Source organism: Pseudoalteromonas shioyasakiensis, assembly GCF_024518675.1.
GTDB lineage: Bacteria > Pseudomonadota > Gammaproteobacteria > Enterobacterales > Alteromonadaceae > Pseudoalteromonas > Pseudoalteromonas shioyasakiensis_B.
In genome coordinates this window covers 1-115,343 of record NZ_JANIGL010000005.1, presented here as the reverse complement: position 1 = coordinate 115,343, position 115,343 = coordinate 1, and the positions used below count along the sequence as shown (strand labels likewise).

Sequence of the window (115,343 nt, the reverse complement as noted above, 5' to 3'; positions counted from 1 at the left end):
AGCCAGAGTTAACACCGCCATTTTCCACTAGAAAAGGTGGAAGCTTCGACAGGTTCGAGTCAATTAGTAAGGCGATACGTCGCTCAGCCAGTGCGCCAATTTCGGCAATCGCTAAGGCTAGGTTATCTGCGGCCATAGCTACGGGCTCAGCATGAAAATTACCGCCAGAAATAATATCGCCCATATCAGCAAATACTAACGGGTTATCAGTCACACCGTTTGATTCACACAATAACACGTCAGCAGCCTGACGAATTTGTGTTAAGCACGCCCCCAATACTTGTGGTTGGCAGCGCAGGCAATACGGGTCTTGAACTTTTTCACAATCGACATGGGCTTCACTGATTTGTGAACTCTGGGCCAACATGTCGCGAAATACAGCGGCTGAGTCTATTTGCCCACGCTGGCCACGCACTTCATGAATACGTGCATCAAACGGTGATCGACTGCCCATTGCAGCTTCAATACTCATTGAGCCAATCGCGCAGCTTTGTGCATATAGGTTCTCACTGCGGAACAAGCCTTGTAAGGCAAATGCGGTTGATGCTTGAGTACCATTTAAAAGTGCAAGTCCTTCTTTTGCCGCTAAAGTGAGTGGCTCAAGCCCAGCAATTTTTAGCCCTTCACTGGCTTTAATTACTTGTCCTTGATGGCGCATTTCACCCTCACCTAAAAGTGGTAAACACATATGCGAAAGCGGGGCTAAATCACCGGATGCGCCAACAGAGCCTTTTTTTGGCACGCAAGGGTACACTTGCGCTGCTAGCAGCTGGATGAAAAATTCAATCACTTGTAAGCGAATACCGGAAAATCCTCGTGACAGTGAATTTATTTTTAACACCATCATCAAACGGACTGTGCTGTCATCCATATACTCACCTATGCCAGCAGCATGGGAGAGTACAATTGACCGTTGTAATAGTTCAAGTTCGTGCTCGGCAATTTTAGTATTAGCTAATAAACCAAAACCGGTATTGATGCCATAGACTGTACGTTGCTGGTCAATCACATCTTGCACTGTTTGCGCACTGGCAGCAATTTTGATGTCGCTGTCTTTGGCAAGGGTCAATTTTACTGGTGAAAGGTTAATTTTACGCAGTGTTGCCAAGTCGAGCTGGCCGGGTGTGAGAGTATATTCAAACATGATTAATCCTTATTTAGCATTGGTAGGTCTAGGCCTTGTTCATTGGCGCATTTAATAGCAATGTCATAGCCTGCATCAGCATGACGCATTACCCCTGTTGCGGGATCATTCCACAGTACTCGATCTACCCGAGCGGCGGCCTCATCAGTACCATCAGCCACAATAACCACCCCTGAATGTTGGCTAAAGCCCATGCCGACACCTCCACCGTGATGTAACGACACCCAAGTAGCACCGCCTGCGGTATTTAATAATGCGTTAAGTAATGGCCAATCAGATACCGCATCAGAGCCATCTTTCATAGCTTCAGTTTCACGGTTAGGGCTGGCAACAGAGCCTGAGTCTAAATGATCTCGACCAATTACAATCGGTGCTTTTAATTCGCCGTTTTTAACCATTTCATTAAAAGCTAATGCTAGACGCGCGCGGTCTTTTAAGCCAACCCAACAAATACGCGCAGGTAGTCCTTGAAACTGAATTCGCTCTCGGGCCATATCCAGCCAATTATGCAAGTGCTTGTCATCAGGAATAAGCTCTTTGACTTTAGCATCGGTTTTATAAATATCCTCAGGATCCCCTGAGAGCGCTACCCAGCGGAATGGACCAATGCCCTCACAAAATAGTGGGCGGATATAAGCAGGCACAAATCCTGGGAAATCAAAGGCATTCTCTACGCCTTCTTCAAACGCCATTTGACGAATGTTATTACCATAGTCGGTGGTTGCTGCGCCGGCATGCTGTAATGCAAGCATGGCTTTAACTTGCACAGCCATAGACTGCTTAGCAGCCTTCACGACAGCAGCTGCGTCTTGTTCACGCATTTTAGCAGCATGTTCCATAGTCCAGCCTTGTGGTAAATAACCATTTAGCGGATCATGAGCAGAGGTTTGGTCTGTTACCACATCTGGGGTGATATTACGTTTAACTAACTCAGTGAATACATCAGCCGCATTTCCTAATAAACCCACTGAGAGTGCTTCGCCTTTGGTACAGGCCTCGTTTATAAGGGTTAATGCATGATCTAAATCGGTTGCTTTAACATCAACATAGCGAGTCTTAATACGAAAATCGATGCGGCTTTCATCGCATTCAACAACCAGTGCACTAAAGCCTGCCATTGTTGCAGCTAGCGGTTGTGCGCCGCCCATGCCCCCTAAGCCACCGGTTAATACCCATTTGCCTTTTGCATCGCCAGCAAAGTGCTGTTTAGCCATAGCGACAAAGGTTTCGTAAGTACCTTGTACTATGCCTTGTGAGCCAATGTAAATCCATGAACCGGCAGTCATTTGGCCATACATCATTAAGCCGAGTTTATCGAGTTCATTGAAGTGTTCCCAGTTTGCCCAGTGCGGCACTAAGTTAGAATTCGCAATTAACACCCGTGGTGCATTACTATGAGTTTTAAACACACCAACAGGCTTACCTGACTGTACCAACAAAGTCTCATCATCTTCGAGTCGGTCTAAGGTTGCGATAATTTTGTCAAAACAAGGCCAGTCGCGGGCTGCTCGACCAATGCCGCCATAAACCACGAGGGCATGAGGATGCTCGGCAACCTCGGGATCTAGGTTGTTCATTAACATGCGTTTAGCGGCTTCAGTTAACCAGCTTTTTGCGCTAATTTTATCGCCGTGAGGTGCGCGGATCACACGCGTTTCATCGAGTCTATTATTCATTATGTGCTCCTGTTGTATATACAACTGATTTTGCTGTAAAAAAATACGCAAACAAGCGCATCTTTTTGATTTTTATATATTACTTCTTAAATGTTAAGTGGCCGCCTAGGCGATATTTACTACCCGGAGAGACTAAACGGGCAAAGCTTACTATCCCTTGTGATGACCATGTCCTGCGTATAACCTGCAAGCAAGGCTCTTCATGGTATAAGTTTAACCATTGACACATTTCGCTATTTGGCATGATTGCTTCAACGGTGTGGCGTGCTTCTGTTAGGGGGGCAACACTTGATAAATATTCGTGCGGAGTCGAAGCAGTAAAGTCTTGTTGTAAATAATTACTCGCCAGCGCCGGATTAACGAAACGCTCTTCAACTTGCAGAGGGTGTTCGTTTTCGTTGTGAACCAACACACTGCGATAAACCACGCTATCAATTTCAACACCTAATGCAATGGCTATGGGTGCTAAGGCGTTTATTGACTCAAGAACTAAAACCGTACAGCTATAATTACCGTTACGGGCTTTAACTTCATCGGCAATATTTTTGATTTCTAATAGTGAAGATTGTGATTTAAAACTGGCGACGAAAGTCCCTAACCCTTGGCTGCGAGTTAATATGCCAGCTTCAGTTAATTCACTTAAAGCACGGCGAGCGGTCATACGGCTAACACTAAATTGCTCAGCGAGTTCATTTTCTGATGGTACTCGTTGGTTTTCAAGCCAGGCGGATGAGCGAATGTTATCAACAATATATTGCTTAATTTGCGCGAACTTAGGTGTCGTCATAAGATTTAATTACATAACATTTTAGATTGATACTGACTATAAGATGGCACAATTACCTTGTATATACAAGATGGCTTGTTAAACTATAAAAAACATTTTAGGGAGCCACTATGACACAGAGCAAGGTTAGTCATTCGCAAAATGAATGGGATCTACTTATTACCGATGCCAATATTGCCACTATGGATAACAGTATTGATCAAGCATATGGCACGATCGAAAATGCGGCCTTAGCAATAAAAGACGGATACATCGCTTGGCTAGGTAAGCAAACTGATTTACCCGCATTTGATGTATTTGCCACCCCTACTATCTCGGCGAAAGGCCAGTGGCTAACACCGGGTCTAATTGATTGCCATACTCATTTAGTTTTTGCAGGCTCCCGCGCTGAAGAATTCGAACAACGCCTACAAGGCGTTAGCTATGAGCAAATTGCTGCACAAGGTGGCGGTATTGCCAGTACCGTACGAGCCACTCGGGAGGCGGATCACGAAACATTATTTGTATTAGCGAAAGATCGCTTAAACGCTCTGTATAGTGAAGGGGTTAGCACAGTCGAAATTAAATCAGGCTATGGGCTCGATTGTGAAAATGAAATTAAAATACTCGAAGTTGCCCGACTGCTTGGTGAAAACCACCCAGTTGATGTTAAGACCACATTTTTAGGTGCGCACGCTTTACCGCTGGAATATCAAGGACGAAGTGATGAATATATTGAGTTGGTCTGTACTGATATGTTGGAACAAGTGGTATCTGCTGACTTGGCTGATGCAGTTGATGCATTTTGTGAAAATGTGGGTTTTAGTAATGAGCAAACGCGTCGAGTATTTAATGCCGCGAAAAAACATAACCTACCCGTAAAGTGTCATGCCGAGCAATTATCGAACCAGCAGGGTGCGCAGCTGGTGGCAGAGTTTAAAGGGCTTTCAGCGGATCATATTGAATACCTAGACGAAGCAGGTGTAAAAGCGATGGCTGATGCAGGTACGGTGGCTGTGCTATTACCTGGCGCATTTTACTTTTTACGCGAAACTAAACAGCCGCCAATTAGCTTGCTTAAACAATATAATGTTCCTATCGCTATTTCGACTGACTTTAACCCAGGTACATCACCGCTGTGTTCACTACAACTTATGATGAATATGGGGTGCACCTTATTTCGCTTAACGCCAGCAGAAACATTAGCAGCAGTGACGCGACATGCCGCTATGGCATTGGGTTTAGCGGATCGCGGGATGCTTAAAGTTGGTATGAGAGCGGATATTGCTCATTGGCAAATATCCCACCCAGCGCAATTAAGTTACCAATTAGGTGTGAATAAACTGTTAAATCTGTGGATTTTAGGTAGACTTAATTAGTCGATAATTATGCTGTAGCTATTTAATGTCTTTAATTGCGCTATTAACAAGCACTGGATTGCCGCAAGTAGCAGGAAGCTCTTTTTTAACTAATACTCAGATCCCCATTTTTCTTAGTGGGGCAATTCTGATGTCGATGATCTGTGCGTTATGTGTTGTTAAGCAGCCATGGCTACGATTAAGTTATATTGCAAATGCATTTGTGGCGTTAGCATTATTAAGTTTTCATTTTTCCTACCTTGAATTACTACTCGCGGTGATGATAGCACTGCATTTATGGCAAACGTTTAAACAAAACAATTGGACTATGCTGGGTATTAGCTTTTGCGCAGCGCTTATTTTTACTATATGTTTTGCTGCTCACTTGTTATTGGCTATTCCTAGTCACTGGGTGGTATTAGCTACCTTGGTATTAGCAAGCTCCGGTTATTTTGTTGAAGACGAACCGGTTGTAAGCAATCACTTAGACGAAGCCAGCCGAGAAGAGCCCATCGCCTTATCCCCCTTATCTGACTTACCTGATCGCAGCAAGCTGAAGCAGGCTTACTATGGCTGGCGGCAAGCGAGTGAGCACAATGGGGCATTAGTGATTATTCGTTTAGATGGATTTGCTACGGTAAATCAGCATATAGGTAGGGACTTTGGGGATTTATTATTAGCGCAATCGGCCGCCAGAACAAAGCAACTATTAGCCATTGAAGAAGTGATAAGTCTAGGTGAACAGCAAAAGTTAGCCCATCTAGGAGGCTTAAACTTTGCTTTTATTTGCAGCTTAGATACACAAAAACATCTTCACGAACAGCTTATTAGCCAAATACTAGGAGCAACACTGAAGCCTTTTAATGTTGCTAACTGCACCATTGAAGTCACTGCGCGGGCAAGTTATGTCAATTGTGATGAACAAGAAAGTAGTTTTGATAATTTGATTTCCTATGCTTATTTAGCGCTTGATAGCCAGCCTGAAAAACAAGTTGTGGCTTTTCACCAGCAAATGATGATTGAGCAGTTAGAGCAACAAGCACGGCTAAGTGAATTAGCTAATATCGACTTTTCAAGTGAACTTGAGCTGTATTTCCAACCGATTATTCGCAATCATGATGAAGATATAGAATTTTTGGAGTTACTACTTCGTTGGCAACACCCAAAGCAAGGAATTTTATCTGCTAACCGTTTTATCAACGATATTCGTATCGCAGGTTTAGCATACCCGTTAGCTGAATTTGTAGTTGAACGAGCAGCTGAGTTGGTGATGGCATTGCGTATGGAAGGAATCAAAATGCCACTCAGTATTAATGTATTTGGCCCTGAAATGCTTAATGAAGAGTTTATTGCATTTATTGATCAGGTCTTTTTAGAGCATCAATTATTACCGGGAGATTTAATTATAGAGTGCCCGTTAGAGGTCTTTATGAACTTAGATGATCAAGGTAAAGCGATGGTCGCAAGACTCAATAGTAAAGGGGTAAAAATGTGTGTTGATGGGCTAGGAGATAGCCCTATATGGTTAGCTAAACTGCCTAACCTAGCTGTTGAATACGTAAAGGTAGCGCCATCACTAACTGCAGACTTTAGCCAACGCAGTTTAATCGCTGGTATGGTTGATATGCATAATCAGCAAAATAGTAAGGTGATTTGCGAAGGGGTCGAAACACAAGAGCAATTAAAGTTTGTCAAAAACTTAAATGCGTTTGCAGCCCAAGGCTATTATTTTAGTCACCCGCTAAGTAGTGTGGGTATGATCTCTTGGCTGAAACAATGGCAAATAGAGCACGGATAAATTGCGCGCCTGTTTAGCTTTCTTTCGCTTGTAGATAAGCGTTCACTAAAGCTGTAATGACTTGTCCGGCATCGTTTAACCCTGCATTTAACCCACTAGGATGCTGACACGGCGCAGCTTCACAAAGGTGCAAATATTGGCTATTAGTTCGTTTGCCTGCTAAATAGACAAAGTGTTCAGCATCGCTGACGCTAAAGCCGCAATTAGTGTAAGCACTCACGGGCATCAGTGAAATACTGTCTAAATCAACCTCTACGGCCAAAGGCGCATGACTTAATTTATCAAGCGCTTGCTGGCATGCTTCGGTAAGAGATTTTTCACGTCTGACTTGCAGTGCTTGGTAGCTATCATAACCAAACTTCGCCTCTGCTAAGGCGTCAATAATCGCTTGATTATTCTTTAGTTCGTGTAAACCAATAATATGATAATGGTTAAGGTGTTGCTCGTTGTAGGCATAGCGAAAGCCATTTCCAGAATGGCGCCCTTCACAGTCACGAAAATCCGCGTGAGGATCAAAGTTTATTGCATTGATAGGCTGTTTTTTATATTTGCTTAGAGCGCGAATAATACCTAAACAATTATTATGGCCGCCACCAATTATGATAGGTTCAAGGCCCGCACTAAAAATTAAACTTAATACTTGCTCAACCCGCTCATCTATTTGTGCACAGTAATCGCGCAGCTGGCCTAGATGTTGTGGGTTTTGGTTATCTACAGAAGTTGCAGCTGTAGTTAAATCGAGCACATCAATCTCGCCAAGTAATAATACTTTTTCGTTGGCTAAAAATTGATTGCTAGATTGGTTTAAAAAGCGCTTAATAAATGCATGCCAGCCATCACTGGCACCACCATTACCTAAGTTTGCTCTAGGCCCAATATCTTCACAAATGCCCAGTAAAACATATTTAATACCAAACTGTGCAGCATCTTGCATGGCCTGTAGCGGGTCAACTTGGGTGTCGAGCAGAGCGATAGATTGCCATGCTTTTTTTTCATTTAAACGACTGCTACACCAAGGTCTAACAGTCGCTTCATCATAAATATGCAGGTATTCGGACATTTACTCTTCAACGATTTCCAATTCTAGCTCTTCTGCTGATAGCACAATACCGGTACTGTCTGCATAGATGTAGTCATCATCAAAAAATGAAACACCCGCAAAATTAACCCCGATGCCATCTTCGCCAGCACCTTGGCTATCAGCCGCAACTGGGATTGAAGCGATGGCCTGAATGCCTAAATCGAGCTCTTCAAGTTCGTCTACGTGGCGAACAGCACCATAAACAACAATACCTTGCCAATTATTCTCTAAGGCTAATTCAGCCAGCTCAATATCAATTAGTGCGCGGCGGGTTGAGCCACCACCGTCAATGAGTAATACACAATCATCACCATCTTCGCTAAGGATCTCTCTGATCAGTTCATTATTTTCAAAACATTTAACGGTTTTGATTCGGCCACCGAAACTATGACGACCACCAAAGTTAATAAACATAGGTTCGAGCACATCGACCACGTCGGCAAAGTGATCGCATAAATCTGAGGTGCTGTAATCCATTTTTCTATCCTTCTAAAAGATATAAGAGCTAGTCTTCAGTATACCCCTCTTAAACGCAATAACAACGACTTAATGATAGTTAATTGTGTTCTTTTTAAGCAAAAACAGAGCTAAATAGGTAAAAGCAACATTACTGTCTTAAAACCGTCACCCAATTGTTATTTAGAGCGCCTATGCTGAAATTGTGTACATAGTTTGCGTGAAAAAGGACCCAACCCATGAGTCAGAACAATATACTAAAAAAGGTTGCACAGTTAGATGAAGATTTGTTCCTTAAGTTATTTAACGGAAACTCACCTGTTTGGATAAAAAATTCAGCATTAGGGTTTTCTAAAAGTGGTAACGGCGGCTTATACGTCATGTTGGCTTTGGGGTTTGGCTGGTTAGGTAGCGAGCAGGAATTACAGTTATTGTCGATTACCTTATTGCTTGGTTTTTTAATAGAGCGGCCAATTTATTATTTCGCGAAAAAAACCTTCGCTCGGGTTCGGCCTTGTGATTGTTTAGTCAAAGGGGCGTACATAGTTCCCAGCGACAAGTTTAGTTTGCCATCTGGACATAGCGCAGGTGCTTTTTTAGTCGCCATTATATTGGCGCAATATTTTCCAGAACTATTCTGGTTGTGGTTTGCATGGGCCAGTGGTGTGGCTGCTTCTCGTGTGGTGCTAGGGGTTCATTTCCCGGCTGATGTAGTGCTTGGTGCCTTAATGGGGTCAAGTTGTGGTGTAATGGCTATTTTGTTGGTGGGTTATCTATGAGAATACTGTACGGTATTCAAGGCACAGGAAACGGGCATATAACCCGTGCGCGGGTGATGGCAAATGCGTTTAGCCGCATGGGCGTTGACGTAGATTATGTTTTTTCAGGGCGTGCGCAACAAGACTACTTTGATATGAGCGAATTTGCCAATTATCGTAGTTTCCGCGGATTATCATTTTCGACGCAAAATGGTCAAGTGAGTAGTTTACGTACGGCAAAAAATGCTCGAGTGTGTAAATTGATGCGAGATATTAAACAGCTCGATGTCTCTGGTTATGATTTCGTTTTTAATGATTTTGAACCTATTACCGCATGGGCGGCAAGGCGTCAAGGTATCCCTGTTATAGGTATGAGTCACCAGGCCGCCTTCTTATCTCCTAAAGTACCTATGTTTGGTCACGGTTTATTTCGCCGTTCGTTAATTCGTTATTATGCTCCGGCTGATGTCTACTTAGGTGTTCATTGGCAGCCGTTTGCAGATAATATTATTCCACCGTTTATTGCTAATCACCATCATGATAATCCAGTGAGTGTTGATAATAAGGTATTGGTTTATTTACCATTTGAAGAACTAGCAAGTGTGGTTGATTATTTAAAGGACTTTCCGGCTAAAGAGTTTTACTGTTATCACCCAGATGCGGAAAATAGCTCATATGGCCATATTCATCTAAGAGCCCCATCGCGCAGTGGTTTTTTAAATGATCTGGCAAATGCCAGTGGTGTGATAGCCAACGCAGGGTTTGAACTGTCAAGTGAGGCATTAAAGCTTGGTAAAAAACTGCTGCTTAAGCCTTTGTCTGGCCAATTTGAGCAAGATGCAAACGCACAAACCTTATTAGCGATGAAAGCCGCCCACGTTATGAGTTATTTAAACCCCTGTGCACTTGATGAGTGGATAACCAGTAAAGCGAACATGCAGATTAACTTTCCCAGCGATCCACAACCATTAGTTAACTGGTTGGCTGATAAGCAATGGGGGAATACGCAAAAGCTACATGATTCATTGTGGCATTCAGTTGCTTGATTTTTGTTTTGAAAGTAATTTCAATATTTAATGTCATAAACTAGGATAATCTACACATTAAAATTAATATTTTACTATAATCGTATTGATTCGATTAGAAAGGTAGTGGTAGATGACTTTACTTCAAAACTTGACGATTAAGCGTCGGTTGCAAATTAATGCGTTAGTTGTTGGCTTAGCAATGATTGTTATGTTGTGTATTATCATTTATGAAGCACGGACGATGCTAAAACTAAATGAAACCATTCAATATGCAGAAGAGCTAGATATACATGAGCTTTCAATGCGTAAACATGAAAAAGACTTTCTATTTTATAAGGATGAGTCGAAGTTAGAGTCATTTGATCAAGAGTATAAACAATTGCAGTTTAAACTCGACAAACTGACAGTGCTGTCTAACGAATTAAATATTGCAACTGATCAAGTTAATAAGTTTGCAGTGCTAGCTGAGAAGTATTATAACGACTTTCAACAGGTTGTTAAGTTGCAACGTGTAATAGGTTTGCATCCAAAAGATGCCCTATATGGCGAATTACGTGGCGCTGTACATGCAATGGAAGTGCTGCTTGATGAACAAAATAGCTACCAACTTTTAACTTTAATGCTGCAGTTACGCCGTGCAGAAAAAGACTTTATGCTGCGCTTAGATCTAAAATATTTAACCCGCTTCAAAGAGTTAACAGGGCAGTTGGCTCAGCAAATTAACGCTTCGGATATCAATACGAATACCCGCCAACAGTTAATATCACTGTTAAATAGTTATGAAGATAAATTTATAGCATTAGTTGATGCACAAGTTGCACTAGGGTTAGATTTAGACTCTGGGGCAGTAGGTAAAATGCGCGTTAGTGTCAAACAAAGTGATGATGTGGTTTCGCGCATTACCAGCGAAACCAAACAACAAGTAAGTAATACGGCCAAGCAAGCAGAAATGCTGGCAATTGTTATTTTTGTCATTGCTAGTTTAATTGTTATGGCACTGGTTTATTTTACCAGTCGCTCAATTATTTTACCTATCGAGCGGGTGTATCACACCATCAATGATATTAGACGCAACAACGATTTAAGCTTATTCATTGAAGAAACCGGTAAAGATGAAATCACCACCATGACAGTCGATTTTAATAGCTTAATAGGTGATTTCAAAAAGCTTATTTATGAAGTAAACACCGCGCTTACTACATTAAATATTGCGACTGGGAATTTATCAGAAACAACCTCCGCGACCAGTAGTGGTATGCAAGAGCAGTTACACGAAGCTGATATGGTTGCAACTGCCGCCACTGAGATGCAGGCGACCATTCAAGACATTTCGCATAACACTGAAGCGGCGGCTAAAAAAGCCGAGTCTACCAATCTTAGTGCGCAACAAGGGCGCTCGGAAGTTGAATCAACAGTTAAGCATATTAATCAATTATCGGATTCATTAGGTAATGCCTCAACAGTGGTGTCGCAACTTGAAAAAGACGGTGAAACAATTGGCTCCGTACTTGATGTGATTCGCGCTATTGCAGAGCAAACAAATTTGCTTGCTTTGAATGCCGCGATTGAAGCCGCCCGCGCTGGGGAGCAAGGCCGAGGCTTTGCGGTTGTTGCTGATGAAGTTCGCTCGCTAGCCCAGCGTACTCAAGAGTCAACAACAGAGATTGAAAGCATCATTTCAACCTTACAAGAACGTACTCAAGAAGTGGTGAGTATTATGCAGCGCTGTCGTACACAAGGCGGAGAAAGTGCAGCGCAAGCGACTAAAGCCGGTGAATTATTAGGTGCGATTACCGAAGATGTACAAACCATCATGGACATGAGTACCCATATCGCTGCGGCCATTGATGAACAAAGCCAAGTGGCCTCTGAGGTGAATAAAAACGTAGTGCGTATTCGTGATATTGCAGAAGAAGCTTCAACACATGCAGTGACAAATGCCCAGACCAGTGAAGAAGTTTCAGAGCAAGCGAAAGTGCTGCATCAAGCGATAGATAAGTTTAAGGTTTAGCTGTCAGTTTTAAAGTTATAAGCCATAAGTTTTAAGCAGCTTGAGTTGCTTTGGGCTTATGGCTTTTTTGTTTTTATCTTTGCTTGTAATTTAGAGCCAAAGACATTGCAAAGAATATTGAATCCTACTTATTTATTAAATTAAAGTAGGAGTTTAGCTATTGGCGATCTACTAGTTAGATTTTATTGCAGTTAGCTAACATGAATAAAGAAGAGCAAAAATTTAGCGATTAAGTTGGTAATCATAATGAATAAAAAAACATTAACTAAGCTACTTAGGGTCATTACGGTTCCAATAGTAATTATTAGTCTTGTGATTTTTCCGCCTTGGCAAGGAATTAAGGCTTGGATAATGCCTTTGCCAAATAGTGTTCAAGAGCAAGTTAATGATGCTGTAGGTTATGGACTAGACGGGATAATTGTTTATGTTGATACTGCGGGTCAGGAAAGTGAGCTTTACTCTGCAGGTTGGAAAAATAGGGATAATAAAACGCCTGCTGATCCACAGGCTTTATTTAAAATTGCGAGTATTAGTAAGCTTTACCTTGCGGTTGCGACGGCAAAATTGGTGAGTAATCACGATTTATCCTTAGACGATACATTAGGGGGTTATTTCCCTGAATTACTGGGAAGAATTGAATACGCAGATGAGATTACCTTAAAACAGATGTTACAACATAGAAGCGGTTTACCTAACCTAACAGATCAGCCCAACTTTAAATGGGATAACCCGCCAGAAACAAGCCAAGAATGGTTAGATTTGATATTAGATTTATCTGCGGATTTCGAGCCCGACGAAAAATATAGTTATTCAAACACAAACTATTTTTTTATTGGAAAAATTATTGATAAAGCATTGGGTTACCCACACCAACAATACATAAAAGAGGCTATATTAATACCACTTGGTTTAAGTAATACATATAGCTCTCTTAGTGAAGTGAATATAGATGATGTGATGAGCGGATACTATGTTGGAGTAGAGGCGGATTTAAAAAGCATTGACTTCGGCATGCTCGCCTCAGCTAAAGATGTAGGACGCTTCTTAAGAGCTTTAAATGATGGCAGTGTTTTTTCAGGTAATGAACAAGAAATATACTCTGAAATTTATGTATATGGCCACAAAGGTTGGGTTCTAGGCTATCAAAGTATTGCACGTTACCATAACAATATTGATACTGTGGTAGTTCAGTTTGTGAACACCGTGAGTGATGAAACAGAATTGACTGCCTTGGTTATTTATAACCGTATTATTGATATTCTTCGCAAAGAGAAAAGTAATACACTACCAGTCCCATAACGTGAACCAATATAGTAAAAGTGAGAGGGTTATACTTTACCCTCGTTAACTAATCAAGGCACAAACTTGATCGGTACGCTGTCTTTGTTTGCTTGGTGCTCTGCTACGCGTTGTTGGTAGGTTTGCCATAATTCATCATGGTTAGCTTGCAGGTGCGAGAGATAGCTCCAGCTAAATAGCCCGCTGTTGTGGTTATCGTCGAAGCTGAGCCTAATTGCATAGTGGCCAACAGGTTCTATTTTACTGATGCCGATCTGAGATTTACCCAGCACTAACTTCATAGGCTCATTGCCATGGCCTTGTACTTCGGCAGAGGGGGAATGTACACGCAAAAACTCACTGCTAAAGGTGCAAGTTGAGTCGTCATCAAAATAAACATCAAGAGTTTTGCTAACGGTATGATGGTGTACCTTGATCACTTGTTTCATTGTTATACCTTTGTGATTAACCTAGAACCTAGAACCTAGAACCTAGGCCCTAGATCCTAGTTTTAAAATTAAAGAATAAAGCGGCTTAAGTCTTCATCTTCAACCAGTGCGCCTAAGTGTTTTTCAACATAAGCGGCGTCAATCACGAGATTTGAACCTGCTTGCTCTGAGGCATCAAATGAAATTTCTTCCATTAGCTTTTCCATCACCGTATGTAAGCGGCGAGCACCGATATTTTCGGTCTTTTCGTTTACCTGCCAAGCGGCTTTAGCGATACGCTCAATAGCATCATCGGCAAACTCTACATTCACTTGCTCAGTTTTAAGTAATTCTCGTTGCTGCTCTGTAAGTGACGCATGCGGCTCAGTTAGAATACGCTTGAAGTCATCGGCTGTGAGTGCTTCTAGTTCAACACGAATAGGTAAGCGACCTTGCAGCTCAGGGATCATGTCAGATGGTTTTGACATTTGGAATGCGCCAGAGGCAATAAATAGCATGTGGTCGGTTTTAACCATGCCGTGTTTGGTGTTGACTGTTGAGCCTTCAATAAGAGGTAGTAAGTCGCGTTGTACCCCTTCACGGCTTACGTCTGGGCCTGATGATTCACCACGCTTACAGATTTTGTCGATCTCATCGATAAACACGATACCGTTTTGCTCAACTGCAAAGATTGCTTGCTCTTTCAGTTCTTCAGGGTTTACTAATTTAGCCGCTTCTTCTTCGGCTAATAGTTTAAACGCTTCTTTAATTTTCAGCTTACGTTTGGTCTTTTTATCAGAAGACATGTTTTGGAACATGCTCTGTAACTGGTTGGTCATTTCTTCCATACCAGGTGGCGACATGATCTCAACATTCGGTTGTGCTTGAGCAACATCGATATCAATTTCTTTATCGTCTAATTGACCTTCACGGAGTTTTTTACGAAATGTTTGGCGTGTTGATGAGTTTTCATCACGCTGAGCTTCACCGTATGAATCTTTTGCTGGTGGCAGTAGTGCATCTAAAATGCGCTCTTCTGCTGCTTCTTCAGCACGGTGCTTAAACTTTTTAGTTTGCTGTTCGCGTGTCATTTTAATTGATACATCAACTAAATCACGAATGATGGTTTCAACTTCTTTACCAACATAACCCACTTCGGTGAATTTAGTGGCTTCAACTTTAATAAATGGCGCGTTGGCAAGCTTGGCTAAACGACGTGCAATTTCAGTTTTACCAACACCGGTTGGGCCAATCATTAAAATATTTTTTGGGGTAACTTCAGCGCGTAAATCGTCGCTTAATTGCATACGGCGCCAGCGGTTACGAAGCGCAATAGAGACGGCTTTTTTTGCTTTTGCTTGGCCAATGATATGTTGGTCAAGTTCATGAACGATTTCTCTTGGAGTCATAGCAGACATAGCGGTTCCTATTACAATTCTTCGATAGTTTGGAAATTATTAGTGAATACGCAAATATCACCTGCAATTGTCAGGCTTTTTTCTACGATATCACGTGCACTTAGGTCGGTGTTTTCAAGTAACGCTGTTGCCGCAGATTGTGCAAAGTTACCACCGCTACCAATTGCGATTAGATCGTTTTCTGGCTGTACCACATCGCCGTTACCAGTGATGATCAATGACGCGGTTTCATCAGCAACCGCTAGTAAGGCTTCGAGTTTTCGTAGGGCGCGGTCACTACGCCAATCTTTTGCCATTTCAACGGCTGCTTTGGTTAAGTTACCTTGGTGCATTTCTAATTTACTTTCAAAGCGTTCGAATAGGGTAAAGGCATCAGCAGTACCGCCAGCAAAACCAGCGATTACTTTGCCATTATAAAGGCGTCGAACTTTGCGGGCATTGCCCTTCATTACGGTGTTACCAAGTGATACTTGGCCATCGCCACCAATGACGACTTTGTCGTCGCGGCGTACACTTACAATAGTGGTCATGTTATTCCTCATCATCGAGTCGCAGGGGCGACTCGTAAAAAGCGATTGATGAGAAGTTAATATGGGTTAATGGAGGAAAATCAAGTCCAAAGCCAAATTCCGCAGCCCATTATTTTGCTACGTTTGAGTTTGTTTTTATCACTTTCAGCTAAACGCTTGGTTTTATAAGGGCCTAAGCGTACTTTATACCAAATACCATTGCTGCCGGTGGTTTCGCGCACCTCGGCAATAAGCCCGGCAAACGCTATTTTAGCTTTCAATGTCTCGGCTTGAGAGCGAGTTCTAAATGACCCGCATTGCATGACATAAGGGCCTTTTTGTTCAAGCTCTTTAACTTCGACTTGGACTTCGTGCTCTTTTATTTCTTTTATAAACTCTGGCGGGCGTGGTTTTGCCAGCGTTACTTTTTCTTTTACTTTACTTGGGTTGGCTTGTTGCTCAACAAGTTTTGGATCAGCGTTGGTTTTTACATACCATAAACCAAAGCAAAACCCACCGACTAACAATGTAGTTAAAATGACCAATAAAACCGGAAATGGCTTTTTAGCGGGAGGTTGTTTTTTACTGTTACGGTTGCCCGGTTTTTTATTAATAAAGTCGTGTTGTGCCATCAGTGTTTTGAGTTTTAACCTTAAATCATATCTATTGGGTCGATATCTAAGCTCCAGCGTACCTTTTGGGCGAGTTTGCTGGTACTTAAATAATCAATCATTTGCGCTAAATATTGGTGTAATAATTGGCGATCAAGCGCTTGAATATGTAATTGAAAACGATATTTTCCTGCTATTTTTTCAAGCGGAGCAGGAATTGGTCCTAACAATTGTATACCACTTACACCTTGGACTGGAACTAAATCAGTTAAAAAATCCACGACTTGCTTAACGTTATGGCCTTGGGCACGAACAATGGCCATATTGGTGATTGGTGGCAGCTCGGCATCTTCACGTTCTTGTAATGCAAAACGAGCAAAGTCTTGATAACCGTTATTCACTAAATCTTGTAATAATGGATGCTCAGGAAAGTGTGTTTGCAGTAACACGTGACCCGGCTCTCCACTACGACCAGCACGGCCAGCAACTTGGGTTACTAGTTGTGCAAGGTGCTCTGTGGCTCTAAAGTCACATGAATATAAGCCACTGTCTACATCTAAAATAAGCACTAAGCTGACATCAGGAAAATGATGTCCCTTGGCTAACATTTGCGTGCCAACTAAAATACGCGCACCGCCTTGGTTTATATCATCAAGGGCTTTTTCTAAGCTGCCTTTACGCCTAGTTGAATCACGATCAATCCGGCTGATAGGAATATCAGCAAATTCGTTTGTTAAAAACTCTTCGATTTGCTCGGTGCCTTTACCATTGGGGAATATCTGTGTGCTGCCGCAGTCGGGGCATTGGTGTGGTACCCGTTCTTGTTCACCACAGTGATGGCAAATCATCTGTCCTATGGCTTTATGAAACGTAGCGCTGGTACTACAACGAGAGCATTCACTTAGCCAGCCACATTCATGGCAAATGAGCGTAGGTGAAAAGCCACGGCGATTTAAAAATACCATGACTTGTTTGCCTCGGGCCAAGTGCTGACGCATGGTAGCAAGACTGGCATGGGCGATACCCGCTTGATCAGGTTGCCCTTTCATATCTAACAGCTGAAATTTATTAGCTGTGCTGGTTTGTGCTCGCTGGGTTAGGCTCAGTAGCTGGTATTTACCATTAATTGCTTTGTGTAGAGTCTCTAATGCGGGTGTAGCAGAGCCTAATATTAACGGTATTTTATGCTGAAAAGCACGATAAGCCGCTAAATCTCTTGCGTGGTAGCGTAAGGTATCTTGCTGTTTGAATGAGCTATCGTGCTCTTCATCGACAATGATCATACCGAGTTTTAAAAATGGTAAAAATATACTCGAACGTGTCCCTATCACAATGGCGCAACTGGCTTTTTCACAAAAACGCCATGTTTGTAGGCGTTCGTTATCAGTCAAGGCTGAATGCCAAAGCATAATAGGGGTATCTACAAAACGGCGACGAAAGCGGTTAACTGTTTGCGGTGTTAAGCCAATCTCAGGGACAAGTACTAAAGCTTGTTCGCCTCGTTTTAATACTTCTTCTAAACATTGCAGATAAACCTCAGTTTTACCGCTGCCTGTTACGCCTTCGAGCAAAAAGCTGTTAAAACCCGTGCTTTGGTTTATTGTTGTGCATGCTACGGCTTGCTCTTTATTTAATATGGGCTTAGTACCAATACGTGGTGCTTGTTGTTGCCATTGGTTATCGTGCTCTATGCTTTGATTTATAAGCTCTTTGTTGAGCAGGCTATCTATGGTTTTTTTATTAAAGCCAAGTGCTTTTAGTTCGGTAAGAGATGATTTACCAGACTCAGCCAATTGTTTTAATAAATCTAGTTGGCTTTTAGCTTTTAAAGAGGGAAGCTTGGCGCCTTTTTCAGTTAAAGCGACCATATTAATGCTGCTTTTATCAGGACATTCGCCTTGGCGTAATGCCCCCGGTAGTGCTATGTGGATTGTTTCACCTAAAGGGTAGCAGTAATAGCGGGCAGTAAAGCGTAATAAGTCGAGGTGCTGCGCGGATAAAATAGGCTCATCATCAATCACTTCTAATAGCGCTTTAATTTTATTTGCGGGTACGTCAGTATGGTTTTTTAGGGCAAGTACTACCGCCACTTTTTTTTTCGTGCCAAACGGTACAATTACTCGCGCTCCAACTTGTGGCGTTATTGATAAACCATTAAGTTGTTCCGGTAGGCTGTAATCAAAAGTGCGCTGTAGCGGAACTTTTATAGCAACTTCAACAAAACTCATAGCAACTCAACAAAAACCAACAAGACAGCTAATGTACTAAAGTTACGGTAAAAAACCTATCAGCAAATGCTGGGTTTAAAGTTTTTGCTCATTTTATTAGCAAAAAACGTATTTAAAGCTTGTAGCGGGCGGGGTTGTTGCTTAGAATACGCGTCCAATTATTTTGATTTAAACGACGTATGGTGCCAGACTTCGGGTTTGGAGAGCGATGCGGCCTTAACTAGAGGTTTCTATGAAAGAAGGTATTCACCCTAAGTACGAAGTAATTTCAGCAACTTGTTCATGCGGAAATAAATTCGAAACTAGTTCAACTTTGTGTAAAGACATCCACTTAGACGTATGTTCTGCGTGTCACCCGTTTTACACTGGTAAGCAAAAGATTCTAGACACAGGTGGCCGTGTTGATCGCTTTAACAAGCGTTTCGGTTCACTTAGCAGCAAGTAATTTCTGCTTTTGTGTTGAGAAAAGCACCTTAGGGTGCTTTTTTTGTGCCTGCAATTTAATAAAAGCGACTTTAAGCAAGTATACACACCTTGTTTGCAAAGGCTTTTAATTCAAAAATTCCCTTTCTGTATTACTTTGTTGCCAGCAACTGACTGCTTCAGTGAACTATTATACTGACTAATATTTCTGCTTTTTATACTGGTTATAGTCTGTAAAGAACAGACAAACACTATTTAATTCACTATATTCATTACTAGTGCAGAAGGTGTTACTACTGTTAGTGTTTTTAAAATGGGCAAAAATGTCGGTATTTGTTGCTATCGTCGACTATTGTTCTGTTTTTTCAATCTATAGCTGTTGTTGTACTATTTGCTGTAAATTCATGCAAACTTAGCTGGGTTTTTTGATGCTTTGTTAGTGTTTTAATTATGCGAATTTGGAATTTTTTGCTAAAAATGCTGGCAAAACGCATAAAATTAACTGATATAGCATATAACAGGATAGACCTGATATTGCTTGAATTTAATTATAATATAGGTATTGTTCGCTTAGAACTGCTCACTCTCACTTTAAACTTAACTTACTTGCAGGATAAAATCGCGTTATGTCAGACTTTCGTGAACAAGCATTACATTACCATGCTCACCCCGTTCCAGGAAAAATCAGCATTGAGCTTACTAAGCCAGCTGAAACCGTTAATGATCTCGCTCTAGCTTATAGTCCAGGTGTTGCTGAACCTGTGCGCGAAATTGCAGCTGATCCGGCTAATGCTTATAAATACACGGGCAAAGGTAATATGGTGGCTGTTATCACTAATGGTACTGCTATATTAGGCTTGGGTAATTTAGGTCCGTTGGCTTCAAAACCAGTTATGGAAGGTAAAGCTTTATTATTTAAGCGATTTGCAGGTCTTGACTCAATTGATATTGAAGTTAAGCATCGCACAACTGAAGATTTCATCAATACCGTTGCCAATATCGCAGATACATTTGGCGGTATTAACCTTGAAGACATTAAAGCACCTGAGTGTTTTGAAATTGAAAAGGCGTTAATTGAGCGCTGCAGCATTCCTGTTTTTCATGATGATCAGCATGGCACTGCAATCGTTACTGCTGCGGGTATGATCAATGCCTTAGAAGTACAAGGCAAAAATATTGAAGATGCGATTATTGTTTGCTTAGGCGCCGGCGCTGCAGCGGTTGCTTGTATGGAGCTACTTATTAAATGTGGCGCATTGCGTGAGCATATTTATATGCTTGACCGTAAAGGTGTTATCCATACTCGTCGCGACGATTTAAATGAATATAAACAGTTGTTTGCAAATAATACAGATAAGCGCACCTTGCAAGACGTTATCGCCGATGCTGATGTATTTGTTGGTGTGTCTGGGCCTAACTTACTAGCGGCAGAAGACTTAAAATTGATGGCCGATAAGCCGGTGATCTTTGCTTGCTCAAATCCAGATCCTGAGATCGCACCTGAGCTTGCTCACAGCGCTCGTAAAGATCTTATTATGGCGACGGGGCGTTCTGACTACCCTAACCAAGTAAACAATGTTTTATGTTTCCCGTTTATTTTCCGTGGTGCCCTTGATGTGCGTGCTAGCCAAATAAATGATGAAATGAAGATTGCAGCTGTAGATGCTATTCGCAGTATTGCAAAAGAGCCGGTACCTGTTGAAGTATTAAAAGCTGCAGGTGTTGATAAATTGGAGTTTGGTCCTGAGTACATCATACCTAAGCCTATGGATCCACGTTTGTTGCCACGTATAGCAAAAGCGGTAGCGCAAGCTGCTATTGATTCAGGTGTTGCGCAAATCGATATGCCTGAAAACTATATGGCTTAAACCAAACGATCACGCAATAAAAAACCTCAGTAACAAAAGTTGCTGAGGTTTTTTTGTATCTAATTCCTGAAGGCAGGAATAAATAAGTAATGATTTAATCTTCGTTAAGTACAGGTACTTCAAGTCCCATCTCAAGCATGATTTTCTTCACTTCTTCAGGTACTTTCTCAGGGTTGTCCTTACGCAAGTCTTCGTCGTTTGGCAGTGGTTGCCCAGTAAAAGCATGTAAAAATGCTTCGCAAAGTAGTTCGCTGTTAGTCGCGTGTCGTAGATTGTTAATTTGACGGCGGGTACGCTCGTCGGTTAACACTTTTAGCACGTTAAGTGGGATAGACACGGTGATCTTTTTCACTTGTTCTGATTTTTTACCGTGTTCTGCGTATGGATGAATATATTCACCGTTCCATTTAGCCATAAGAAGTATCGTTGCCTCAGGTTATTAATTGTTTGCATCGCCCCGTTGCTTTGCAAAGATGCGGGAAATTCTATCGTTTTAAAAAAGATAGTCAAACACTTGTTATTTAGCCATCTAGCGAGCTAAATATCTTTACTGCTAATAATGCTCTGGTAGCACCACAAATGTTTTGACTTATGGGGACTGATCCTCTAACCTTTTAGACGTCTAAACATCCATTTATTGTAGGTGACGTTATGAGTCAAAAGAACAAAGCAACTATCGCGGTACGAAATGGTATCGATGCTGATAAACATCATGGTGCAGTTGTACCGCCTCTTCATTTATCAACAACCTATTCATTTGCTGATTTTGATACTAAACGCCAATACGATTATGGCCGCAGTGGCAACCCAAATCGCGATATATTAGCTGAAACCTTGGCCGAGCTTGAAGGGGGCGCTAAAGGAATTATTACAGCCACGGGTATGTCGGCGGTACATTTAGCAACTCAACTACTTAATAGTGATGATACTTTAGTTATTCCTCATGACTGCTATGGCGGCAGCTACCGTTTATTTACTTCGCTTGAAAAGCGTGGGTTATTAAAGTTAGTGGTTTTAGATTTAACTAAAGCCGAAAATCATAAAAAAATTCTTGAAATCAAACCTAAGTTAATTTGGATTGAAACACCGAGTAACCCAATTTTGCGTCTTACCGATATTAAAGCGATTACCACTATTGCTAAACAGTGCGGCGCCTTAGTAGGAGCCGATAACACATTCTTATCTCCGGCTTTACAAAACCCAATCGAGTTTGGTGTAGACATTGTGGTGCACTCGACGACTAAATACATAAATGGGCACTCAGATGTTGTGGGTGGCGCCGTGATTGCTGCAAACCAAGAATTAGGTGATGAGCTTGCGTGGTGGGCGAATAATATCGGTATTACCGGCGCGCCGTTTGATAGCTATTTAACCCTACGGGGTCTACGCACGCTAAATGTACGTTTACGTCAGCATCAAGAAAATGCGTTCGTGATAGCACAATATCTTGAAAGCTCGCCTTATGTAAGCCAAGTTTATTACCCTGGTCTTGAATCACACCCGCAGCATGAACTGGCCAAAGCACAGCAACGTGGTTTTGGTGGTATGGTAAGTTTTGATATTAAGGGTGATGTGCATGATGCTGCTGCATTTTTAACAAGCCTTGAACAGTTTAGCTTAGCAGAGTCATTAGGTGGCGTTGAAAGCTTAATCTGCCATCCGGCTACCATGACTCATGCAGGCATGGACGCAACAGCCCGTCTTGAAGCTGGTGTGGGCGATACCCTAATTCGTATTTCTGTTGGTATTGAAGATGTTAAAGATTTGGTGGCTGATTTAGAACGCGTATTTAATAAAGTAAAGCCAGGTCAAGGTAATCAAGGTGAGCAAGCTATTGCGCAAAAAGCAGCTGCACAACAACAGGGTGAGCAAACAAGTTCATTTAAACTAACACCTGCACATACGGCATTGTGGTAAGAATAATGGTTAATATAGTACATAAATTTGGTGGTTCGAGTTTAAGCTCACCTGAACGTTACCAAGCGGTTGCTAATATCATCTTAGCTAATAGTGAAGCAGGTGATTGTGTTGTGGTTTCTGCCGCAGGTAAAACAACGAATACTTTGGTTAAGTTGTGGCAAAGTTACCAGCAGGGAGATCAACAAGCAGTTAGTGACATTTTATTATTATTAGATAATCACCAGCGAACCTTGATTGAGCAGCTCTTAACGGCGCAAGTAAAACAGCAGGCCCTTAGCTTATTGCAGCAAGAACTGACACAATTAGCTGAGCAAGCAAAGCAGCAAATTTTGGCGGAGTCGGCTTTACTTGCTCATGGCGAAGTATGGTCGGCGAGATTACTTGCCGGATATTTACAACAATTGGGCTTAGCGGCAAAAGATATTGATGCTCGTCAATTATTCACTTTAAATGATGGGCAATTACTGCACCAAAAAAATCAGCACGCTTGCGCCGAGTTAGTGAGCCCTGAGCATATTAATGTGGTTACCGGTTTTATTGCAAGCGACTGTCAAGGCGAAACAATTACCCTTGGGCGTAATGGCAGTGATTATAGTGCGACATTGTTGGGTAATTATTGCCATGCGCAACAAGTGTCTATTTGGACCGACACGCAAGGTGTATTTAGTACTGACCCCCGTAAGGTCAATAAAGCCTTAAAGTACTCAAAAGTGTGTCGTGGCCAAGCTAATTTATTAGCGCGATTAGGCAATCCTGTTTTACATGCGAAAACATTATCACCTTTAAAAAACACCGATATAAAACTGCTCGTGCGCAGCAGCTTTGATACCGAAGCCAGTGCCACAGAAATAGTGAAAGAAGGCTACAGTAAAGCCAAGCGTTTTATCACCACGTTAGAAAATATTGATTTATTACGAGTCGATCAACTCAATGCGGGTGAAGTGGGTGAGTTGAGTCAACTTATTCAGCATAGCTTGCATCACTTTGTAAAACAGGGTGATACCTATTTATTAGTACCGGGCCATGCTACTCATCAGGTGGTGAGTCATTTACAAGGTCGCGCTAATATTATTGAGTCAAACCTACATGGTTGCGCTATTGTCGCGCCAAGTAACGATATAGCTCATTTATCTTTACAGGCTTCCTCGTTGCTTGGTGAGCAAAGTTTAGCGCCTCGCTTTAGCCACCAAGATACTGAATATGCATTACTATTAACCGACCAAGCAATTGATAGCGATGTATTAACGCTATTACACGACAAGTTAATCAATAAAGGCCAAGAGCTTGCAGTGATCATCGCTGGTTTAGGAAATGTTGGCGAAGTGTTTATTTCCCAGCTATCACAACAGCTAAATCGTTTAGAGCAACATTACAGCGTGAAGTTGGTAGGCTTATTACGTTCTCAGCAAATGTTATTTAGCCCAAGTGGCATCAGCCTGGAGCAATGGCAAACACAATGGGATAACGAAGCCGTTGATTATCAGCAGGCTGATTTATTAACGCATATAAGTGAGCTGGATTACGAACACAAAGTGGTGATTGATATTACCGCCAGTGAGTCATTTAGCTTACTTTATCCTGATTTTGTTAATTTAGATTGTCATTTGATCAGCGCTAATAAATACGCAGGGACTGCTAATAATGATTGGTATCAAGCATTACGCCACAATTTAGCTGAGCGTAATTTATTATGGCGTTATAACACCTCTGTTGGCGCAGGCTTACCGATTAATTTTGCTTTAGCAGATTTACAAAATAGTGGCGACAAAATCACCCATATTGAAGGGGTGTTCTCTGGTACGTTATCTTGGTTGTGTAGTAGCTATGATGGCAGCGTGCCATTTTCAGATTTAGTATTGCAAGCACAACAAATGGGTTTTACAGAGCCTGATCCGCGTGAAGACTTATCTGGCCGAGATATGCAGCGTAAGTTACTTATTCTAGCGCGTGAGTTAGGTTTAACGTTAGAGCTTGACGATATTGACTTAACAGCACTGATGCCTGAGCAATTAGCGCAAGGTGATTGGCAGTCGTTTTTAGATAACAAGCAACAGCTAGATAGCTTTATTGCTGATAAAGCCGCGCAGGCGAGCGAGCGAGGGCAAGTTTTGCGCTATACTGGCGCTTTGTCACTTGTTGATAATAAAGTCACAGCGAAAGTGGGGTTAGCATTTGCCAACCAAGGTGATGCTTTAGCTAATTTAACACCAGGCGATAATATTTTCGTTATTAACAGCCAGTGGTACAGTGATAATGCGCTTGTGATACAAGGCCCTGGTGCTGGTAAAGAAGTCACCGCGGCAGGCGTGCATTCTGATTTATATTGGTTAATACAAAATTTAAAATAAAAAGCATGCAATAAAAAAGCGCCAGTCTTGGCGCTTTTTTACGTAGCAGCGATTTTATATCGCGACGATTAAAACAACTCTTCTTCTGTTTTGGTCTCTTCTTCAAACACATCTTCAACATGCTGCATTACATATTTTGTCGGGGCTGTGCCTTTTTCAAAATACTCAAAGCGACTGGTGTAATCATTTTTTTGGCTAAGTAACCCTGTTGCTAGATCTATACGAATTGACACTAGCCCTTCGGGTGGCTCTATTGGTGCTTCTGGCTGCTCTTTAAGGGCTACACGCATAAAGTCTACCCATGCAGGTTGAGCCGTTTTAGCACCAGACTCAGCGCCAGAAATTTGAGACTTATCAAGGTTACTATTATAGGTAGAGCGGCCCAGAGGATTACCTGGATTATCAAAGCCAACCCAAACAGAAGTCATCACATTACGATTAAAGCCGCTAAACCAAGTATCAACAGAGTCATTGGTTGTCCCTGTTTTACCAGATAAATCGCGGCGCTCTAATGCTTGTGCACGCCAACCAGTACCACTCCAGCCAGTTTTATGGGCCCAGCTACCGCCTCCCCAAACAGCACTGTGCATCGCGTCGGCAATGAGAAAAGCATTCTGTTTAGAAATAATGCGTGGAGCACATTCAACAGCAGGCGCATGATCAGTCGCAGACTCAGTAAAAGCATTCGTAGTAGGACTTGCTAAATTACTATCTAAAGCAAAGCTATCCTCGTGAGCAACTGCATCAGCATCGCACGCCAGTTGAGGTTGGGCTTTGAATAGAACATTACCAGCAGAGTCTTGTATTTCACTGATAAAATAGGGGGTAATTAAATGACCTCCATTAGCAAATGTGCTCATACCCCGGGCTAGTTCAAGAGGGGTAATAGATGCACTCCCTAAAGCCAGAGATTCGCTACGGTTGATATCACTATTTTGAAAGCCAAATTTAAGCAAGTGATCGGCTGTACGATTAAGGCCAACGCCGCGTAGTAAGCGCACAGAAATAACGTTTTTAGACTGTGCCAGTGCACGACGAATACGGATGGGTCCATTATAAACCGCGGGGCTGTTTTTCGGGCGCCAGGCAACACCTAAGCTTTTATCCCATTGGTTGATTGGCGCATCATTTAGAATTGAGGCTAGAGTGTAACCATTTTCTAGTGCAGCAGAATAAATAAATGGTTTAATATTCGAGCCGACTTGGCGCTTTGCTTGAACTGCACGGTTATATTGGCTTTGTTCAAAACTATAACCACCAACAATCGCCTTAATACGACCGTCATTAGGATCTAGAGATACTAAAGCACTGGCAGCTTCAGGGAGCTGACTAAGTAAGTAGCTGCCGTCGTCATTTTTACGCAGCCAAATTTGAGCGCCAGGCACTAAAATTTCGTTGGCTGTTTTTGGTGCAAAACTCTGACGATAACGAGTGATGTACTTACGTGCCCATTTTAAATTATCCCAGCTTAGTGTGGCTTGCTCGCCATTTTTTAGTAATACGTTTGCACTTTGCTCGCCAACATCTAATACAGCAGCAGCTAATAATGGGCCAATTTCTTTTACTGGCGCAAGTTTTTCTAAAATAGCCTGCTGACTCAATGCCGATTGTGTTTCATGATCCCATAGGTGGGTTTCTGCGCCGCGATAGCCATGACGCATGTCGTAAGCATGTAGGTTATCAACAAGGGCTTTTTGAGCTGCCGCTTGTACGTCTGACTCTACACTAGTGAATACTTTAAAACCGCTGTTATAGGCACGCTCATAACCATAACGCGCGACCATTTCTGCACGAACCATTTCTGATATATAAGGAGCATATAAGTCAATTTCTGCACCGTGAAAGCGTGCGGTAATTGGTTGCTGAATAGTTTCATTATACACTTGCTGAGTAATAAACCCTTCGTCAAGCATACGTCCAAGCACGACATTACGGCGAGCTTTTGCGCGCTGTGGGTTACGAATTGGGTTCAATGCTGAAGGGGCTTTTGGTAAACCGGCAATCATCGCCATTTGTGCTAAATTTAATTCACTCAGTTCTTTACCATAGTAAACTTGTGCAGCGGCACCAATACCAAAGGCACGGTTGCCTAATTCGATCTTATTTAAGTAAAGAGCAAGTATTTCATCTTTACTGAGTAAGTTTTCAATATGCAGTGCAATAAAGATTTCTTTTACTTTACGAATGTAGGCTTTTTCTCGTGTTAAGAAAAAGTTACGAGCAAGCTGCATTGTTATCGTACTTGCGCCTTGTTTTTTCTCGCCAGTCGATATTAATACTATCGCTGAACGAACAATACCTATAGGATCTATGCCAATATGTTCATAAAATCGGGTATCCTCGGTAGCTAAAATCGCATCAATGAGCGGTTGCGGGATCTCCTTAATACTCGCGGGAATACGGCGTTTTTCTCCAAATTGGTTGATTAACAAGCCATCTCGAGAGAATACTTGCATGGGAGTTTGTAGTTGCACGTCTTTTAAAACTTGCACACTGGGGATATCGGATTTAACGTAGTAATAAAGGCTTGCTAATGTTATTAAGCCCAAAAACGTACAAATGATAAAAAATTGTAAAGTTCGTTTGAATAAAATCACTTATATTTTCCCTAAATGGACTCCCAATTAGAATCGTAGACTGATAGTATATATTGATTAAAAAATGAATAGTATTTTTTCAGATAAAAATTATAACTTGTTTATTCTTAAAACAAAGGCCGAATCGCAAACATGTTAAGCCAACTAATGAATAAGTCTTCATCAATGATGATAGGGATAGATATCGGTTCGCACGCTATTAAAGCTGTGCTACTGAATGAAACGGAAACCGGCTACCGCCTCGAGGCTTTAGCAATTGAACCTATGCCAAAAGGAACTATGTCTGAGCGTAATATTCAGGACATTGAAGCAATTGGTAATATTATCACTAAACTGAAGCGAAAATTACCTAAATCGGCAAAAAATGCAGCGGTAGCTGTGTCGGGGCAGACAGTAATCACTAAAGTGATTTTTATGGATGTGATGCTAAGTGATGCTGAGCTTGAATCGCAAATTGAAATTGAAGCAGATAGCTTAATCCCATACCCTTTGGATGAAGTTAGCTTAGACTTTGAAAAGCTAGCAATTAATGAAGCTGATCCGACCAAAATGAATGTGCTACTTTCGGCTGCACGAACCGAGAGTGTTGAAGCGCGAGTGGGCGCACTCGAAACAGCAGGCTTAACAGCCAAAGTCGTTGATGTTGAAAGTTATGCCCTTAGCCGTGCTATGGATATTTATTATCAACAGTTACCCAGTGATGCATTTAATAAATGTGTAGCAATGATAGACATAGGCGCAGTGTTGACTTTAGTTAGTGTTGTGCTGGCGGGTGAAACCATTTACACCCGCGATCAAGTGTTTGGTGGCGATCAATACACTAATAGTATTGTAGCTTATTATAATAAAAGCTTTGATGAAGCCGAAATAGGCAAAACAACTGCAGATCTACCACCTAATTATACCTTCGAAGTATTAGCGCCATTTCAAACATCATTACTGCAGCAGGTTCGTCGTGCTGTACAAATGTTTTTAACAACCAGCGGTAAAGAACAAATTGATTATATAATTTTGACTGGTGGAACAGCGATGATCCAAGGTTTAGATCGTTTACTAATTGAAGAATTGGGGATTCATACAATTGTTGCTGAACCATTTGAAAATATAGAAATATCGCCTAGAGTTGATCGTAATGTAATGCAGCGTCATCGAACACAGTTTGCCATTGCTACTGGGTTGGCATTAAGGAGCTTCTCAAAATGCCACATATAAATTTGCTACCATGGCGTGAACTGCAAAGAAAACAATCACAAAATAAGTTTGTCACTATTTTATTATTAGTTGTGTTAGTAAGCTTTTTAAGTATGTATATGCTGAGTACTTATTATGGCAATCTACGTGATGGACAAAATATCAAAAATAGCTTTTTAACAACTGAAATCGGTCATTTGGATGCGCGGATCCACGAAATTCGTGAATTGGATAAAAAGAAAGAAAGTTTGCAACAACGTATGCGGCTCATTGAAGATTTACAAAGTAGCCGTAACTTAGGCACACAAATTATGGACGAAGTAGCTAAAATTGTGCCAGGGGGGGTGTATTTAACCAAGTTAGAACGTCGGGGCAGTGCCATTCATGTTATTGGACGCAGTGAATCAAATAACCGCCTATCAACTATGTTACGCCAAGTACAAAACTCTTATTTGTTAGAAAAGCCCACTATGCAAGGAATCATAGCTGGTGAAAAGTCATCTCGCTTACTTAGTGATTTTAATATGGAATTTTATGTTAAGCCCTTTGATAAAATTGGTGAGGCTAAACAATGAACCTTGATATCAAAGCGTTAACCGAGATTGATTGGAATGAAATTGAGCTCGAAAATATTGGTGATTGGCCCGTTGTTGTTAAAGTTATTTGCTGTACTTTTGTAGCTGCCTTGGTGCTATTTTTTAGTTACAGCTTGTTAGTTTCAGACGAAATCGACAGTTACCACAGTGCAGTCGCTAAAGAAGTTGAATTACGTAATACTTATCGCACAAAATATGCCGTGGCCAGTAATTTAGAGATTTACCGTCAGCAAATGGTGGATATGGAAGAAAAATTCTCACAATTATTAAAACGTCTTCCTACCTCTAATGAAACACCTGGCTTATTAGATGATTTAACCTATGTTGGTACCACAAGCGGCTTAACCTTTTTAAAGATTGGTTGGTTGCCAGAGATCGAAAAAGAATTTTACACAGAACTACCAATAAAAATTGAAGTTGTGGGGAGTTATCACGAGTTTGGCGACTTTGTTGGTAAAGTTGCGCAGCTGCCGCGTATAGTCAGTCTACATGACTTTTCTATCATCAGTGCAAATACGGGGAAACTGACATTTAGTGTGGTGGCAAAAACTTATCGTTATGAGGGTGCAGCGAAAAAAGGAGCGGCTAAGAAATGAAGAAAATAGCTGTACTACTGCTTTCGACTTTAGTTTTAACGGCATGTAATGATGATACTGCGCAACAGCAAGAGTTTATCGACCAGGTAAAAGCCAGTACCACACCGAAAGTTGAAGAAATACCTAAACTCACCAAGTTCGAACACTTTGAATACAGTGCTGGGCAGTTACGTAGCCCGTTTGTTGCACCACAACCCGAAGTGATTCAAAATAATATGGTGCAAGTAAAAAACTGTCTGCACCCTGATCCTGAACGTACAAGAGAGCCACTAGAAAAATATCCGTTAGATAATTTAGCAATGAAAGGCACATTAGGTTCTGATGGCCGAACATGGGCGTTAATTAAAGCCGCTGATGATTCTTTGCACCGAGTAACTGTGGGTGACTTTTTAGGTTTGTACCATGGTGAAGTTAAAAATGTTGAAAGTGATTTTATAGAATTACTGGAATTAATACCCGATGGGTCTGGTTGTTGGAAAGAGCGCCTGACTAAGCTTGAAATGTTAGAGGCGACTACTGATGGCGCGAGTTAAAAATAAAAAAGGTAAAATTAAAATGCATAAGGGAGTATCTTGGAGTAACCGCATTCAACATTATGTGCTTGCCGTTATTGCCCTTTTTCTTACACAAGCGGCTTTAGCTGAGCCATTACTTTATGATGTTCGTTATAATCCTTTACTTGCAGGAGAAACAGAATTACAACTGGTTTTTGATGAAGAGTTAACACAACAGCCAGAAGTACAGGTGTTTAATAACCCTGCGCGTATTGAAATGCGCTTCAGCGAAAGTAATGTAGAAGGCACAATGAGTGACGTTGCCATCAATAAAGCTGGTATTGAGAAAGTAACTAGCAAAGTGGATAACGGTGAGCTAATTGTCACTGTACATATGGATCGTTTAAAAATTTACCAAACAAAGGTTAAGAACAATTTAGTTTCATTACATGTATCAGATAACATGTTAACGAGTTCAACTGCAGAGCCAAGTGCTGGCGAAACCAGTAATTATATTAACTCAATTCAATCTATAGACTTTCGCCGTGGTGAAAAAGGTGAAGCCAGAGTTTTAGTTTTTTTACAAGATACCCAAGCTGCTATCGATGTGCATGAAAGTGGTGGTAAAATTATTGCTGAATTCCACCATACCGATATTCTAGATGATTTGTTGTATGAATTGGATGTGTTAGATTTTGGTACTGTGATTAGCTCCATAGAGACATTTAAAGAAGAAAGTAAAAGCCGTATTGTTATCGAACCAAATGCTGCATTTAAATATACTTTCCAACAAATTGAGAACGTATTTACGCTCACTGTCGAAAAAGATGCTTCACAGCGTTCATTTCTAGATGGTGGAAAAGAGTACCAAGGTCGCCCAATGACCTTAAACTTCCAAGATATTTCTGTGCGTGCAGTACTGCAAATCATTGCTGGCTACAATGACTTTAACTTAGTAACCAGTGACTCCGTGACTGGTAATATCACTTTACGTCTTGACGGTGTGCCATGGGACCAAGCGCTTGATGTAGTATTGCGTGTTAAAGGTCTAGATAAGCGTATGGATGGCTCTATTTTAATGGTTGCGCCTTCAGAAGAGCTGGCAGCCAGAGAAGCGAAAGATCTAAAAGCCAAGCAACAAGTTGAAGATTTAGAACCGCTTTATAGCGAATATATTCGCCTTAACTATGCTAAAGCAGAAGAATTTGCCGATCTATTAAAAACAGATACCAACAGTATTATTACGCCTCGTGGCAGTGTGTCTGTTGATAAACGTACCAATACTTTACTGATCAAAGATACGGTTAAAAGTATCGAAAGCGTACGCCGTATGGTTGAGACCTTAGATATTGCCGTGAAACAGGTGGTTATTGAATCACGTATGGTCACGGTACGCGATAATGTTCAAGAAGATTTAGGTGTACGATGGGGCTTTAGTGACGCCTCTGATAACGGTGGGATTTCGGGCTCTCTAGAAGGTGCTCAGGGTATGTTCGGCGCGGGGTCGTATGATGATATCCCAAGTATCAGTGATCGCTTAAATGTAAACCTACCTGTATCAAGTGCTGCGGGCAGCATAGGAATGCAAGTTGCGAAATTAGCTAACGGTACTTTACTTGATCTAGAGCTTAGTGCTTTAGAAGAGGAAAACCGTGGTGAAATTATCGCAAGCCCACGTATTACTACGGCCAACCAGAAAAAAGCGCGGATTGAGCAAGGTACTGAAATTCCTTATGTAGAATCGGCTTCTAGTGGTGCCACTACAGTAACATTTAAAAAAGCAGTATTAAGCTTGGAGGTCACACCGCATATCACGCCAGATAATAAAGTGATCTTAGATTTAATCATTACGCAAGACACTCGTGGTGATACAGTGCAAACCCCAACCGGGTCAGCTGTTTCAATTGATACGCAAAAAATTCAAACTCAAGTGCTCGTTGAGAATGGCCAAACCGTGGTACTTGGTGGTATATTCCAGCAACAAATCATAAACTCGACGAAAAAGGTTCCACTATTAGGTGACATTCCTTATCTAGGTGTGCTGTTTAGAAGTACGAGTGAGTTTAATGAGAAGAAGGAATTATTGATTTTCGTTACTCCGAAGATTCAAATAGACTAAATCTGGTCTATTTTCCTTATCGCAGCGGGCAATTATTAACTTTAATTGCCCGTTAATTGGCTTTTTGTTCTATTTGACTTGAAATACCGCATCAATTACTGAGATAATCCCCTCCTTAATTTTGGGGCCAGGTCGTTAGGCGGGGTTTTATTTCAAATTTTAGAGTTCGTTTGTACTAAAAGATATGGCTGAAAAACGTAATATATTTCTAGTTGGCCCTATGGGGGCTGGCAAAAGCACAATTGGTCGTCACATCGCTGACCAATTACATCTTGAATTTGTCGATTCTGATCAAGAAATCGAACGCCGTACAGGTGCTGATATAGCATGGGTGTTTGATCTTGAAGGTGAAGAAGGCTTTCGACTTCGTGAAGAAGGCGTCATTGGCGACCTAACTGAGATGCAAGGTATTGTACTTGCAACTGGTGGTGGTTCAGTGATGAGTAAAGAAGTCCGAAATAAGCTTTCGGCTCGTGGTATCGTTGTATACCTAGAGACACCAATCGAAAAGCAAGTTGCACGTACGCAGCGCGACAAGCGTCGCCCACTATTGCAAACAGAAGAAGCACCTCGTGATGTTTTAGAGCGTTTAGCGCAAGAGCGCGAGCCGTTATATAAAGAAGTTGCTGACTTTACTGTACGCACTGATGAGCAAAGCGCTAAAGTTGTTGCTAATCAAATCATTGAGAAATTAGATTTTTAAAACCCAATAATAAAGGATACTGGCGATGCTTGAATTAACTGTTAATTTAGACGAGCGTAGTTATCCTATATATATTGGTAAATCTGCACTTCATAACTCAGACAGGTTACGTCGACACTTAGGTGATTGTCGTCCTATCTTCATCACTAATGACACCATTGCACCTTTATACTTAAATGATGCAATGGCGTTATTAGCTGATTTAAACCCTCTGCACTTTATTATTCCTGACGGTGAACAATTTAAATCACTTGAGTGGTTTGAAAAAATTTCAGCGTTTCTATTAGAGAATAATTGTGGCCGAGATACTTGCCTGATTGCGTTAGGCGGTGGTGTTGTTGGTGATCTAACAGGCTTTGTTGCTGCATGTTATCAACGAGGCGTACCTTTTATTCAAGTACCAACCACCTTGTTATCTCAGGTAGACTCTTCTGTTGGTGGTAAAACTGCTGTAAATCACCCGCTGGGTAAAAACATGATAGGCGCATTTTATCAGCCGCAAGCCGTGTTTATTGATACTCAATCACTGCACACTTTACCAGCAAGAGAGTTTGCTGCAGGTATGGCTGAAGTGATCAAATATGGTTTGATCTACGATACTGAATTATTCACTTTCTTAGAAAATAATATAACTCAGCTACAAGCGCTTGATGAAGAAACCTTACAGCATGTTATTTTTCGTTGCTGTGAAATCAAAGCATTAATTGTTGCACAAGATGAAAAAGAAGCCGGTTTACGAGCTTTGCTGAATTTAGGTCATACCTTTGCACACGCTATTGAAGCACAAATGGGCTATGGTAAATGGTTACATGGTGAAGCGGTAGCTACAGGCATGGTGTTAGCGGCTCAATTAGCGCATACACGTGGTGATTTAACTGCAGCTGAAGTTTCAAGGATCAGCGCTTTAATTGCAGCTTATAATTTACCTTGTGTTATACCTAAGGAAATGACAAGCCAGCATTTTTTACACCATATGCGCAAAGATAAGAAAAATAAGAAAGGTACTATTCGATTTATTTTACCTACTGAGTTTGGCCAATGTGCACTCGTTGACGATGTGTCAGATCAACAGGTTCATGATCTAATAGGCCGGTAATGCAATCGCAAATTTTACCAAGCCGAGCGGCTCTGGTTGATCGCATCGCGCTGCAATTTGAATACGGACAGAATCTAATCGCTCTATTAGGGCCATCAGGCCTTGGTAAAAGCTACCTCCTCGAAACTTTCATCACAGATAAATATAGCGATTTTAACAAAGCATTTGTTCAAGTAAGCGCTCGAATGACTGATAGTCAACTGATGAGCGAGTTACTGGAGCAAAGCTTTAGTACACCATTAATTGATCAAAACTTATCTTTGTCTGAAAACTTTTTTCAGTTAGTTAAAAAGCAAAATTGTGGTCCATGCTTGTGGGTACTCGATGGGGCTCGCCATTTGTCAGACGAAATGGCTGCTGACTTAGCCGTGCTGGCTAAAAATAGCCCAGTAACCCTGTATATTTTGGTTGCTTCGCACTCTGTTGGACAGTTTAATAATGCGGTGGAGATCCACCTTGAAGCGCTTTCTTTAGCTGAAAGTAAGCAGCTTATGCGTTGGTATTTTAATAACTTACCGGTTGATGAAGACCCTGTTTTTCAAACTTTTCTAAAGGAATCGCATGGTAATCCGAGCTTACTATTAGCTTGGCAGCCAATTGAGCATAGCGCTGAAGTCAAAGTTGCAGACAAAGTTTCCTGGCGACTGCATTTAATTACGCTGATGATGATTATCATGCTATTGATTATAGGTTTCTTGTATAAATCTGATATGACTCAGTGGTGGCAAGATTTTTATCAGCAACAGCCAGAAGAGCCGGTAGCTACTGCCATTGCTGTGGAGCAATTAACGCAAGATACTAACAAGCAGATTGTGCAGCCTGAAGATGATGCAATAGCGACGGAGGCTGAATCGACACCACAACACTTGAGTGACGATAATGCAGCATCAAACAATGTTGCAGCTATCCTTGATAGCCTTGTCGAAAAACAGCAAATAAGCGACGCTAATTCACCCGTAATAGAAGATTCATCTGTTGGCAAAACTCAAGAGCAAGTGGAAGTTGAGCCCACCAAGTTACCTGTCGACAATGCTTGGTTTAATGAGCAAACGGATGAGCATGTTGTTATTCAATTATTGGCAGTAACCAAGCAAGCCATTGCAGAGCAATTTGTTGTAGAGCAGCAATTAGGCGAAGCCGCTAAAGTTTATCAAACACAACGTAATAATACGCTTTGGTGGATAGTCACTTATGGCAATTATAAAAACTTAAACGCAGCACGCAAGGTAACGCCGACTTTACCTAAAGCTGTAAGAAACAATCAGCCGTTTTATAAAAAAATCAGTAAAATTAAACAAGAAATCGCGTTACTAGATCAGTAAAACTAAGCTGATTAGTGTAGAATCGCGGCCATACCAGTTTGAAGTAAAGAGCCGATGCAAACAAAGACCAGAGCCTTCCTTAAATGGGCCGGCGGAAAATACAGCTTAGTTGAAGATATTAGTGCCCGCTTAAATGTTGCAAGCAAGCATGCAGATACCTTAGTTGAACCGTTTGTAGGCGCTGGCTCGGTATTTTTAAATACTAACTTCAAGCATTATATTTTAAACGATATTAATGCGGATCTTATTAACTTGTATAACGAGCTTAAAAGCTCGCCTGATGAATTTATAAGTGATGCGAAAAAGCTGTTCGTAGATTTAAATAATCACCCAGATGCTTATTACGATTATCGTGTGCAATTTAATCAAAGCAACGATATTTATGAGCGTGCGATTTTATTCTTATACATGAACCGTCACGGGTATAATGGCTTATGCCGCTATAATTTAAAGGGAATTTTTAATGTTCCCTTTGGTAAATATAAGCGTCCTTACTTTCCTGAAAAAGAAATGCAATTTTTTGCGCAAAAGGCTCAGCAGGCTACGTTTACCTGTTTAGGCTACGATGATGTGTTTAAGCTAGTGCCTGATAACGCGGTCATTTATTGCGATCCCCCTTATGTTCCTCTTAGCAAAACAGCCTCGTTTACCTCCTACGCAAAAGGGGGCTTTAACTTAGATGATCAGGCTAATTTAGCAAACTTAGCTGAGCAAGCAGCTTTTGAAAATAGTACACCGGTACTAATATCGAATCATGATACGGTGTGGACACGTAAAATATATAGCCAAGCGAAGCTAGATGAAATTCAAGTCAAGCGTACCATTAGCCCCAAAGGCGGCTCACGTAATAAAGTGAATGAGCTAATGGCTATGTATTTAGCACCCAAGCCACTACAGCATAAATAGCAGCTACAAATACAATAAATAACCCAATAGCGATAAGAATAATAAAAACAGGGGAATGTTGTTGAAAGTCTGATTGGCGCTTAGTTTCAGACTGCACGCCAAAAAAAGCTGCAATAACGCTTTGCAAAGCGCTGAACAGTTGTTTCACCTAATTAGAACCGAGGGGCTAAGGAACGTGCTTGTTTAGGTTCATCAGAGCTTGTTAATAACTCGAGTAAATCTAAGTAATGAAACTGTGCACTTCGGCTATCACCGGTGATCCAAGACATCCAGCTTGATTCATGTTCTGCATTCATGCATTGCACTGTGTTATTTATTAAATGCTCACCACTACATTGGCAGTTGTTAGCAGTGATAAAAGTGTCATCGCTTTTTGAAAAATAGCTTAATGTACCGATAGTTAGAGCAGTCGCAGTTAAGATCCCAATTTTAAAAGCATGCATTTTACTTAGTCCATAATGGTGTTACTAACCTAAGCATACCTAATAAATGGTCAAATAACAAACTTAATTCACCCTTAACAATTATAAAAAATCAATATTATTATGGGTTTAAAGTAAAAATAAAGTTTAAAAAAGGTTGGTCAATAAATGAGCGTTGCATTAAACCGAATAGAATAAAAGCTTTAATAGTTAAAGTCGCTCGCATTTGCTCAATATAAACGCCGTCATATTTATTTTCCCACGATGGGGTTATTTGTTACATTAAGCCAAACTTACGCGCATTTGAAATACATTAAGGATTGCCAATGTTAGAAACAATGCAAAAATATCTTATCGCTCCGTCAATTTTGTCAGCTGACTTTGCTCGTTTAGGTGAAGACGTTGACAAGGTGCTTGCGGCGGGTGCTGATGTAGTTCATTTTGATGTAATGGATAACCATTATGTACCTAACCTAACGATAGGTCCTATGGTATGTAAAGCGTTGCGCGATTATGGCGTTACAGCGCCCATTGATGTGCATTTAATGGTAAAGCCTGTAGATAGCTTAATTCCACAATTTGCTGATGCAGGAGCATCGATTATAACGTTTCACCCTGAAGCCAGTGAGCATTTAGATCGCACTTTACAGCTTATCAAAGATAGCGGTTGCCAAGCAGGACTGGTTTTTAATCCTGCAACCAGTTTAAGTTATTTAGAGCATGTGATTGATAAACTCGATGTGATTTTACTCATGTCAGTAAATCCTGGTTTTGGTGGTCAAAGTTTTATTCCTCATACCTTAGAAAAACTCCATCAAGCGCGTAAAATTATTGATAGTTCAGGGAAAAATATTCGTTTAGAAGTTGATGGTGGTATCAAGGTTGAAAATATTGCTGCTGCAGCACAAGCGGGTGCAGATATGTTTGTTGCCGGCTCTGCTATTTTTAATCAACCAGATTATAAAACCGTGATAACGCAAATGCGTGAGCAATTAAAAGGTGTTGATTAATGAAGTATGAAGCCGCTTTATTTGATTTAGACGGTACCTTAGTCGATAGTGTTTACGATTTATACATGGCGATGAATCTAACACTCACTGAGCTTGCTTTTCCGGTTGTGACTCAGCACCTTGTTGAAACATGGGTTGGTAATGGCATTGAAATGCTAGTTAAACGTGGTTTAAGTGGTGATATGCAAGTAAGTGAGCAATTAGACGAGCAACTTGCAAGTAAAGCGACCGAGATTTTTTATGGCCATTATGAGCAACTGGTAGGTGAGTACAGCGTGTTGTATCAACATGTTGAAACAGGCCTCGCTGCTTTACGTAATACCCCCAAAGCATTAATAACCAATAAAGCGCGCCGCTTTACTGTAAAGTTATTGGATAAATTGGCGCTTACCGATCATTTTGATGTGATAGTGTGTGGTGATGATATGGCTAAGAAACCTTCAGCTGAGCCTTTATTGTACGCTTGCAAACAACTGGGTGTTAAACCTAGCCAAACGATTATGATTGGTGATTCAAAAAGTGATATTTTAGCGGCGCAAGCTGCACACATTGAGGTTATTGCAATGAATTATGGTTATAACCAAGGTGAAAATCTGAGTGATTACAATCCACAGTACCTCTGTGATACATTCTTAGATATAATACCCGTACTTACCCAAAGGTAAGGCATTTTTAATTTTAGTATTTTTTATTTTAAGTAATATAAAGGAACATCATGAGTAAACCAGTAGTGTTAAGTGGCATTCAGCCAACCGGTGGTATGACAATAGGCAACTATGTTGGCGCTATCAACCAGTGGCTTAAGCTACAGGAAGATCACGAAAGTTACTTTATGTTAGTTGATTTGCATGCCATTACCATTCGCCAAGAGCCTGAAGTATTACGTTCACGCGTTTTAGATGGTATTGCCCTTTACGCTGCTTGCGGTATTGATCCTGAAAAAGCTGCATTATTTGTGCAATCACAAGTGCCTGAGCACGCACAGCTGAGTTGGGTGCTAAATTGTTACGCGCAAATGGGTGAGCTTAATCGTATGACTCAGTTTAAAGATAAGTCATCTAAGCATGCTAATAATGTTAACGTGGGGCTGTTTGCATACCCTGTGTTGCAAGCGGCTGATATTTTACTTTATCAAGCAGATCAAGTGCCTGTTGGAGAAGACCAAAAGCAACACCTAGAGCTTACACGCGATATCGCAACACGTTTTAATAACTTATATGGTGATGTTTTTAAAATACCAGAACCTTATATTCCTGAGTTTGGTGCACGTGTGATGAGCTTGCAAGATCCGCTGAAGAAAATGTCTAAGTCTGATGACAACCCGAACGGCTATATCATGTTATTAGATGAGCCAAAAAAGATTGAGAAAAAGCTGAAAAAAGCAGTGACGGACTCAGACGAACAAGCGCGTATTTACTTTGATCGTACTGAAAAACCTGGTGTATCAAATTTACTAACGCTTATGTCAGTTGCCACTAAACGCTCTATCGAAGAGCTTGTGCCAGATTATGAAGACAAAATGTATGGCCACTTGAAAAAAGATACAGCAGATGCGGTTGTAAGCATGATTGAGCCAATCCAAGCGCGCTTTAAAGAAATTCGCGAAGACCAAACTTTACTTAACAACATCATGAAAACCGGCGCCGAAAAAGCCAGTATTCGTGCTGAGAAAACGTTAAAGTCTGTTTATGACGCAGTGGGCTTTATTCCTCGCCCGTAATCGTTATTGAGACAAAAATACCGCTGGTTGAATCATTTCGTCAGCGGTATTTTTTTACCTGTGAAGTATGCTTTAGCTGCGCGCTTAAATGACTGGCGCAGCTATTTAACATTACCATTATGCTTTGTTTAGCTTTTTAGCTAAGTTTTGGTCAACCTGCTTTTGCATATCTTGCATTGATTTTTCTAAGTTTACGTTCAGTTTTTTATTTAGTCCGTTTTCAAATGTTAGCTCTTTTTGCTGAGCATGTTGGATATTCGCTTTTGAAATATGTACGCTGCCTAGTTGTTGAGCGACTAGCTCAGGGTTACCTGCGGCCATAGCAGAAGATGTACCAAAAGTTGCTGCTACTAATAATACTGGTAATGCTTTTTTGATTAATTTGTTCATGATTAAACCCTTCTTTATTTAAAATATGTATCTAACGTGTTCGTTATAAATTGTTGTAACTAGCATGTTTGCTGTTGACGGTGATAACAATAGCGTGGAATTTAATGCAAGTCGCTTATCTAGTTATGAGCAATTAATTGATAAGCTTTTTAAATTATTTTTTGTTTTAAATTAAACGGTTAAGCTAAAACCTTATTTGGCATTATAAGGTTTCACTACCTAAGTTTACGTCCCTGTGCTAGGGTTGTATTAAATAAAAAAGAATGACAGCTATGAATTATCAAATCGGACCTTGGCAATTTATTGAAAACCGTTGCGTGTTAGTGGCAGAGGGTATTGAGCGAGAGCTTGATCCTTTACTAGCTAAACTACTCATTTATTTTGCGACTAGATCACAACAAATAATCCCACGGCAAGAATTAGTCGAGCAGGTTTGGAAACAAAGCTTTGTCGATGATAACGCGATAAACCGTGCTATTTCAGAATTACGCAAACAACTTGCACATCCGGTTCATAAAGCACCGCTGATTAAAACCCACTACCGCAAAGGTTATAGCTTAACGGTTGTTGCGCAAAAAATGGTTGAGCCAGAGGCGGTCATTCCTCCATCAACACCAACCGCAAAGATTGAAGAGCAAAGTTCAGCACCAGTTGCAACCACTCAGACGCCAGTCGTTGCTGATAAAGCACGTTTAATAACAAAAAAACGAGTGTTGATTAGTATAAGTGCAATTGTTGCCACGATACTCGTTTATTGGTTAAGCACAGTCACTACGGTTGAAATTAAAAATGGCAAAAGCAAAAATGTAACGGCTACGCTTATCCCAAGTACTTGGAACGTTGGCGCAGAAGCACATCCGGAGCTTTCATCTGATCGCCAATTTTTAGCGTACAGCAATATTAATCCGGGTGATGGTTCAATCCGCGCGTTTGTAAAGCGCATAGCCGATCAGCGAGAAGTTGAGCTTACTTACCCAGGTTTTCAGGTCGCAGTTCACTCTTGGCAGCTAAATCAGCGCAAAGTGTTATTACAAGCAACAAATTTAGCAAAGCAGCAATGTAAGTTACTACTGGCAGATTTAACGAATTTCCCTGATGTTGGCCAAATCCATACACTCAAAACCTGTGATTTACGCTATACAGGCTTTGCTCAGCTTGATGAAACCGGTGAGTTTATATATTACGCTGACTCAAAAGCACAGAGCAATGGCGCGGGGTTATTTCGCTATAATGTAAAACAACAAAAAGAATCTATTTTGGTCCCTCCCTCAGACATTAAATTCGGTGTAAACATGCCGCGTTTATCGCCCTCAGGTAAGCAAATTGCGTATGTGCTTAATCAGCAAAGTCAGCCGTTTTCTATTTATGTGTATAACCTCGACAGCCGAGAAACCAAACGCGTTTTTCAAGGGAAAAATAAAACCATTAGTTTTGCATTTGATTGGCTAGCAGAAGAAAATGCTTTGCAAATTAGTGAAGAAAGTGAACTGACAACCATCTATTTATCAGGAACTGAGATTGCTAAAATAGATAGGTTTAATATTACACCCGCTATCTCGCCATTTTATTTGGCTGCGTATTCAACGAACAGTGTATTTTTTTCCCCTGGGCAAACACAGCAATTATCCTTATTAAAAGTATCAGAATTGTTTACCGATAACCCGCAGACAGAACAGTTGTTTGCTTCACAAAGTGATAATTACAATGCGGTAGAATTTACGAATGAGCAAGGCAAAGGTCAAATTTTCGTATCGAATCGCTCTGGTAGCGCGCAATTGTGGGGCTACATAAATGGCCGAGAGCAGCAGCTAAGTGAATTTGAATACACACAAAATAATAAATCACGTATCGCGTTATTGCGTTTAGCAAGTAATGGTAAATTTATCTTGCTGAAATACAATAATCAGCTGGTGTTTTTTGATATCAGTAGTCAGCGAGTACACAATCTACCTGAATTGAAAGAGTTTAATATTGCTTCATACACATGGGGAGACAACAGCGAAAGTATTTACTTTATAGAGCAACAAGCGCAAAGTCTGCATTTGTGGGAATTTAGCTTACTTACCCGAGAGCTAAAGAAATATGAAGATATTCAGCCTAATGCGTTATTAGCCGCGCCTGATGGTCAAGCGTATGCAGTCACTGAAGATGAACTCATAAGGCTAGCTGATCGTAAACATTGGCCTATCCCACAAAGTTTAACAGCCGAGCTATTCCATGCCGTTAATCAGGATTACCTGTACTTCAATGATGGTATTTCTCAGGTTTCACGAATGAACTTAGTAACTAATGAAGTTGAAAGTACCCACGTCGATTTTCACCCATTAGTTTTTTCAGTGAACGAACAAAACGAATTGTTGTTTAGCAAGCGAGAATATAAAAGCACGCAAATAATGCAGGTCACATGGGAATAGTTTAGTTAATACTAAACCTGCTTATTTAGCTGGTTTTATTCCGGGTGAATCACATGCTTTTACAATAAAGCTATAACTATATGGTTCTGTGTTATCTAGCGTTATTTCTACGAACTCATAATCATTTAATTCTACAGTTTTGCTATTTTTAGCTTTAGCACAGCGTGAGAAAGTGTCAGCTTCAAAATGATAAGCAAAGCTCGCAATAAGCCATTTACTGCGCTCAAAATACCCTTTGGTTTCTAAAAAGTGAGTCATATTTTCTGCAGTACTACCATCTCCTTCAACATCGACTGCAATATTAGAAGGTTCGTCCGAGAAGCTCTCTTGGCTATTGCTTGCCAATGGTTTTAGCCGTTTACTTAACTCTTGTATTGCTTTTTCGTTTGCCTCGCTCGACTCTACAGCGAGAGCTTGGCCAGCTTTTGAGCCATTGGCAAAGCTACTGACTATTTCGTCAAACACTTGCTCGGTTGGTTTTTCATCGATAAATGAAATGAGGTTGACAATAACGACACTTGCTAAGGAAAAGCGAAGTAGTGCGGTTAATAACGGAGAGTAACTCTGACTGATGAATTTAACGCGATCAGAGCCAAATGGTTTAATTACTAATAATGCAATAATATAAAAAGGTAATATCAGTTGTAGCAGTAGCAAAGTGCCCAGCGTAATCCCTAATGCCCAAGGTGGTAAATAGAGTAAAGTTGCAAAATTATGGCTGTAATTAAAGTGTGCTGCAGAGACTTGGGTGACTTCGTTAACGATCCCACTTGCACTGGCTAACACAAAGTTGGCAATAATAGCGTAAAAAAGCAGTATTAAGGCTTTACCGGCCAGTGAATGCCACAGTTGTATAAATTTAGGCCAAAACTCTACGACTAACGCAATAATAGTTAATAAACTTGCAAGTGCTGCAGATTGCAGTAATAACAGGCTAATAAGGGCAAGTAAGTACAGCTTTTGGGCTGTACTTAAATTAAACCAGATACTTTGTATGCGTTTTATTAGACGTGCTTTATGAGGTTTAAAGTTTGCGTTATGTTGCTTTAACTGCCTGTTTGCACGCCATTTTGCTACTTTAAAGTATCGTAACATTCCTTGTCCTTCATGGTTTAAAGTAGAGCTTTTAAATAGTGCCCGGTATGTGAACGCTCACATTCTGCCACTTCTTCAGGTGTGCCTGCGATTAAAATTTCACCGCCGCCAGCACCGCCTTCAGGGCCTAAATCGACAATCCAGTCTGCGGTTTTTATCACATCAAGATTGTGCTCAATCACCACAATGGTATTACCGTGGTCACGTAAGCGATGCAATACAACTAATAGCTGCTCGATGTCGGCAAAGTGCAAGCCTGTGGTCGGTTCATCAAGAATATACAGGGTTTTACCGGTATCACGCTTAGACAGCTCGCGAGCTAGTTTTACACGCTGTGCTTCACCCCCTGAGAGTGTCGTAGCAGCTTGGCCTAGGCGAATATAAGAGAGTCCAACATCCATTAAAGTTTTTAGCTTACGTGCAATTGCAGGTATTTTATCAAAATAGTCGTGCGCATCTTCCACCGTCATTTCAAGCACTTGGTGAATATTTTTACCTTTATACTGTACTTCTAAGGTTTCACGGTTATAACGCTGGCCTTTACATACATCACAGGGTACATAAACATCAGGTAAAAAGTGCATTTCTACTTTGATAACGCCATCACCTTGGCAGGCTTCACAGCGTCCACCTTTAACGTTAAAGCTAAAGCGGCCAACTTTATAACCCCGTGAGCGGGCTTCTTGAGTGCCGGCAAATAACTCACGAATACCGGTAAATATACCTGTATAAGTTGCAGGGTTTGAACGCGGTGTGCGGCCAATGGGGCTTTGATCAATATCGATTACTTTATCAAAGTGTTCAAGCCCTTTAATTTCTTTATAAGGAGCGGCTTCTGCGGTGGTTGCACCATTTAGCTCGGTATGAGCTAATTTGAATAAGGTGTCGTTAATAAGGGTTGATTTACCTGAGCCAGACACCCCAGTAATACAGGTCATCAAGCCAAATGGAATCTGTAAGTCGACATTTTTTAGGTTATTACCTGTAGCGCCAAATAACTCAAGCCATTTATCATTGATCAGATGGCGCTCTTTAGGTACTTCAATTTTACGCTTGCCAGATAAAAACTGCCCAGTGACAGATTTTTCACTGGCTAAAATGTCATCGCGGGTACCTTCAGCAATGACATAACCACCATGCACACCAGCACCTGGGCCAATATCAATGATATGATCGGCGGCGCGGATTGCATCTTCATCATGCTCTACCACAATCACGGTATTACCTAAATCGCGTAGATGAATCAGTGTTTGTAATAAGCGGTCGTTATCACGTTGATGCAGGCCAATAGATGGCTCATCAAGCACGTACATAACACCCACAAGGCCTGCGCCAATTTGGCTGGCTAAGCGAATACGCTGCGCTTCACCGCCTGAAAGTGTGTCGGCGCTGCGCTCTAATGATAAATAGTTCAAACCCACGTTAATCAAAAATGATAAACGATCGCGAATTTCTTTTAGTATTTTTTCTGCTATTTGGCCACGTTGCCCAGTTAAAGTAAGCTCCGCAAAAAAGTCCATCGCTTCGCCAATACTCATTGACGTAATATCTGGTAAGTTTGTTTGGCCGATAAACACACTTCGAGCTTCTTGGCGTAATCGTGAGCCTTTACAGCTTGGGCAAGCTTGGCTGGTTTGGTATTTTGCCAGTTCTTCACGCACTGAGTTAGATTCAGTTTCGCGGTAACGGCGATTCATATTATTGAGCACACCTTCAAACTCGTGGTTACGAGTAATTAAGTCACCTCGGTCATTGCGGTAATTAAAGGCAATTTTAGTACTGCCAGAGCCTTCTAAAATAACTTTTTTAGCGTCGTTACTGAGCTCTTGAAAGGGAACTTCTAAATCAAACTTGTAATGGTCAGCAACGGCTTGTAGCATTTGGAAATAGTAAAAACTGCGCTTGTCCCAGCCTTTAATAGCACCACCGGATAAACTAAGCTCTGGGTTTTGAATAACGCGGTTTGGGTCAAAATACTGCCTAACACCTAAACCATCACAGCTTTGACATGCGCCTGCTGGGTTATTGAATGAGAACAAACGAGGCTCAAGTTCGGTCATGGCATAGCCACACGTCGGGCAGGCAAAGTTTGCTGATAGCAATAACTCTTCGCTGCCGTCGTTATCCATAGAAGCAATTGTTGCAACACCTGATGACAACTCTAGGGCTGTTTCAAAAGACTCTGCAAGGCGTTGCTGTAAGCCGTCTTTGACTTTAAAACGGTCGACCACAACTTCAATGGTGTGTTTTTTATGTAACTCTAAGGTTGGTGGATCCGAAAGGTCGCACACTTCACCATCAATACGAGCACGGATATAACCTTGGCTCGCTAACTGCTCGAGTAATTTTACATGTTCGCCTTTACGTTCTTTCACTACTGGTGCAAGCATCATCAGCTTGCTGCCTTCAGGGAATGCTAAAACAGTGTCGACCATTTGGCTCACCGTTTGTGCAGCAAGAGGTAAATCGTGAGTAGGACAGCGTGGCTCACCAACGCGAGCAAATAATAAGCGCAGGTAATCGTAAATTTCGGTAATGGTTCCTACAGTAGAGCGAGGATTATGTGAGGTCGACTTTTGCTCTATGGAGATTGCAGGGGAAAGACCTTCAATGTGATCAACATCAGGCTTTTCCATGAGTGATAAAAATTGTCTTGCGTAAGCTGATAAAGATTCTACATACCGGCGTTGCCCTTCTGCATATAAGGTATCAAATGCTAAAGACGATTTACCTGAACCAGATAGACCGGTGATAACAATTAATTTATCACGGGGAATGGTTAGGCTGATGTCTTTTAAATTGTGCGTGCGGGCGCCTCGGACTTCAATGTTTTCCATGCTATCTCGTTTCATTACCAAAAGTATTTACTGAGTATCTCATAATACGCAACAAGATTAATCCTTGATCAATGAAAAAATCATCGCTTTAGGGCGATTATTTCTTATTAAGCTTGTGGTAGAATCCCTGCTCGAATTCTAATAGACAGCAAGAACACGCGAATCATGACAGCTTCTTCACTCAACTCTCGAGAAAAACGCGCCGCAGTATCACTGGCCAGCGTGTTTGCATTTCGTATGCTTGGCTTATTTATGCTGATGCCCGTATTGGCTATTTATGGCCAAGAGCTTTCAGGTTTTTCACCGCTATGGATAGGTATCGCGATTGGTGCTTATGGTTTAACGCAAGCTATATTACAAATACCTATGGGCTGGCTGTCTGATAAAATAGGCCGTAAAAAAGTGATAATTGCTGGCCTAAGTGTGTTTGCGTTAGGCTCAGTAATCGCCGCCACTGCAGACTCAATGCAAATGGTTACGTTAGGGCGGGCCTTACAAGGTATGGGGGCAATAGCAAGCTCTCTATTGGCATTTGCCTCTGATTTAAGTCGAGATGAACAAAGACCAAAAGTAATGGCTGTCATAGGTATGAGTATCGGTATGAGCTTTGCTTTTGCTATGCTACTTGGGCCAATGGTCGCTGCTTCTTGGGGGGTTGCCGGTATATTTTGGTTAACAGCTGTACTGGCTATATTAGGTATGTTTATCGTGCTATTTTTAGTACCAAAAGCAGTTAATAAGGCTCCTCGTGGTGATACGCTAGCAAGCTTTAGTGACATAAAAAAATTGGTGAAACACCCGCAATTAGCACGTTTAGATATCGGAGTTATGTTGCTGCACCTAACGCTTACAACTATTTTTGTCGCTTTACCAGGGCAGCTTATTGCTAAAGGTTTGGCTGCAGAAGCACATTGGCAAGTGTATATTCCGGTATTAATATTGGCCTTTTTACTGATGGCACCAGTGATGATCATTGCTATTCGTAAAGAAAAAGAAAAGCAGGCTTTTTTAGGCTCTGTTGCTATATTGGTACTAAGCATGGTGGCACTTGCAGCAGGTGTTAATTCGGTTGTAGGTATGGCGCTGTGTATGCTCGCTTACTTTGTTGCTTTTAACTTTTTGGAAGCCACTATGCCAGCACTGGTATCGCGTTTAGCACCGGCTAACCAAAAAGGGTCAGCAATGGGCGTATTTTCGTCAGGACAATTTTTTGGTGCATTTTTAGGTGGTATTTTAGGGGGTTACGTTGCGCAATCGACAAGCCCGCAAGCAGTGTTTGCCGCAGCTGCACTTGTTGGGGTAATATGGCTTATCCTTGCTTGGCAAATGCAAGTCCCGCCTAGAAGTAAAATGATTAGCTTAATGACAGAATTAAGTTCAGAGCAGCAAGCACAAGTGCTTGCCTCTAAATTAGTTGCTTTATCAGGTGTATTAGAAGCAACTGTAGTGTGCGAAGAGAATCGCAGCTATTTAAAGATTAACGATAAAGAATTTGACCTAGACCAAGCCCGTAAAGTGGCTGGTTTAAGCTAACGTAAATAGGAGAAAGGTCCATGGCACGCGGTGTTAATAAAGTAATCTTGGTTGGTAATTTAGGTCAAGATCCAGAAGTACGTTATATGCCTAATGGTAATGGTGTAGCAAACATTACTTTAGCTACTTCAGATAGCTACAAAGATAAAAACACCGGCCAAATGGTCGATAAAACTGAATGGCATCGCGTGGTGTTTTTTGGCAAGTTAGCTGAAATCGTGGGTGAATACTGCCGTAAAGGTTCGCAAATTTACGTTGAAGGTAAACTACAAACACGTAAATGGACTGATCAACAAGGCCAAGAAAAATACACCACAGAAATCGTTGTAGATGGCTTTACTGGTCAAATGCAAATGCTAGGTGCCCGTGGTGGCGACCAACAAGGTGGTGGTTACCAAGGCGGCCAACAACAGTCGCAAAGCCAAGGTGGTCAATCACAAGGCGGTTATAGTCAACAGCAAAGCGCACCACAACAAGGTGGCGGTTACGGTCAACAGCAAAGTGCACCGCAACAAAGTAGTGGTTACGGCCAACAGCAAAGTGCGCCACAGCAAGCTCCAGCGGCACGCCAGCAACCAGCAGCTACACCTCAGCAAAATAATCAATATCAATCAGGTGGCGGTTATAACCAGCAACAAAGCAGCAATACACCACAGCAAGGTGGGTTTGCTCCTAAACCGCAAAATGCACCACAAGGCGGCGCATCAAACCCAATGGAACCACCTATTGATTTTGATGACGACATCCCCTTTTAATTCAAGACAAAAATAAAATTTTTTAATTTTTATTGAACGAAAAAAACCTCGCTAGCGAGGTTTTTTTTGTTGCTAGGTTTATTTTAGCATTGCGAGTTTACGGGGTTACACAGGTATTCGCTATTTTGCGGTAAAGTTACTTTATAGTCAGTACCATACGGATTACCGGCTTTATAAAAGTCAGTTGAAATGATTTGTGCACCACTGCTAAAGGCTGCTTTGGCACGGCTCATATCATTAACTTTAGCTTCATAGGTTTCAATATCTGCCCGTGTCCGGACTAAATAACCTTGCTTAACATAGCGCTGAATATCCTGTTGCCGTACGTTAGCGTTATCAACTAATAAGAAAGCAGCGTGCTGTTGTCCAGGTGTCGATCGTAAAAAAGCAACTCGCTGTTCAAGGTTTGGTGTGCCGTCTAAATAATGGCTTAAATCAGATGTATCACCTGCAGCAATCATCATAAATACGAACTTTCCTTTACTGCTGGCCAGGCTTGGCCAATTATTAGCTAACACGGCTTGTTCTAAAGTGCCATAGTTTCCACGTACGTCATCAGGTGTAATTAGTTTCTCTCGACCGAATATAGCTAAAATAGTGTTATCCATTTCAGCGTAGGCAGATTGTTCAAAAGGGAGTACTTTTGCAGCTCCAGGTAATGCATCCATGGCTGCGCGGCCTTTTGCTTCCAGCATAATAAAAATTGGCGTGTGATCTGGGTTTTGCCCAGACCAGTCAGCCAGTTCTTGTAAGCAACGTTTAAATAAGTTGCAGTTCGATCTAAAATCAAGATCTGCCACATGTAGCACTTTTAAGCCTGGTTTTTCTAAATCAGTTTTGTCGTGAGCCAATAGGGTAGACTCTGGTATGCCTTTGCTTTTGAGTAACTCATAGCCGGCAGGCGTTAAAAATTTTCCACCTTCGGGATCGCGATAAATATCGATTTCTAATGATCTTACACCGTGTTGAAGCTGATCTGTCAGCGATCCAAAGCTGTAATTTAAACCTTCAGCAAAGCCAATTGGATTGGGATGTTCCTCTTTAAATTGCTGATACTGCTCCTTTGTCATGTTATCCATAAAGGTGGCTTTTTTGGCTTCGACTGCTTTATCAAAAATACCCAGTAACTTAGGCTCTACAAACTGTGAGTAACTGTTATGTGTGCCTAATACTTGAATTTGATTAATTTTTAATGCGCTGCTGGTACTGGTATTTTCATCAATAGTTGTCGCGCAGCTCACTGCCAGCATACATGCAGGCAGTGGTAAGTAATATTTTTTCATCTGAGTTTTACTCACACTTTGCGTTTACCGGGTTACATAGATAATCAACGCCTTCAGGTAGAGTCACTTTATAACTCGTTCCATAAGGGTTACCAGGCTTGTAAAAATCAGTTGAAATGACCTGGGCACCGCTTTTGAATGCGGCCTTAGCACGGCTCATGTCATTGACTTTTGCTTCGTAAGTTTCGATATCAGAGCGGGTACGTACAAGGTAACCTTGTTTTACATAGCGTTGAATTTCTTGTTGGCGTACGACGGCATTGTCCATAAGGATAAAAGCAGAGTGCTTTTGTCCTGGGCTCGAACGTAAAAATGCCATTCGACCTTCAAGGTTTGGTCGACCATCAACATAATGAGTAAGATCAGAGGTGTCACCAGCAGCAATCAGTAAAAAGGCAAATTTACCTCTACTATCAGCAAGTTTTGGCCAGTTATGTGCTTTAACTGCTTGTTCTAATGTCGGGTATTGAGCACGAATATCATCAGGTGTTATGACATTTTCACGGCCGATAATGGTTTTAATACTTTCGTCCATTTCTGCATAAGCGGATTTTTCAAAGGGGAGTACTTGTGTTGCTCCAGGAAGCATTTCCATTATAGAGCGACCTTTTGCTTCAAGCATGACAAAAATTGGCGCATGTGTTGGATTTAGCTTCGACCAATCCGCAAGCTCCTTTAAGCAGGTGGTGAATAAGTTACAGTTTGAGCGAAAATCTAAATCAGCGGCATGTAACACTTTCAGACCTGGTTTTTCTAAGTCTGTTTTATCATGTGGTAGCAGTGATGATTCAGGCAAACCTTTGCTCTTTAATAGTTCATAACCTGCGGGCTTTAAGAATCGTCCACCTTCAGGATCACGGAAAATATCAATTGCAACCGAGCGAACACCAGCTTCAAGTTGCTCAGTCAGTGAGTCGTAAGAATAATTTAATGCATCAGTAAAGCGCATTGAGTTTGGGTGTTCTTCTTCAAACTTTTTCAACTGCTCGGGAGTGAGGTTTTTCACAAACTCAGATTTTTTTTCTTCTATTACGTTATCAAATATTGCTAAAAGCTTAGGCTCTACAAATTGAGAGTAACTATTGTGAGTACCAACAACTTGAATTTGATTTATTTTTAATGTGTTTTCAACAGTATTATTTGCTATTGCCGACGAAGCTGTAAGCGCTAATGCTGCTAATGTAATTGAATTAAGTTTCATTGTTTTATCCTTAATATTAATTAAAAGTCCATACGAAAACGGACGCCGTAGAAGCGTGGGTTAGCACGAATAGCTGTAGTTGAACCAAACAACTTACCGGCGTTACCTATGTCACGGTTCCACTCTTTATCTAATGCGTTTTCTACATAGAGCTCGACTTTGTAACCAGCGCTATAGTTTTCAAACCCTAGGTTTAAATCGAGTAGGCCGAAGGCTTCTTGGCGCTCAGTTTCTAAGTTGTCATTATTAAAGAAATAATCAGAGCGATATGAATAACGAGTATTGGCAAAGACCTCCCAGTTACTACCCATATCTTGGCGAGCATCTAAGCCAATGCTGAAGGTATTTTGTGGCGCAAGGCGAAATTGATTTCCAGATAAGTCAACTTGCTCTCCATCTAAGGTATCGACAAAGTTAACGTATTCCGTGTCTATGTAAGAGTAATTAACAAAGCCTTCTAACCATTCAGTTAAGGTTGCACTTACTACGCCTTCAAAACCCCATGCTTTGGCTTTACCAGCGTTAGCTGTCCCTTCGGTAATATCTAAACTCATGGTCTGGAAGTCTTCATATTCGTATGTATAAAGTGCCATATCGAAGTAGATATTCTTCGTTTGGCCTTTAGCACCGACTTCATAAGAGATTAGAGTTTCATTACCGACAGTACTGGTTGTGTGATCGACTGTCGTAGGGGTTGGGTTGGTGATGTTTATATCAGGGTAACCAGAGCGTTTACCGATAGACATTCCACCATACACGTTCATGGTATCGTTTAAGTGGTAAGTCAGAGCAAAACGTGGGGAAAACATATCGAAGTCAGCTTCTGTAGTATAGGTTTCACCAAAAGAGTTACCGCCAAACACGCCATTAGGCATAACGAATGATGGCGTGCCATCTAAAGTATATGGATTAGCTGATTCAGATAATTTGGCAGTATCCCATGTGTAACGAATACCCGCATCTAGTACTAAGTCATGTGTAATTGAATAGTTTAAATTAGCAAATATTGAACGGCTATCACGGTCATTACCAATGATGCTACTTGAGACATTCCCAGTGTTTAATGGGACCGATACGTTGGGAGCAACTGGCAATGCCGGTAATGGAGTCGTGTTTGCCGGAAAGCCACCTAATAAGTATTGTTCGTTTACAACAAAGTCAGTACCTGAGTCTGATTTATCACTATAAAAACTGCCGCCAAATGTATAGGTTGCATTGTCAGTATTATAAGCAAAACGTATTTCTTGGCTAAAAGCTTCTTGGTTGTCAAAGGCAAGGACATGATAAGCATCGTAGGTTGTACCATCTACATCAAAGGAGTTTTGAAACCAAAGTTGGCGATAACCCGTTAGTGAAGATACCGTCCAATTTTCGTTTAAATCCCAATCAGCTAATAACGTATAGCCAGATTGTCGTCTAGCTTGCTCGCGGTCATAGGTATTTTGGCCTGCATCAGAAAACGGTGAAGTATCTCCGCCCGGTGATGCAAGTACAATCGATTTAGTCATGGCATCGCCATCACTGTCGTTTTGGTAATCAAAAATAAAGTCAATATTAACGTCGTCATGTGGTAACCAGCGTAACGACATACGCCCTGCAAACATATCATCGTCGTTAAGCTTGTTGTCTGGATCGCCAAGGTTGTACGCATAGCCATCACGTGTGCGCTTACTTGCCGCAACGCGAATGCCAAATTCATCACTAACAGCAGCATTGTACGCGCCAGTTAGGCTGGTTAAGTTGTAATTGCCTAATTTAGCTTCTAAAAAACCGCCTGATTCAACGGTATTTGCTTTTTTTGTATGAATCGCAATAGCACCCGTTGATGCACCACGACCAAATAAAGTACCTTGTGGGCCTTTCACAATTTCAATACGTTCAATGTCATACAGTTCTTTTGTTGCGCTGCGAGAACGTGAAGAATCAATACCGTTGTAAAAAATGGAAATAGTGGGTTCTGCAGCGGCGCCCGCGTTTGCAGCTTCAACACCGCGGATAATAAAGCTTGGTGAGCTATCCGTTTGTTGTTGAGCTAAAAAACCTGGTGTTAAGGAAGATACACGCTCAAGGTCAGTGATATCCATTTTATCTAGGTTTTCACCACTGAAAGCGGTAAGTGCAATCGGCACCTCTGTTATTAGTTGCTCTTGTTGTTGAGCTGTTACAACTATTTGCTCAAGTTCTTTATTATCTGCGCGAGCTACTTTATCTGTCTGAGCATAACTGGGGGATGCAAGTAATGCAGTGATTGCCAGTGCGAGTTTAGAACGTTTGGTGTGGCTAATTATGTTGATTTTGGTTTTCATTTTGTTACTCCTCAGTAATCGATGGGGGTCATACTCAGGGGTAAAGATTGCAGTTCTGTTAAATGGAGATTGATAATTTAATTATAGATATCTATAACATTTAAGTTGTTGTTTGTATTTGTTAAATTTATTTATGTGATAGTGATTTTTTGGCTGTCTATTGCTAAACGATAACTAAAACGGCTCGTTTTAAGGTCTCTTTTACTGCTAAAAAGATAGGTTTCTGCATGGGTTTCGCCAAGCAGGTTAATTAATTCGTCTTTTATTCGATTACGGTTTTGATCGAGCTTTTTCGGGGTTAAACCATTTTCTAATAAATCATTGATGGCTCGAGTACTGCCACCATACTCACTCATTAATCTAGCTAACTCTTCGCCAAGCTGGCGATCAGGCTTAGTGCTAGCAGGGTTGAGTAGCCAGCCTTGATGTTGGTTGTGAAGTCGCTTTGACGCATACCAGTAATAATAAAAAAATGGCGTAATTGGGAGCTTTATTTTCATGCCATGGACCAATATAACTTTTTCAGTAAGGTCAAAAATTAAATTAGCGTCATGCTTAGCTATGACTACAGTATCATCAAGGTTAGCGCTTTGTGAGTATGCAATATCAAGCCAAACAAGTTGCTCGCTGTCTAAGAGTCTAAAACTTTTATGTTTAATACAATTAAGCACGTCACTTATTTGCCATTGCTTTGATGTAATATGTGTCTCTAGCCATTGATATTGGGGAGCGGAGAGATAATCGATAAATTTATTAAATTCCACTTGTTGGGACCTGCTCAGTGTATTTGATGTTTGCAGCTGCCATTGTTGTTGCCTATGGCTATAGGGAGTTGGCCAAAACGAAAAAGCGAGCAAGCTTAAAGTGCTGCAAAGTATAAAATAGATAAACCAGTTTAATAAATCATAGTGGCAATCTAGTTCGAATAACAATTGGTGTTGCAGCGACCCTTCTTTCCATGTGACTTTGATAGCGCTAATTGAAGATATGGGTAATTCTTTGTTCACTTTCCAGTCAAGAATATGCATTGAACAGGATTTTATAATTGGCAATAGTGATTCAGTTTCAATGCGTTGGTATTTGGTTTCTAATTGCTCGGTTAAAAAAGGAAAAATATTTGTATCATTAAAGCCAGATTCTAAAGATTGGTTGATGATAGTACTTAAATTGTTTTTAGCGAATTGTTCAAAGCTAAGTTGTAAAGACACGCGAGGGAGTACGGTCGTTAAGGCTAAAATAAGGCTTAGTAAACTTATTATAAAAGCGGGATGTTGAGTGATTTTAACTAATTTAGCATTCATAAGTGCTTTGTAACTTAAGATTGTTTTTTGTGGCAAACAAAGGCTCATATACACTGAACATTTCTATAAACTCACAAATTAACTCTTTATTATCTAAGCTTTTTTGTGATGCGTACCAGTCCAAACCTTTTATTCTCCAAACTTTTTTGGAGTGATTAATTTTAATATCGGGTGTAGGGCTTAAATTGGTCAGTAACTGTTTATCCCACATTATTAAATCTACATCTCCATTTATAAAACCCTGCTGAAGTGAACCAGGAGTGGGAAAGTACTTTAATTGTGATGGCTGCAGCGTGATATTTGCATTTGCCAAAGACCTTAATGGTGTTAAGTAGCTAAAGTGACTATTTGTATTATTAGTAACCCCTATCGTTTTATTGGCAAAAAACTCCTGAGTCATTACCGGCTCTTTACCCTTATGCCACCAAACAATTCTAAACCCTGATACACTCAATATAGGCTGATAAAAACTATCCACTTCATCAGAAAGGCCTTTTAGGTAATGATGGCGACTAAAAACAAAGTTATATTCTTGATTTATAAGTAGCTGTGCAGTGAGCTGTTCTGATGAAGGCCAAGAAATTTCAACTTTTGCTATACCTGATTTGTGGATTTTGTCTGATTGACAAAGCTGATCAGCAAATTGAATCGAAAAGTTCGACATTACATTTCTTATTTTTAAAGTGCTCCCAGCTGCCGCATTGTGAACATTACACGTGTATGTATATAGATTTTGCGGTAAAGAAGGGGTTGTTGAATGCCATGATAAAGCACCTAGCGCCCCACTAAATATTATAATGAGTAATGTGCCTACAGCGCGGTTCCCCCAAGGAGTATAAATAAAATTCATTTTTGTCAGTTTTTTGCCTCTATAGACAACAAATTACGTCAAATATATTACAGCTGTATGACTGCTCAGGTTACCAATTGAGGATGATAAAATGTTTTTGTTCCGTAAGTTATTAATAAATATATTTTATCTTTATGTTTGAACTTCGCCTCATCGCTGTTGGAGCGATATGAGCAAGTGAATCAAATTAGTGGTTAAATCTTAGAGTGGCTCTATGGTGAAGGTATAGAGCAATATGGCCTGGTAAGTTCTGAATCATCATTTGATTTACAACTGATTAGCATTTAGTCTTATAAAACTGCATTAATTATGAATCATGAGAAACATGAAAGCGCATAGCCTATTTTTACTTTTTGTTTTTCAATTGATGAGTTTTACTTTAAATGCCCAACCTGTAGCAAAAGTTACCAATGTTTTATTTATAAATTCGACAAATCAAAATATGCCTTGGCATAAAAGCGTTGAGTCGGGGCTAAATAAAGCGTTATCAAAGCGTACCTTCGATTATGAGCTGTTTGTAGAAAATCTTGATGTTGGACGTTTTGATGAAGTAAGCCAAAAGCAGTTAATGAGCGACTATCTCAAGACAAAATATAAGAATAAACAGATAGATATTATTGTCACTCAATCACCTTCAGCTGCCGCACTGCTTGCTCAATTAAGTGATTTTTTTATCAATGTCCCTAGGATTTATGTAGAGCCCGGCGTACAGTTTACGCCTCCTGAAAATAGTCGGGATGCCGTATTACAAACTAAATTAGATTATAAACAAGCAACCGCAAGCGCTGTTAATTTAATGAAGCCAAAAAAGTTGATTGTTATTTTAGATACAAAAAGTGAAATGGGGGTGAATTTTTATCAAGGCATTTTTTCAGTTATCAATCATGATTTTCCCCATTTAGATGTGGAGCAGTGGTTTGATCTTTCTGTCGTAGAACTAATGGCTAAAGTAAAAACTGCACCGGCAGATTCTATTATATTGTTTACCCCTGTTTTTAGAGATTTTAAAAATAAATCACTGAGCCCTTACCAGTTAGTGAAGTTGTTAGTACAACAAAGTACGGCGCCTGTTTTTAGTTATTGGCAGGTTTTATTAGGTTCAGGTGTGGTAGGGGGCTATGTTTTATCAGGAGAAAAAATAGGTGAACGTGTTGCTGAATCGATAGTGTCTTATGGTAAAAACAATGCATTAAATACGATTAGTGATGAAGGTTTAAGTGTTTATGCTTATGACTGGCGACAGCTTAAAAAATATAATATTGCTAGTCAAAGTTTGCCCGCACAGTCAGTGATTGCTTATTATGAGCCGACCTATTTTGAACAGAACAAAATGCTAATTTATAGTACGGCCATTATCATCTTTGTTTTAAGTGCACTATTAGCCTTTGTATTATTGTTAAACCGTCGTCGCATTCAACTTGTACAAGCACTTGATGAGGAAAAACAGCAGTTAGAGTTTCGTGTAACACAGCGCACTCAAGAGTTGCTTCAGGCTAAAGAGCAGGCGGAACAACTGGCTAATTCTAAGTCTGAATTTTTAGCTAATATGAGCCATGAGATCAGAACACCAATGAACGGCGTGATCGGCTTAACTAATATTTTATTAGCTAAAGGTTTACCTGAAGAATATATGCATTATCTGGAAAAAATTAAGTATTCCTCAGATCAACTCCTCGTCGTGATCAATGATATTTTGGATTTTTCAAAAATTGAGTCAGGAAATATCAAACTCGAACAGCGGCCATTTTCAGTCAATAGCATTGTTAGTTATATAAATACAACCTTTGAAAATCGGGCGCATAGCAAAGGTATTACATTTAATATTGCAGTTGCAAAAGGCTTACAGCTTAATTTAGCCGGTGATGTAGTGCGTATAAATCAAGTGCTGATCAACTTGTGTTCTAATGCAATTAAATTTACCGCTCAAGGTGGCGTTCGGCTGTTAATCGAGTCAGTAGTGGATCCACTCGATAGAAAAACGATTACTTTGCATTTTACAGTTCAAGATTCAGGTATTGGCATCGATGAGCAAAACCTATCCAAGTTATTTCAATCATTTACGCAAGCAGACAGTTCCACCACCCGTAAATATGGTGGCACGGGGTTAGGTTTAGCGATCAGTAAACGGTTATGTCAATCAATGGCAGGCGATATATCTGTTTCAAGCAGCAAAGGTGTAGGCAGTGAATTTATCGCAACCATGAAGGTAAAAGTAAATGAGCAGGCATTGATTGATGACAGCCAGCAACTAGCCCTCTTGGAGCCGTTTGATATATTAATTATTGATGAAAATGAAGCTGATCTTAAATTAATAAAAACTCAGCTCAGTGCGATGGGATTACGCTGCACTCCATGCCATGTTGTTTCGGATGCGTTTGATCTTATTAAGCAAAACAAGTTTAAGGTGATAGTGGTTGAATCTGAAATGACCGCAATAAGTAGCGAAACATTCTTTTCGCGAATTTATAACATCAACCCGTTGCTTTGTAATAAGCTAATTGTACTTACCGCGAACAAACACGGGTCAATAGACGATATCGCCGAAAGAATAAATATTAAAACCGTTTTATATAAACCAGTATTGAGCAGTGTTTTATATCAAGCTATTCGTAGTCGAGTCTCATCTTTATCTGCTAGTCATTCAGTGCAGCGGGTAACAGAAAAGCCGCTCCAGGGTATAAAAATATTAGTAGTGGAAGATAATGCTATTAATAGAATTATCGTCACCGACATATTGCAAACAAGTGGGGCGCAGGTTCATTTAGTTGAAAATGGCGTTGAATGTATTGCAGCGTTAAAGTTATCGCTGTTCGACCTTATTTTGATGGATATTCATATGCCTGAAATGGATGGGGTAGAAGCGAGTAAAATTATCCGTAATGATAGTGATAAAGTGATCGCAAATATTCCAATCATCGCTTTAACAGCCAATGTTATGCAAGATGACATTGCCAATTACTTATCTATTGGGATGAACGCACATGTAGCTAAGCCCATCAAAGCACAAACACTGCGTGAAACAATATTGCATTGTTTAAACTAACTCAGCCCACATTTTATCTGGTAATAACTCCGCTAATTACCCTCAACTCGTAACAAGAATACAAATAGAATTTGACTTAAAAGCTCTTGTATGTGAAATTATGTATATTTGTTTTTTCATATGTATTTAAAGGTTAGCGCTAATGACAGCAAAAATTGCATTACCCAATCTAGAGCAAAGCCAATGCCATGTACCAACAAGTGGTGATTTTAAATTGAATTTTTCTGCACATAAGCCAAAAATTCTATTGTTATACGGCTCCTTAAGAGAGCGCTCATACAGTAAGTTGGTTATTGAAGAAAGCGCACGATTATTAACGCATTTTGGCGCTGAAGTGAAAATCTTTGACCCACAAGGTTTACCGCAAACTGACAGTGAAGATGAGTCTCATCCGAAAGTACAAGAGTTACGTGATCTAATGCTATGGTCTGAAGGGCAAGTGTGGTGCTCGCCAGAACGACATGGCGCCATGACCAGTGTATTTAAAAACCAAATTGATTGGGTGCCACTGAATTTAGGGGGCGTGAGGCCTACACAAGGTAAAACCTTGGCTGTGATGCAAGTTTGTGGTGGCTCTCAGTCTTTTAATGTCGTGAATCAATTACGGGTTCTAGGCCGTTGGATGCGTATGGTGACTATTCCTAACCAGTCATCTGTAGCAAAAGCTTACTTAGAGTTTGACGAAGATGGCCGTATGAAACCGTCCGCTTTTTATAATCGCATTGTGGATGTGATGGAAGAGCTAATTAAATTTACTTTGCTATTACGCGATCAAAAAGACTACTTTGTTGATAGGTATTCGGAACGAGTTGAATCAGCAGAGCAAGTGAGTGAACGTGTAAATCAACGTTCTATTTAATCATTTAAATTGAGCAGGAGTTGAGCATGGTAGTTATTCATCATAATCCGGACTGCGGAACTTCACGCAATGTTTTACAGTTAATAAAAGCGGCAGGGTATGACCCTGTTGTGATTGAGTATTTAAAGTCAGGTTGGACCAAACCACAACTCCTTGCCTTATTTGCTGCGGCAGGTTTAACCCCGAAAACAGCGCTTAGAGTGACTAAATCACCAGCGAAAGAGTTAGGGTTACTCAGTGAAGAGGTGACGGATGAGCAAATACTAGCGGCTATGCTTGAACATCCCATTTTGGTTAATCGGCCAATCGTTTGTACTGCTAAAGGGGTTAAGTTATCGCGCCCGAGTGAGGCCGTTTTAACACTCTTAGATAGCTGGCCAGCAGGAGAGTTTTATAAAGAAGATGGGGAAATGATTTTGGATAAAAACGGCAGGTTAGTAAAATCTTTATAGACTTTATAGTGATGAAATGAAAATTTATTACGGCTTAGGTATTTCAAAATGCAATGTTTTTGCTGACTATCGTTATCGGTAACATTTAAAGTAGGCGCTAAGCCTTGTGTTTATGGGGATCTTCGACAACACTTTGTATATATCAAATAACCTTGTGTGAGCTATGACAGCAAAAGTAAAGAATGTGCACATGCATATGCTTAGTGCTTACATTGGTGTTTGTTTGTTGGTACTTGGTGTATTTAATTTACTATTAAGTGAAGTATTGCATAAAAAAGTGCATGTGATCGGTACTGAGATTGCGCAACAGGTTTACGAGCTAAACTTAAATTTAATTGCCGATAAGGAGGTCATAGCAGCCTTAGCCAAAGCGCGTGGTTTTATGCTGGAGCCACATAGTTTACCGGCTCATTTCCCCGCTTTTACACATTTAGAAAGCGAAATATTTAACTACCAAACTGTCAGCTTACAGTTGTATCACTGGCCATCTTGGGTGGTTGAAAGTTATTTATTTATATTATTAAATTTAGTGGTTATTGGCGCAGCAGTGTGGGGCTATCGTTGGTGGGCTTTGCTCATAAAGCGCTACGAAAAAGAAGCGTTTAAAGCACCTGAGAAACTTGCAACATACCACTCTTTGCTTGCTCCGAGTCCGCAGCAAAAAGCTGACTCAAATAATAAAGCGATAACACATAAGCCCATAAAACAAGATGCGATGACAAAGTTGTATTGCCTGCATCAAAACAACCATTGCTTTTTTGCTCTGTTTTATTGGTCGTATCCATTTCCTGAGAGTATCGACTTAGAAAGTCATTTTAAACTTGTTATAACAAAGGGGTTTACTGAATTACCTGGGGTATCAATAAGGTTACTCATTTCCGGGGGCGTCGCCATTACCTTACAAGGAGTGCCTCAAACCCAGCTCGATAAATACACGCATAAGCTGCATCAAATCATTTATCAGGCTTCTTTAGTGTATCGTGGTGACTTGTCTCGTAAAGATATTAAGATAGGCATTTGTAACTATCGCACGGGCGCAGATCAAGCTATCGTTTATCAATTAACTAAATCGGCCCTAGAGCAAGCAAAGCAAAGTCCTTGGCAGCATGTGCACCGAGCTCCCTTTAATCATACCTATGCAGAAGTATTAAAAAATACAGAAGAGGAACTGCCCGAATACATTAGCAAGAAAAAGTTTATCTTGTTTTTTCAGCCCTTGTTCGAGCTAGATTCCGGAGAGATATTACAGCACGAAGCGCTTATTCGCATTCGCCACAAATCGCTAGGCTTGTTATCGGCAAAGCAATTTATTCCACACCTAAAAACTAATAACCAACTAATGCAGTTGGATATTGCTGTTATTGAACATGTAATCGCGTTGCTAAAAAGCGAACCGAGTTCTTTAATTGTGAGTATCAATTTGCATGCTTTTAATTGGTTCAATGCAAGCTTTTGGCAGTGGTTCGAAGAAAAAGTGGGAGGATTCAAGGCTGCAGATAAACTACAGTTTGAAATATCTGCGGAAGACTTTTATGCTCAGCAAGATAAACTGGCTCCAGCAATAAAGCAGATAAAAGCAGTGCATGGTTCTGTATTAGTCGATAATGTATTGAATGTTGATAAACTGGCTTTTCTATCGGAATTTAAATTAGTAAAAGGGATCAAGCTAGGTTACGAAGTTATCCACGGAATTGATAAATCTTTAAAGCAGCAAAAGATAGTTCGCCACATTATCATGAAAAGCAATCACTTAAATTTACCCGTTTATGGTGTTGGGGTGGAAACTCAGCAAGAGTTGCAAGTATTACAAAAACTAGGTGTGACTGCTGCGCAGGGCTTTTATTTTACCGAGCCACTACAAGAGTTTACACAAGTGACATCTTAGCGTTAAATAAGCTGCCGATAGCGTAATCCTGCTAAACCTTGGAGTCCTCCGGTGTGAATTGCAGTAATTTTACTCCCCGCGGGAAAGTGATCAGCCTTAATTAACTGCCATAATGCAAACATCATTTTACCGGAATAAATCGGCTCTAATGGTAGCTGATGCTGTTGTTGCATGGTTTGGCAAAATTGCCATAATTGGGCATCAAACTTTCCATAGCCGCCACCATGGTAGTCGCATAATAACTGCCAGTTAGTTTGCTTATTAGCGCGTGAGCTCAGCGCTTTAATTTCGTTTTTAAGGTAATCAGCTTGTTTTAATACCGCGATCCCAATTACGTGAGTTGAAGGCTTTACCCCTTCAATTAGCCCCGCTATTGTACCGCCACTGCCTGTTGGACAAATAATATAATCAGACTCAGGTAAAGATTGGGCAAGCTCTTTACAGCCTTGTAAAGCAGCAAGGTTTGTTCCACCCTCTGGTAATAAATATGCGTTTGGAAATTGTTGTTTCAGCTGCGCTAAATATGCTTGTTCATGGCGGTGGCGATACTCAATACGCGTTACCGGATAAAGTTGCATATTACACTGCTTGGCAAATTTTATAGTCGGATTGTTTAAATCTAGTTCTGGGCCACGAATAATCCCGTGAGTTTTGAAATTAAAGTGTTTACCCGCTGCTGCACAAGCATGTATATGGTTTGAAAAAGCACCGCCGAACGTTAATAGTTCAGTTTTGCCCTGTGTTTGCATCGCAGTTAAATTATATTTCAGTTTGCGCCATTTATTACCACTAATGAGTGGGTGTAGCAGATCATCGCGCTTTATGCATAATGAAATATTTCTTTTTTTTAACTCCAAGCTATCTATTTGTTGTACCAGACTATTTTCATCAATAGTGAGCAGATTATGCATAAGGGTACCTTTTTTCTAAAGTGAAAACTTGCGGGCTAGTAAAAATATACGATACTTAAAAAATCGATAGTCAATATAAGTAGCTATATGAAAAAGAAGATTTTTTCATTGTTTCCTTGGCTGCAACAAGGGCTTGATCCAAATTGTGTAATAGGGATAGCTACATATGCAAAAACAGTTAATGCGATAAGTTTAAAGCGTAGCCAAGGGCATTGGCAAATTGATAAAACCCACAGTGTTGCAGTTACAGAGCAAAGAGATTATACAAAAGCAATTGCGGCTTGTACAAACGAAGTTAGTAAACTTTGCTGTACTATTAATCTAGTCATTCCTCATTATTACTATCAAATAGTGCAAATGGAAAAGCCTAATCTGACAGATGACGAAATTGTCCAGTCGTTACCATGGACAAGTAAAGACTTAGTCAATATTGCACCAGAAAATATCATTGCAGACTTTATTGATTATCCCATTTCATTACCAATGCAAGTCGCTAAAATGAATGTGTTTATTACCGATAAAACGCAGATCCAGCCGTTCATTAACAGCTTTGCAGATACCAACGCCGTTTTACGCTCCATGACCTCTGAAGAAATGGTGTTGCTGACCTTATTTGGTAAAGATAAAGATGCGCATATGTTGGTTGTGCAACATATTGAGCATGAGCCACGAATATTAATAATTTGCGATGGAAAATTAGTATTAGTAAGGCGCTTAAATGGTTTTATAGGCATCACCGAAAAAGATCAAAATAGTGCGTTTATTGATACATTAGCGCTTGAAATTCAACGCTCTATGGACTTTTTTGAAAGTCAGCTTAAGCAGCCACCCATACGCAGTATTCAATTGCAGTGCGATAATTTATCTTCTTTAACCCTTAGAGCTGAGCTTGCTGAGTTATTGCAAATAAAGGTTGTGGATTTTAAACCTAATTTAGCTTTGTCTGAGGAGGTTGATAGCCAGTTTTATTATGCTTTAGGGGCTGCGATGTCAATGGCTGAAAGTAGAGAGCCTAGCGATGAAAAATAGAATTAATTTTTATCAAAAATCGCTGCGGCCTCGGCGTGACTTAATGCCGTTACAAAGTGTTGTAGCGTTGTGGGTCATTGCCATAGCTATTATCGCTATCAGTTGGAGTGGCTTTGCTTTGTCATTGCATTTTAAGCAGCAAGAACTGCAGCAAACTGAAACAACTTTGAATGAAATTGAGCATCAGCTGCAAGCGGTAAAATCTAAATTAGACGCAAAGCAAAATAAAGATAAGTTTGTTCAGCAATTAAAAAATATCGAGCAAGAAATCGCGCATAAACAGCAGGTATATGGCTATTTAGCGGCTACTCAAACTTTATCAAGCATGGATTATAGCCAAGTAATGATTGATTTAGCCCGTTACCACGTGCCGAATATTTGGTTAACACGGGTGTCATTTGCTGAGCAAAAAGTAACGTTACAAGGCCTAGCCAATCAATCCGGTCAGCTACCCATTTGGCTAAGTAACTTAAAACAATCTAGCTATTTTTCGGGCAAGGAGTTTTCGGTTTTAGAATTTGCCGATAAAGATGGCGTAAGTGAGTTTAATGTGGCGACTGAGGTTGCTGTCACTAAGGGGCAGCCATGAAACCAAAACAGTCATCACGTAATTGGCCACTTTGGGTAAAGTATCAGGCTCGTTTCGCGGCACTACAAATCAGAGAAAAGCTGGCTATTTTATTTGCCGGGTTATTTATCATTTTATATCTAGGTTATTTATTTATTGTCGAGCCTGTACAAATTCAAGCAAAGAAGCAGGGGGACGCCAATACTAAAATCCTGCAAAAAATAGCGCAAAATAAAACGCAATTAGCGATGTTAGAGCAGGCCTTGAGTAACGATTACACCAAAGAGTTACGTTCACAAATAGCGCAGGCAAACAAAGAGCTTGCCACCACGAATGAAAACCTAACTAAATTTAGTAAAGGGTTTGTTAGCGCTGAGCGGGTTCCTAACATGCTAAAGCAGCTGCTCAAAAGCAGTAGTGAAGTTAAAGTGATTAGCTTTAAGGCGCTTGAACCTAAAGCCATTGATGTTAGCAAAGTAGGCGAAAATGAAGCTAAAACGCTGTTTTTTGAACATCGAATGGTGCTGACTCTAGAGGGGCAATATTTTAATTTGCAGCGATACTTAGCGTCGCTAAAACAAAGCCGAGAAAAGCTTTTAGTTCAACGCTTTGATTATCAAGTTCAGAGTTACCCCAAGGCACAATTAGTAATACAAATAGCAACGGTGAGCGCCAATGAAAAATTTATTGCTCTTTAGTTTGGTTGGATTGCTACTGGGCTCAGCACAGGCAATTGCAGAGCAGCTAGTTGATCCCACCAAACCGCAAAACGTGATAGTGGGCAACCAAGCTCACTACCAAAAAAGTGAGCTCAAACTGCAATCAATAATTAAAAGGTCGGGTAGCTACAAAGCGATTATTTCAGGGCAGCTCTATGGCATAGGTGAGCAGTTAAATGGCTACAAAGTGCTAACCATCAGTTCTAAAAATGTTGTGTTAGCGAATGACAATAAGCAAATAAAATTAGATTTATATGATTATGAAATTAAAAATTAAATTACCTAGTCAACTGACTATTTTATTGCTATTACCAATTTATCTTGGTGGTTGCCATAGTTTTGCGCCAGGTAAAGAGATTAAACCTCACATCGAGCAAGAGCTAACAGCCAAACCTGAACAGCAAACGCCAGTAGCCCCACTAACTGTCCCTGACGAAGTTACGCAGAGTTTGCTGTCGTCTCTTGATAGTGAGCAAAGTTTAAACTCAGAGTTAGCTATTAAACGCTTTGAAGTGGCTGCAAATGAAGTTGAAGTGCGTGCTTTTTTTACCGGCCTAACAGATGATACGCCTTACAATGTGGCTATTCATCCTGAGGTTGCTGGCACAATCAGCCTTACATTAAAAAATGTCACTTTTGATGAGGTGATCAGTGTTATCAAGCGCATGTACCCACTTGATATTGTACATGAAGGCCGCGTAGTTCAAGTATTACCTGCCAAGATGCGCACAGAAACGATACCAGTTAATTATTTGATGATGAAGCGCAGTGGTCAGTCAACTGTCAGTGTGGTTGCTGGTGGTGTTAGCCAAATGGCGGATAACAATAATTCAAATCAAAATACTAGCTCAAATAACTACAGTAATAATAATCAGCAAGACAATGAGTTTGGCAATAATCAAAATATAGAGCTCAATGGGTCTCGCATCCAAACCACTAATAGTAATGACTTTTGGAAAGACTTAGAGCTGGCTTTAAAATCGTTAATTGGCACTGGTGATGGCCGTTATGTTATTGCTAGTCCACAAGCAAGTTTAGTGACAGTTAACGCCTTACCCAGTGAAATAATGCAATTAAAAGACTTTTTGCGCCAAACGCAAGAAAACTTACAACGACAAGTTATTTTAGAGGCAAAAATTGTCGAGGTAACACTGAAAGATGAATATCAACAAGGGGTGAATTGGAACGAAATCGCAGGCTCAATTGGCAGTACAAGTTTATCCTTTGCCACCACTGCAGCTGGGCAAATTAGTAATAGTATTACCGCAGCATTAGGAGGCGTATCAAACCTTGTCATTAATAATGCTGACTTTACCGGTGTGATTAGTTTATTAGAAACCCAAGGTGACGTGCAGATGCTCTCTAATCCACGGGTAACGGCAACCAATAATCAAAAAGCGGTCATTAAAGTTGGCCAAGACGAATACTTTGTTACCAACGTTTCAAGTACTACGGTGACGGGAAATGCGACCACCACCACCCCAGAGATTGACTTAACTCCTTTCTTTTCCGGTATTGCACTTGATGTGACTCCTCAAATAGACAAGTACGGCTCAGTGATTTTGCATGTTCACCCCTCAGTCACTCAAACTGAAGAGCAACAAAAGGTAATTACCCTTAATAATGATGAATTTATTTTACCACTAGCGCAAAGCAATATTCGCGAGTCCGACACCGTCATTCGCGCGCAAAGTGGAGAGATTGTTGTGATTGGTGGCTTGATGCAAACGATTACCACAGACGAGGAATCTAAAACGCCCGTCTTAGGTGACATTCCACTGTTTGGTAATTTATTTAAAAGTGTCAGTAAACGCCAAGAAAAGAAAGAGCTCGTAATATTATTAAAACCGACCGTAGTAATGCCAGATACGTGGAAAAAGCAACAAACACGTAGCCGCGAGTTACTTAATACCTGGTATGAGAATTAGTTATGTACTTAAGCTTTTTTAACTTAAGTGAAATGCCTTTCACCTTAACCCCAAATACCGAGTTTTTTTGTGCTCTGGCGCCACATAATGAAGCTATGCAAGTGCTTATGACCGCACTTGAAATGGGGGAAGGTTTTATTAAGGTGACAGGTGAAGTGGGCACAGGAAAAACATTATTGTGCCGTAAATTACTAAATCAAATTGAGCACGATTATACCTTAGCTTATTTACCCAACTCATATCTAAGTCCAGATGAGCTGCGCTGGGCCCTTGCGGTAGAGCTAGGTATGGAAGTTGATAAACAGCTAGATCAGCAAGCCTTGAGTCAATTAATTAATCATCACTTATTAGCGTTACAAAAAGAAGGTAAAAAGGTCGTTTTATTGATAGATGAAGCGCAGAGCCTAAGTTGGGATGCCCTTGAAGCGTTGCGGCTATTTACCAATATTGAAACTGAAAGTGAAAAGCTGATTCAAGTAATTTTATTTGGTCAGCCTGAACTTGATGAAAAACTAGCACATACACGAGTTCGTCAATTACGTCAGCGTATTAGCTTTTCTTACCAGTTAAGGCCAATGACTACTGGCGAAGTAATTTATTATATTAACCATCGTTTACAGGTTGCTGGTTTTAAAGGTGCGCCACTATTTACTAAGCAATTAGGTTTAAAAATAGCGCGAGCAAGCCGTGGTATTCCTCGCCTAGTAAATATCTTATGCCATAAAACTTTATTACAAGCCTATGGTGAAGGGCTGACTGAAGTGAATAGTCGTCATATCAACCTTGCGGTAAAAGACACCGAAGATTGCACCGTTAATAGTTATATTAATGGTTGGAACATTGCTGTATTTAGCATTTCGGCTATTGCCATTGTGATGATTTGGCTTGGGAGGCAGTGGCTATGAGTGTCATTAATTCTATGCTTAAAAACATTGAACAACGCCAGCCTAATTCTGCGATTAATGATCAAGGTACAGTTGTTGTCGAGCCAGTTTATGATTCGCATGGAGCTATTAAAAAGGTAGTGACAGTCGCAGTGGCTTTACTCGTGGTTGTATTGAGTTATATTTATTTACCTTCAACGAGTGAGAAAGTTACACCCCCCGTAAGTACAGCAACCCAAGTGAATAAACAGCATCAGCTTGAAGCGATACACGACCCTGCTGTGCTAGTTAATGAAAATATACAGAAGCAGTCTGATATTGTAGCGCCGCCAGTCGCTCAATTTGCACCCACACTCTCAGAGCCTGAGCTTGAAGGTAAGAACGAAGTAAAGCCTGAGGTAAAGGAGTCTTTTAAAGCTGAAAAAGTCACACTTACAGCTGCAACGGTTCAACCCCAAAAAACGGTAGCGGCTAAGCAGCAAAGTACTATTGAAGTTAAAAAAGTGACTCAACCACGTACTGAGCAGCAGCAAATAGCGGATTTATTACGCCAAGCTAAACAAGCACTCGAATTTGGTTTGTATCAAGAGGGAATAAATGATTTAACACAAATTCTTAGTCGCGATAAAGGCAATATAGCAGCGCGAAGCTTATTAGCAGCAACGTACTTTCAGCAACAAGATATTTTATCGGCGCAGAGTATTTTAGAGCATGGCATTGCGTTTGACTCGCAAGTACTTGAGTGGCGAGTATTACTGAGTAAGATTTATATTACTCGTAAGCAATATGCGGTAGTACAACAATTATTAAGTGATGAGTTTGATAGCCAAGGTGATGCACAATATTGGGCTCTAAAAGGTACTGCAGCTCAACAATTGGGGGACCATACTCGTGCATTAACTTGTTTTGAGCAGTTAACACAGCTACAGCCTCAGCAAGGCAAATGGTGGTTGGCAATGGCTACCTCTAAAGATGCCCAAGGTGATTACTTATCAGCTAAGCGCTATTACCAAGCAGCAATTGATGTGGGGAACCTGAACTTTGCAGTATTAAAGCATGCGGAGCAGCGTTTGCAGGCTTTAGGAGGTGTGTCATGAGACCAAGTTTACGCCTCAGGTTAGGTGACTTGTTAGTTGAAGAGCAGATGATCACAGAAGCGCAATTGAGTGAGGCGCTTAATGTACAGGCGGCGACAGGGCGTAAGCTTGGTGCAACCTTAATTGCACTAGAGTTTATTAGTGAACCACAGTTGCTTCGGTTTTTAGCGCAACAATTGAAAGTGCCTTTTTTAGATATTTCACAACGTAAGATCTCGCCAGAAGTATCTAAACTGCTTTCTGAAGCAATGGCACGGCGCTATAGAGCACTTGTAATAGAAGATAATGGTGATTCTGTATTGGTTGGGATGAGTGATCCTGCAGATTTAAGAGGACTCGATCAGCTAGCACCAATCTTAGCACCAAAACGCATTGATTTAGCCGTGGTGCAAGAAAGCCAAATCATGGCTGCCTTCGATAATGTGTATAGAAGAACTGAAGAAATTACCAGTTTTGCTGAGCAGTTGCATGAAGAGTACGAAGATGTTGAAGAGTTTGATTTAAACTCATTAGGCGATGAATCCTCAGATGCCACCGTTGTAAAACTACTACAGTCGATCTTTGAAGATGCAGTTCAAGTTAGAGCATCAGATATTCACATTGAGCCTGATGAAGGCATGTTACGAATTCGTCAACGGGTTGATGGTGTATTACAAGAGCACATTCTTAACCAGGTAAAAATAGCTTCTGCGTTAGTGCTGCGTCTTAAGTTAATGTCTGGCTTAGATATTTCTGAAAAGCGTTTACCGCAAGATGGCCGCTTTAATATTAAAGTGCATACCCATAGCATAGATGTACGTTTGTCTACCATGCCGGTGCAGTATGGTGAGTCGGTAGTAATGCGGCTATTAGATCAATCTGCAGGGTTATTATCATTGGATGAAACGGGTATGCCAGCGACGTTGTTAAAGCGTTTTCGCGCAATATTAAAACGCCCTCATGGCATGATCTTAGTTACAGGTCCTACTGGTTCAGGTAAAACCACGACCTTATATGGTGCATTGAGTGAATTAAACCAACCTGAAAATAAAATCATAACTGTTGAAGATCCTGTGGAATATCGCATTGGCCGCATAAACCAAGTGCAAATTAAAAATAAAATTGGGCTTAGTTTTGCCAGTATTTTAAGAACAGCGTTACGTCAAGACCCTGACATCTTAATGGTCGGTGAAATGCGTGACAAAGAAACTGTTGATATAGGTTTAAGAGGTGCTTTAACTGGGCATTTAGTGCTTTCAACGCTACATACTAATGATGCAATAACCAGTGCTATGCGACTTATTGATATGGGAGCCCCAGCTTACCTTGTAGCTAGTTCATTAAGAGCCATTATCGCGCAGCGATTAGTTAGGCGAGTGTGTCAAAACTGCAAGCAGACTTATCAGCCAGATGCGCAAGAAGCGAGTTGGTTAAAGTATCTAAATGTTGATGTTGCAGATACCGAATTTTTCTATGGTAAGGGGTGCACCGCGTGTTACCACTCTGGTTATAAGGGCCGAGTCGGTGTTTTTGAGTTACTCGAGATGGATGAAGCCATGATGGAATGTCTTCGTCAAAATGATACGCAAAGCTTCGCACAGGCCGCGAGAAATAACCCTTATTTTGCGCCATTATCTAGCATGGCTTTAGCGTATGCCAAACAAGGGATCACAACTTTAGATGAAGTATTTAAAGTTGCTGAATATATTCCCGAAATGATTGGAGGTGATGATGCACCTTTATAACTATCAAGCGAAAGATCAAAAGGGCGTATTAATTAAAGGGCAGCTAGAGGCCTCCAGCCAAGCTGGCGTTGCCGATAGTTTATTAAAGCGCCAGTTTACGCCGATTTCGATTACACAGATTGACCGAGAAAATGACATTAACTTACCGTTAGGGCAGCTATTTAAAGAGAAAATAGGCCTTGACGATATGATTATGTTTTCACGGCAAATGTACTCTTTGCTCAAGGCTGGTATACCGATCATTCGTGCCATGGTTGGACTTGCAGACACCACGCAAAATAAAGAATTTAAGTTGGTTCTTACTGAAATTATTAAACAGTTAGAGCAAGGTAGAGACCTATCCAGTGCTATGACTATGCATAATAAAGTGTTCAGTCGATTAACTATCGCTATGGTTTTGGTCGGCGAAGGCTCAGGACGTTTAGAAGAAGCTTTTCATCAACTCGCTAGCTATTTTGAAAAAGAGCAGGAAACCCGTAAACGTATAAAAGCAGCAATGCGTTACCCCACCTTTGTGATTGCGGCATTACTGGTTGCTATGGTGATATTAAATATATTTGTGATCCCTGTATTCGCCAGCATGTTTGCAAAATTTGATGCTGAGTTACCTTTGATGACTCAAATTTTAGTAGCAACAAGTTACTTCTTCGTTAATTACTGGTGGCTTTTGCTACTGATAATTATTGCGAGCGTAATAATGTGCCGGCGCTACTTAGCAACAGAAGCGGGTTTATATAATTGGGATCGCTATAAGTTAAAAATCCCCATTGTTGGCCATATTATCCATCGCTCGCTACTTGCACGCTATAGCCAAAGTTTAGCTATGGTATTGCGCTCTGGTGTACCTATGACTACAGGACTGTCCTTAACAGCAAAAGCGGTTGATAACAGTTATATGGAGCGAGCAATTTTAAATATTCGGCAAGATATAGAAAAAGGTGACAGTTTATTAAGAGCTTCTAAAAGCAGTGATCTATTCTCGCAGCTGGTGTTGCAAATGGTGGCGGTGGGTGAAGAAACGGGCCGAGTTGATGAGCTTTTGCAAGAAGCAGCAGATTATTATGAGCGTGAAGTTGATTATGATTTGCGTAGCCTCACAGCCAAGATTGAACCGATTTTAACCGTGATAGTGGCTGTCATGGTGCTTATTTTGGCATTGGGTATTTTTATGCCGATGTGGAACATGATGTCAGCAATTAAAGGTGGTTAGCAATGCTAGGTAGAGTGCGCCATATGACTGGTTTTTCGCTTTTGGAACTGGTGCTAGTGGTTATTTTACTCGCCATTGTAATGACGGTAGCTGTACCGCAGTTTTTAGATATTAAGGAGCGAGCTCATAGTTCAAATGTTGATGCCGTTGCGGGGGCTTTTGCCAGTGCAGTGGGGTTAATACGAGGGCAATGGGAGTTAGATGCAAGGCCTGCCGGGAATGGGGCTTCGCAGTTCGTAACCCATATAAATTATGGAGGTGTGATTGTTGGTGTTGATGGCAGTTTAGGGACGCCGACGAGTGACGAAACAGAGCAAGAAAGTACACAGGCATTAGCGATGAGCCGTAGCAAATGCCAACAGGTGTTGAATGTAATTTTACAAGATGCACCAAGTAATACCCAAAGCAGTGACGTGTCAGTAGTTAAAGAGACATTGTTTTTAGTGAGATATAACGCAGATAAACTGCAATGTATTTACTATTTAACTCATTCTTTAGATGCGAGAAATATTCCAATCGATGGTGAACCACATATTGGCACCAGTGGATTTTCGTACTTACCTGTAACAGGCAAAGTACAGATTTTTAAATCTTAAGTAATAACAAAGAGGCTTACTTATGAAAACGCAATCAATGAAAAGTAACGTAGTTAATAAACAAGCAGGTTTTACTTTAGTAGAACTGATAATCGTAATCGTCATTTTAGGTATTTTGGCCGTTGTTGCCGCCCCTCGCTTCTTGAATCTTCAAGGTGATGCTAATGCATCAACACTTGAGGGCGTTCAAGGCTCTATTCGCAGTGGGATGAATATAGTCAATGGTAAAGCGATAATCGCCAGTGAGCAAAACTATGCACATGACGACGCTAATGTAACCCCTGAAGTGGAAGGTGTTGCACTTCATTATGGCTACCCTGTTGGTACCATTGAAGCATTTGAAGCCTTCTTAGATATTGATTTTGCAGATGTAACTGCTGATCCTTCAAATGTAAATGGCGCTGATTTTAATCTGGTCGATGGTGATAGTGAAACCACAATAGTTACTATCTTCCCTAATAGTTATGTTGTTACAGACAATTGCCGTGTTGAATACACACCAGCTACAGATAAAAACACTCCACCAGAAGTAAATATCTTATTGGATGATTGTTAATTATCTCGCAATGAAATATACGTGTAAGCAACGATTGCGTGGCTTTACTTTGGTTGAATTGATTATCACGTTAGTTATTTTGGGCATCCTGTCGGTAACGGCAGGGCCCAAGTTTCTAGGTAGTTCAACAGAGGATGCTTATGCATATCGCGACCGGGTGTTAGCTGTATTAAGAACCGTACAATTACGAGCAATGCAAAACACCGAGCTTACAAATTGCCATAAGTTATATATTTCAGCGACCTTGATAGCAGGCCCGGCGACAGATACCTGTACAGGAGGGGCTGATGTAAATAACCCCGATCACTTGGTTGTTCGTATTGATACGCAGCGTAGTGATTTTGTTTTTACAGCATTGGATGATCAAGGTGCGCAGTTTACGCAGATAAATTTCGACCCCCTAGGTCGCAGTGATCAAAGCTGCCAAGGCACTTGTAGAATAGATGTCGCACTTGCTGGAGTATGTATTAGTGGTGAAGGGCTTATTTATGCGTGCCCATAGCAATGGCTTTACCTTAATTGAGTTAATTATCAGCATTGTTATTTTTGCCATTGCACTAACCGTGATCACAGGTTTAATTGCGCCACAAGCACGGCAAAGCGCTGAGCCTATTTTGCAGCTACAGGCCAATGAATTAGGGCAGTCATTAATGAATGAGATTTTGGCTAAATCATTCGATGAGCATAGTGAACGAGCGCCGCCGTTTAGACGTTGCTCTGAGAGTTCATTAGCAGCTGAAGATTGCACTAGCACTGCCGATTTAGGCCCTGATAGCGGTGAGCTACGTACAACTTATGATGATGTCGATGACTATATTGCGCTTAGTAATCAACCGATAACAAATAGTTTAGGTGAAGCTTTACCACAATATAACGGGTTTAATGTTGTTGTTAATGTAACTTACGATAGTGATTTTAATAGTGCTACAGCCAGTGATGGCGTATTGGCAAAGCGTATCACCGTAATAGTAAGCCCCCCGAATAGCGAACAATATGGATTTAGCGCTTACAAGGGGAATTATTGATGACTAAATACCTAAAGCAGTCGGCATTTACTTTGGTCGAATTACTCATTGTTATGGTTATATTAGGGATCCTAGCGGTGACCTCTTTTGCCTTTATTCATTCAGGGTTTAATATTTACAGTCAAGGAGTTGAGCGCCAAGAAGCCGTTGCGCAAGCGCGTTTTATGCTCACGCGTTTAGCAAAAGAGCTGCGTCATGCAATGCCAAATTCGTTACGTTTACATTGTGAGAATAATTGTACTTTGAGCCAATGCCTTGAATTTACGCCATTTCAGTCAGCAACCCATTACACCGGTTATCTTCCCGCTACATCACCCTTTACGGTCACTGCGGTTGATTTTGAATTAAATGGTTTAATTCAGCCGAGTAGCGGCGATTGGGCTAGTATTTATCCACTCACCCCCTCTGAAGTTTACGACACCAGCAGCAATAAGCGACTACAATTAACTGGCTTTGTATCATCAGCAAGCAGTGAGATTGATCAGTGGCAATTCAATCAAGGATTTGCACAAGAGTCTCCCGCTAAGCGAATATATTTTCTTGCAACGCCAGTTAGCTTTTGTATCGAAGGAGCACAATTATACCGTTATCAAGATTATGGCTTTAATATTTCCCAACTGGATGCATTTGAACTACAAAGCACAAGTGGAGTTAAACGGGATTTATTAGCGCTACACTTAGGCAATGATTTAACAAATAATGCGTTTTTTAGATTAACTGATACTGCATTAACCCGTAATGCTGTACTTAATATTCATGCTGTTATGGCGTTCAACGAAAGTGAAGCTATGGTATTTAACCATGAGGTACATATTCCTAATGTTCCTTAAGCGTCGGCCGCAACATATAATAATAAATAAAACCCAGCAAAAGGGGAATTTACTGGTGATCACATTAGTGATCATTGTTGTGTTATTAGTCCTTGGCTTGGCGTTGGTCAAAATATTATCAGCCTCTTCACAACAAAATGTAATTGAGTATTACGGCTCACGTGCCTACTTAGCTGCGCAAAGTGGCTTGGAGGGGGCACTCACTGAGATTTTCCCATTAAATAGCTCTGCACAAAACTGTGCCGCAGTTACGACCACACCCGTTTTTCAAACTCCGTATTTAGAAAATTGCACCGTCAGTGTAGGTTGTCAGCAATATTTAAATGTACCCGATAGTAGCAATAGCGCAGGTTCGGTGAACATTTTTTATTTACAAAGTCGTGCTATTTGCTCTCCCAGTGATTGCGCCATAGGCGAAGCATGTCGTAAAGACTTTTGGCAAACTCAACGAACTCTCAGTGTAGCAGCGAAGACCTTGCCATGATGTATAAATTGTTTGTATTGATTATTACAATGCTCTTTAGTCTGGGGGCAATTGCTGTAACTCCAAAAATAGAAGGTCGCTTCATTGAGTTGCAAGACACTTATGTATCACCTATTTGGACTAAGATAAATTTTCAGCAACAATACGACACACCGCCTGCGGTATTTATGCTTTCGACCAATCAAGGGGGAAACCCAGCGATAGTAAGAATACGTAATGTAACTACAACAGGGTTTGAAGCCCTTCCTTTAGAGCCTACAGGGGAAGATGGTGAGCATATTACAATGGGCGCACATTATTTGGCGGTTGAATATGGTGTTCATGAATTTCCTGATGGCACCATTATGGAGGTGGGTAGCACCGATATTCAGCTAGAAATTCAATACGGCCCTAACTCTAATTACGTGATTCCGCCAAGTTATAAAAGTATCAGTTTTGCTCAGCCTTTTGCGGTGAGGCCAAACTTTTTTCATTCATTACAAACAATTAATAGCTTGGAGACTAACCCACCTAGGGATGCACTACGACCATTCTTAACGGTCGCGGTAGAAACCGGTTCATTAACAACAACAGGTGTTAACATTGCCTTAGAGGCCTCTGAAACGCGTAGCGGCTTTATAAATAGCGAAAAAGTCGCTTACTTGGTGGTAGAGCCTGGTAGCAATCGTACCTTTGTTGATGATAATCAAGTCGAGGTGTTATGGGAAAGCTTTTTTACTGGTTTTAACGTTGATGGCTGGAGTGATGGCTGTAATTACTTTTATTTCAATAATAACTTTACAACTGCGCCGCTGGTAGTCGCTAGTAAAAATAGCCGTGTTGGGAGTGATGGTGGTTGGTTGCGTAGTTGTAATTTAACCCGCTCTCGGTTAGGAATAGTCGTTGATGAGGACCGTGATGGTGATAATGAACGAAACCACCAAAATGAAGAAGCATCAATATTAGCCATGACCAGCACATTTGTCTCAAATGGCGATATTCTAAGCTGTGATACCTTGTTTCCTGGCGCGATTGCCACCTATAACAACGGCCAGATTCAGCTGGTACAGGGAGTGACAGTCACCGATAACAACGCGAATGTGCTCACTACTACAAATTATATTTCGACAGCACTAACTAATATCCCCTTATGTAATGGTCAGCCATGTGCGGCAAAAGGGGAGAATGCCCTAACCGCTGGGCAAGCCTCACAAGTGCCTACAGTTGCTAATGATGGCTCATCGGGTAGTGCTATTCCAACAACCCTCGGTGGTGACTACTTTTTTGATGAGCTGCAAATGACCATGATAGAAGCGGAATATAGGGTCACCGCGCCAACCCGTATATTTTTACAAAATTCCAGCACACTGCTATCTACTTCATTTTTAAGTGTTGCCAATACTAAAATTACAGTAGAGAACGGCGCCTATTTAGCTATTTATGTTGATGGTGCGGTATCAATCGGTGCAGGTGTTGATTTTTCGGCATTTTTAGTGGCAACGGGGGAGGTGCGAATTGCACAGGAAGCCCATTACACTGGCATGATTACTTCTGGTACTGAAATAATCGCAGAAGAAAGCTCTTCTTTCACTGGCACTGCTGTGCCCAATAACATTCCTGGTTTTTGCGGTATTAATACACCTATTCTATTAGATCACTATCGCTTATCGATGAGTGATAATAAAGGACTGACCTGTCAAGCAAAAGAGCTAACTCTAACCGCGTGTGCCAATGATGCATGCGATATTATTTATGACGAAGTCTCAACATTAGATTTGTCTCCAAGTATTACCGCTCAGCAGAGTTGGGTTACAGGGGAGGTAGTTACGTTTACAGGCATAGCCGATTTATTGTTTGCTAAACGAACATCTGGTCAGGTGCAATTTGGTTATAATGTAGCTGATCCATCGGCGCCGTTACGCTGCTATATTGGTGGCACTAATGTTGGGCTTGGTAGCTGCAAGGTAACCTTTTCTGATGCTGGCTTTATTTTTAAAAATGACAGTGACAATAACACCTCAATTTTAACGCAGTTGTCGGGTAAGCCATCAAATACTGGGTTTAATGCATCGCAATTAGCAATTCAAGCCGTAAAAACTAACACCACTACAGGGGTTTGTGAAGCGGCCTTTCCAGCTGGTGGTGAAGTTGCAATTGATTTGGCCTATAGCTGCAGTGCAGGTTCCACTTGTTCGGATACTCTCGCTTTAACCAATAATGCGACTACGCATAGCATTAGCCAAAGTTATCAAACAGTGCCGTTACAGTTTGATAGTGATTCAAAGGCACCTATTGTGATTAATTACCCCGATGCAGGAAAGCTGAGTTTGACGGCAAAGTTAAATTTAGTACTGGATCCGGTAACCAATTTATCACTTAACTTAACGGGTAGCTCTAACGAGTTTGTGGTTAAGCCATTCGCTTTGGCAATGAGCTTTCCGGATGATGGAGCTAATGCGCAAGCTAATGACGCAAGTGGCAGTCTATTTAAATTAACGGGTGAGTCATTCGCATTAAAGATGAACGCGGTGCAATGGCTTGATAACCAAGACACTAATAACGACGGCTATCCAGATAATTACAGTGTAATTTCAAATAATCCAATCGCTAAACACTTTATTGGTGATCAACCTGATGTACAGCCGAGCGTTTATTTGCCAACATCGGGTGTGCTGGGAACATTACAGCAAGAAAACTTAGTTGCGTTTGCTGATACGGGTAATTTAAGTGAATCGATATCGAATTATAGCTATGACCAAGTCGGTATTATAGATTTAACAGCAGGACTTAAAGATGCAGACTATTTAGGGGCAGGTGATGTACGCGGTGCAATTACGCGTGTAGGCCGATTTGCCCCCTCACAGTATGCTGTGCAAAATATTCAAGCCAGCGCACAGTGCACTCGATATGGCAGTAATGCTACCTACTTGAGCGAGCCATTTGCGTTAGGGTTTACTGTTCAAGCGCTTAATCATAATAATCAGGTGATGAAAAACTATATTGGTGGGTTTGTTAATTCTGAGGTTAGCATTAATGCTGAAAATAATGAAGTAGGAAACTATGTTGCAGCGAGTAGCTTAACCCCTAGACTGCAAAATTTAGAAACTAGTCAATGGGGCACAGCAGCAACAGCAGGCTTATGGCCTATCAATGATAACGATACCATATTAGCTCGACGTGGCTTTAACGACCCTGATGGCCCTTTTGAAAATGTAGACTTAATGGCAACTGTGACAGGGATTGAAGGAGCTGTTTTACTTGGTGCAGATGATAACCCAAATATCGCAACTGACTGCGCAGCGAGTAATAGTTGTAATAGTGTAGTACTTAACGATACCCCGATTAGTTTTCGCTTTGGTCGCTTAGTGTTAGGTGATAATGCTGGCTCTGATTTAGATGAACTTCGTGTACCTATGCAGGCGCAGTATTATAATGGCAGTGAGTTTGTACTTGACGCTAATAATAATTGCACAGCTTTTGTACACCCACAAATAACACAAATATCACCGAGCACACCGCAATTGAATTATACTTATAGCAGTGGCACGAGTGGTCAGCTTGAAGAGGGGATTTATCCTGCAGATAACGGTATCTATGCTCAGCCACAAGGTGTGGGTATTTTTACCTTAGAATATGCCACAGAAAACTGGCTACAATGGGATTGGCAAGGGGATGGCAGCCAACTAAATCCACAGGGAATTTTACAATTTGGCCGTTTTCGAGGAAATGATCGCGTTATTTACTGGCGTGAAGTGCGCTAATAGTTGTAAACTCAGATAATTTTTGAACAAAGCTTGTGTTTTGTCTTGCAAGTACATAGCATAAGAGATTAATTAAAAAATAATAATGACCAAATAATTGCCGCTTTTTGGGAATGGAATATATGCGAATTGCTCCTTTATCTCTGTTAATTTCTGCAAGTTTGTTTGCATCGAGTGCGTTTGCGCAAGATACAGCGACTGTGACTGGAATTGAATCTGAGATCAGTATTAAACAAGCTGAATACGATAACTCTACACAAATATTAGAAAAACATTTAAAAGAAGAAAGCCAGTTACAAAGCCAACTTGATTTATTACGTACACGTTCAACAGAGTTAGACAAAGAAAAAAACCAAGCTCTGGACGCGATGAACGAAATGTATCGTCGGTTAATTGATGATCCCACTATTGATATAAGTACTGCTCAAGCGCGGTATCAGCAAGCTGTTGTTGATCATAAGCAGAATAAAGATGATATCGCGATGCAGTTAGCGGCAATTGCATCTCATCGAAAAGATATTGAGCAAATTCGTGTAGCCAAACACACCCAATTAAATACCCTTGAAAGTTTAAAAGAGCAGCTCACAACCGCTCGCGTAGAACGTCTGCGTAATGAGTTTACCCGTGAGGGAACACTCGAAGTCAACCATACAATTAATTGTAAGCGCACTGAAACATTGGCAGCCTGTGAACAACGAGGCCAGCAAATGGGTTTGCAAAAAGCAACAAAGCGTTTTGTTGATCAAATTTTTGCAAACTTAACTGAAGAGCGTTTAGTCGAGCCAAAACGTAATATGGCTGGCGCTCAAGTACAGATTTTAAGTAGTCATGTGGTTAATAGCGCATTTAGTGGCCAAGGTAATTACAATGTAAATCTTAGCGTAACGATGCGTGGCGATGTAAATAGCAGCCGCTTATGTAACTTGTTAAGTGTGGATAATCGCTACTGCTCAGAATATGGCACACCGCTTAGCACTCCTTATCAAGCCAGTTACGGTACGACGTTCTCCGATAGTCAGTTAACATTCAGCGATAGCAGGGATAATAACACTGTGTCTGTCTCGAGAATGAGTGAACAGCCTGTACAGGATTACTCAGTTCAGTCAGCAGCCATGGTTAACCCACTTGTGGTTGATAATAATAAAAACAAAATGGTTGAGTTAACGCTGCGTTCAAACGTTTACGACGATGAAGTTTTTATTGATGGTGTTAGTTTTGGTTCAACTCGGTTAGCAACTACTTTGCCAACGGGGTTTCATGATATTGAGATACGCAAGCAAGGTTATCAACCTTACCGAGTGCGAGTAGACTTACGAAAGGCGCAAACTATCAACGCCAAGTTGGTAAAAAAGCCTGAGTCGATTGCTGCACCGACACCCACCCGCGAGCAAAGTACAAACCCAGTAGGTAATGCCTCTGGTGCAGCTGTTGTTGTAATTCCAGCTGGTAAATTTGAAATGGGTGATATTAATGGTAACGGCCTAGCTAATGAGCGCCCAGTAGTTGAAAAAACTATTGCCAACTCGTTTGCAATGCAAAGTAGAGAAGTCACTGTTGGTGCTTATCAACAATTTGTGACGAATACCGGTTATCAAACCGAAGCTGAGAAAAACCGTGGTTGTGCATATTATTTAAATGGTGAGCCTGTATGGGAAGCTAATTTAAACTGGCGTAACCCTGGCTTTGAGCAAGGAAGTGACTTTCCTGCTGTGTGTTTAACTTATAATGATGCCAAAGCCTATTCTGATTGGTTGTCTGGTCAAACAGGTCAGCGTTATCGTTTACCCAGCGAGGTTGAGTGGGAGTACGCTGCGCGTGCCGGAACTAAAACAGAATACCCTTGGGGTAATGAAATCGGTAAAAATTTAGCAAATTGTGGCTGGTGTGGTAGTGAGTGGTCAAATCAAAGCGCTTCGCCAACTGGTTCATTTGCACCAAATGCATTCGGTCTTTACGACACGGTAGGAAATGTGTGGGAATGGACTCATAAATCGACGGATAAGTCAGATGTTACTGTTCGCGGTGGGGCGTGGAACTTTGCGCCAAGCCTAGCTCGTGCATCAACTCGTTTGATTCTAGCTCCTGATTTTCGCGCAAACTATATCGGTTTTCGTTTAGTACGCGAACGATAAATATTTTTAAAGGAAGCTTAGCTTCCTTTTTTAGTTAATTTTCATAGCTAGTTGTACTTTACATTGCTGAACTAACTCAGCGTGGTAAAGTGTCAAGCAGCTAAAACAAGAACGTTTTTCAAAGGTCATCCAGCCTCATGTTTAAGAAACTCCGTGGTATTTTTTCAAACGATCTATCGATCGACTTGGGTACAGCCAACACCCTAATTTATGTCAAAGATGAAGGCATAGTCCTTAATGAGCCATCAGTTGTCGCAATTCGTCAAGAACGCGCTGGTGGCCCAAAAAGTGTTGCATCAGTAGGCACCGAAGCTAAGCAAATGCTTGGTCGTACGCCGGGCAATATCAAAGCAATTAGGCCGATGAAAGATGGTGTAATAGCCGACTTTTATGTGACCGAAAAAATGCTGCAGCACTTTATTAAGCAAGTCCATAACAATAACTTTATGCGCCCAAGCCCGCGTGTTTTGATCTGTGTACCTTGCGGTGCGACACAAGTTGAAAAGCGTGCTATTCGCGAATCTGCAATGGGAGCCGGTGCGCGTGAAGTTTATTTAATTGAAGAGCCAATGGCCGCCGCTATTGGTGCGGGGTTACCTGTATCTGAAGCAACGGGTTCTATGGTTGTTGATATTGGTGGAGGTACAACTGAAGTTGCAATTATCTCACTGAACGGTGTGGTGTATTCTTCATCGGTTCGTATCGGTGGTGATAAGTTTGATGAAGCTATTATCAACTATGTACGTCGTAACTTTGGTAGCTTAATTGGTGAAGCAACGGCTGAAAGTATTAAACATCAAATTGGCTCGGCATTTAAAACCGATGAGCCAATTGAAATAGAAGTCCGTGGTCGTAACCTAGCTGAAGGTGTGCCACGCTCATTCACTCTTAATTCTCATGAAATATTAGAAGCCTTACAAGAGCCGTTAATGGGCATTGTTAGTGCTGTGATGGTTGCGCTAGAGCAATCACCTCCAGAACTTGCGTCAGATATCTCTGCTAAAGGCATGGTATTAACCGGTGGCGGTGCATTATTGAAAGATTTAGACCGTTTATTAATGGAAGAGACTGGGATCCCTGTGGTTGTTGCCGATGATCCATTAACTTGTGTAGCCCGTGGTGGTGGTAAAGCACTCGAAATGATTGACATGCACGGTGGTGACGTATTTAGTTACGACTAATGAAGTTAATGTTTGGGCGTGCCATCTCTTTGCAGCTGCGACTTTTTGTCGCAGTGCTTTTGAGTATCGTATTGATTGTTGGGGATAGGTATACCCAAGGTGGCACCACAGTCCGTACCAGTTTAAATACCCTTGTTAGCCCATTAATCTACCTTGCTAACCTCCCTTACGAAGTGTTTAGTCTGGGCGCTAAAAGCCTACACACTCGCGAACAATTGCTTCGTGAAAATGAAGCATTAAAGCAAAAGCAATTAATGCAAAGTGAACAATTACAACAATATCAGTTTTTAGATAAAGAAAACCAAAAACTGCGCGCATTGTTAGGCTCATCGGCAAAACAATCAAATCGAAAAATCATTGCCCAAGTGTTGTCAGTACACTCAAACCCATATAGTCATCAAGTGGTTATTAATCGTGGGGCCATTGACGGCTTAAGTGAAGGGCAAGCGGTGATTGATGAAATGGGCGTGGTTGGGCAGCTCACTAAAGTGGGCTCTACGACTTCTCGAGTGTTACTTATGACCGATACAACCCATGCAACGCCAGTACGTATTTTACGTAACGACGTTCGTACCGTGGTCGAAGGGGTCGGTAAAATAAATTTGGTGAAACTCTCACATGTACCACACAGTTTAGACGTACGCTACGGCGACATCTTGGTTACGTCAGGTTTAGGTGGCACCTTTCCTGAGGGTTACCCTGTGGCGGTAGTGACTGAAATTAATCGTGATGAAGGACGCCCATTTGCCCAAGTGTACGCCGAGCCAATCGCTCTGTTAGACCGCATTCGTTTATTAGTCGTGTTATGGCGAAATAAACAGGACAGTATTGCTGATGAATAGTCGTTTTAGTTTATTAATTGCCTTGAGCATCTTTTTTGCTTTGATCATGGCATTAATGCCACTGCCATTTTCGTTTGAACCATTTCGGCCTGACTGGGTATTATTGGTATTAATGTATTGGTCATTAGCTGTGCCACACCGGCTTAATATTGGCACTGCGTGGGTAGTTGGTTTAATTATTGATTTAGCCTCAGGCTCCCCCCTTGGAGTCAATTCACTTACTTTCTCTGTTTGTATTTTTATAACCGCCAGCAATTTTCAAAAAATACGTAACTTCTCATTGTGGCAGCAAGCAATTTTAGTGGGCTTGTTTTTGACTTTTTATCATTTAATGCAATTTTGGTTAAATCATTTTTTAATGGATGTTTACTTTAACCCGCAGTATTTATGGCCTGTAGTGACAGGCATGCTTAGCTGGCCTTGGGTGTTTTTATTATTACGTAAATATCGTCGTCACTTCAGGATCAGATAATGCAAAACGCCATTTATTTAGCGTCGGCCTCGCCACGGCGCAAAGAGCTTTTAACTCAGCTTGGCATTGAGTTTTCGCAATTTAGTGTGGATGCTGATGAAAGCCAGTTTGAAAATGAATCTCCCATTGCATATGTCGAGCGCTTAGCCAGATTAAAAGCCCAAAGCGGTGTGGCAATGGGTTACCACGACAGGCCCGTTCTTGGCAGTGATACAGTTGTTGTTATTGATAATCAAGCGCTTGGTAAACCAACGGATAAAGCAGATTTTATTGCAACTCTAAAGCGTTTATCTGGACGAACTCACCAAGTACTCACTGCCATTGCCTTCGCCTCTACAGAGCGCGTAATTAGTCAGGTTGTCACCACCGATGTGACTTTTAAATCACTGAGCAATGAAGAGCTTGATGCTTATTGGCAAAGTGGTGAGCCGCAAGATAAAGCGGGTGGTTACGGTATACAAGGCTTAGGTGGCCGATTTGTAACCCATATTTCAGGTAGCTATTTTGCGGTTGTCGGCTTACCTTTATATGAGTGTGAAAAATTATTAAGTGAATTTTAAGTAGGTAACATGAGTATAGAATTACTAATTAACGTCACCCCGAGTGAAAGCCGTGTTGCCTTGATTGAAAACGGTGTGTTGCAAGAAATTCAGCTTGAGCGAATTGGCAATCTAGGCATCGTAGGCAATATATATCTAGGTAAAATTAGCCGCGTATTACCGGGGATGCAGGCTGCCTTTGTTGACATTGGGTTAGATAAAGCGGCTTTTTTACATGCATCTGATATCGTTAATAGTGCATCGATTGTTGAAGGTGTCGATGAGCAGCCAATAAAAAAAGTGCAAGATATTAGAGAGTTGGTACGTCAAGGGCAGTACATTATGGTGCAAGTGGTGAAAGATCCGCTCGGTACTAAAGGTGCGCGCTTAACAACCGATATTACAATTCCGTCTCGTTACTTAGTATTTATGCCAGATGCAACCCATGTGGGGGTTAGCCAGCGTATTGAGACGGAAGAAGAACGTACCCGATTAAAAAATATAGTGGCTGACTACTCTGACGATGATGGTAGCTTTATTGTTCGTACCGCTGCAGAAGGTGCGAGTGAAGCCGAATTACGCCACGATGCCGCATTTTTGAAAAAACTGTGGGAAAAAATCGTCACAAAACGTAAAAAAACCAGCAAAGAAAGCATTCTTCATGAAGATCTTACATTGGCATTTCGTACATTACGTGATTACGTTGGCGAAGACATGGAACGCATTCGTGTTGACTCAAAGCTAACTTACCACGAGTTAAAAGAGTTTACTGAAGAGTTTGTGCCGATCCTTGCCGGTGCCCTAGAGTACTACCCAGGCGAGCGCCCGATTTTTGACTTGTTTGATGTTGAAAACGAAATACAAAAAGCGCTGCATCGGAAAGTAGAACTCAAATCAGGCGGTTACTTAATCATTGACCAAACTGAAGCCATGACCACGGTAGATGTAAACACCGGCGCGTTTGTTGGTCACCGTAATCTGGAAGAAACCATTTTTAATACCAACGTTGAAGCAACGTCAGCCATTGCTAGGCAGCTTAGGCTTCGTAACTTGGGTGGTATCATTATTATCGACTTTATTGATATGGTCAGCGAAGAGCACAAACGCCGAGTATTACACTCGCTCGAGTCGGCCCTTGGCAAGGATCGGGCTAAATCAAATATAAATGGTTTGTCCGCGTTAGGCTTAGTTGAAATGACCCGTAAGCGTACCCGTGAAAGCTTGGAACATATTTTATGTGATGTATGTCCAGCGTGTTCTGGGCGCGGTTCGCAAAAAACAGTTGAGACCGTGTGTTACGAAATACTCAGAGAAATCGTTCGGGTAAACCGTGCCTATGCAGCCGATAAGTTTATGGTTTATGCGGCACCCGCAGTGAGCGAAGCCTTGATTAATGATGAGTACCATAACCTTGCAGAGCTCGAGCTCTTTATTGGCAAACAAGTAAGTATTCAAACCGAAAGCCTCTACAGCCAAGAACAATTTGATGTGGTTATGATGTAATGAAGGCAAAGACGGTCTGCTTTTTTTGTTTACGAAAGTTGTGGCAAGTGTGCGCCATCACTCTCGTGTTGCTGGCCGTTATTGTATCTGTTTTAAAATATACCCTACCTTATGCAAATGATTATAAAGGTGATCTTGAAGGTTACCTGTATGAAAAGTTTGCAGTAAACTTATCCATTGGCGAAATTTCAGCAAGTTGGCAGGGCAAAGGCCCGGCTATTGTGATGGAGCAAATTTCCTTTGAAGATAACACCACCTCACCAATAGCCCTGACTATCGCTAAAGCGAGTTTAGAGCTGAATTTATGGGAAACCATCAAAACACGGCAGTTAAAATCTAATTATTTTGTGATTAATGGCTTTCATGCTGATGTAGACTTGCCCACCATGCTGGATTCAAGCGGTGGTGAAGTATCTTTTGAACAAAAAGAATTAATCGAAGGATTATTTTTAGGGGAAACTGGACACTTTGCCGTTGAAAATAGTAGCCTAAATTTTTTACTCGCAGATGGTAAGGAGCGCCGTTTAATCCTTGAAAATATAGTATGGCAAAATTCTCCTGAGCAACACAGCGGCAGTGGTACCTTAGCCTTGCCGGGAATTTCTGTTGGTACATTTGACGCCCGACTTACCTTAACCGGAGCTACGCTCGAGTCCATGGCAGGCGATATCTATGTGCAAGCGAGGGATGTTGATGTATCAAAATGGTTAGCGCAATACAGTAATAAAGATAAACACGAACTTAAATCTGACCTTAATTTAGAGTCTTGGTTTAGCATTGAAAAAGGCTTAATCACCGATGTAAAAGTGAAGTGGCTACCCAGCAGTATTAATTGGCTACAAGGTGAAAAGCAACAAGCACAGCAAATAAGCCTAAGTGAAGGCGGATTTCATCTCTACCCTTGGCAACAAGGTTGGCGCTTAAAAAGCACAGGCCTTGCCATGAGCAATAAACAACATCGTTGGCCTGACTTTCAATTTGAAGCGCAATTAGAGCCACGGCAAAAGCAGTTATGGTTTAGCCAACTTGATTTTGATTTGGTCAACCAATTAGCGCAGTTGAGTAGTTTTAGCGAACTTGAACCGTTAATCAGTCGTCAGCCTAATGGCCAAGTTGATCAAGCCTATGTGCACTATGCTGCAAATACCGATTGGCAATTGTGGTTTTCTGCCCAAAATGTGGGTTGGCTCGCTCAACAAGGCATACCGGGTGCTAAAGCGTTACGAGTTGAAGGCATTATTAATCAAGAACGTGGCCGTGTGAGCTTATTTGGTGAAAATAACCAGCTGCTAACGGCGGATACATTTAGCCGGCCAATTAGTTATAACCAACTGAATTTAGATATCGATTTAGCCAAAACCGCGCAGGGCTGGCAAATCAGTAGTGATAACCTCTGGTTAGATAACGATGAAGTGACACTCGCGGCAGAAATGAAAGTAACGCTTGGCGAATCGCCACGGTTTGACCTCTACGGCGAAGTATTTGCTCCGGATGCCAGTATTGCTCGTCATTATTTTCCCTTACCAGTAATGAGAGATAGTCTGGTTGATTACTTAACAGGGGCAATTAAAGGCGGCGAGCTTACACAGGCACAAGTGCTGTTTTCAGGCCCAGTTACAGGGTTTCCATTTGCGGATAACTCCGGGCAATTTGAAGTGCTTGCCCAAGTTGACAATGCTAATTATCAATTTTCACCCGATTGGCCAGCGGTTACGCAGGGAAGTGCTAAGCTGCATTTTGTAAATGAGCGCATGGATATTTACACTCAACAAGGTAACTTAGTGAATTTGGCGGTGGGTGCGGGAGTTCATGTCAGTATTGCTGATTTAATGAATGCAGATGTGTTAACTGTTAAAATTAATAAACGTGCATCAGCAGAAAAACTTTTACCTTTTTTTCAAGCCACCCCACTTGCCGAGCCTCTCGCCAATGTATTTAGTGTTATTCAAGGGCAAGGCAGCGCAAATGCGGCAATTGAACTGACGGTTAATTTAAATGAGTTAGATGTGAATGCCAAAGGTATAGTCAACCTTAAAGATATGCCGGTTTTTATTGCCCAACCTGGGCTACAGCTTGAAGGTGTATCAGGGCGGCTATATTTTAATGATGATCATATTGAATTAAAAAATGCAAAGGCCAATTGGCTTGGTATGCCGCTAACGTTTGACTTTAATGGTAAAAGTATTGCGCAATCATACCGAGGTGATATTAACATTACCGCTCAACTTAATGCTGACACCTTAATTGCTCATGGCCAAGGTTTACTTAAAGGTTATTTACAAGGAGAAGCAGAGGTCGGAATAAAACTAGGCTTAAACTTTTTACCTGATAGTTTTAATTATCGGGCAAATGTTACGTCTGAGTTAGTTGGGCTTAGCAGTCAACTACCTGCGCCATATGCAAAATCATCACAACAAGCTTGGCCATTGTCGGCGCAAGTACAAGGTGATGATATATCTAATTTGATCACGGCAAGCATTAATAAACAGCTCTACTTTAACGGTATTTTAGCAAATGCAAACGGTAAAATGAGCAATGCTCACTTAATCTTAGGCGAGCAAGATTTAGGTTTGAACCGTGATGATTTATCGGTCTCAATTAACCTTGATGAAACGCCTTTACTGCCTTGGCTTGGATTAATCGAGCAAATTATTGATATCAGCCAAATGGAATCGCAAAGCGAAGGCTTTTTACCCCCACTTAAAGAAGTGGTTGGGCAGATTAATCAGCTCTCGATTGATGACATTGTATTTAATGACTTTGAAATGCGATTGGTGCCTTCACAAAATGAACTGGACTTAAGGTTAAACGCGAAAGAATTACGCTCTCAAATAACCATTCCATTACAACAGCACAGTCGTCCGATTCAAATTAATAGTGATTATTTACGGGTTAACTTTAAGCCTGAACAGGTTAATGAGCAAAGCGATAGTGCAGTTAAACAAAGCGTTGAACAACTAAGTTGGTTGAATGATTTACCTGCAATCGAATTTGAATGTGCAGATTGTAAAATAGCAAGCTATCAACTTGATAAAGTCAGTGCATCATTTTACGGTGATGGGAAAAAGTTATCGATTTCTGAAATCGTGGTCGATAAAGGCGAGCATATTTTACGCGCCAAAGGACAGTGGCAAAGCGGGTTAACTCAGCTCAGTGGGCATATGCATAGTGATGATATTGGTGAGCTATTCGATGAGTTTGATATTACCACCACAGTTAAGGATTCTACGGCACAAATTAATTTTGATTTAGCCTGGCAAGCTGCGCCATATCAATTTGATATACCGAGCCTAGCTGGTAATTTAGCGTGGGACTTAGGTGATGGCCACTTAGCTGAAATTAGCGATGGCGGTGCCAGAGTGTTCTCATTATTAAGCTTAGATTCCTTAGTACGTAAGCTCAAACTCGACTTTAGAGATGTTTTCTCGAAAGGGTTTTTCTACAATAACTTCCAAGGCACCATGCAACTTGATAAGGGCATAGCCTACACCCAAGATACTAAAATGGATGGAGTACCTGCAGATCTCACCATTAAAGGTCACACGAATTTGAATACCATGGAAATTAATTACGACTTAGCGGTAGCTCCACAAGTCACTTCAAGTATTCCAGTTATTGTTGCCTGGATGGTTAATCCTGTTACAGGGCTAGCTGCGTTAGCTATCGATAAAGTTATCCACTCTGCGCGGGTTATTTCTGAAATTAATTTTAAAGTAACAGGTAGTATGAGCGACCCAGTAGTTCAAGAGGTTGATCGAAAGAGCCGTGAAGTGACGATCCCTCAAGCGGCACAAAATCAGCCACAAGCCACATCAGGCCACCCTGAACTAAACCTCAAAGATGCAGCGGCCACAGCAACACAATGAATAACACTGCGAAATCATCAGGCACTATAGTTGCGCTACAAATGTGCTCAGGTATTGATGCCAATCAAAATTTACAACAACTTGAACAGCAATTACACCAGCTGCCAACGACCCGGCCCATGCTGGTATGCTTACCAGAAAGCTTTTTAATTTTTGCTAAGCACGGCAAAGATGCGTTAGCCCTTGCCGAGCAAAGTGCAGGGTATCAGGCGAGATTGGCTACATTGTGTCGCAAGTTTGATATTTGGCTGGCTGCTGGCACTATGCCAATAGCGACGAACAATAATAAATACTTAGCCGCCTCCTTGCTTTTTAACAGCGCAGGCAGCGTGGTTGCACACTATAATAAAATACATTTATTTGATGTTGATGTAGCCGATGGTACAGGTGCTTATCGAGAATCAAACTTTACCCAAGCCGGTGATGATGTGGTGGTAGTCGATTCGCCATTTGGTAAAATAGGCCTCACAGTGTGTTATGATCTGCGCTTTAGTGGTTTATACAGCACATTGCAGCGTCTAGGGGCTGAAATTATATTAGTGCCCAGTGCATTTACCACAGTGACAGGCAAAGCGCATTGGCAACCTTTATTAACCGCACGAGCGATAGAAACCCAAAGTTATGTGATCGCTGCTGCACAAGCAGGCCAACATGAAAATGGCCGTTCGACATACGGCCATAGTTTAATTATTTCTCCTTGGGGTGAAGTCCTAAGTGAGCTTAAAAGTGGCACCGGGTTTATTGGTTGTCAGCCAGACTTAGCCCAATTGCATGCCATTAGACGAGATATGCCCGTGCAATCTCACCAACGATTTAGAGAGCATTTATTATGAATACGGTTGAACAGCATTTATTACAAGACAGCCAGCTAAATCGAGAAGAACTCGAAAAAACGCTTAGCTTTATTCATCAACATAATGTTGATTACGCAGATCTGTATTTCCAATCAAGTCACCATGAATCATGGGTATTAGAAGACGGTTTGGTAAAAGAGGGCTCCTATAATGTTGAGCGCGGCGTAGGTGTACGTGCAGTGAGCGGTGAAAAAACAGGTTTTTCATACTCAGATGCAATCAACCTTGAAGCGCTCAACAAGGCGGCCACAGCTGCGCGCAGCATTGCAGATGCAGGCGAGAGTAAAACTGTACAAGTATTTAGTGATGTCGCAGCAAAGCAGCAATATGCATCACACCAGCCTATTCAAAGCATGAGCGATAACGATAAAGTAAGTTTATTACGCGAACTTGAAAACTACATTCGTGAATTAGCACCGGATGCGCAGCAAGTAATTAGCTCAATGTCGGCAGTGTATGAAGAAGTATTGATTGCTGCAAGCGATGGCACCTTTGCCACCGATATCCGCCCATTAATTCGCTTAAACTGTTCAGTACTGCTGGAAAAAAATGGCCGTCGCGAACGCGGTGGTGCAGGTGGTGGCGCGCGTTTAGATTATGGTTATTTTAAAGAATTAGAAAATGGTAAACCGCGTTGGATGGGGTTTGCTGAAGAAGCTGTGCGCCAAGCTAAAGTAAACCTTGAGGCGATTGATGCCCCAGCTGGTACGATGGAAGTCGTGCTTGGTGCAGGTTGGCCGGGGGTATTACTGCATGAAGCCGTAGGCCATGGCCTTGAAGGTGACTTTAACCGCAAAGGCGCCTCAGCCTTTAGCGGAAAAGTGGGCGAAAAAGTGGCATCAGAACTATGTACTGTAGTTGACGATGGCACCATTGCTGATCGCCGTGGTTCATTGAATGTTGATGATGAAGGTACGCCAGCGGCTTACAATGTCCTAATCGAAAACGGTATTTTAAAAGGCTATATGCAAGATAAAATGAACGCTCGTTTGATGGGAGTAAATCCTACAGGTAATGCGCGTCGTGAATCATATGCCCATTTACCGATGCCGCGTATGACCAACACCTATATGTTGGGCGGCGAGCATAGCCAAGCAGATATTATCAGCTCAGTTAAAAAAGGCATTTTTGCACCCAACTTTGGTGGTGGCCAAGTTGATATAACGTCAGGTAAATTTGTATTCAGTGCCTCTGAAGCCTATTTAATCGAAAATGGCAAAATCACTCAGCCAATCAAAGGTGCAACCTTAATTGGTAACGGTCCTGAGGTTATGCAGCAAATCTCGATGGTAGGTAATGACTTAGCGCTTGATAAAGGTGTCGGTGTGTGTGGTAAAGACGGCCAAAGTGTACCTGTAGGTGTTGGTCAACCAAGCCTGAAAATAGATAACCTAACCGTGGGTGGCACAGCTTAAAAGCAGTAACTATTAAAATAAGCCGAGTGATATTTATTACTCGGCGAAGAGCTCTGCGCACGAGTTTACACTCAACGCTTTGGTCGTACATCGAGATGTTTTGAACACAAAATATGAGCTAACGCACGAGCCGCGGGTTGAATATTATAGGGGCTCTCTTTGTTGTTCAAGCTTAGCTAAGCCACTGTTTAAAACTTTGATATACTTTTTAGAGTCAGGGTGAACTTTAGAAAATGCGGCATATATTTCTACAGATTCACCCGCAGGTCCTTTTATTAACTTATCTTGCAAATTATGTGTTTCGATCAGTTCGTTTGCAACATCGTCAAACAGTATTAAGGCATCTAAGCGGTGAGAAGATAGCTTTTTTAAGTTTTGTTGATGGTTTTTAACACGTTCTAACTTAACATGAGCTCCATTATCTAGGAAATCACCATAGCCATAGCCTATGATCCCACCAACTCGAGTGTTTTTAGTTAGGCCTTCTTTTGTTATGGCTGTTAGTGGGTTATCGTGCCAATAATAAAAATGTTGATGGGCTATCACTAATGGCGAGTCATGGAAGATAAAATGCTTATTATATTCGCTAGTTTTAGGAACATTAATACCGAGCAGGCCATGCCCTATTTTTAGTAATTTGATGATCCTAGCAAAAGGCAGTACTTCAACATTTACCGTTACTCCTTCAAGTGCAAATGCATTTATAACTTTAGTATTGCTTATCCCCGTACCATCCGCATAGGAGTAAGGGGGCCAGCCATCCTCAGCATATAACGTTATTTCTTCAGAAAAGGCAGGTTGAGTTAGATAAAAGCACATAACAAGTAAAAAAATCGCTTTTGAAAATAAGCCATTCATATTGTTTAAATCTTAAAAACTAAACTAAAGTTATGGTAAGTGTAGCAGAGAGCTTGGAATATGCCGCAAATAACCGCGTTAAAATCGGATTTAATTCATCAGTTTAAGCACAGCAACCTTTCAAGAAAGCTATTGTTTTATATAGTAATGTTTAGCTCTATATTTGCCACCTTAGCTACCGGGATACAAATCCTGTGGGATTTTAATAGTAGAGTCTCGCAAATTAATAGCTCATTGAATTATATCGATATCAGCTTTACTAAACCACTTGCACAAAGTTTATGGAGTTTTGATGAAGAGCAACTCACAATTTTGATCCATAGTATTGAAGATATCCCCGATATTGATTCATTAAAAATAAAGCAAATAGTGCAGGGCAAAGAAAGCACTTTTTATCAATCCGGCGAGTCTATAGCAGGCTCAGTGATAGCACAGAATTTTAGTCTATTTTATGATGAAACATTGGTTGGTGAGCTGCATGTATCCGCATCTATGAGTAAAGTATATGGTCAGTTGCTACGAAAATCTGCACTCATATTACTTATTCAGTTTTTTAAAACCATAATAGTGTCTGCATGTGTATTACTAGTAATGTATTACATACTTATTAGGCATTTGAATTTCATTGTAAACTATTTAAGAAATACTTCCTTTATATCTGGTGAAGTCCCAAAACTATGTTTACCAAGGGGCAATAATAACCAAAATGATGAACTTGATGAGCTAGCAAGTTCATTTAACGGCCTTTATCAAAAGATCAGTTCTACCATGGTAGAAAGACAAAGGTTTACTGAGCTACTGCAAGATGAGCGGGATTTTTCTGATACTGTTATTGAAACAATGTCTTCACTGTTAGTGTGTACCGATGAAAACCTTGTGATCCAGCGTTTAAATATCGCGGTAGAGCAACTTTTACTTATGCAAGATGAACAAATTAAAGGGCAAAAGTGGCCACAGCTCTTTACTCATAATGGCGACTTTGAACGACTTAATGGTCACTTTTTATCTGGTAAGCAGCAAAATTCAACACAGTTTAAAATGATTACAGCAAACGGTCACGAAGAAGTTATCGAGTGGCAGTGTGCGCCAATATATAATAAAGGGAAAGTAGTCACCTATATTTTTAATGGCTATGTTATTACTCCACTAATTCAGGCTGAAACAGCTCTGACAGCTCTTAATCAACAACTGGAAGAAAAGATAGCACAAAGAACCGCAAAGCTCAGTGAAAGTAACCAAACACTGAAAAGTGCACTGGAAGAATTAAAACTGACACAATCAGATTTAATAGAAGCTGAAAAAATGGCTTCATTAGGAGGTTTAGTTGCTGGTGTTGCTCATGAGATTAATACACCTTTAGGTATAAGTATTACCACGGCGTCTTTCATTAAAGAGCAAGCCAATATGATGGCTGAGAAATTTGTTCAAGGTAAAATATCGAAAAATGGTTTGAACATATTCCTAGAACAACTTGAGCAATCTATTGAGTTAATCGAAGCAAATCTTGATAGAGCCGCTGAATTAGTTTCGAGCTTTAAACAGGTTGCGGTGGATCATAGCTCAGAGCAAAAGTATTGCTTTAATGTACGGACAAATTTAGAGCACGTGATAAAGTCTCTTTCCCATGACATTAAGCAATCTCACTGTACCATTAATATTAATTGCCCAGATGCATTAGAAATTGATAGTTACCCAAGTCGCTTTATCCAAATTTATACCAACTTTATCTGTAATTCGGTCATTCATGGTTTTAAAGAATGGGATGGTGAAAAGCAAATTTTCATAAATATAAGTAAGCACTTAAATACCTTAAAAATTGTTTATAAAGACACCGGCTGTGGTTTAACCCCGCAAATGCGCAGCAAAATATTTGAACCATTTGTAACATCAAAACGCGGTTCAGGAAGTAGCGGCTTAGGGGCACATATTATTTACAATATAGTGACGCAGCTGTTTGCAGGAACTATTCAGTGTCATTCAGAGTTAGGCGAAGGCGTTGAATTTATTATCGAGATACCAATAACCAAGGAACTCTAATCTCTATTCACATCGACTTAAAGCAACTCTTCATGGGTATAAAAAAACCTTGCCGAGTAAATCAGCAAGGTTTTTAAAATTTGCCGAAGCCCGAAGCCCGAAGCCCGAAGCCCGAAGCCCGAAGCCCGAAGCCCGAAGCCCGAAGCCCGAGGCTAGCGCATCGTCACTAATTCCTCAGAACCAGTCGGGTGTATTGCCACTACTGAGTCAAAGTCAGCTTTAGTTGCGCCCATTTTCATAGCCACTGCAAAGCCTTGGATCATTTCGTCAACAGTAAAACCGATACCGTGTAGGCCAACAACTTTTTCATCATCGCCTGCGCAAACCAGCATCATGTTACATGCTTGGCGGTGCTGAGTAACGGCGGTGTACATAGCTGCAAAGCTTGATTTATACACTTTGACGTTTTCTTCGCCGTATTGTGATATCGCTTCTTGCTCCGTTAAACCGATAGTTCCAATAGGTGGGTGGCTGAATACAACGGTAGGTACTAGCTCGTAATCCATTTTCAAATCATCAGGTAATTCTTTATTGAATAAACGCTCAGACAAAGTACGACCCGCTTTAACTGCAACCGGTGTAAGCTCAATACCGTTTTCGATAATATCACCTACGGCATAAACGTTTTCTGCTGTGGTGTTTTGATACTCATCAACTTTAACATAGCCACTTTCGTTCACTTCAACGCCAGCCGCTGCTAGGTTAATTTTATCTGTAGTAGGTGTACGGCCAATAGCCCAAATAACGTGATCAACATTTTGGCTATAACCATTTTCAAAATGGATAGTTAAGCTGCCATCGCTTTCTTTAACCACTTCTTTTGGAGAACATTCAGTGTGTAGCGTAGGCCCTTCTTTAGCCATAATATCAACAAGTGTGTCGATGATATATGGGTCAAATGAGCGCAGCGGTTTATTTTTACGAACAAATAGATGCGTCTCAGTGCCTAAGCTATGTAACACACCTGCAATTTCAACGGCAATGTAACCTGCGCCAATAACTGCGACACGTTTAGGTTGCTCGCTTAGTTCAAAGAAGCCATTTGAGTCGATACCGTGCTCAGCGCCTGGGATATTTGGAATAGTCGGGCGGCCACCAACAGCAACTAAGATATGATCAGCGGTATATAGCTCACCGTTTACTTCAACGGTTTTATTATCAACAAATTTGGCAAAACCATTGATTACAGTTACACCATTACTAGCTAGGTATCTATCGTAACCTTGATGAATACGGCCAATGTAGGCTTCACGACTTTCAACTAATTTAGCCCAGCTAAAGCTTTTAAGCTCTACATCAAAACCGTAATCTGGTGCATACGCGTTAATTGCTTCAGCAACTTGTGCGCCATGCCACATTACTTTTTTCGGCACGCACCCTACGTTTACACACGTACCACCCATGTGCTTTGCTTCTATAAGCGCTACTTTTGCGCCGCGCATTGCGGCACGGTTAGCTGAGGCAATTCCGCCGCTACCGCCGCCAATTGCAATGTAATCAAAATGCTGAGCCATTTTCAGTCCTCAAGTTTTATATAAAACAGTTTAACCCGATAATAACACATGGTAGACCTGTTAAAAGCCCCTTGTATTTCGCTATTTTGCCCCAACTTCAAAATCATATTCGTAACGATTTGAGAGCTAACATGAGCGATTTACAAAACAACCCACTAATAGGCCTTGAAGGCTTACCGCCATTTTCTAAAATCAAACCAGAGCATGTGGTGCCAGCACTTAAACATGCCATAGAGCAATGCCGTGCTAAAATTGATGAAGTGTTAGCAAAAAAATCATTCACATGGAATGACTTAGTGCTGCCATTGGAAGAAGTGGATGACAAATTATCGCGATTGTTTTCTCCTGTGTCGCATATGAACTCGGTGGTCAACTCTGACGAGTTACGTGAAGCTTACGAGCAATGTTTGCCGCTTATATCTGAGTACTCTACTTTTGTTGGTCAGCACCAAGGTTTGTATGAGGCTTATAATACATTACATAAAAGTGATGAGTTTAAAACGTTAACTACGGCGCAACAAAAGTCAATTACCAATGCATTACGTGATTTTGAGTTGTCTGGGATTGCACTTGCGCCAGAACAGCAAAAACGTTACGGCGAAATAAGCGCGCGACTGTCTGAGCTTGCAGCTAAATTTGGTAATAATGTGATGGATGCAACGCTTGCCTGGCAAAAACACATCACAGATGAAAGTGAACTTGCTGGTTTGCCTGAGTCGGCTTTGGCACTCGCGGCAGAAACCGCAAAAAGCAAAGAGCTTGATGGCTGGGTGTTTACCTTAGATTTCCCGTCGTATTTACCGGTAATGACCTATGCCGATAACCGTGAACTACGTGAAGAAACTTACACCGCTTTTGTAACTCGAGCATCAGATAAAGGCCCGAATGCAGGTGAGTTTGATAACTCTGCAATAATGAGTGAAGAACTGGCATTACGTCATGAATTAGCTCAACTACTTGGCTTTGCAAGTTATGCCGAAAAGTCATTGGCAACCAAAATGGCTGAAACACCAGAGCAAGTTTTTGCGTTTTTAGAAGACTTGGCTGCTAAATCTAAACCGCAAGCTGAGCAAGAGTTAGCAGAGCTTCAAGCTTATGCTAAAGAAAAACACGGTATTGATGAGTTAGCTGCGTGGGACTATGGCTATTATGGCGAAAAGTTAAAGCAAGAAAAGTACGCTATTTCAGATGAAGTTCTGCGTCCTTACTTTCCAGCCAATAAAGTGCTCAGTGGCTTATTTGAAACAGTAAATCGTTTATTTGCTATTACCGTAAAAGAAGTTAACGACTTTGATAGTTACCATAAAGATGTACGCTTTTTTGAAATCTACGATAACAACGATACCTTACGTGGCCGTTTTTATCTTGATTTATATGCGCGTGATCACAAACGTGGTGGTGCGTGGATGGATGACTGCATGGGTCGTAAAGTGCGCGCAAACGGCGAGTTGCAAACACCTGTGGCGTATTTAGTGTGTAACTTTAATAAAGCGGTAGGCGATAAGCCTGCACTGTTTACTCATAACGAAGTAACAACTTTATTTCATGAGTTTGGCCACGGTATTCATCACATGCTAACTCAAGTAGAGGCCGCGCCCGTTGCAGGTATTAACGGTGTCGCTTGGGATGCGGTAGAGTTACCAAGTCAGTTTTTAGAAAACTGGTGTTATGAAGAAGAAGCCCTTAACTTTATTTCAGGTCATTACGAGTCAGGCGAGCCACTACCTAAAGAGTTGTTGGATAAGCTATTAGCGGCTAAAAATTACAACTCGGGCATGCAGATGCTGCGTCAAATTGAATTTTCATTGTTCGATTTTAGAATTCATAACGATTATAAAGCGGGTGAAGAGTGCCAGATTCAAGCGCGTCTTGATGAAGTGCGCAGTCACACTTCAGTGGTAAAAGCGCCAGAGTTTAACCGCTTTCAGCATGGCTTTAGTCATATATTTGCTGGTGGTTATAGCGCTGGGTATTACTCATACAAATGGGCTGAAGTGCTATCAGCGGATGCTTACTCACGATTTGAAGAGGAAGGGATATTTAACCCTGAAACCGGCCAAGCCTTTATGCAACACATTCTAGAAAAAGGCGGTAGCGAAGAGCCAATGGCATTGTTTAAAAACTTCCGCGGCCGCGAGCCAAGCGTTGATGCATTATTACGCCACAGCGGCATTGCAGCATAAAGCTGCAGTACTACTGCTAAAACAAGCGCCTATTTGGCGCTTTTTTATTATTAAGCCAATAATTTTTCGCAAAATCAGTGCTCCGTACTATGCTTTTTGAAGTAATAGATAAAAAGGGAATAGGCATGACTAAGCTAGTACTGGCGATTGACGATGATAAGTATGTACATCATGTTATAGAGGAATCACTGGCAGGGTTTTGTAAGCTAATACATGCAAAAAGTGGAGAGGAGGGACTTAGGCAAGCATTCAAATATAACCCCGATATTATTTTACTAGATATCGAAATGCCTGGAAAAACAGGTTACGAGGTATGTCGTGAGCTAAAAGCTAATGAACAAACGAAAGATACACCGGTTATGTTTTTGTCAGGTAAAAGTGAGTTGGCAGAGCGTGTCAAAGGCTATAATTTAGGTGCCTCAGATTACATCGTAAAACCATTTAATGCTGAAGAGCTAATGGCACGTATTCGCGTGTTATATCAGTACCGACAACATTCAATTAAACTTAAAAACGATGTTGAGCGTGCGCAAATTACCGCAGAAATAGCGATGACAGATTCAGGGGACATGGGACGTATCATGCGATATGTTGGGCAGAGTTATCATGCTCATGATGTACACAGTTTGTCAGCTTATTTCTTTGAATTTTTTAGGCCTTTACAATTAGATGTGGTTGTCGCTTTTTGGTACCAAGAAATCGGCGTATTTTGTAGTGATGAAGGTGGCGTTTGTCCACTTGAGCAAGAGTTATTGGAAAAACATCGTCATGCTAACCGATTCGTTGATTTTAGTAGTCGCACGATAATTAATTATCCCAAGGTGTCTATTCTTATAAAGAACATGCCGTTAGATGACGTTGCACTTTACGGTCGTTATAAAGACTTATTCCCCCATATTTTAGAAGTCACCAATGCCAAAATTCAGGATATGGAAGTCAACGAAAAAGCTTTGGCGCAAGCACATAGTGTGGGGAATGCCTTTGCTGAATTATCTACAAAAATGTATGACAACAGCGATGCTAGAGAATTAGCGGTCACTAAATTTGCCGCGCAATTAGCTGAGGTTCGTAAAACTATTGAGCAAAAACCAGAGCTTAAATACAATCAAGAATTGGTTTTTCATATCGAGCAACTTGAACAAACCCAAACCGAGTTCTCTGCTTTGAATAATGATTTATCTTTTATAAAGTACCAGCTTAATCACATTATAGAATCGCGAAATGAGCTGGTGGCTAGTTTAAGCCGCATTGCAAACTCTGAGTATACCGAAGAGATAACCTCTCAAACTGATATTGAGCTATTTTAGTGCTATAGCGAGTAGCACTTGATATACTCTGCTGGCTATTTTTGGTCGGAGTGAATTTTGGTTATACAGTGTCCCTTTAAAGAAATGCGTTCTTATCTTACTGAAATAGAACAGCGGTTTGGCTTGCAGCAGTGGGCTGAGCAGCAAGAGGGCTTTGCGCTGCATTATGATGATCAAGGACTCAGTTTACGTAAAATTGATGAGCCAAAGCTCGGCGCAATTACGGTGGACTTTGTCACTGGCGCCGCGGCACATAGACGAAAGTTTGGGGGTGGCAAAGGCCAATCAATAGCCAAAGCCGTCGGCTTAAATAAAGGCGCGACGCCGGTCGTTTTAGATGCTACAGCAGGCCTCGGGCGTGATGGCTTTGTATTGGCATCACTGGGTTGTAAAGTGATATTACATGAGCGCCACCCAGTTGTTGCTGCATTATTATATGATGGTTTGCAACGAGCGTATGATGATATTGAAATAGGCCCTTGGATGCGTGAAAACATGAGCCTAGTATTTGGCTCTAGCCACACTTTACTGTCTCAGTGTGTCAGTACGCCGGATGTGGTTTATCTTGATCCTATGTTTCCTCATCGTGAAAAGTCAGCGTTGGTTAAAAAAGAAATGCGGGTATTTCAAGAGTTAGTAGGGGCTGATACTGACGCAGATGATTTACTCGATTTTGCCTACCCACTTGCGAGTAAGCGTGTAGTAGTTAAGCGCCCCGATTATGCGCCATTTTTAAATGATAAAACTCCCAGTATGCAAATAAAAACCAAGAAAAACCGTTTTGATGTCTATGTTAAAGCAGCAATGATCTAGTTCTTTAGTGTTGAAAACTGGGGTTTTACAGGCCATATGTAGTAACTTCATGTTGGTTTTCATTAAACCGTCACAAATAGTTAATATTCTACGCGCGCAGTTAATCGAGGAAATTTTTTATGCGCGTGTCATCATTTACTAGGCTATTGGCTATTTTACTTGCCTTAGCCAGTTTACTCTTAGGCTCGACCTTATTTTGGGCCAGTCAAACCTTAGTCAAACTTGAACAACAAGATCAATCGTACAATCAATTAAAAAACAAGATATTGGTCAACCTTGAAGGACTACTTGAAGATTACTTAGCAAAAGGTGATAGCCTTTATTTAGGTATGGCGTCAGAGCTTATTCAAGAGGTTCAAGAAACAGATCTGAATATTTTACCTAATAATCTAAAACAACAACTAAACGTTTTACTCACTCAATTAGATACCGATATAAACGGTAAGTATCGTGCCCTTGGTAAACTCTCGGGTAACGAGACAGCGTTACTTGATAATGCTTTACGACAAATGGCCGGCTCTGCATCATCTTTGATTAAATATGCAAATACAGCGCAGTCACAGGGTAATTTTGATCAACAGTATTATGCTTTAGCTAATGATTACTACAGCGAAGTGACTTCTTTATCACTTTTTACCTACCAGCTTATTATTGGTTTTGATCAAGATACACAAGATAGTTTGATGCAAACTGTTGCAAATTTAAACCGCTTAGCACAGCAGATTGATGCCTTAGATAACTTGGGCGTTATGAGTGAAATTGATGAAGATGAGTTGTTTTTTGGTGGCGAAGCTGAAGACTTAGCAGATGAAATCAAAGCTGAGTTAAGCAGTTGGCCCAATCGTTACCCACGTGATCTCGCTAATACCATAGAACAAGCACAGCAGCGACAAGTTGGTATAGAAAGCCTGCGTGAACAGATTACCCTATTGTCAGATACTGTGATCAATGCCGAGCAACAGTTAAGAACAGAGCAAGCTACAGTTAAAGAGCAAGTACTTATGGTATTTGCTGTCGCGATAAGCATGTTAGTTATTTTAGCTATTGGTGTTTATATAGTTCAGCGCAATCAGGTTCTTAATCCGCTACGCCAGCTACGCGATGGCTTTGCATTTCTTATCGAAAGTAACGAGCTTAAAAATATTGAAAGTAAAAACCCTAAAACCGAGGTGGGAGAAATTGCTGCGTATTTTAATCAGCTAATTGAGCGGCAACGTGACGAGGCTGACGAACGTGCACAAATGCTAAAAGTGATAAATGACTTTATGCAGGAAATGAGTGAGCATTTACAAATGATTAGTCAACAAGCTAACGGCAGTCATCAACAAGTTGAGCAAAATCAAATCCTATTACACGATATTCAACAAATAGGTGAGCAAGTTAATAATATTAATAGTCAGGTTGCTGATAATGCAAAGCAAACATATGCCGCTATGGAGCAAAGTTTAGGCTTTGCAGAGAATATGTTAAGTGCCAGCTCCCATACTCAGCAACGTGTAGATGGTGGTCTTAAAAGCTTAAAAGAATTACTCAGTGGCGTACAAGATGTAGGTCAAGTGATAGAAGTTATTCGTACTATTGCTGAGCAAACCAATTTATTAGCGCTAAATGCTGCGATTGAGTCAGCACGAGCAGGTGAGCATGGTCGAGGGTTTGCTGTTGTTGCAGATGAAGTACGAAAGCTTGCACGGCAAACACAAGGATCATTGAGTGATATAAATGATCAGCTTAACCTATTAAGTGAAAACTCGAGTATGGTATCGACGCAAATATCGGCCCTTGCTGATGATGCGCAGTTACAAACTGAGAATGCACAAGACCTAAAACGAAACTCTGAAGGGGTAGCAAGTAATGCCCAAGATGCTAACAAAGTCGCGTTTGATGCTATGGAGTTAGCTAAGCAACAAAATGAACTGCTAGAAAATTTTAGTCAATCAATGCAGAACATGAAAGGGCAGGTGAGTGAATCAAGTAACTTAGTGGAAGACATTCATCAGCGATTACAGCAACAAATGCAAACTATTCGTGGAAGCTTAGGCTTATGAATATAGGGCAGTTACACTGCCCTGGGTAATTTTTGTTGGCTTGTGTTGAGTTATTACGCACAGCCGACAAACTTACATCATAGTATCTTTTAAATACTGAAACAGTTCTTTATAGCTTCGAGCTGGCTTTTCGGCTTTGACTTCTTTTGCAGCATTTCTTACCAGTTGACGCATTTTTTGACGCTCAAGCGTTGGGTACTGCTCAATGGTTTCATTGATGAGATCATCGCCTTGTTCAATCAAATCACTGCGAAGTTGTTCGATCTTTTTGATCATTACTTCAGCTTGATTATTCTTATTAAGCATAATGTCGATGATTGCTTTGATTTCTTCAATATTCTCAACAGTACGCAGTGTTTTAGCTATATAGTTTAAGTGACGGCGATATGCATCACTCTTGTTGCTAATTTTATCAGCTACGACCATCGCTTCTTTTAAATCATCATTTAGAGGTAAACGCTCGCGCTGTTTTTTCCCCATTTTAGCAATATCAGAACCTAACTGATGAAACTCTTGCGCATCACGCTTAAGCTCACTTTTCGATACGTAAATAATTTCTTCTTCAATTTCAGCAGGGTTGCCTTTTTTCTTCGCCATGGGGTGCTCATATAAGATCGTTAACTGCGGTCATTATACGTGATTCTTTTAATGATTAATATTAGCTGATGCAATGCACTGGGTGTGTTAGCATTTAAACTATATTGTAAGTGTTACCCGCTCAGGACCTATAACATGAAAAGCCAACAGCAAGATCCTATTTATACGCAAATTTCTCAAGTAAAAGATGCCGTAGCAGAAGTGTTAGAACATGCTAAAAAACTTGGCGCGACTGGTGCAGAAGCAGCCATGTCGAGCACGTCAGGTTTATCAGTTAGTACTCGTATGGGAGAAGTAGAAACCATTGAGTTTAACCAAGATGGTGGCTTAGGTATCAGTGTTTATGTCGGCAATCATAAAGGTTCGGCTTCTACAGCCGATCTTAATCCCAAAACATTACGCACAGTAGTAGAGAAAGCGATTGATATCGCCAAGTTTACCTCAGATGATCCACACAATGGGGTGGCAGATAAAGAATTATTAGAATTTGCCCCACTTGATTTAGATTTGTATCACCCGTGGGATGTCACGCCTGAGCAAGGTGTTGAACTGTGCCATGCTGCAGAGCAAGCCGCATTAAACGCCGATGAACGTATTGTTAATTCGGACGGAGCAAGCTTTTCATCTCACCAAGGCTTGCGCGTGTATGGCAACAGCCACGGCTTAATAGCGGGTTACCCGCGTACTCGCCATAGCATCAGTACTATGGTTATTGGTAAAGATGGCGAGCAAATGCAGCGTGACTCAGCTTACACAGTGTCACGTGAACAAGGCGGATTAAAAGACGCTGCTGCAGTAGGGTTAGAAGCTGCAAGCGAAACCTTAGCTAAATTAAATAGTCAAAAGCTAGGCACTATGAAAGTGCCAGTTATTTTTAGAGCTGATATCGCTAATTCATTATTTAGTCATTTAGTGTCTGCAATTGGTGGTGGCGCGTTATATCGTAAGTCGAGCTTTTTAATGGATAGTTTAGGCACGCAAGTATTTAGTAATATTGTAAATATTTCTGAGCGTCCACATATTTTAAAAGGTTTAGCATCTACCCCCTTTGATAGTGAAGGAGTTAAAACTGTTGATCGCGAAATTATTCAAGGTGGTGAGCTACAGACATATTTGTTAGCCAGCTATGCTGCTCGCAAAATGAATATGACACCGACAGGACATGCTGGTGGCATTCACAATTGGTTAGTAGAACAAACCCATCAAGATTTATCAGAAATTCTAAAAAACATGGGCACGGGCTTATTAGTAACTGAGTTAATGGGACAAGGTGTGAATACGGTAACGGGCGATTACTCCCGTGGTGCAGCTGGTTTTTGGGTTGAAAACGGCGAGATTCAATATCCTGTTAGCGAAATAACCATCGCAGGCAAACTGCAAGATATGTTTAAAGCAATTGTCGGTTTAGGGGGCGATATAGAGCGCCGTGGCGGAATTCAAACTGGCTCCGTGCTCATTGAAGAAATGCAAGTAGCGGGTAGTTAGTAATAGGTTCTATTGTATATTTTACTTTCGTCAGTTGCCTTACTCATGCTAAGAGCAGCTGACTTATTTCAACTAAGCATGTTGTAATTTAATCAACCGTATTGGTATTTATTCTGAGCAATACATTCATTGTGCGCTTACTATTTAAGCAGTTAGTTTGTTGATTGTTAAAATAAAGCTTTTTGCTAGTGACAAGCCAGTAAAAACTTTTTATACTGCAACCCGCTTTAATCGCTTAGGTGGTTAAACGCTTCAAAAATTTAGCCTGCTAAACAGGTAATAATATAAATGGCCCCTTAGCTCAGTTGGTTAGAGCACACGACTCATAATCGTTAGGTCCGCAGTTCAAGTCTGCGAGGGGCCACCACTTTTCAAAGCTTCCCAAGTAAATACCTACTAACAAAGTCTGTTTTTATTTTTCACGGAACGGTGGCGGATCGGATTTTGGCAAATTAAATTTGCGCGAATGAAGCTAATCCCCTGATTTATCGTTTAGCGCTTTTCTTTTTATGGACTACAGAAAGTACAATTTAGGTACTGATACCTACCTTTTAAAAGTTTACCGTTTGCTGCCATTCGTCAGCCTTGCGCCTAGGGACTGAAATAATTCGACCTCAGTGGTTGCCTTGATAGGCTCATAATCGCCTTGCATTTCATTATGGACTTTGATCGCTGCGATTGCTGCTGTAGCGTTTAAGATGCCTTTTTCTTCATCAATCCTTATAGACTCATCAATTATTTTTTCTAGCGTCTTTAGCTTTTCAAGCTTTGACATAACAAAGGCTTCATCAGTCATTTTTTGATGTGCTTTGATAGCTTTTGCAATGTTAGGTTTTATTAGGTTTTCAGAGCCGATAACTTTCGCTGTTTTTTCACTATAACCCGCGCTAATAGCTGCCTTTGTAGCGTTGCCGCCATTTAGCAAATAAGCCTTAACAAAAGCGTCTTGTTTAAGTGATAGCTTGCACGTCATAGCTTGGCCTTACATTAAATGGATTTACTGTAGCATTGTAACAGGCGGGGCTTTCAATTATGAATGTTCACTTTTTATAGTCGGGAAATTGCACTGCTTTTGCGTGACTTCCGAAATATCTAAAGGCACGTGAATGTGTCGTTATAAACATTAGATATTGATAGGACGGGTTATCAGTTAAAATAAAAGTAACATAGCAGGCTTAAGGTTTTAGCCTGCTTGTGTTGTAGTCTTTAGTTTGAGTGTTTTTATATCCCTTGCCTCGGCCTTTTGCTAAATAAGATAACCAATACAAAGCTTCAAACCTTTTTTCTGGTGAGTCAACATAGATATAACTCCTACGATTTTTAGAATAAAAGCCGCCCATATCTTCCCATACCTGCTTGGCAATTTTACAAACATAGTGCGATGTTTTCACTAAGTCACCATCAAGCCATAATGCAACATGGTAATGCTGTGCTTTGGCGTTTTCTTGCTCTCTTACCCAGCAATAACCTATTTCAGTAATACCATAATGCGCGGCAATGCGTGTTGCCAATCGCTTTCTAAACAGTGTCATTCGTTTGTTATCTGCGGTCGGTTCGTATTGGTGCAACTCGATCATAACAAATATTTGCCGTTTCCATTTATCTAAACCTAAATCAAATTGTTCAAATGACTTTTTAAGCATAAAAGGGTAACATCCTGAGCCAGCAGCATTGACTTTTATTAACTCACCTCTATGCAAGACGGTATTAGATTTTGATATATGCTTCCTGCCAGTTGTGTTTTTACGCTTACCCCTTTGCATAAACTCTTAACAACCTTCAAGACGATAATATATACGACCGTCTGAAATTGCACTACCCAATAACAAGGCGCAAATTGATAATACTGGGTTTAAGGCAATAACCAGCGGACAAAACCGCCAAGACAAAACCGCCAAATAAAGCCACGGACAAAACCGCCAAATTTTTATAAAGCTAAAAAGTAAGTGAAAATGATAAAGAAAGTGAATATTAAGCATGGATAAGTTACTCTTAATTAGCTGGTGGATCGGTCTCCAAACTTACCCACCAGCTGTGGTTATTGGTCTTAGTTCGTATAGTGTCTAGCTATGCGTTCTAGGACTTTTCAAGTAACTTATTAAGCTTTGTTATTTGCTCCTGTGTCATTGCTGATTTATCAAACCAGTACCTACTTATTCTGTCATGCTCTATGCCAAATGAGTCTGTGGCTTTTTCTCTTTTATCTTTAATTTTAAAGCCTTGGTCTTTTAGGTCTAATATGCGTGCAGCGAGACTGCAAACACCCTCTGGCTCAGCTTCATAGCGGTTAATAGAGCCGTAGTTACTCATATATCTAGCTACGATCATTTGTTGGTTGTACGTTGATAAGGCATGTTTTTTCATAATTAAGCCCCCTTACCAGTTAATAGGGCTTCTACAGCATCGGCAGGCCATAATAAGCGCCCTGATGGTAGTTTTATTGGTTTAATGCCGTAATAGCTACCCGTTTTAGATAGGCGGGTTCTTATAGTGTTCGCTTTACCATGAATAGTTATCGCAAACTGCTCTGTTGTAAAACTTTTTAGGGGGGTTGGTGTATGTTTAGGCATAAATAAAGATCTCATTCTATATATTGAGATCTCATATTAATTGCGAAAGTGGTTTAAAAAAAGTAAATATAATCAATATCATAGGGGGAAAGGTAGGGGGTTTCCCCCTAGTTATCGTCAGGCATATTCTTCAATTCCAAGTCTAGCATCTGCAATTCCGCTGCACGCTTCCATGGATCAATAAGTATCTCAGGTGTATTGATTTCATAGAATTCCTTAATTTCTTGTCTAAAACATTCAATACTTTTATTTGTGTGATACTTCTGTAGTTCCTGCTTAGCATAGTCATCACTTCTAATTATTTTTCCATCTTGAAATGCGACCGTATTTCCAATGTATTTTTCGGGCTTATCCCAAAAATCTTTTTCTGAAATTATCTCCTCAGTCCAATTCAAAACAAAAGTTTTAAGCCAGTCATTTATGTAACCTTTGATCGTATCACTAGATTTATTTAAAATTTTTCCTGTAGTATCGAAAGCTTTTGTTTTTTTTACATTTGAGCCAAGGTAAAAATGGACTAGTTCTACAGCTTGCTTCCTTATCTCATGCGTGGAGTTTGGACGGTGGCTAAGTTTAGGTAGTTTGTCGTTTAACATTTCTAAAAAAAGCCTACCAATAAAAGGCGATTGCATCACATCAGGATCAAGGTGTATAAGTTTTGTTAGTGGTACTGAGTCCCTATTTCTTCTATAGTCGTCGACTAAATCTTGTATATGTTCATCATTGAAATAATCCATCATTCTACCTCAACTATTTTTAACATTGGCCCTTTGAGTTCAGGGATCGCTATATCTGCCTGTTCTAAAATCCAAGCCTCTAAAGTGGTGTGCCACTTCCTTAGTAAATCCAGTGGTCTTTGTTTATAGTGCTTTTCAGCGGTAGCACTAGGCTTGTGCCCCATTATTTGTGCAACAACACCAGTAGGAATTTCTACCCATTCACTTAGGTTTGAAAAGCTGCGCCTTAAACCGTGTAAAGTTAGACCCTCAATACCTGCGGCTAATAGGGCAGGTTCAAGGCTTTTTCTTGGGTCGGTTAGTTTTCCGCTTGAGCCTGTAGGGGTAGAGAAAACCCATTCGTTTCTACGTGGTAAGTTAATCAATAAACTAGCCAAATATGGCGTTAAAGGAATAACCCGTGAACCTGCCTCAGCGCCTTTGCTGGTGGCTTTATCTCGGATAGTCATACTAGACCATTGAAAATCTAATTCCGTCCACTTGAGGCTTGTTAATTCATTTCTTCGCGCACCTGTTAACAATAGGGTTTGCACATAGGCTGAAATAACAGGGTTTTGAATTTGTCTTACATATTTGAAAAAAGCGGGGAGCTGTTCTTTTTGTAGTGTGTCAGTTCGGGATTTGAGCTTTACAACTGTGCTTTTTACATCTTTAGTTTTCAGTTTAGTTATATCAAGTAAACCCGTGTATTTTTCTTGTTCAGTACACCAATTTAAACAGGCAAATAGTAAGCGGTAGGTTTGTGCTGCAACACCTGCGCGAGTTGCATTTTCTTTTTTGAGCCATGCTTCAATTTTTTTTGCGCTCAAGTCTTTTAGTTTTAGCGATATAAGCGGGTATAAACAGCCAGCTTTAGTTAATCGGCCTTTACCCCTAGCCCAAGGCTGATTAGGCTCTTGTATGGCTTTGATGTGGTCTTTGTAGTGCTTTTCACCCCATCGGCCTTTGTTCGCTTCTATATATTCAAGCCAAACTTGTTTTAACTTGATAGTGCCGCGTAATTCTTCTTGTTCTTCGGCTAGTTCTTTTGCTGCCTTTTCTCGTTTAACCTTTGCAGGACTGATATATTCTTTTGCTTTTGTTTGAAACTCTCTTGCGGCTGCTCTGGCTTGGTCAATATCAAACGCATCTACAGGACCAATTACCCCGCGTCTTGTTTTACCATTAATCCAAGCTTGGAAAACATAAGTCTTTTTACCCGATGCAAAAGCGCGAATTGCTAGCCCTTTACAATCATCATCCCATAGAAAGGACTCTTTTTTACCCTCTTCACATTTAAAGCTTGCTACACGTCCAGCGGTAAAATTAACTTTATTAGTGGTACTATTAGCTTTAGCCATTCGAACCCCCTTATGGTTCTTGATGGTTGCCCTAGTAGTGTTGGCGCACTGTTAGGGCTTTTTATTATCCACGGATCGTTCACGGATCGGTTTTAGATAAATATACATCAATATAAAGCAATTCGCTATTTATTAAATATTCTTTTAAAGCCATTAAAAACAAGGGGTTTGAAGTGTTAATCAATACAGGTAAATTGTTTATGAGTTCGACTCATAATCGTTAGGTCCCCAGTTCGAGTCTGGGAGGGGCCACCATTTTCTACAGAATCTAAACAACCTCTAAAATTTACACTTTAATAAATAACTGTGTTTATTTATATGTAAAGCTGACTCCGTTGTTTGTAATGTTTAGTTGCGTTGACACGAGCTTACAGCTTGAATTTAGCCGCCGAGAGGTGGTACTTGATAAATGAAGCTATGCTGGGTATTAAAGAGGTTCCCGCACAGTTAAAATAACCATGCAGGAATAGGTTGTATTACTTACTGTGCTGGTACTTCAGTTTGTTGTGGTAATGCGAGTGATAGCAGAGCGGCCAAGGCGATAAATGCACTTGAAATCCACAAGCATGCTTCAAGTCCGTATTGTTGATACACCCAGCCAGATAGCACAGTACCAATTAATCGACCCATGGCGTTGGCCATATAGTAAAAACCTACATCTAACGATACGCCATCGCTGTCTGCAAGACTGACAATTAAATAACTATGCAACGATGAGTTAATAGCAAACACAGCGCCAAATATAAGTAAGCCTACAATAATCGATGCCTGAATATAAAAGTCATAGTGTAAGGCTAGGGCGATAAGTGCTGGTAATATTGTTAAATAACTAGCCCATAAAAACGCGCTGCGGCCACTAGGCACTTGACCTGATTTTTTCCCGGTAAAAGAGGGGGCAAATGATTGCACTATGCCATAACCTATTACCCAGCTTGCCATAAAGCTGCCAACCCACCAGTGATCCCAATCAAATGTAGCGGCTAAAAATACCGGTAAGGCGACGACAAACCATACATCTCTAGCGCCGAATAAAAACATCCGTGCAGCTGACAGTACGTTTATAGCTTTACTTTTTGAAAATAACTCACTGAATTTGGCTTTATTTTTAGCTTTACCTAAATCTTCTTTTAGAGCAAATATGCTAAATAACCATACGGCTGTTAACATGCAAATCATACTCAGTATTGCGCCGTGGAACTCTAGTAAAGTGAGCAGGAGGCCACCTAAAAAGAAACCAACACCTTTGAGAGCATTTTTAGATCCAGTTAATATCGCCACCCATTTATAGAGTTGGCCTTGCGCATCTTTCGGCACTAACAGCTTAATGGCGCTTTTAGCGCTCATTTTATTGAGATCTTTTGCGATCCCAGACAGTGCCTGTGCAGCCATAACATAAATAACGGTGAGGGCATCAACAGGTACCATGAGCATGGCTAAGGAAACTATTTGTAAGCCTAAGCCAATGTTCATGGTTTTATTGAGACCGAATCGAGCACCCAGCCACCCGCCTACTAAATTGGTGATCACACCAAAAATTTCATAAAATAAAAACAACATGGCAATGCTGAGCGGACTGTAGCCAAGCTGGTAGAAATACAGCACGACAAGCATACGTAGGGCACCATCAGTAAGCGTAAATGCCCAATAGTTGCCTGTAATGATTAGGTATTGTTTTATTTGTGGTGGCAGTGCTTTTAATCGATCCACGGTTTACTATTCCTTATCGACTAGGCCAACTTTGCGCATAAGCTCTGCAGTTCGGTTCGCATAGCCCCACTCATTGTCATACCACACATAGAGTTTTACTTGAGTGTCGTTGATCACCATAGTTGAAAGGGCATCAATAACACTTGAACGAGGATCGGTTTTGTAATCGATAGATACAAGCGGTCGCTCTTCATAACCCATAATGTCTTTAAGTTCGTTAGCAGCAGCGTCTTTTAGTAGTTTATTTACTTCATCAATCGTTGTGCCACGTTCAAGCTCAAATACACAGTCAGTGATAGAGGCATTGGTCAGTGGGACGCGAATGGCATGACCGTTCAATTTACCTTTTAATTCAGGGAATATATGTGTAATGGCAGTCGCTGATCCTGTGGTGGTTGGAATCAAACTAGTGCCACATGAACGGGCGCGACGTAAGTCTTTATGAGGGGCATCAATAATTGTTTGTGTATTAGTGATATCGTGAATGGTCGTGATTGAACCATGTTTGATACCGATTTTTTCATGAATCACTTTAACGACAGGTGCCAAGCAGTTGGTTGTACATGAAGCAGCAGTAACAATAGAGTGAGTCTCTTTATTATAAAGGTGATCGTTGACACCCATAACAATGTTTAAAACGCCTTCTTCTTTTACCGGAGCTGTCACAACAACCCGCTTTACACCTTGATCAAGGTAAGCTTGCAGTAATGCTTTAGTTTTGAGCTTGCCTGAAGCTTCAATAACCACATCGCATTGTGACCAATCAGTGTCTTGTGTTTTAGTATTTTGGCTAAAACCAATTTCTTTACCGTTTATAATAATGGCATTGTCGTTATGGCTTGCTTCGTGATGCCACTTGCCGTGTACTGAATCAAATGTCATTAAATGAGCGAATGTTTCAGCGTTACCAGCAGGGTCATTAATGTGGACGATTTCTACATCATCCCAATCGAAAGCTGCCCGCATTGATAAACGGCCCATACGGCCAAAACCGTTAATACCTACTTTAATTGTCATTGTTTATTCCTTAATGCTGATTATAACTGCGAATTAAAATAATTAAGTTGAAGCGTATTTCTTAGTGCTTTTGGTCTTATTGTTTGTACCTGCCGAACGATTTTGTCACTTGGCCAACCATACGTAAGTAAGATGAGTGCTATTACCAGGCCAGTTCGACCTGTGCCACCTTTACAATGTACGGCAATGGTTGCTTTATTATTGATTGCTTCAATAATTGTATCTTTATATTGACTCCATTGACCCTCAAACTCTTGGTCAGGGGCTTCATCGTCTAATATAGGTAGTTGTAACCAAGTGATATCATGTTCAGCACATAAGTTTGGAAGTTGTTGTATATTATTTTGGGCAATTTCATGGTCATACATTAATGTTAGTACCATGCTGGTATTGGCTTGTTTAAGCGTAAGCACTGACTCTTCTAAAGATGCTTGTTTAGTACCAGGGCAGGGCGTAAAAATAAGCTTTGCGCCATTATCTAAAGTTAATGTGTCAAATGGGTGAAGTTGCATGGCTAATTCCTTTTATTTGAACCAATGTTGAGTTCGATTAATAATCGCAACGAGTGAAAGCATCACGGGTACTTCTACTAATACCCCCACAACTGTTGCAAGGGCTGCACCTGAGTGTAAGCCAAACAGTGAAATAGCCACAGCGACTGCGAGTTCAAAAAAGTTCGAAGTACCAATTAAGCAAGAAGGTGCAGCTATTTTTTGTGGCAACTTCATCCAAATAGCGGCCGCGTATGCAATTATAAAAATGCCATAGGTTTGAATGATTAACGGAATAGCAATTAGCACAATTGTTTGTGGCTCTGTCAGGATTGTTTTAGCTTGAAAGCCAAATAATAAAACCACAGTTGCAATTAAACCAACTATTGACCATGGTTTTAACTTAGCTAAAAACTGCTCAAGGGCTTGTTCGTCTTTGCCTTTATTTAATGCCTTACGGGTGAGTACCCCGGCGGTTAACGGTAGCAAAACATATAAAACCACTGAAATAAGTAAGGTTTCCCATGGCACTTGAATATCACTCACCCCTAATAGCAAAGCAGAGATAGGGGCAAAGGCAAAAATCATAATGACATCGTTTACAGAAACTTGAATAAGTGTGTAGTTGGCATCGCCCTTCGTTAATTGTGACCATACAAATACCATAGCAGTACAAGGCGCTACACCAAGTAAGATCATGCCTGCTATATATTCTTGTGCTGATTGTGCATCAACTAAATCTGCAAATATAAAGTTAAAGAATAACCAGCCTAAAGCGGCCATAGTAAAAGGTTTGATTAGCCAGTTTATTATGAGTGTCAGTAATAACCCCTTTGGATTCTTACCAACATCTTTAATTGATGAAAAATCAATTTGCGCCATCATCGGAAAGATCATAACCCAAATGAACACAGCTACTGCAATATTAACGTGAGCGACTTCAAAATCAGCAATCATTTGAAAAGCATCAGGCTGCCACTGGCCAAGGAAAACACCGGTAATAATGGCTAACCCAACCCACAGTGATAGATAACGTTCAAAAATTCCCATTTTTTTCTCCTATATTTAGCGGCAAAAGTCAGTTTTGCTTGGGCGGTTAGACATGTTTGCAAGGTTATCTAAATTTTTAGCTATCAGCGGCAGGTTATTTTCGGTGGTTTCACTGATGACTTTTTTGACCCATATAGGAAGTTCTGGATTAATTTTATAAAAAACCCATTGGCCATGCTTTCTATCTGTGATTATGCCTGCTCGCTTTAATACTGCTAAATTACGCGACACTTTTGGTTGGCTGTCCTCTTGTAAAGCTTCCATTAATTCACACACACACAATTCACCATGATAATTAGTTAACATGAGTGTTTTTAAGCGAATGTCATCTGTAAGGCACTTATAAAAAGAAATAGGATCAATTGTAATATCATCCAGTTCGGATATTTGTTCATCAATCCGTTGAGCTGATGCTGTACTGCTGCTAGATTGGTTTTTTGTTTCTAATAAAAGAAACATCGACAAGCGATTATTTAGTTCACTTAGTGTAATAGAGAAAGGGTTATTGCAATTACGTTCTTTAGGATCAGGGAAGTCCCAAGCAAGTTGTGCTTTTGCACCAGGAAAGTTTCGACACTCTTGACTCGCTTTATCACAGAGGGTTATGACGAAATCGAATTCCTGCTCAGCAAACTCCTCTACACTTTTAGATTTTAGTTTATCTACAGTTAAACCAAAGTTTTTAAGTGCGTCTAGTGTGCGCGCGTCTATTTCTTCAGGTAACGTACCCGCACTTGAAATATCAAATTGATCGCCCGCTTTGTGGCGAAGAAGTGCTTCAGCCATTTGTGAACGAGCAGAATTACCAGTACACAGAAATAAAACTGAACGCTTAGTTGAAGTTTGATTACTCATAAATCACACCGTGGATTGAATATGTAATAAATTGTATATTCGTTTTTGTGCATGTGCAAGTGTGATGTACATATTTAATTTTGAAGTTTTGTTTATTCAGAGTGAATTTGCTACAGAATAAAAGTTAACTTGGTTTTATTGGTTGTGTATAGGTTAGTTTTAGTGCGTTTTTACTTCGTTCGTTTGAAAATCATACCAAATGCTATTTAATTACATAAAACTTTAAAAAACGCTTGCGTAAAAATCTGTTCTCCCTATAATGCGACCCCACTGAGACGGCAGAGCAGGCAACGCTTAGCGGGGCATAAGCTACTCAGAGTGTTAAGTAAAACTTGAGTTTAGATTTTTTAGAAAGTTTAAAATTAAGTGTTGACAAAAAAATAGGAAAGCGTAACATGCGCAGCCCTAGCGAGATAAAGCAAGCGCTTTAATCGCAACGTTCTTTAACAATATAAAGCAATCATCTGTGTGGGCACTCGTACAGATTGAGTTCTAACAGCCAAGCTACTTCGTTCTTTATTGAGCAAGTAACGAGGCAAAAAATTTAGA

General features: G+C 40.9%; 97 protein-coding genes and 1 tRNA gene (1 of these 98 running past the window's edge). 61 read left to right on the top strand and 37 right to left on the bottom strand.

Going from position 1 to position 115,343, the window contains the following annotated elements; all coding sequences use genetic code 11:
• The 3 genes from hutH to hutC form a co-directional block, all read right to left on the bottom strand.
• Positions 1–1,144, bottom strand: partial view of a histidine ammonia-lyase gene (hutH, locus tag NQT69_RS14500; protein ID WP_256828410.1) — the 5' portion only. Its footprint begins 389 nt before the window's first position; only the first 1,144 of its 1,533 coding nucleotides appear in the window; it begins with the start codon at positions 1,142–1,144; its stop codon lies off the left edge, out of view.
• A gap of 2 nt (positions 1,145–1,146) precedes the next feature.
• Positions 1,147–2,820 carry a urocanate hydratase gene (hutU, locus tag NQT69_RS14495; protein ID WP_256828409.1) on the bottom strand — a complete coding sequence of 558 codons (1,674 nt, stop codon included), beginning with the start codon at positions 2,818–2,820 and terminating at the stop codon, positions 1,147–1,149.
• A 79-nt stretch (positions 2,821–2,899) separates the two neighbouring features.
• The gene (hutC, locus tag NQT69_RS14490) at positions 2,900–3,607 is read right to left on the bottom strand and encodes a histidine utilization repressor (RefSeq protein ID WP_256828408.1); all 708 of its coding nucleotides are present in this window, start codon (positions 3,605–3,607) and stop codon (positions 2,900–2,902) included.
• A 110-nt stretch (positions 3,608–3,717) separates the two neighbouring features.
• Here hutC and hutI point away from each other — a divergent pair, with 110 nt between their 5' ends.
• Positions 3,718–4,965 carry an imidazolonepropionase gene (gene hutI / locus NQT69_RS14485; RefSeq protein ID WP_256828407.1) on the top strand — a complete coding sequence of 416 codons (1,248 nt, stop codon included), beginning with the start codon at positions 3,718–3,720 and terminating at the stop codon, positions 4,963–4,965.
• A 130-nt stretch (positions 4,966–5,095) separates the two neighbouring features.
• Complete coding sequence (locus NQT69_RS14480; protein WP_256828540.1) at positions 5,096–6,742, top strand: GGDEF domain-containing phosphodiesterase; 1,647 nt, start codon at positions 5,096–5,098, stop codon at positions 6,740–6,742.
• Positions 6,743–6,755: 13 nt separating this feature from the next.
• Here the strand turns inward: NQT69_RS14480 and NQT69_RS14475 are convergent, their stop codons facing one another.
• Entirely contained in the window at positions 6,756–7,802 is a 1,047-nt protein-coding gene (locus tag NQT69_RS14475; RefSeq protein ID WP_256828406.1) for a formimidoylglutamase, read from the bottom strand.
• Complete coding sequence (gene rraA / locus NQT69_RS14470; RefSeq protein WP_256828405.1) at positions 7,803–8,300, bottom strand: ribonuclease E activity regulator RraA; 498 nt, start codon at positions 8,298–8,300, stop codon at positions 7,803–7,805. It abuts the gene before it with no gap.
• A gap of 218 nt (positions 8,301–8,518) precedes the next feature.
• Between rraA and NQT69_RS14465 the strand changes: the two genes are divergently transcribed.
• The 4 genes from NQT69_RS14465 to NQT69_RS14450 all read left to right on the top strand — a co-directional run bounded on the left by NQT69_RS14465 (position 8,519) and on the right by NQT69_RS14450 (position 13,375).
• Entirely contained in the window at positions 8,519–9,058 is a 540-nt protein-coding gene (locus NQT69_RS14465; RefSeq protein ID WP_256828404.1) for a phosphatase PAP2 family protein, read from the top strand.
• Positions 9,055–10,083, top strand: a complete 1,029-nt coding sequence (locus tag NQT69_RS14460; RefSeq protein WP_256828403.1) for an MJ1255/VC2487 family glycosyltransferase — start codon at positions 9,055–9,057, stop codon at positions 10,081–10,083. Before NQT69_RS14465 ends, NQT69_RS14460 begins: the two co-directional genes overlap by 4 nt.
• 112 nt (positions 10,084–10,195) lie before the next feature.
• Positions 10,196–12,076: a methyl-accepting chemotaxis protein gene (locus tag NQT69_RS14455; RefSeq protein WP_256828402.1), complete on the top strand. Its 1,881-nt coding sequence runs from the start codon at positions 10,196–10,198 to the stop codon at positions 12,074–12,076.
• A 246-nt stretch (positions 12,077–12,322) separates the two neighbouring features.
• Positions 12,323–13,375 (top strand): serine hydrolase domain-containing protein, encoded by a 1,053-nt coding sequence (locus NQT69_RS14450; RefSeq protein ID WP_256828401.1) that lies wholly within the window; start codon positions 12,323–12,325, stop codon positions 13,373–13,375.
• Between the two features lie 53 nt (positions 13,376–13,428).
• Here the strand turns inward: NQT69_RS14450 and NQT69_RS14445 are convergent, their stop codons facing one another.
• The 5 genes from NQT69_RS14445 to priA form a co-directional block, all read right to left on the bottom strand.
• Complete coding sequence (locus NQT69_RS14445) at positions 13,429–13,803, bottom strand: gamma-butyrobetaine hydroxylase-like domain-containing protein (protein ID WP_256828400.1); 375 nt, start codon at positions 13,801–13,803, stop codon at positions 13,429–13,431.
• A gap of 68 nt (positions 13,804–13,871) precedes the next feature.
• Entirely contained in the window at positions 13,872–15,200 is a 1,329-nt protein-coding gene (gene hslU / locus NQT69_RS14440) for an HslU--HslV peptidase ATPase subunit (protein ID WP_256828399.1), read from the bottom strand.
• A gap of 11 nt (positions 15,201–15,211) precedes the next feature.
• Complete coding sequence (gene hslV, locus NQT69_RS14435) at positions 15,212–15,730, bottom strand: ATP-dependent protease subunit HslV (protein ID WP_099295373.1); 519 nt, start codon at positions 15,728–15,730, stop codon at positions 15,212–15,214.
• An 80-nt stretch (positions 15,731–15,810) separates the two neighbouring features.
• Positions 15,811–16,341 carry an SPOR domain-containing protein gene (locus tag NQT69_RS14430; protein WP_256828398.1) on the bottom strand — a complete coding sequence of 177 codons (531 nt, stop codon included), beginning with the start codon at positions 16,339–16,341 and terminating at the stop codon, positions 15,811–15,813.
• Between the two features lie 20 nt (positions 16,342–16,361).
• Positions 16,362–18,548: a primosomal protein N' gene (priA, locus tag NQT69_RS14425; protein WP_256828397.1), complete on the bottom strand. Its 2,187-nt coding sequence runs from the start codon at positions 18,546–18,548 to the stop codon at positions 16,362–16,364.
• A 232-nt stretch (positions 18,549–18,780) separates the two neighbouring features.
• On the opposite strand from priA, the gene rpmE reads away from it, so the two are divergent.
• Both rpmE and NQT69_RS14415 read left to right on the top strand, forming a co-directional pair.
• Complete coding sequence (gene rpmE / locus NQT69_RS14420) at positions 18,781–18,993, top strand: 50S ribosomal protein L31 (protein WP_087532649.1); 213 nt, start codon at positions 18,781–18,783, stop codon at positions 18,991–18,993.
• Between the two features lie 604 nt (positions 18,994–19,597).
• Positions 19,598–20,839 carry a malic enzyme-like NAD(P)-binding protein gene (locus NQT69_RS14415; protein ID WP_256828396.1) on the top strand — a complete coding sequence of 414 codons (1,242 nt, stop codon included), beginning with the start codon at positions 19,598–19,600 and terminating at the stop codon, positions 20,837–20,839.
• A gap of 94 nt (positions 20,840–20,933) precedes the next feature.
• Here the strand turns inward: NQT69_RS14415 and metJ are convergent, their stop codons facing one another.
• On the bottom strand, positions 20,934–21,254 hold the full coding sequence (metJ, locus tag NQT69_RS14410) for a met regulon transcriptional regulator MetJ (RefSeq protein WP_016709540.1): 321 nt from the start codon (positions 21,252–21,254) through the stop codon (positions 20,934–20,936).
• Between the two features lie 236 nt (positions 21,255–21,490).
• Here metJ and metB point away from each other — a divergent pair, with 236 nt between their 5' ends.
• Positions 21,491–22,756: a cystathionine gamma-synthase gene (metB, locus tag NQT69_RS14405; RefSeq protein WP_256828395.1), complete on the top strand. Its 1,266-nt coding sequence runs from the start codon at positions 21,491–21,493 to the stop codon at positions 22,754–22,756.
• A gap of 5 nt (positions 22,757–22,761) precedes the next feature.
• Positions 22,762–25,107, top strand: a complete 2,346-nt coding sequence (gene metL / locus NQT69_RS14400; protein WP_256828394.1) for a bifunctional aspartate kinase/homoserine dehydrogenase II — start codon at positions 22,762–22,764, stop codon at positions 25,105–25,107.
• 68 nt (positions 25,108–25,175) lie between these two features.
• Here the strand turns inward: metL and NQT69_RS14395 are convergent, their stop codons facing one another.
• Entirely contained in the window at positions 25,176–27,704 is a 2,529-nt protein-coding gene (locus NQT69_RS14395; RefSeq protein ID WP_256828393.1) for a penicillin-binding protein 1A, read from the bottom strand.
• A gap of 132 nt (positions 27,705–27,836) precedes the next feature.
• Between NQT69_RS14395 and NQT69_RS14390 the strand changes: the two genes are divergently transcribed.
• The 9 genes from NQT69_RS14390 to NQT69_RS14350 all read left to right on the top strand — a co-directional run bounded on the left by NQT69_RS14390 (position 27,837) and on the right by NQT69_RS14350 (position 36,727).
• Complete coding sequence (locus NQT69_RS14390) at positions 27,837–28,916, top strand: pilus assembly protein PilM (RefSeq protein ID WP_256828392.1); 1,080 nt, start codon at positions 27,837–27,839, stop codon at positions 28,914–28,916.
• A complete protein-coding gene (locus NQT69_RS14385) occupies positions 28,904–29,470 on the top strand; it encodes a PilN domain-containing protein (protein ID WP_256828391.1) in 567 nt (188 codons plus the stop codon). Before NQT69_RS14390 ends, NQT69_RS14385 begins: the two co-directional genes overlap by 13 nt.
• A complete protein-coding gene (locus NQT69_RS14380) occupies positions 29,467–30,087 on the top strand; it encodes a type 4a pilus biogenesis protein PilO (protein WP_256828390.1) in 621 nt (206 codons plus the stop codon). Before NQT69_RS14385 ends, NQT69_RS14380 begins: the two co-directional genes overlap by 4 nt.
• A complete protein-coding gene (locus tag NQT69_RS14375) occupies positions 30,084–30,620 on the top strand; it encodes a pilus assembly protein PilP (RefSeq protein ID WP_256828389.1) in 537 nt (178 codons plus the stop codon). The genes NQT69_RS14380 and NQT69_RS14375 overlap by 4 nt, the downstream gene beginning before the upstream one ends.
• Positions 30,607–32,700 carry a type IV pilus secretin PilQ gene (locus NQT69_RS14370; RefSeq protein ID WP_256828388.1) on the top strand — a complete coding sequence of 698 codons (2,094 nt, stop codon included), beginning with the start codon at positions 30,607–30,609 and terminating at the stop codon, positions 32,698–32,700. Before NQT69_RS14375 ends, NQT69_RS14370 begins: the two co-directional genes overlap by 14 nt.
• Positions 32,701–32,884: 184 nt before the next feature.
• Complete coding sequence (gene aroK / locus NQT69_RS14365) at positions 32,885–33,403, top strand: shikimate kinase AroK (protein ID WP_087533154.1); 519 nt, start codon at positions 32,885–32,887, stop codon at positions 33,401–33,403.
• Positions 33,404–33,428: 25 nt separating this feature from the next.
• Entirely contained in the window at positions 33,429–34,499 is a 1,071-nt protein-coding gene (gene aroB, locus NQT69_RS14360) for a 3-dehydroquinate synthase (protein ID WP_256828387.1), read from the top strand.
• Entirely contained in the window at positions 34,499–35,821 is a 1,323-nt protein-coding gene (locus tag NQT69_RS14355; RefSeq protein WP_256828386.1) for an AAA family ATPase, read from the top strand. The genes aroB and NQT69_RS14355 overlap by 1 nt, the downstream gene beginning before the upstream one ends.
• A gap of 54 nt (positions 35,822–35,875) precedes the next feature.
• The gene (locus NQT69_RS14350; RefSeq protein WP_256828385.1) at positions 35,876–36,727 is read left to right on the top strand and encodes a Dam family site-specific DNA-(adenine-N6)-methyltransferase; all 852 of its coding nucleotides are present in this window, start codon (positions 35,876–35,878) and stop codon (positions 36,725–36,727) included.
• On the opposite strand, the gene NQT69_RS14345 is transcribed toward NQT69_RS14350, so the two are convergent.
• Complete coding sequence (locus NQT69_RS14345) at positions 36,690–36,824, bottom strand: DUF2970 domain-containing protein (protein ID WP_372823328.1); 135 nt, start codon at positions 36,822–36,824, stop codon at positions 36,690–36,692. The two genes, NQT69_RS14350 and NQT69_RS14345, sit on opposite strands and share 38 nt — an antisense overlap.
• Before the next feature lie 55 nt (positions 36,825–36,879).
• Positions 36,880–37,170 (bottom strand): hypothetical protein, encoded by a 291-nt coding sequence (locus NQT69_RS14340; RefSeq protein WP_256828383.1) that lies wholly within the window; start codon positions 37,168–37,170, stop codon positions 36,880–36,882.
• A 305-nt stretch (positions 37,171–37,475) separates the two neighbouring features.
• Here NQT69_RS14340 and rpe point away from each other — a divergent pair, with 305 nt between their 5' ends.
• From rpe to trpS, 3 genes are read left to right on the top strand one after another with little or no spacing between them, the layout of a single operon-like run.
• Positions 37,476–38,159, top strand: a complete 684-nt coding sequence (gene rpe / locus NQT69_RS14335) for a ribulose-phosphate 3-epimerase (RefSeq protein ID WP_256828382.1) — start codon at positions 37,476–37,478, stop codon at positions 38,157–38,159.
• Positions 38,159–38,824, top strand: a complete 666-nt coding sequence (locus NQT69_RS14330) for a phosphoglycolate phosphatase (protein ID WP_256828381.1) — start codon at positions 38,159–38,161, stop codon at positions 38,822–38,824. The genes rpe and NQT69_RS14330 overlap by 1 nt, the downstream gene beginning before the upstream one ends.
• Before the next feature lie 50 nt (positions 38,825–38,874).
• Entirely contained in the window at positions 38,875–39,879 is a 1,005-nt protein-coding gene (trpS, locus tag NQT69_RS14325; RefSeq protein ID WP_256828380.1) for a tryptophan--tRNA ligase, read from the top strand.
• Between the two features lie 117 nt (positions 39,880–39,996).
• Here trpS and NQT69_RS14320 read toward each other — a convergent pair whose 3' ends face one another.
• Entirely contained in the window at positions 39,997–40,269 is a 273-nt protein-coding gene (locus NQT69_RS14320; protein WP_256828379.1) for a hypothetical protein, read from the bottom strand.
• 272 nt (positions 40,270–40,541) lie between these two features.
• On the opposite strand from NQT69_RS14320, the gene NQT69_RS14315 reads away from it, so the two are divergent.
• Positions 40,542–42,683 carry a winged helix-turn-helix domain-containing protein gene (locus NQT69_RS14315; protein ID WP_256828378.1) on the top strand — a complete coding sequence of 714 codons (2,142 nt, stop codon included), beginning with the start codon at positions 40,542–40,544 and terminating at the stop codon, positions 42,681–42,683.
• Between the two features lie 21 nt (positions 42,684–42,704).
• On the opposite strand, the gene NQT69_RS14310 is transcribed toward NQT69_RS14315, so the two are convergent.
• Together NQT69_RS14310 and uvrA are read right to left on the bottom strand one after the other, a co-directional pair.
• Positions 42,705–43,778, bottom strand: a complete 1,074-nt coding sequence (locus NQT69_RS14310; protein ID WP_256828377.1) for a hypothetical protein — start codon at positions 43,776–43,778, stop codon at positions 42,705–42,707.
• 17 nt (positions 43,779–43,795) lie between these two features.
• Positions 43,796–46,615: an excinuclease ABC subunit UvrA gene (gene uvrA / locus NQT69_RS14305; protein ID WP_256828376.1), complete on the bottom strand. Its 2,820-nt coding sequence runs from the start codon at positions 46,613–46,615 to the stop codon at positions 43,796–43,798.
• Positions 46,616–46,780: 165 nt separating this feature from the next.
• Between uvrA and NQT69_RS14300 the strand changes: the two genes are divergently transcribed.
• Together NQT69_RS14300 and ssb are read left to right on the top strand one after the other, a co-directional pair.
• Entirely contained in the window at positions 46,781–48,148 is a 1,368-nt protein-coding gene (locus tag NQT69_RS14300) for an MFS transporter (protein WP_256828375.1), read from the top strand.
• Positions 48,149–48,168: 20 nt separating this feature from the next.
• Entirely contained in the window at positions 48,169–48,903 is a 735-nt protein-coding gene (gene ssb / locus NQT69_RS14295; protein WP_256828374.1) for a single-stranded DNA-binding protein, read from the top strand.
• Between the two features lie 83 nt (positions 48,904–48,986).
• Here ssb and NQT69_RS14290 read toward each other — a convergent pair whose 3' ends face one another.
• The 5 genes from NQT69_RS14290 to NQT69_RS14270 form a co-directional block, all read right to left on the bottom strand.
• A complete protein-coding gene (locus NQT69_RS14290) occupies positions 48,987–50,186 on the bottom strand; it encodes a Ca2+-dependent phosphoinositide-specific phospholipase C (RefSeq protein WP_256828373.1) in 1,200 nt (399 codons plus the stop codon).
• A 7-nt stretch (positions 50,187–50,193) separates the two neighbouring features.
• Complete coding sequence (locus NQT69_RS14285) at positions 50,194–51,387, bottom strand: Ca2+-dependent phosphoinositide-specific phospholipase C (protein WP_256828372.1); 1,194 nt, start codon at positions 51,385–51,387, stop codon at positions 50,194–50,196.
• A 20-nt stretch (positions 51,388–51,407) separates the two neighbouring features.
• A complete protein-coding gene (locus NQT69_RS14280; RefSeq protein WP_256828371.1) occupies positions 51,408–53,693 on the bottom strand; it encodes a TonB-dependent receptor in 2,286 nt (761 codons plus the stop codon).
• Between the two features lie 131 nt (positions 53,694–53,824).
• Entirely contained in the window at positions 53,825–54,994 is a 1,170-nt protein-coding gene (locus NQT69_RS14275; protein WP_256828370.1) for a hypothetical protein, read from the bottom strand.
• Positions 54,984–55,658, bottom strand: coding sequence for a hypothetical protein (locus tag NQT69_RS14270; RefSeq protein ID WP_256828369.1), 675 nt, complete (start codon positions 55,656–55,658; stop codon positions 54,984–54,986). The genes NQT69_RS14275 and NQT69_RS14270 overlap by 11 nt, the downstream gene beginning before the upstream one ends.
• 511 nt (positions 55,659–56,169) lie before the next feature.
• On the opposite strand from NQT69_RS14270, the gene NQT69_RS14265 reads away from it, so the two are divergent.
• From NQT69_RS14265 to NQT69_RS14250, 4 genes are all read left to right on the top strand, one after another.
• Complete coding sequence (locus NQT69_RS14265) at positions 56,170–58,887, top strand: response regulator (protein ID WP_256828368.1); 2,718 nt, start codon at positions 56,170–56,172, stop codon at positions 58,885–58,887.
• Positions 58,888–59,029: 142 nt separating this feature from the next.
• Entirely contained in the window at positions 59,030–59,746 is a 717-nt protein-coding gene (arsH, locus tag NQT69_RS14260; RefSeq protein WP_256828367.1) for an arsenical resistance protein ArsH, read from the top strand.
• Between the two features lie 26 nt (positions 59,747–59,772).
• Positions 59,773–60,198, top strand: a complete 426-nt coding sequence (gene arsC / locus NQT69_RS14255; RefSeq protein ID WP_256828366.1) for an arsenate reductase (glutaredoxin) — start codon at positions 59,773–59,775, stop codon at positions 60,196–60,198.
• Positions 60,199–60,361: 163 nt separating this feature from the next.
• The gene (locus NQT69_RS14250) at positions 60,362–62,083 is read left to right on the top strand and encodes an EAL domain-containing protein (RefSeq protein WP_256828365.1); all 1,722 of its coding nucleotides are present in this window, start codon (positions 60,362–60,364) and stop codon (positions 62,081–62,083) included.
• Between the two features lie 2 nt (positions 62,084–62,085).
• Here NQT69_RS14250 and NQT69_RS14245 read toward each other — a convergent pair whose 3' ends face one another.
• A complete protein-coding gene (locus NQT69_RS14245; RefSeq protein ID WP_256828364.1) occupies positions 62,086–62,994 on the bottom strand; it encodes a 1-aminocyclopropane-1-carboxylate deaminase/D-cysteine desulfhydrase in 909 nt (302 codons plus the stop codon).
• 87 nt (positions 62,995–63,081) lie between these two features.
• Here NQT69_RS14245 and NQT69_RS14240 point away from each other — a divergent pair, with 87 nt between their 5' ends.
• The 25 genes from NQT69_RS14240 (at position 63,082) to tldD (ending at position 92,188) form a co-directional block, all read left to right on the top strand.
• Entirely contained in the window at positions 63,082–64,023 is a 942-nt protein-coding gene (locus tag NQT69_RS14240; RefSeq protein ID WP_256828363.1) for an MSHA biogenesis protein MshI, read from the top strand.
• Positions 64,024–64,066: 43 nt separating this feature from the next.
• Positions 64,067–64,612, top strand: a complete 546-nt coding sequence (locus NQT69_RS14235) for a PilN domain-containing protein (RefSeq protein WP_256828362.1) — start codon at positions 64,067–64,069, stop codon at positions 64,610–64,612.
• Positions 64,609–65,289 carry an agglutinin biogenesis protein MshJ gene (locus NQT69_RS14230; protein WP_256828361.1) on the top strand — a complete coding sequence of 227 codons (681 nt, stop codon included), beginning with the start codon at positions 64,609–64,611 and terminating at the stop codon, positions 65,287–65,289. Before NQT69_RS14235 ends, NQT69_RS14230 begins: the two co-directional genes overlap by 4 nt.
• Positions 65,267–65,587 (top strand): agglutinin biogenesis protein MshK, encoded by a 321-nt coding sequence (locus NQT69_RS14225; protein WP_256828360.1) that lies wholly within the window; start codon positions 65,267–65,269, stop codon positions 65,585–65,587. The genes NQT69_RS14230 and NQT69_RS14225 overlap by 23 nt, the downstream gene beginning before the upstream one ends.
• Positions 65,571–67,238, top strand: coding sequence for a pilus (MSHA type) biogenesis protein MshL (gene mshL, locus NQT69_RS14220; RefSeq protein WP_256828359.1), 1,668 nt, complete (start codon positions 65,571–65,573; stop codon positions 67,236–67,238). The genes NQT69_RS14225 and mshL overlap by 17 nt, the downstream gene beginning before the upstream one ends.
• Before the next feature lie 2 nt (positions 67,239–67,240).
• Positions 67,241–68,143, top strand: coding sequence for an ExeA family protein (locus NQT69_RS14215; RefSeq protein ID WP_256828358.1), 903 nt, complete (start codon positions 67,241–67,243; stop codon positions 68,141–68,143).
• Positions 68,140–69,219, top strand: coding sequence for a tetratricopeptide repeat protein (locus NQT69_RS14210; RefSeq protein WP_256828357.1), 1,080 nt, complete (start codon positions 68,140–68,142; stop codon positions 69,217–69,219). The genes NQT69_RS14215 and NQT69_RS14210 overlap by 4 nt, the downstream gene beginning before the upstream one ends.
• The gene (locus NQT69_RS14205; RefSeq protein ID WP_256828356.1) at positions 69,216–70,943 is read left to right on the top strand and encodes a GspE/PulE family protein; all 1,728 of its coding nucleotides are present in this window, start codon (positions 69,216–69,218) and stop codon (positions 70,941–70,943) included. Before NQT69_RS14210 ends, NQT69_RS14205 begins: the two co-directional genes overlap by 4 nt.
• Positions 70,930–72,153: a type II secretion system F family protein gene (locus tag NQT69_RS14200; protein WP_256828355.1), complete on the top strand. Its 1,224-nt coding sequence runs from the start codon at positions 70,930–70,932 to the stop codon at positions 72,151–72,153. The genes NQT69_RS14205 and NQT69_RS14200 overlap by 14 nt, the downstream gene beginning before the upstream one ends.
• 2 nt (positions 72,154–72,155) lie before the next feature.
• The gene (locus NQT69_RS14195; protein ID WP_256828354.1) at positions 72,156–72,749 is read left to right on the top strand and encodes an agglutinin biogenesis protein MshB; all 594 of its coding nucleotides are present in this window, start codon (positions 72,156–72,158) and stop codon (positions 72,747–72,749) included.
• A 22-nt stretch (positions 72,750–72,771) separates the two neighbouring features.
• Positions 72,772–73,305, top strand: a complete 534-nt coding sequence (locus NQT69_RS14190; RefSeq protein WP_256828353.1) for a prepilin-type N-terminal cleavage/methylation domain-containing protein — start codon at positions 72,772–72,774, stop codon at positions 73,303–73,305.
• Between the two features lie 10 nt (positions 73,306–73,315).
• Positions 73,316–73,807: a pilus assembly FimT family protein gene (locus NQT69_RS14185; RefSeq protein ID WP_256828352.1), complete on the top strand. Its 492-nt coding sequence runs from the start codon at positions 73,316–73,318 to the stop codon at positions 73,805–73,807.
• A complete protein-coding gene (locus NQT69_RS14180) occupies positions 73,794–74,330 on the top strand; it encodes a prepilin-type N-terminal cleavage/methylation domain-containing protein (protein WP_256828351.1) in 537 nt (178 codons plus the stop codon). The genes NQT69_RS14185 and NQT69_RS14180 overlap by 14 nt, the downstream gene beginning before the upstream one ends.
• Positions 74,330–75,160, top strand: coding sequence for a PulJ/GspJ family protein (locus NQT69_RS14175; RefSeq protein WP_256828350.1), 831 nt, complete (start codon positions 74,330–74,332; stop codon positions 75,158–75,160). The genes NQT69_RS14180 and NQT69_RS14175 overlap by 1 nt, the downstream gene beginning before the upstream one ends.
• Positions 75,150–75,644, top strand: coding sequence for an agglutinin biogenesis protein MshP (locus tag NQT69_RS14170; protein ID WP_256828349.1), 495 nt, complete (start codon positions 75,150–75,152; stop codon positions 75,642–75,644). Before NQT69_RS14175 ends, NQT69_RS14170 begins: the two co-directional genes overlap by 11 nt.
• Positions 75,641–79,384: an H-type lectin domain-containing protein gene (locus NQT69_RS14165; protein WP_256828348.1), complete on the top strand. Its 3,744-nt coding sequence runs from the start codon at positions 75,641–75,643 to the stop codon at positions 79,382–79,384. Before NQT69_RS14170 ends, NQT69_RS14165 begins: the two co-directional genes overlap by 4 nt.
• Positions 79,385–79,506: 122 nt before the next feature.
• Entirely contained in the window at positions 79,507–81,516 is a 2,010-nt protein-coding gene (locus NQT69_RS14160) for a formylglycine-generating enzyme family protein (protein ID WP_256828347.1), read from the top strand.
• A 137-nt stretch (positions 81,517–81,653) separates the two neighbouring features.
• Positions 81,654–82,697, top strand: coding sequence for a rod shape-determining protein (locus NQT69_RS14155; RefSeq protein ID WP_256828346.1), 1,044 nt, complete (start codon positions 81,654–81,656; stop codon positions 82,695–82,697).
• Positions 82,697–83,539: a rod shape-determining protein MreC gene (gene mreC, locus NQT69_RS14150; protein WP_256828345.1), complete on the top strand. Its 843-nt coding sequence runs from the start codon at positions 82,697–82,699 to the stop codon at positions 83,537–83,539. Before NQT69_RS14155 ends, mreC begins: the two co-directional genes overlap by 1 nt.
• Complete coding sequence (mreD, locus tag NQT69_RS14145; protein WP_256828344.1) at positions 83,532–84,011, top strand: rod shape-determining protein MreD; 480 nt, start codon at positions 83,532–83,534, stop codon at positions 84,009–84,011. The genes mreC and mreD overlap by 8 nt, the downstream gene beginning before the upstream one ends.
• Complete coding sequence (locus tag NQT69_RS14140) at positions 84,011–84,571, top strand: Maf family protein (RefSeq protein ID WP_256828343.1); 561 nt, start codon at positions 84,011–84,013, stop codon at positions 84,569–84,571. Before mreD ends, NQT69_RS14140 begins: the two co-directional genes overlap by 1 nt.
• A 9-nt stretch (positions 84,572–84,580) precedes the next feature.
• The gene (gene rng / locus NQT69_RS14135) at positions 84,581–86,053 is read left to right on the top strand and encodes a ribonuclease G (RefSeq protein WP_256828342.1); all 1,473 of its coding nucleotides are present in this window, start codon (positions 84,581–84,583) and stop codon (positions 86,051–86,053) included.
• Complete coding sequence (locus NQT69_RS14130; protein WP_256828341.1) at positions 86,053–89,919, top strand: YhdP family protein; 3,867 nt, start codon at positions 86,053–86,055, stop codon at positions 89,917–89,919. The genes rng and NQT69_RS14130 overlap by 1 nt, the downstream gene beginning before the upstream one ends.
• Positions 89,916–90,752, top strand: coding sequence for a carbon-nitrogen hydrolase family protein (locus NQT69_RS14125; protein WP_256828340.1), 837 nt, complete (start codon positions 89,916–89,918; stop codon positions 90,750–90,752). The genes NQT69_RS14130 and NQT69_RS14125 overlap by 4 nt, the downstream gene beginning before the upstream one ends.
• Positions 90,749–92,188, top strand: coding sequence for a metalloprotease TldD (tldD, locus tag NQT69_RS14120; RefSeq protein ID WP_256828339.1), 1,440 nt, complete (start codon positions 90,749–90,751; stop codon positions 92,186–92,188). The genes NQT69_RS14125 and tldD overlap by 4 nt, the downstream gene beginning before the upstream one ends.
• 144 nt (positions 92,189–92,332) lie before the next feature.
• On the opposite strand, the gene NQT69_RS14115 is transcribed toward tldD, so the two are convergent.
• The gene (locus tag NQT69_RS14115; RefSeq protein WP_256828338.1) at positions 92,333–93,046 is read right to left on the bottom strand and encodes a substrate-binding periplasmic protein; all 714 of its coding nucleotides are present in this window, start codon (positions 93,044–93,046) and stop codon (positions 92,333–92,335) included.
• A 60-nt stretch (positions 93,047–93,106) separates the two neighbouring features.
• Between NQT69_RS14115 and NQT69_RS14110 the strand changes: the two genes are divergently transcribed.
• Complete coding sequence (locus NQT69_RS14110) at positions 93,107–95,083, top strand: ATP-binding protein (RefSeq protein WP_256828337.1); 1,977 nt, start codon at positions 93,107–93,109, stop codon at positions 95,081–95,083.
• Between the two features lie 152 nt (positions 95,084–95,235).
• Here the strand turns inward: NQT69_RS14110 and gorA are convergent, their stop codons facing one another.
• Positions 95,236–96,597 carry a glutathione-disulfide reductase gene (gorA, locus tag NQT69_RS14105; protein WP_256828336.1) on the bottom strand — a complete coding sequence of 454 codons (1,362 nt, stop codon included), beginning with the start codon at positions 96,595–96,597 and terminating at the stop codon, positions 95,236–95,238.
• A gap of 131 nt (positions 96,598–96,728) precedes the next feature.
• Between gorA and prlC the strand changes: the two genes are divergently transcribed.
• The 4 genes from prlC to NQT69_RS14085 all read left to right on the top strand — a co-directional run bounded on the left by prlC (position 96,729) and on the right by NQT69_RS14085 (position 102,945).
• Positions 96,729–98,780, top strand: coding sequence for an oligopeptidase A (gene prlC, locus NQT69_RS14100; protein ID WP_256828335.1), 2,052 nt, complete (start codon positions 96,729–96,731; stop codon positions 98,778–98,780).
• Between the two features lie 125 nt (positions 98,781–98,905).
• Entirely contained in the window at positions 98,906–100,087 is a 1,182-nt protein-coding gene (locus NQT69_RS14095; protein WP_256828334.1) for a response regulator transcription factor, read from the top strand.
• 57 nt (positions 100,088–100,144) lie between these two features.
• On the top strand, positions 100,145–100,900 hold the full coding sequence (locus NQT69_RS14090; protein WP_256828333.1) for a class I SAM-dependent methyltransferase: 756 nt from the start codon (positions 100,145–100,147) through the stop codon (positions 100,898–100,900).
• A 119-nt stretch (positions 100,901–101,019) separates the two neighbouring features.
• Positions 101,020–102,945, top strand: a complete 1,926-nt coding sequence (locus NQT69_RS14085) for a methyl-accepting chemotaxis protein (protein ID WP_256828332.1) — start codon at positions 101,020–101,022, stop codon at positions 102,943–102,945.
• 72 nt (positions 102,946–103,017) lie between these two features.
• Here NQT69_RS14085 and yjgA read toward each other — a convergent pair whose 3' ends face one another.
• Positions 103,018–103,542 (bottom strand): ribosome biogenesis factor YjgA, encoded by a 525-nt coding sequence (yjgA, locus tag NQT69_RS14080; protein ID WP_256828331.1) that lies wholly within the window; start codon positions 103,540–103,542, stop codon positions 103,018–103,020.
• Positions 103,543–103,677: 135 nt separating this feature from the next.
• Here yjgA and pmbA point away from each other — a divergent pair, with 135 nt between their 5' ends.
• Positions 103,678–105,027, top strand: coding sequence for a metalloprotease PmbA (gene pmbA / locus NQT69_RS14075; RefSeq protein WP_256828330.1), 1,350 nt, complete (start codon positions 103,678–103,680; stop codon positions 105,025–105,027).
• A 290-nt stretch (positions 105,028–105,317) separates the two neighbouring features.
• Positions 105,318–105,394: transfer RNA gene (locus tag NQT69_RS14070), tRNA-Ile, on the top strand.
• A 192-nt stretch (positions 105,395–105,586) separates the two neighbouring features.
• On the opposite strand, the gene NQT69_RS14065 is transcribed toward NQT69_RS14070, so the two are convergent.
• The 11 genes from NQT69_RS14065 to NQT69_RS14015 all read right to left on the bottom strand — a co-directional run bounded on the left by NQT69_RS14065 (position 105,587) and on the right by NQT69_RS14015 (position 114,794).
• Positions 105,587–106,000, bottom strand: a complete 414-nt coding sequence (locus tag NQT69_RS14065) for a terminase small subunit (RefSeq protein ID WP_256828329.1) — start codon at positions 105,998–106,000, stop codon at positions 105,587–105,589.
• A gap of 202 nt (positions 106,001–106,202) precedes the next feature.
• Positions 106,203–106,670 (bottom strand): YagK/YfjJ domain-containing protein, encoded by a 468-nt coding sequence (locus NQT69_RS14060; RefSeq protein WP_256828328.1) that lies wholly within the window; start codon positions 106,668–106,670, stop codon positions 106,203–106,205.
• Positions 106,671–107,103: 433 nt separating this feature from the next.
• Positions 107,104–107,391 (bottom strand): helix-turn-helix domain-containing protein, encoded by a 288-nt coding sequence (locus tag NQT69_RS14055; RefSeq protein ID WP_256828327.1) that lies wholly within the window; start codon positions 107,389–107,391, stop codon positions 107,104–107,106.
• A gap of 2 nt (positions 107,392–107,393) precedes the next feature.
• Positions 107,394–107,597, bottom strand: a complete 204-nt coding sequence (locus tag NQT69_RS14050; RefSeq protein WP_256828326.1) for a hypothetical protein — start codon at positions 107,595–107,597, stop codon at positions 107,394–107,396.
• Positions 107,598–107,704: 107 nt separating this feature from the next.
• Positions 107,705–108,337 carry a hypothetical protein gene (locus tag NQT69_RS14045; protein ID WP_256828325.1) on the bottom strand — a complete coding sequence of 211 codons (633 nt, stop codon included), beginning with the start codon at positions 108,335–108,337 and terminating at the stop codon, positions 107,705–107,707.
• Positions 108,334–109,674 carry a tyrosine-type recombinase/integrase gene (locus NQT69_RS14040; RefSeq protein ID WP_256828324.1) on the bottom strand — a complete coding sequence of 447 codons (1,341 nt, stop codon included), beginning with the start codon at positions 109,672–109,674 and terminating at the stop codon, positions 108,334–108,336. Before NQT69_RS14040 ends, NQT69_RS14045 begins: the two co-directional genes overlap by 4 nt.
• 480 nt (positions 109,675–110,154) lie before the next feature.
• Complete coding sequence (gene arsJ, locus NQT69_RS14035) at positions 110,155–111,381, bottom strand: organoarsenical effux MFS transporter ArsJ (protein WP_256828323.1); 1,227 nt, start codon at positions 111,379–111,381, stop codon at positions 110,155–110,157.
• Positions 111,382–111,387: 6 nt separating this feature from the next.
• Entirely contained in the window at positions 111,388–112,398 is a 1,011-nt protein-coding gene (locus tag NQT69_RS14030) for an ArsJ-associated glyceraldehyde-3-phosphate dehydrogenase (protein WP_256828322.1), read from the bottom strand.
• A 20-nt stretch (positions 112,399–112,418) separates the two neighbouring features.
• The gene (locus NQT69_RS14025) at positions 112,419–112,910 is read right to left on the bottom strand and encodes a phosphatase domain-containing putative toxin (RefSeq protein WP_256828321.1); all 492 of its coding nucleotides are present in this window, start codon (positions 112,908–112,910) and stop codon (positions 112,419–112,421) included.
• 12 nt (positions 112,911–112,922) lie between these two features.
• Positions 112,923–113,939: an ACR3 family arsenite efflux transporter gene (gene arsB / locus NQT69_RS14020; protein WP_256828320.1), complete on the bottom strand. Its 1,017-nt coding sequence runs from the start codon at positions 113,937–113,939 to the stop codon at positions 112,923–112,925.
• A 15-nt stretch (positions 113,940–113,954) separates the two neighbouring features.
• Positions 113,955–114,794 (bottom strand): metalloregulator ArsR/SmtB family transcription factor, encoded by an 840-nt coding sequence (locus NQT69_RS14015; RefSeq protein WP_256828319.1) that lies wholly within the window; start codon positions 114,792–114,794, stop codon positions 113,955–113,957.
• Between the last annotated feature and the right edge of the window lie 549 nt (positions 114,795–115,343).

Excerpts from the sequence above, each read along its gene's own strand:
- hutU (WP_256828409.1), bottom strand. The coding sequence starts at position 2,820 with ATGAATAATAGACTCGATGAAACGCGTGTGATCCGCGCACCTCACGGC.
- hutC (WP_256828408.1), bottom strand. The coding sequence starts at position 3,607 with ATGACGACACCTAAGTTCGCGCAAATTAAGCAATATATTGTTGATAAC.
- hutI (WP_256828407.1), top strand. The coding sequence starts at position 3,718 with ATGACACAGAGCAAGGTTAGTCATTCGCAAAATGAATGGGATCTACTT.
- NQT69_RS14480 (WP_256828540.1), top strand. The coding sequence starts at position 5,096 with ATGTCGATGATCTGTGCGTTATGTGTTGTTAAGCAGCCATGGCTACGA.
- NQT69_RS14475 (WP_256828406.1), bottom strand. The coding sequence starts at position 7,802 with ATGTCCGAATACCTGCATATTTATGATGAAGCGACTGTTAGACCTTGG.
- rraA (WP_256828405.1), bottom strand. The coding sequence starts at position 8,300 with ATGGATTACAGCACCTCAGATTTATGCGATCACTTTGCCGACGTGGTC.
- NQT69_RS14465 (WP_256828404.1), top strand. The coding sequence starts at position 8,519 with ATGAGTCAGAACAATATACTAAAAAAGGTTGCACAGTTAGATGAAGAT.
- NQT69_RS14460 (WP_256828403.1), top strand. The coding sequence starts at position 9,055 with ATGAGAATACTGTACGGTATTCAAGGCACAGGAAACGGGCATATAACC.
- NQT69_RS14455 (WP_256828402.1), top strand. The coding sequence starts at position 10,196 with ATGACTTTACTTCAAAACTTGACGATTAAGCGTCGGTTGCAAATTAAT.
- NQT69_RS14450 (WP_256828401.1), top strand. The coding sequence starts at position 12,323 with ATGAATAAAAAAACATTAACTAAGCTACTTAGGGTCATTACGGTTCCA.
- NQT69_RS14445 (WP_256828400.1), bottom strand. The coding sequence starts at position 13,803 with ATGAAACAAGTGATCAAGGTACACCATCATACCGTTAGCAAAACTCTT.
- hslU (WP_256828399.1), bottom strand. The coding sequence starts at position 15,200 with ATGTCTGCTATGACTCCAAGAGAAATCGTTCATGAACTTGACCAACAT.
- hslV (WP_099295373.1), bottom strand. The coding sequence starts at position 15,730 with ATGACCACTATTGTAAGTGTACGCCGCGACGACAAAGTCGTCATTGGT.
- NQT69_RS14430 (WP_256828398.1), bottom strand. The coding sequence starts at position 16,341 with ATGGCACAACACGACTTTATTAATAAAAAACCGGGCAACCGTAACAGT.
- priA (WP_256828397.1), bottom strand. The coding sequence starts at position 18,548 with ATGAGTTTTGTTGAAGTTGCTATAAAAGTTCCGCTACAGCGCACTTTT.
- rpmE (WP_087532649.1), top strand. The coding sequence starts at position 18,781 with ATGAAAGAAGGTATTCACCCTAAGTACGAAGTAATTTCAGCAACTTGT.
- NQT69_RS14415 (WP_256828396.1), top strand. The coding sequence starts at position 19,598 with ATGTCAGACTTTCGTGAACAAGCATTACATTACCATGCTCACCCCGTT.
- metJ (WP_016709540.1), bottom strand. The coding sequence starts at position 21,254 with ATGGCTAAATGGAACGGTGAATATATTCATCCATACGCAGAACACGGT.
- metB (WP_256828395.1), top strand. The coding sequence starts at position 21,491 with ATGAGTCAAAAGAACAAAGCAACTATCGCGGTACGAAATGGTATCGAT.
- metL (WP_256828394.1), top strand. The coding sequence starts at position 22,762 with ATGGTTAATATAGTACATAAATTTGGTGGTTCGAGTTTAAGCTCACCT.
- NQT69_RS14390 (WP_256828392.1), top strand. The coding sequence starts at position 27,837 with ATGTTAAGCCAACTAATGAATAAGTCTTCATCAATGATGATAGGGATA.
- NQT69_RS14385 (WP_256828391.1), top strand. The coding sequence starts at position 28,904 with ATGCCACATATAAATTTGCTACCATGGCGTGAACTGCAAAGAAAACAA.
- NQT69_RS14380 (WP_256828390.1), top strand. The coding sequence starts at position 29,467 with ATGAACCTTGATATCAAAGCGTTAACCGAGATTGATTGGAATGAAATT.
- NQT69_RS14375 (WP_256828389.1), top strand. The coding sequence starts at position 30,084 with ATGAAGAAAATAGCTGTACTACTGCTTTCGACTTTAGTTTTAACGGCA.
- NQT69_RS14370 (WP_256828388.1), top strand. The coding sequence starts at position 30,607 with ATGGCGCGAGTTAAAAATAAAAAAGGTAAAATTAAAATGCATAAGGGA.
- aroK (WP_087533154.1), top strand. The coding sequence starts at position 32,885 with ATGGCTGAAAAACGTAATATATTTCTAGTTGGCCCTATGGGGGCTGGC.
- aroB (WP_256828387.1), top strand. The coding sequence starts at position 33,429 with ATGCTTGAATTAACTGTTAATTTAGACGAGCGTAGTTATCCTATATAT.
- NQT69_RS14355 (WP_256828386.1), top strand. The coding sequence starts at position 34,499 with ATGCAATCGCAAATTTTACCAAGCCGAGCGGCTCTGGTTGATCGCATC.
- NQT69_RS14350 (WP_256828385.1), top strand. The coding sequence starts at position 35,876 with ATGCAAACAAAGACCAGAGCCTTCCTTAAATGGGCCGGCGGAAAATAC.
- NQT69_RS14340 (WP_256828383.1), bottom strand. The coding sequence starts at position 37,170 with ATGCATGCTTTTAAAATTGGGATCTTAACTGCGACTGCTCTAACTATC.
- rpe (WP_256828382.1), top strand. The coding sequence starts at position 37,476 with ATGTTAGAAACAATGCAAAAATATCTTATCGCTCCGTCAATTTTGTCA.
- NQT69_RS14330 (WP_256828381.1), top strand. The coding sequence starts at position 38,159 with ATGAAGTATGAAGCCGCTTTATTTGATTTAGACGGTACCTTAGTCGAT.
- trpS (WP_256828380.1), top strand. The coding sequence starts at position 38,875 with ATGAGTAAACCAGTAGTGTTAAGTGGCATTCAGCCAACCGGTGGTATG.
- NQT69_RS14320 (WP_256828379.1), bottom strand. The coding sequence starts at position 40,269 with ATGAACAAATTAATCAAAAAAGCATTACCAGTATTATTAGTAGCAGCA.
- NQT69_RS14315 (WP_256828378.1), top strand. The coding sequence starts at position 40,542 with ATGAATTATCAAATCGGACCTTGGCAATTTATTGAAAACCGTTGCGTG.
- NQT69_RS14310 (WP_256828377.1), bottom strand. The coding sequence starts at position 43,778 with ATGTTACGATACTTTAAAGTAGCAAAATGGCGTGCAAACAGGCAGTTA.
- uvrA (WP_256828376.1), bottom strand. The coding sequence starts at position 46,615 with ATGGAAAACATTGAAGTCCGAGGCGCCCGCACGCACAATTTAAAAGAC.
- NQT69_RS14300 (WP_256828375.1), top strand. The coding sequence starts at position 46,781 with ATGACAGCTTCTTCACTCAACTCTCGAGAAAAACGCGCCGCAGTATCA.
- ssb (WP_256828374.1), top strand. The coding sequence starts at position 48,169 with ATGGCACGCGGTGTTAATAAAGTAATCTTGGTTGGTAATTTAGGTCAA.
- NQT69_RS14290 (WP_256828373.1), bottom strand. The coding sequence starts at position 50,186 with ATGAAAAAATATTACTTACCACTGCCTGCATGTATGCTGGCAGTGAGC.
- NQT69_RS14285 (WP_256828372.1), bottom strand. The coding sequence starts at position 51,387 with ATGAAACTTAATTCAATTACATTAGCAGCATTAGCGCTTACAGCTTCG.
- NQT69_RS14280 (WP_256828371.1), bottom strand. The coding sequence starts at position 53,693 with ATGAAAACCAAAATCAACATAATTAGCCACACCAAACGTTCTAAACTC.
- NQT69_RS14275 (WP_256828370.1), bottom strand. The coding sequence starts at position 54,994 with ATGAATGCTAAATTAGTTAAAATCACTCAACATCCCGCTTTTATAATA.
- NQT69_RS14270 (WP_256828369.1), bottom strand. The coding sequence starts at position 55,658 with ATGTCGAACTTTTCGATTCAATTTGCTGATCAGCTTTGTCAATCAGAC.
- NQT69_RS14265 (WP_256828368.1), top strand. The coding sequence starts at position 56,170 with ATGAAAGCGCATAGCCTATTTTTACTTTTTGTTTTTCAATTGATGAGT.
- arsH (WP_256828367.1), top strand. The coding sequence starts at position 59,030 with ATGACAGCAAAAATTGCATTACCCAATCTAGAGCAAAGCCAATGCCAT.
- arsC (WP_256828366.1), top strand. The coding sequence starts at position 59,773 with ATGGTAGTTATTCATCATAATCCGGACTGCGGAACTTCACGCAATGTT.
- NQT69_RS14250 (WP_256828365.1), top strand. The coding sequence starts at position 60,362 with ATGACAGCAAAAGTAAAGAATGTGCACATGCATATGCTTAGTGCTTAC.
- NQT69_RS14245 (WP_256828364.1), bottom strand. The coding sequence starts at position 62,994 with ATGCATAATCTGCTCACTATTGATGAAAATAGTCTGGTACAACAAATA.
- NQT69_RS14240 (WP_256828363.1), top strand. The coding sequence starts at position 63,082 with ATGAAAAAGAAGATTTTTTCATTGTTTCCTTGGCTGCAACAAGGGCTT.
- NQT69_RS14235 (WP_256828362.1), top strand. The coding sequence starts at position 64,067 with ATGCCGTTACAAAGTGTTGTAGCGTTGTGGGTCATTGCCATAGCTATT.
- NQT69_RS14230 (WP_256828361.1), top strand. The coding sequence starts at position 64,609 with ATGAAACCAAAACAGTCATCACGTAATTGGCCACTTTGGGTAAAGTAT.
- NQT69_RS14225 (WP_256828360.1), top strand. The coding sequence starts at position 65,267 with ATGAAAAATTTATTGCTCTTTAGTTTGGTTGGATTGCTACTGGGCTCA.
- mshL (WP_256828359.1), top strand. The coding sequence starts at position 65,571 with ATGAAATTAAAAATTAAATTACCTAGTCAACTGACTATTTTATTGCTA.
- NQT69_RS14215 (WP_256828358.1), top strand. The coding sequence starts at position 67,241 with ATGTACTTAAGCTTTTTTAACTTAAGTGAAATGCCTTTCACCTTAACC.
- NQT69_RS14210 (WP_256828357.1), top strand. The coding sequence starts at position 68,140 with ATGAGTGTCATTAATTCTATGCTTAAAAACATTGAACAACGCCAGCCT.
- NQT69_RS14205 (WP_256828356.1), top strand. The coding sequence starts at position 69,216 with ATGAGACCAAGTTTACGCCTCAGGTTAGGTGACTTGTTAGTTGAAGAG.
- NQT69_RS14200 (WP_256828355.1), top strand. The coding sequence starts at position 70,930 with ATGCACCTTTATAACTATCAAGCGAAAGATCAAAAGGGCGTATTAATT.
- NQT69_RS14195 (WP_256828354.1), top strand. The coding sequence starts at position 72,156 with ATGCTAGGTAGAGTGCGCCATATGACTGGTTTTTCGCTTTTGGAACTG.
- NQT69_RS14190 (WP_256828353.1), top strand. The coding sequence starts at position 72,772 with ATGAAAACGCAATCAATGAAAAGTAACGTAGTTAATAAACAAGCAGGT.
- NQT69_RS14185 (WP_256828352.1), top strand. The coding sequence starts at position 73,316 with ATGAAATATACGTGTAAGCAACGATTGCGTGGCTTTACTTTGGTTGAA.
- NQT69_RS14180 (WP_256828351.1), top strand. The coding sequence starts at position 73,794 with ATGCGTGCCCATAGCAATGGCTTTACCTTAATTGAGTTAATTATCAGC.
- NQT69_RS14175 (WP_256828350.1), top strand. The coding sequence starts at position 74,330 with ATGACTAAATACCTAAAGCAGTCGGCATTTACTTTGGTCGAATTACTC.
- NQT69_RS14170 (WP_256828349.1), top strand. The coding sequence starts at position 75,150 with ATGTTCCTTAAGCGTCGGCCGCAACATATAATAATAAATAAAACCCAG.
- NQT69_RS14165 (WP_256828348.1), top strand. The coding sequence starts at position 75,641 with ATGATGTATAAATTGTTTGTATTGATTATTACAATGCTCTTTAGTCTG.
- NQT69_RS14160 (WP_256828347.1), top strand. The coding sequence starts at position 79,507 with ATGCGAATTGCTCCTTTATCTCTGTTAATTTCTGCAAGTTTGTTTGCA.
- NQT69_RS14155 (WP_256828346.1), top strand. The coding sequence starts at position 81,654 with ATGTTTAAGAAACTCCGTGGTATTTTTTCAAACGATCTATCGATCGAC.
- mreC (WP_256828345.1), top strand. The coding sequence starts at position 82,697 with ATGAAGTTAATGTTTGGGCGTGCCATCTCTTTGCAGCTGCGACTTTTT.
- mreD (WP_256828344.1), top strand. The coding sequence starts at position 83,532 with ATGAATAGTCGTTTTAGTTTATTAATTGCCTTGAGCATCTTTTTTGCT.
- NQT69_RS14140 (WP_256828343.1), top strand. The coding sequence starts at position 84,011 with ATGCAAAACGCCATTTATTTAGCGTCGGCCTCGCCACGGCGCAAAGAG.
- rng (WP_256828342.1), top strand. The coding sequence starts at position 84,581 with ATGAGTATAGAATTACTAATTAACGTCACCCCGAGTGAAAGCCGTGTT.
- NQT69_RS14130 (WP_256828341.1), top strand. The coding sequence starts at position 86,053 with ATGAAGGCAAAGACGGTCTGCTTTTTTTGTTTACGAAAGTTGTGGCAA.
- NQT69_RS14125 (WP_256828340.1), top strand. The coding sequence starts at position 89,916 with ATGAATAACACTGCGAAATCATCAGGCACTATAGTTGCGCTACAAATG.
- tldD (WP_256828339.1), top strand. The coding sequence starts at position 90,749 with ATGAATACGGTTGAACAGCATTTATTACAAGACAGCCAGCTAAATCGA.
- NQT69_RS14115 (WP_256828338.1), bottom strand. The coding sequence starts at position 93,046 with ATGAATGGCTTATTTTCAAAAGCGATTTTTTTACTTGTTATGTGCTTT.
- NQT69_RS14110 (WP_256828337.1), top strand. The coding sequence starts at position 93,107 with ATGCCGCAAATAACCGCGTTAAAATCGGATTTAATTCATCAGTTTAAG.
- gorA (WP_256828336.1), bottom strand. The coding sequence starts at position 96,597 with ATGGCTCAGCATTTTGATTACATTGCAATTGGCGGCGGTAGCGGCGGA.
- prlC (WP_256828335.1), top strand. The coding sequence starts at position 96,729 with ATGAGCGATTTACAAAACAACCCACTAATAGGCCTTGAAGGCTTACCG.
- NQT69_RS14095 (WP_256828334.1), top strand. The coding sequence starts at position 98,906 with ATGACTAAGCTAGTACTGGCGATTGACGATGATAAGTATGTACATCAT.
- NQT69_RS14085 (WP_256828332.1), top strand. The coding sequence starts at position 101,020 with ATGCGCGTGTCATCATTTACTAGGCTATTGGCTATTTTACTTGCCTTA.
- yjgA (WP_256828331.1), bottom strand. The coding sequence starts at position 103,542 with ATGGCGAAGAAAAAAGGCAACCCTGCTGAAATTGAAGAAGAAATTATT.
- pmbA (WP_256828330.1), top strand. The coding sequence starts at position 103,678 with ATGAAAAGCCAACAGCAAGATCCTATTTATACGCAAATTTCTCAAGTA.
- NQT69_RS14065 (WP_256828329.1), bottom strand. The coding sequence starts at position 106,000 with ATGACGTGCAAGCTATCACTTAAACAAGACGCTTTTGTTAAGGCTTAT.
- NQT69_RS14060 (WP_256828328.1), bottom strand. The coding sequence starts at position 106,670 with ATGCTTAAAAAGTCATTTGAACAATTTGATTTAGGTTTAGATAAATGG.
- NQT69_RS14055 (WP_256828327.1), bottom strand. The coding sequence starts at position 107,391 with ATGAAAAAACATGCCTTATCAACGTACAACCAACAAATGATCGTAGCT.
- NQT69_RS14050 (WP_256828326.1), bottom strand. The coding sequence starts at position 107,597 with ATGCCTAAACATACACCAACCCCCCTAAAAAGTTTTACAACAGAGCAG.
- NQT69_RS14045 (WP_256828325.1), bottom strand. The coding sequence starts at position 108,337 with ATGATGGATTATTTCAATGATGAACATATACAAGATTTAGTCGACGAC.
- NQT69_RS14040 (WP_256828324.1), bottom strand. The coding sequence starts at position 109,674 with ATGGCTAAAGCTAATAGTACCACTAATAAAGTTAATTTTACCGCTGGA.
- NQT69_RS14030 (WP_256828322.1), bottom strand. The coding sequence starts at position 112,398 with ATGACAATTAAAGTAGGTATTAACGGTTTTGGCCGTATGGGCCGTTTA.
- NQT69_RS14025 (WP_256828321.1), bottom strand. The coding sequence starts at position 112,910 with ATGCAACTTCACCCATTTGACACATTAACTTTAGATAATGGCGCAAAG.
- arsB (WP_256828320.1), bottom strand. The coding sequence starts at position 113,939 with ATGGGAATTTTTGAACGTTATCTATCACTGTGGGTTGGGTTAGCCATT.
- NQT69_RS14015 (WP_256828319.1), bottom strand. The coding sequence starts at position 114,794 with ATGAGTAATCAAACTTCAACTAAGCGTTCAGTTTTATTTCTGTGTACT.